Genomic DNA, 115,343 nt, shown 5'->3' with positions numbered 1-115,343 from the left:
AGGTCGACTACCCGATGAACCCGCCGGTCGGCGGCGACCACAACCCGGTGTGGATGAACTGCGACGCCGATGTCTACAAGGAGGAGATACCGAAGGAGAACGCCGTCCATTCGCTGGAGCACGGCGCGGTCTGGGTCACGTACACCAGCAAGGCGAGCGCGGCCGACGTCAAGGCGCTCGAGAAGAAGGTCGAGGCCACGCCGTACTCGCTGATGAGCCCGGTGGAGGACCAGGGGTCGCCTCTGATGCTCAGCGCCTGGGGCAAGCAGCTGGCCGTGAAGAGCGCCTCCGACGCCCGCGTCGCGCAGTTCTTCACGAAGTACGTCCAGGGCCCGCAGACCCCGGAACCGGGTGCCGCCTGCTCCGGCGGGATCGCCAAGTGACGTCCCCGGCCCGTGCGTCACGGCCGATGGCGCTGGCCGGCGGGGCAGTGCTGCTGCTCGCTCTCGGTCTGGTCGCGCTGATGCTCGTACGTCCCTCCTCCTCGGCCCCGTCCACCGCGACGTCCGCCGCGGCACCCGCCGAGGCCTCGGCCGATGTCGGATTCGCGCGGGACATGTCCGTCCACCACCAGCAGGCCGTCGAGATGTCGTTCATCGTCCGGGACCGCACCTCCGACGTGGCGGTGCGCCGGCTCGCGTACGACATCATCAACACCCAGGCCAACCAGCGCGGCATGATGCTGGGCTGGCTGGAGACGTGGGGCCGCGCGAAGAGCTCTCCCGGCCCGCCCATGGCGTGGATGGGCCATACCGTCACGCCGCGGGACGGCGCGCTGATGCCCGGCATGGCGACCGACACCGAGCTCGACGCGCTCCGCGCCGCCAAGGGCCGGGACGCCGAGGTGCGCTTCCTGAAGCTGATGACCGCGCATCACCGGGCCGGGGCGGAGATGGCCCGGGCGGCCGCCGCCGCGGCTGGCACCGACGAGATCCGCAACCTGGCCTCGGGCATGGTCCTCGGGCAGCGTTCGGAGATCGCGCTCATGGCCGACATGCTCAAGGAGCGCGGGTCCACGGCCTGAGTTCCACCCCGGTCCGGCTGCCTCCGCGAGCGGCCGGACCGGGACTTCGCGACCGTACTGGCGTACGGGATCGCATAGGCTCGGCACCGATATGAAGAGCAACCTCACGCCGCTGGGGCCCAAGGCCGACAAGGACACCGTCCGGCGCAGCAACCTCAGCCTCGTGCTGCGGGCCGTCCGTGACGAGGGCGAGGGTGAGGCGACCCGGGCCGGAGTCGCCGCGCGGGTGGGACTGACCCGGGCCGCCGTGTCCTCGCTCGTCGAGCAGCTGCTCGACAGCGGGTTCCTCACGGAGTCGGGCAAGACGTTCAGCGGCCAGGCAGGCCGGCCCGGAACCGCGCTCAAGACGGCCCGCACCGGGCCTGCCGGGCTCGGGGTCGAGGTCAACATCGACTATGTGTCGGTGGTGGTCGTCGATCTGGCCGGGACCGGTCGGGTCCGGCTCACCGAGCATCTCGACAACCGGGGCGCGCCGCCCGCCGAGGTGCTGGCGCGGGCGGCCAGGATCGCCGCGCGCACCCTGGACTCGGCCCGGGAGCAGGAGCTCTTCCCGGTCGGCGTGGCACTGGCACTGCCCGGTCTGGTCTCCGGCGGCTCGGTGCGTCAGGCACCGAACCTGGGCTGGAACCAGGTACCCGCCGAGGAGCTGTTCGCCGCCGCTCTGGCGGCCGAGCGCCCCGGTCACGAAGCGCTGACGGTGAGTTCGGAGAACGAGGCCAATCTGGCGGCGCTGGCCGAACTGTGGTTCGGCGGGCTCGGCCGGATCCGGACCTTCCTCTATCTGACCGGGGAGATCGGGGTCGGCGGTGCTCTGGTGGTCGACGGCGAGCTGCTGCGCGGTGCGCACGGCTTCGCCGGGGAGATCGGGCACGTGGTGGTGGACTCGGAGGGGCCGCAGTGCCGGTGCGGGTCGCGAGGCTGCCTGGAGCAGTACGCGGGCCAGGCGGCGCTCCTGCGGTCGGCGGGGATCGAGGAGGGCGGCAGCGGGATCGGGGTCGCCGAACTGGAGCGGCGCACCCGGGCCGGGGACGAGCGGGCGGTGGCCGCGGTCGCGGACGCGGGCCGGATGCTGGGACGGGTGCTGTCGGGGGCGGTGAATCTGCTGGACCCGGACGCGGTGGTGCTCGGCGGGGTCTACCGCAACCTCATGCCGTGGCTGGCACCGCCCGCCGACGAGGAGCTGACGGGCCGGGTGGTGTCGGGGCTGTGGACCCCGGGCAGCGGCCGGCTGCGGGCCTCGTCCGTCGCGGGTGACGCGGCGCGGGGCGCGGCGGCGCTGGTGATGACGGATGTACTGGCCGACCCGGTGGCGTACGCGGGGCGGCCGACCGTCTGAGCGTGTGCGGGGAGGGGGAGGGACGCCGCGCGTCCCTCCCCCTCCCCGTATCCGTTCCGTTCCCGTTCCGCGTGCGGTCAGCGGACGCCGAGCAGGTGGTCCATCGCCAGCTGGTCCAGCGCCTCGAACGCCATGCCGCGCTCGGCCGCCGCGGTCACGTCGAAGTCCTCGAAGGCCGAGCGGTCGGCCAGCAGGCCCGCCACGCCGTCCTCGGCGGTGCGCTGTGCCAGCTCGTCCAGACGGGACGCGCGCAGCGCCTCCTGGACCGCGGGGTCCGCACGGAACGCGGCGGCGCGCTCCTTGAGGATCAGATAGTTGCGCATGCAGCCCGCGGCCGAGGCCCAGACGCCGTCGTAGTCCTCGGTCCGCGGCGGCTTGAAGTCGAAGTGGCGCGGGCCCGCGTAGTCCGAGTTCTCCAGGAGGTCGACGAGCCAGAAGGCCTGGCGCAGGTCGCCGGCGCCGAAGCGGAGGTCCTGGTCGTACTTGATGCCGGACTGGCCGTTGAGGTCGATGTGGAAGAGCTTGCCCGCCCACAGGGCCTGCGCGATGCCGTGCGCGAAGTTCAGCCCGGCCATCTGCTCGTGACCGACCTCGGGGTTCACGCCCACCATCTCGGGGCGCTCCAGGCGCTCGATGAAGGCGAGTGCGTGGCCGATGGTGGGAAGCAGGATGTCGCCGCGCGGCTCGTTCGGCTTGGGCTCGATCGCGAACTTCAGGTCGTAGCCCTGCTCGGTGACGTAGTCGCCCAGCAGGTCGAAGGCCTCCTTCATGCGGTCGAGCGCGACCCGGATGTCCTTGGCGGCGCCCGACTCGGAGCCTTCGCGGCCGCCCCAGGCGACGTAGGTGGTGGCGCCGAGCTCGACGGCGAGGTCGATGTTGCGGAGCGTCTTGCGCAGGGCGTAGCGGCGGACGTCGCGGTCGTTGGCGGTGAAGGCGCCGTCCTTGAAGACGGGGTGGGTGAAGAGGTTCGTCGTCGCCATGGGAACGACCAGACCGGCCGCGTCCAGCGACTGCCGGAACCGCTTCACGATGCCTTCGCGCTCGGAGTCCGTCGAGCCGAACGGGATCAGGTCGTCGTCGTGGAAGGTGACGCCGTACGCACCGAGCTCCGCGAGGCGCTGGACGGAGTCGACCGGGTCGATCGCCTTCCGGGTGGCGTCCCCGAACGGGTCGCGGCCCTGCCAGCCCACGGTCCACAGGCCGAAGGTGAACTTGTCCTGCGCGGTGGGCGTGAAGCGATCCGTCATGGTCCTGCCGCCTTCGGTGCCATGGGTCCGCAGCCGGTCGAACGGCCGAACCTCAATTTGTTCACTGTCATGACTAATCATGCACGGACCACCCCGGCGACGTAACCCCCCGTCCAGGAAAATCCTCGGCGGCCCCTGTTCCGGAGGGGTTCCGTCGCGTAATTTGTTCACCGTACGATCAAATCCCGGCGGAGCAAGGGCCCGCAGTGCGAGGATCCGCGGCCGGGAACCACCTGAACCAGAGATCGAGGTCAGCCATGCCGCCGCATGAGGTCGTCATCGGTGTGGACAGTTCCACCCAGTCCACCAAGGCGGCGTTCGTCGACGCCGCCACCGGCCGGCTGCTCGCCGTCGGGCGCGCTCCGCATGTCGTCACCGGCGAGGGCGGAGCCCGCGAGAGCGATCCCGAGGTGTGGTGGCAGGCGCTGCGCGACGCGGTCGCCGCCGGACTGAAGGAGTCCGGGGTCGCCGCCGGCGCCGTCACCGGGATCGCCGTGGCCGGACAGCAGCACGGGCTGGTCGTCCTCGACCGTGCGGGGCGCCCGCTGCGCCCCGCCCTCCTGTGGAACGACACCCGCTCCGCCCCGCAGGCCGCCGCGCTCACCGCGGCCCTGGGCGGCGCCGACGCCTGGACCGCGCGCACCGGTTCGGTGCCGGTGGCCTCGATGACCGCGTCGAAGTGGCAGTGGCTGCGGGAGAACGAACCGGAGACCGCCGCCGCGACCGCCGCGATCCGGCTCCCCCACGACTTCCTCACCGAGCGCCTCTCCGGCCGCGCCGTCACCGATCCGGGCGACGCGTCCGGCACCTGCTGGTACTCCACCGCGACCGGTTCCTACGACCCGGAAATCCTCGCGCTCCTCGCCATCGACCCGGCCCTGCTGCCCGAGGTGGCGTCGAGCGGGGCGGCGCGCGCCGGTTCACTGACGGCCGAGGCCGCGGACGCGCTCGGCCTGCCAGCCGGGATCGCCGTCGCCGCGGGCACCGGGGACAACATGAGCGCCGCCGTCGGCCTCGGGCTCGGCGGTGCCGGACTCCTGGACCACCCCGTCCTCAGCCTCGGCACCTCGGGCACGGTCTTCACCGCGTCCCGGACCCGTCCGGCCTCCCCCGCCCTCGCCGGATTCGCCGCGGCGGACGGCACATACCTGCCGCTGGCCTGCACCCTCAACTGCACGCTCGCCGTGGACAAGGTGGCCGCGCTGCTGGGCCTGGACCGAAATGACGCGGCGCCCGGCGGCGAAGCCGTACTCCTGCCCTACCTGGACGGCGAACGCACCCCGGACCTGCCCACCTCGGCCGGCCTCCTCACGGGCCTGCGCCACGACACCACCCCGCAGCAACTCCTGGGCGCCGCCTACGAGGGCGCGGTCGTCACCGTGCTGCGCGCACTCGACGAACTCCTGCGGGCCTGCGGGCTCGACCCGGACGACCCCGAGGTGGCCGGCCGGCCGCTCCGGCTGATCGGCGGCGGCGCGCAGGGGCGCGTGTGGGTGGAGACCGTGCGCCGGCTCTCCGGGCGGCCGGTGTCCGTGCCCTCCAGCGGGGAACTGGTCGCGCTGGGCGCCGCCGCGCTCGCCGCGGCCGCGGCCACGGGTGCGGACCCGGTCGCGATCGCGGCCGGCTGGGACACGGGCGAGGAGACGCACCTGGAGGCCGTCGAGAGGGACGTCGCCACCTGGGAGCGGGTCGGCTCCGTAATGGAACGGGCGGCAACCCCCTTGCTGGGAGCCGAACCACCCGTCCGGCCCGGCCGCTGAACCCACCGGTCGAGCTGACCCTCTGTCATGTCCCGTCGCACGCCGCACACAAGCGCGTGCGACGGCCATCGGCCGTTTTGGATAGCGAACTGATGTTCACTACTATCCGGCGATGATCATAAGAAGAAGGCTGACGGCCGGGGTGGGCGTTCTGCTCGCCACCCTGGCCGCCGGGCTCGGCTCGGCGCTGCCCGCCTCGGCCGATGAAACCCCCGCCACCGCCTCCCCCAAGGTCGAGCTGGTGCTCGACGTCAGTGGCTCCATGCGGACCCGCGACATCGACGGCCAGTCCCGGATGACCGCGGCGAAGCAGGCGTTCAACGAGGTCCTGGACGCGGTTCCCGAGCAGGTCCAGCTCGGCATCCGCACCCTCGGCGCCGACTACCCGGGCGACGACCGCAAGGTCGGCTGCAAGGACACCAAGCAGCTGTACCCGGTCGGCCCGCTGGACCGCACCGAGGCCAAGACCGCGGTCGCCACCCTCGCCCCCACCGGCTGGACCCCCATCGGCCCGGCCCTGCTGGGCGCCGCCGACGACCTGGAGGGCGGCGACTCCACCCGCCGGATCGTGCTGATCAGCGACGGCGAGGACACCTGCGGCCCGCTCGACCCCTGCGAGGTCGCGCGTGACATCGCGGCGCGCGGCATCCACCTGGTCATCGACACCCTCGGCCTGGTGCCGAACGCGAAGATCCGCCAGCAGCTCACCTGCATCGCGGAGGCCACCGGCGGCACGTACACCGCCGTCCAGCACACCGATGAACTCTCCGGCCGCGTCAAGCAGTTGGTGGACCGGGCGGCCGCACCCGTCGTCACCCCGGTCGCGACCGAGGGCGCCGGCAGCTGCACCGACGCCCCGCAGCTCAAGCCCGGCCTCTACACCGACCGCGAGAAGCTCGCCGAGCACCGCTGGTACCGCGTCGACGTGCTGCCCGGACAGGAACTGCGCGCCTCGGTCAGCGTGTTCGCCGACCGGGCCGTCAACAACGACTACGGCATGCTGCTGCGTGCGGTGACCGTGCACGGCCGGGAGATCGTCCGAGGTTCCGAGTCCGGTACCGGACGCACCGACGCCATCTCGTCCGGGCTGCGCTACCCGAAGCCCGAGCTGGACACGGACGGGGACGTGAAGCCGGCCGCGGAGACCGTCTGCCTGCAGGTCTCCAACTCCTTCTCCGCTCCCGCCTCGGTGAAGACCGCTCCCGGCATGCCGGTCGAGCTGACGATCGACCTGGTGGACGCCCCCGACGCGGCGGACGACGCCGCGGCGTTCGGTCTCGGGCGCGGCTGGTGGCTGCTGGGCGTGCTCGTCCTGACCGGACTGGTCGCGGGCCTGCTGACCGGCTGGATCTCGCGCTGGCGCTTCGCCGTCTGGAGGACCCACTGATGTTCCGTACGAGACGCGTACTCGCGGGCGCGCTGCTGACCGGCCTCGCCCTGCTGACCGGGGCGGGTGCCGCCGTCGCGGACGACCCGTCGCCGAGCCCGAGCGCCTCCGGTGACGGATCGGGCCCCACGGAGGCGGGCACCACCTTCCGTACCGCGACGGCGATCCGGCCGGACCAGCTCGCCACCGCGGGCGCCTCCACCGGCGACTACCTGTACTGGGTGTTCCCGGCGGACGCCGGACAGCGGGCCACGGTCAAGGCGAAGATCACCCTCCCCGAGACCGCCACCCGGCACGGCGCCTCGACCTGGCAGGTCGATGTGTACGACGGGCTGCGCCGCCGACAGGCCTGCATGTACGGGAAGCAGACCGGCAAGGCCGCGGCCGATGCCGCCACGGTCGAGCTCACCTGTGTGCTGCGTACCGTCAGGGCCTGGTCCGAGCCGTGGGCCAACGACCCGCTGCCCGGCAGCTACTACGTCCGCCTCACGGTCGTCGACCTGCCCTCGGCGGACCTCGGCCTGCCGGTGCGGACCGAGGTCGAGGTCACGGCCGACGGCAGGGGCGGCGCCGCGGATGTCGACGGCACGCTCTCCGAGCCGCTGGTGCCCGGCGTGTCCTCGGTCGAGCAGGCCTCCGACGGGTCGTCGGCCGCCCCGGTCGCCCTCGCGGGCGAGCCCGAGGACGGCTGGGCCTCCGGCTGGTGGACCGATCGCTGGCTGTGGACGGTCGGCGGCGGCGTGCTGGGTGCGGTCGCGGCCGTGTTCGGCTACTCCCTGACGCGCGGCAGCGGCCGCCCGTCCCGGGTTCCGCCGGGCGTCTGACGACCCGCCGTCGGGCGGACCGGGACGACCGGTCCGCCCGACGCGCGGTCAGATGCCCCCGAGTGGCGGCCTCCCGTCACCTCGAAGATCATGGCCCGGTCAGGACCGGCCCGCTCTTCGCTACGGGAGGCCCACCCCGTGTGGCAGTTCTTCGCGGACAATCCCTGGGTGGCGGTGTTCGCCGTCATCACCGTCGGCGCCCTGCTCGGAATGGTCCGGTTCGGCCCGGTGAAACTCGGCGCGGCCGGCGTGTTGTTCGTCGGCCTGCTGGTGGGGGCGCTCGACAAGGACATCGCGCCCGCCGTACCGGCCGGCGTGTCGGCCCTGGGCCTGGCCCTGTACGTGTACACCGTCGGCCTGGAGTCCGGGCCCGCGTTCTTCCGTGAACTGCGCAGCCAGCTGCCGGTGATGGCCGGCGCGGTGGTGGCGCTCGCGATCACCGCCGTCGTGGTCGGCTATGTGGGACACAGCGGCTTCGGGATCAGCGGACCCTTCCTGGCCGGCGGGTACGCGGGCATCGGCACGACCACGCCGGGCCTGGCCGCCGCGCAGGAGGCCTCGGCCGATCCGGCACAGCCCGCGGTCGGATACGCGATCGGCTATCCGCTCGCCGTGGTCATCACCATCCTGTTCATCGCCGCGATCGCGGCCCGCCGCCGCTGGGTGGCACGCCGCGACCCCGATTCCGGACTGCCGCCCGCGCTCGTCACCCGTACGGTCCAGGTGGAGCACGAGACGGCGTGGGACGAGGTCCCGGGCGTCGCGGACCACCGGGTGCTGGCCAGCGAGTACCGCCCGGAGGGCGGCGACGTACAGGTGGCACGGGGACTCGGGCGACTGCGCCCCGGCGACCTGATCGTGCTGGTCGGCGGCGAGGACGACGTACGCACCGCGACCGGGCGGCTGGGCTCCACCGCCCCCGTCCATCTGCTCGACAACCGCCGGACGGTCGACTACCGCCGGGTCCTGCTCACGAACCCCGCCCTCGCGGGCCACACGATCGCCGAACTCGGTCTCGGCGAGCGGTACGGTGCGGCGGTCAGCCGGGTCCGGCGCGGCGATGTCGACATGCTCGCCCACGACGACCTGGTGCTCCAGCTCGACGACCGCGTACGCGTGGTGATGCCGCGCGACCGGATCACCGAGGTCTCCACCTACCTCGGCGACACGGAGACGAAGGTCAGCGAGGTGAGCGCGGTGAGTCTGGGACTCGGGCTCACCCTCGGCTTCCTGATCGCCATCCCCTCCGTCACCTTCGGCTCCACCACTCTCGCGCTCGGGACGGGCGCCGGGCCGCTCGTGATGGGCATGGTCCTGGGCTGGCGGCGGCGCACCGGCCCGCTGGTCTGGACCCTGCCGACCCGGGCCAACCTCACGCTGCGCCAGATCGGCCTGCTGCTCTTCCTCGCGGTCGTCGGCCTCACCTCCGGCTACTCCTTCCGCCAGAACGCGTTCTCCCTGTTCGGTCTGAAGCTGGTGGCCGTCCTGGTGATCGGCGCGGTGGTCAGCTACACGCTGATGGTGCTCGTCGCCAAGGCTCTCGGACAGAGCCGGGAGCGGACGATGGGCCTGCTGTCGGGGTACGTCGGCAACCCGGCGATCACCGCGTACGCCAACAGCCGGGTCACCGACAGCCGCGTCAACAACGGGTACTCGACGCTGTTCGCGCTCGCCATCCTCGTCAAGATCGTCTGCATTCAGCTGATCGTCGGGCTCTGAGTCCGCAGCGGCCGGCGTGCTGTGCCGGCCCGTACGGAGGAGCGCTACGCGGCGGCGAACGGGCCGTCCCCGTCGAACGCCAGGCCGGCGAAGCGTTCGCCCATGCGCAGGTGCGTGGCGGCGTCCGGGTGGAGCTGGTCGGGCAGCGGCAGTTCGGCGAAGTCCTGCTCGCCGTAGAGGCTGCGGCCGTCGAGGTAGTGGAGGTTCGGGTCGCCGGCCGAGCGCTGCGTCACGAGGCGGCTCAGTTCGTCCCGGATGATGTCGAGCGTCAGCTTTCCGGCGGCACGTTCCGCCGGATCGCCCATCGCCGCGAACCGGAGCCTGCCCTCGGCGAGGTTGCTGAAGTCGGGGGCGCTGGGGCCGGGGGTGTCCTCGTGGATGGGGCACAGGACGGGCGAGACGACCAGGAGCGGCGTGGTGGGATGCCCCTCCCTGATCGTGTCGAGGAATCCGTGCACCGCCGGGGCGAAGGCGCGCAGCCGCATCAGGTCGGCGTTGACGAGGTTGATGCCGATCTTGACGCTGATCAGGTCCGCGGGGGTGTCGCGCATCGTACGGGCCGTGAACGGGTCGAGCAGGGCGCCGCCGCCCAGCCCCAGGTTGATGAGGTCCACCCCGCCGAGCGAGGCGGCGTGTGCGGGCCAGGTGGACGTGGGGCTCGCGGCGTCGGAACCGTGGCTGATCGAACTGCCGTGGTGGAGCCATACCTTGCGACCGCTGTCCGGGGCGGGTTCGACGGCGGCGTCGGTGCGCAGGGCGACGAGCTCGGTGGTCTCGTTGTACGGCAGCCAGATCTCGATGTCCTTGGCTCCCTCGGGCAGCCCCGCGAACCGGACGGTGCCGACCGGGCCGGGCCGGGTCTCCATGGATCCGGTCGTCATGTCCACCACGAGGACGTTCCCGCCGCCGGCGTTCGCCTGTCCGGCGAGGCGGCCGTCGACGAGCAGGTCGTACACACCGTCCGGCCGGGGCGGCGCGCCCACGTAGGACGTCCTGGTGCGCAGGGCGTCCACCTCGATGGTGGTGGCGCGGGTGCGGAACACCAGCCGTACGCCGGAGGGCTGGGCCTCCGCCATGGCCAACTGGCCGTCCGCGCACTGCGCGCGCGCCCATGCGGGCAGCCGGTGCGGGCGCAGCCCGTGTGCGGTGTGCTCGATGTCGAGCGCGCCGCGCAGGAGGGCGGCGGTGATGGGGGTGGCGTGCATGTCTCTCCGCCTGTCGCTCGGAACGTCTGGGGGTGGGAGTCGGTGGGGGGATGGGTGTCTGTGCCGGCGGGCCCGCGATCACCGAGGACGCACGGAGGCCGTGGTCAGGGCGCGGGCCCAGCGGGCCGGCGGTAGCCGCAGCCCCAGGGGGTCGTGGTCAGGGCGCGGGCCAGTTGCGCAGCAGGGCGTCCAGGGCGTCCACGATCCGCGACCAGGATTCCTGCGAGCCGGGCGCGCTGTGGCTGAACCCGCCCTGGGCCTCCAGGCTGACGTAGCCGTGGAAGACGCTGCCCAGCAGCCGGACAGCATGGGTCTCGTCCGGTTCGGTCAGGTCGTAGCCGCGCAGGATCGCCCGGGTCATCCGCGCGTGCCGGCCCCCGGCACTGGCGGCGGCCGCCTCCGGGTCGAGCCGGTACTGCGCTGCGGCGTACCGGCCGGGATGTTCGCGGGCGTAGTCGCGGTACACGTCCGCGAAGGCGCCCAGGGCGTCCTTGCCGGCCCGGCCGGCCAGGGCCGCCGCCCCCCGGCCGGCGAGCTCCTCCAGGGCGAGCAGGGCGATCCTGGTCCTGAGGTCGTGGGAGTTCCTCACGTGCGAGTAAAGGCTGGCGACCTTGACGTCGAACCGCCGGGCGAGGGCGGAGACGGTCACCTGATCGAAGCCGACCTCGTCGGCCAGCTCCGCCCCCGCACGGGTCAGTCGTTCCGGGGTCAGTCCCGCACGCACCATGAGCTGCTCCTCTGTTCCGGCTACACCCATCATGCACGCGCCTAAAACCTTTAGGCAAATACCTTCCAGACATAGGCGTGCCTGATCACAGCGACGGACCGGCCGCCCCACCCTCGCCCCGACCCGACTACTCTCGACAACTCACGTACTCCACAAGGCCGGTGGCGCGTGACCCACCCCGGCCGGACCCTCAGAGCGGAGACTCCTCATGTCCACGGAGACCGGCCCGGCCGTCGATGCGGGACCGCGCGGCCACAGAATCGTGCCGGGCCCGAAGGGCCTGCCCTTCCTCGGGAACATGCCGCAGTTCGGAAAGAACCCGCTCGCGTTCTTCGAGCGGCTGCGCAGCCACGGGGACCTGGTCCAGTGGCGCTTCGGCCCCAACCCCTGCGTCTTCATAGCCGATCCGGAGTGCATAGGCGAACTGCTCACCGAGACGGAGCGCACCTTCGACCAGCCGGCGCTCGGCATCGCCTTCCGTACGGTCATGGGCAACGGCGTCGTGGTGGCGCGCGGCACCGAATGGCGGCGCAAGCGGTCGCTCGTGCAGCCGTCGGTGCGACCGAAGCAGGTCAGGTCGTACGCGTCGACCATGGCGGGCAGCACGGTGGAGCTCGCGGACACCTGGTCGGGCGGCGAACGCATCGACATCAAGCGGGAGATGGCGGCGCTCACGCAGAAGATCGCCGTCCGCACGATCTTCGGCGTCGACACCCCTGCCGACGCCGAGGCGATGGGCCGGGCCATGGACGTGGCGCAGGCGGAGATCGGCAAGGAGTTCGCGGGCATCGGCGCCCTGCTCCCGGACTGGGTGCCGACCCCGGGCCGGGCCAGGATCAAGAAGGCGGCCGCGGTCATCGACGCCGAGGTGGGCCGGGTCGTGGCCCGGCACCGTGACGGCGGGGACGAGCGTCCGGACCTGCTCAGCCGGCTGCTCACCGCCGTCGACGAGACGGGCGCGAAGCTCGACGACCGGGAGATCCGCGACGAGACGGTCACGCTGTACATAGGCGGCCACGAGACGACGAGTTCGACGCTGGTGTGGGCCTGGTACCTCCTGTCCCGCAATCCCGGGACCCGGGCCGCCCTGGCCGAGGAGCTGGACCGGGTGCTCGGTGACCGCGAGCCGGGGTTCGACGACTACGCGCAGCTCACGTACGCCCAGGCGGTGGTCAAGGAGACGCTGCGGCTGTACCCGACGATCTGGCTGGTCACCGGGGTCGCGAAGGAGGGTGCACGGATCGGGGGCCTGCCGATTCCGGAGGGCACCAGGGTGTGGAGCAGCCAGTGGGCCACTCAGCGGGACGAGCGGTGGTTCCCCGAGCCGGAGGAGTTCCGTCCGGAGCGGTGGGACGCGGAGACGGGCGACGAGATCGCGGAGTACGCCTGGTTCCCGTTCGGCGGCGGTCCGCGGGTCTGCCTCGGCACCCGGTTCGCGATGGTCGAGGCGGTACTGATCCTCGCGGTGCTGGCGCGGCGCTTCGAACTGGACGTCGATCCGGGCACGGTCAATCCGGTGCCGACACTGACGCTGCAGCCCGACCGCGAGGTGATGGCCACGGTCCGGGCACGGTAACGGATGCGCTCCCGGGGGGAGGCAGGGCCGCGACGCACCACGACAGATGCGGAACCGATATGTCCGATCTATCGCCATGAACCGGGCATACCGTTCAGAATGTCCCTGTCGGCCGTACCGGCCACCGGGGCCCTGCGGCCTCGACCGCAGGCTGTCGATCCAAGGGGAGAAGCATCATGCGTCCAGGTTCCGCTCTCACCGCCGCGCTCACCGCGGCGGCCGCCCTGGCCCTGACGGCCACCGGGGCGCCGGCCGCGGCCGGCGCGGCCGCCCCCGGGGTGTCGCCCCGCCCGGCCCACTGCCAGGAGAAGGCCCTCAGGATCTCCGCCTCACCCGGCGACCGGCACCACGTGGCGCGGATCGCCGTCACCAACCGGGGCGGCCGTACCTGCGTCGTGGACCGTATCCCCACGGTCACGTTCCGGGGCCTCGACGGCTCGGCCCAGCCCGTCCCGCCCGCGACCAGCGGTTCCTACGTGCTCTCGCCGGGTGAGCGGGGTTACGCGGCCGTGCGCACGGCGGAGCGCGGCACCCGCCAGGGGCATGTCGTCCGCAGCCTGTCCGTGGCGGCCGACCCCGCGCACTACGGGGTCACCTTCGGCGCGGCGGCCGTGGGTATGGACCGCGGGATCCGGGTCTGGGAGCCGGTGACCACGCTGTGGCACACCTCGCGCGGATCGGCGGACCGGGCACTGGCTGCGGCGACGCGCTGAGCCGCGTGCGAATCGGAGGCGGGGGCGACCGCCCGTGCAGGCCGTCGCCCCCGCCCCGCGGACGCACTACAGCGTGACCGTCCCCGTTCCCTCCGCCGCGGCCCCGGTCGTCTCCGCGACCACGCGGTACGGACGGTCCGTGCCCTCGCAGGTGACGGTCAGCGACTCCCCGTCCCGCACCACCCGGAACTCGGCGGCGGTCGCGCCCGTCAGGTCCGGCACGGTGACGGACGTGCTCGCGCCGGCGGACTCCGTGGACGCACCGCCGAAGACCCGCAGCGTGAGCCCGTCGAGCCAGTCGCTGTCCGGACGCTGGTCATCGGCGCCCCACGGGAGCACCGCGCCGGGGCGCACCAGGACCGGCAGGCTGTCGAAGCCGTGGGTCTCGTGGCGCCAGACCGGTCCGGTGACGGTCTCGCCCGTCAGCAGCACGGTCCAGGTGCCCTCGGGGACGTAGTACTCGACCTGACCGTCCTCCGTGAAGACCGGCGCGACCAGCAGGTCCGGGCCGAGCATGTACTGGCGGTCCAGCATCCGCGTCGTCGGGTCCCCGGGGAACTCCAGCAGCATGGGGCGCATCATCGGGACGCCCGTGCGGTGGGCGGTGACGGCCGCCCCGTACAGGTACGGCATCAGCCGGTGCTTGAGCAGGGTGAACTTCCGGGCGACGTCCACCGCCTCCTCGCCGAACGCCCACGGCACCCGGTAGGACACGTTGCCGTGCAGCCGGCTGTGCGAGGACATCAGGCCGAAGGCGAGCCAGCGCTTGAAGACCGCCGGGTCGGGCGTGCCCTCGAAGCCGCCGATGTCGTGGCTCCAGAAGCCGAAGCCGGACAGCGAGAGGGACAGGCCGCCGCGCAGCGACTCGGCCATCGCCGTGAACGAGGCGAAGCAGTCGCCGCCCCAGTGCACGGGGAACTGCTGGCCGCCCGCGGTGGCGGACCGGGCGAAGAGGACCGCTTCGCCGTGGCCTCGCTCCTTCTCCAGGAGTTCGAAGACCGTGCGGTTGTAGATCTGCGCGTAGTAGTTGTGCATGCGCTCCGGGTCGGAGCCGTCGTGCCAGACGACATCGGTGGGGATGCGCTCGCCGAAGTCCGTCTTGAAGCAGTCCACTCCCTGGTCGAGCAGGAGGCGGAGTTTGCTGTTGTACCACTCGCGGGCGGCGGGGTTGGTGAAGTCGACCAGGGCCATGCCGGGCTGCCACAGGTCCCACTGCCAGATGTCGCCGCCCGGACGGCGCACCAGGTAGCCGAGTTCGGCGCCCTCCGCGAAGAGCGCCGACTTCTGCGCGATGTACGGGTTGATCCACATGCTGATCCGCAGCCCGCGCTCCTTGAGCCGGGCCAGCATGCCTTCGGGGTCCGGGAAGACGTCCGGGTCCCAGAGGAAGTCCGACCACTGGTACTCGCGCATCCAGAAGCAGTCGAAGTGGAAGACGGAGAGCGGGATGTCGCGCTCGGCCATGCCGTCGACGAACGAGGTGACGGTCTCCTCGTCGTACGAGGTGCAGAAGGACGTGGTGAGCCAGAGGCCGAAGGACCAGGCCGGCGGCAGGGCGGGGCGGCCGGTGAGTGCGGTGTAGCGGGCCAGGACCTCCCTGGGCGTCGGTCCGGCGACGATGTAGTACTCCAGCGACTGGTCCTCGACGCTGAACTGCACCTGGCCGACGGACTCCGAGCCGACCTCGAAGGAGACCTTGCCGGGATGGTTGACGAAGACGCCGTAGCCGCGGGACGAGAGGTAGAACGGGATGTTCTTGTAGGCCAGTTCGCTGCTGGTGCCGCCGTCCGCCTGCCAGATGTCGACGGTCTGGCCGTTCTTGACGTACGGGGTGAAGCGTTCGCCGAGTCCGTAGACGTTCTCGCCGACGTCCAGAGCGAGTTGGGCGAACATGTGGTGGGCGCCGTCCGGGGTGGTGGCGAAGGCGGTGCCCTTGGTGTCGACGCCGGTGAGGCGGCGGCCGTCCGCGTCGAGGAAGGTGATGCCCCAGGGGCCGTCACCGTCCATGCGCAGGGTCAGCGGCCCGCTGGTCAGTTCGGTGACCGCCCCGTCGCGGCGGGTCCGGGCGCCTGCGGCTGCCGGGTCGAGCCCGGGGAAGGCGAAGTCGGGTCCGCGCTTGACCCGTCCGGCGTGGTGGGTGGTGCGCACGCCGATGATGCCCTCGGCCGGCGAGAAGCAGTCGACCGTGATGAGCGGGGTGTTGAGGGTGTCGCCGCGTGCGGCGACGTGCTTGACCGCGGCGTAGGCGGTGAACTGGTCGGCGCCGACGCACAGATCGCGGATCTCGGTCGCGTAGGAGGCGCGTACGCCCTCACGCATGAGCCAGAAGCCGTCGGTGAACTTCATGCGGACTCCTTGCCGGGGGCAACTGGAGGGACGGGGGCAGGGGTGCGGACGGTGCGGCTCACGCGTCGTCCCCGGTGAACGCGATCCGGGCCAGGCGCACCGAGCCGCGCAGCGTGACGCGCAGATCGGCGGTGCCGGAGGCGTTCAGGGCGGCGCGCACGGGGCGGTAGTCGTACGGTCCGCCGGTGGCGGCGACCGGGACGGTGACCGTGGCGCCGCCCGCGGTGATCAGCACGGCCCCCTCCCCCGCCGCCAGCACCTCGGCCTCCCGTGTGCCGGCGGCGAAGTCGCAGCGACGGTAGAGGAGTTCGTTGCTCCCGGCGACGGCGGTGACCGCGTCGCCGTCCACCTTCGTCCGGTCGACGATCTCGGTGCCCAGCTGCTCGTCGTAGTCGGCCGCCTCCAGCCCGCGGGTCAGGACGGGACGCGGTCCGGACGGCTCCCCGTCGAGGGTGACGACGGCGATGATGCGGATGTCCGCGCTGGAGGCGCCCGCCTGGATCTCGTACGTGCCCGGGTCGACGGCCCAGCGGCCGTGTGCCACGTCCCAGTGGCCGAGCTCGGTGACGGGGACGAGGAAGTCGACGCGCTCGGCGGCGCCCGGTGCCAGGTGCAGCCTGTGGTGCCCGGCCAGCTGGCGCAGCGGCCGGACGACGGACGGCGCGACCGCCCGCACATACAGCTGGGCGACCTCGTCCGCGGCGACGGGCCCGGTGTTGGTGACGGTCAGCGAGACCCGGACCAGGTCGCCGTCGCGCTCGGCGTGCAGGGCGCTGTAGGTGAACTCGCTGTACGAGAGGCCGTGGCCGAACGGGTAGAGCGGGGCGCCCTCGTAGTAGAGGTAGGTCTGGCGGGAGCCGATGATGTCGTAGTCCAGCAGCCCGGGCAGCTCCGCGTCACTGGTGTACCAGGTCTGCGGCAGCCGGCCCGCCGGGGAGACGTCTCCGGCGAGGACGCGGGCGAGCGCCGTTCCGGCGGCCTGTCCGCCGTGCGCCGTCCACAGCAACGCGGGGAGCGTGGCCGCCGCGTCGGTGAGGGCGTACGGGTAGGCCGAGGTGACCGCGAGAACGGTGCGCGGGTTGGCGGCGTGGGCGGCGCGCCACAGGCGTTCCTGCTGGGCGGGGAGGTCGAGGGTGGTGCGGTCCTCGGTCTCGCGGCCGTTGATGTGGGCGTCGTTGCCCGCCACGACGATCACGGTGTCGGCGGCTGCCGCCACGCGGGCGACGGCGTCCTCCCCGCGCTCGGTCACCTCCATCTCGAAGACGGTTCCGGGCGCTTCGGCGGAGCCGGGGATTTCTTCGCTCCGGGCGGCAACCTTTACGCCGTCGGCGGCAACAGAGACATACCTACCCGTTCCCACGTGCAGAAGGCGGTGACCGTCCGCATGGCCCTCCACCGCTTCCCACCGGAAGGTCTCCTGGACGATCCAGCCGCCCGGCTCGTCCGCGGAGGCGCGTACGAAGCCGTCATCGGCGACCGACAGGTAGCGGCCGGCCGGCTCCCGCAGGGTGATCACGCCGTTGCCCCAGTCCACGAGCGCCAGCTCGGACGGGGTGTCGCCGCAGGTCAGTGGCGGCAGATCGGTGCGGCCCGCGAGCAGCGCCGGATCGAGGGCGCCTTCCGCGCCGCGTACCGGCTCCCGGCTCCCGTCCGCCGCCGGGATCCGCAGCCAGCCCTCCGCGCACTTCAGCCGGACCAGGTCGGCGCCTTCGGTGTGGACGATGTGCTCCGCGCCGAAGCGTTCCCGCAGTCCGTCGAGCGGGGTGGAGCGGTGGATGAGCGTGCCGCTGTACCAGTCGAGCTTGCAGGCGTCCGCGAGGAGGCCGACGACGGCGACCGTCCTGCCTGCGGCGGGGTCCAGCGGCAGCAGTCCGTCGTTCTTGAGCAGCACGACGGCCTGCTCGGCGGCTTCGAGTGCCAGCGCCCGGTGGTCTTCGGTGTCGAAGTCGGCGATGTCCGCGTACGGGTCGAGGCCGGGGTCGAACTCGCCGAGCGAGAAGCGGAGTTCGAGCAGCCGACGGACGGCGGTGTCGATGTCGTGCTCGTCGAGGAGTCCGCGCTCCAGGGCGCCGCGGATGCGGCCGGTCATGACGGAGGAGTCCTGGCCGTGGTCGGTGAAGCTGTCGACCCCGGCGCGCAGGGAGGCGGCCGTCGCCTCCTCATGGGTGTCGAAGTAGTGCTCGGAGTCGACGAGGTTGGAGGGTGCCCCGGCGTCGGAGCAGACCACGAGCGACCGGTCGGTCCAGGCGCGCAGTTGCCGGGACAGGTGCGGCGACACGTGGTTGGGGCGCCCGTTGACCAGGTTGTACGCCGGCATGACACCGGCCACCGCGCCCGCCTGCACGGCGTCGCGGAAGGCCTTGAGGTCGTACTCGTGCAGAACCCGCGGGCTGACCGAGGACGAGGTGATGTCGCGGCCGGTCTCGTTGTTGTGGGCGAGCCAGTGCTTGAGGACGGGGGCGGTACGCCAGTAGAGCGGGTGGTCGCCGCGCAGTCCTCGGGTGTACGCGACCGCGATGGCGGAGGTCAGCCCGGCGTCTTCGGAGTACCCCTCCTCGCCGCGGCCCCACAGCGGGTTGCGCAGCAGATTCACGGTCGGGGCCCAGACGTTGAGGCCGACGCGGTCGTCCTGGGCGCGCTTGGCGCGGACCTCGTTGCCGACGGCCTCGCCGACGCGGCGCACCAGTTCGTCGTTCCAGGTGGCGCCGAGGCCCACGGCCTGCGGGAACACCGTTGCCGGGCCCATCCAGGCCACGCCGTGCAGCGCCTCCTGACCGGTCCGGAAGGAGCCGAGCCCGAGCCGGTCGACCGCCGGTGCGAACTGATGCAGCATCGCGATGCGCTCGTCGAGCGTGAGCCGCTGAAGCAGATCGTCGACGCGCTTGGCGAAGGGCAGCTGCGGGTCGCGGAAGGGCTGCGGTTGTTCCGTCACGTGCGGGTCCCCTTGGAGAGGTGGGAGGTATTCCGGTTCCGGTGGCTGGCACGAGCACACAGGGAGCTGCGGAAGATCTTTCGAAGCGCTTCGATGCTCTGCGGCCAACCCCGCGCCTGTCAAGGCCCCGTCGACGACCTCCGTCCACGACAACCCCTCAATGCGTCAGGAAACGGTTCGGAAACAGGTCGGAGGAATCTGGAAACGGACTCTTGTGCGGCCGGGACCCTTCACTTAACCTCGCTGCAACATCGAAGCGCTTCGACAGAGCTTCGATGGGGCGCCCGGCGCCCTTGATCTCCCCGGGACGGCGACAGGTTCTGCCGCTTCCCTGTTGAACCGCTTCACCTGCGGCCGGTCACACCGGCCCAGTCAGCAACGCTCCACCTCAGACACAGGAACCGAACGGCGGTCGCCCGCCACGTGTCGTCCTGGTGCGCCTCGAAGGGTTGACGCAATGACGCCGAATTCCACCCCCTCCTCCACGGCTCCGAGCCGGAGAAGCTTCCTCGCCACTGGCGCGGTCGCCGCTGTCGCCGTGGCCGGCGGGGTACCGCTGCTCGCCGCGTGCGGTGGCTCCGGTTCCGGCTCCGGGAGCAAGGAGGGCACGACAACGGGCAAGGCCCTCAAGAAGGTTGTGCCGTCCTACGCCCCGCTGAACCTGGTCGAGCCCGACGTCCCGAGCGTGAACGGTTCGAGCCCCGGCTTCACCAAGCTGCCCGACCCGCTGGTCGTCTCGGTGAAGTCGGTCCCGGGCAAGGGCTCGTCCTTCCGGGTCATGACGCCGCTGTGGGGCACCGTCCCGAAGAAGAACAACCCGTACTACACGGCGGTCAACAAGGCGGTCGGCGCCACGCTCAACTTCGACCCGCAGGACGGCAACACGTACCAGGACAAGATCGGCGCGGTCCTCGCCGGTTCGGACATCCCGGACGTCATGACGATCCCCGGCTGGAACATGCAGGGTCAGATCCGCAACGCGATCACCGCCAAGTTCGCGGACCTGACCCCGTTCCTGGCGGGCGACGCCGCCAAGAAGTACCCGAACCTGGCGAACATCCCGACGGGCGCCTGGCAGTACTCCGTGTTCGGCGGCAAGCTGCGCGGCCTGCCCATGCCGACGCCGATCATCGGCAACGCGATCTTCTACCGCAAGGACCTCATCGGCTCGGGCGCCGTTCCGGCCAGCGCGGACGACCTGCTGGCCTTCGGCAAGGAGCACACCGCCCCCAAGCAGAAGGTCTGGGCGTTCGACGACCTCTGGACCTGCATTCAGATGATCTTCGGTGTGCTCCCCGACGCGCCGCACTACTGGCAGCTGGAGAACGGCAAGCTGGTCCACAAGATCGAGACGAAGGAGTACCGCGAGGCGCTGGCCTTCGCCCGCAAGCTCCACGACGGCGGCTACGTCCACCCGGACGCCGAGGCCGGCAAGGACGCCGACGCCAAGATCCGCTTCACCAGCGGTCACACCGTGATGTACAACGACGGCACCGGTGGCTGGAAGGGCATGGTCACCGAGCAGGCGACCGCGAACCCCGATTTCGACATGCAGGCGCTCGACTTCTTCGGCGCCGACGGCGGCAAGCCGACGCTCTGGCAGTCCGACCCCGCGGGTATCTTCACCTTCCTCAGCAAGAAGCTCCCCAAGGAGAAGATCGAGGAGTTCCTCGCGATCGCCGACTACGCCGCCGCGCCGTTCGGCACCGAGGAGTTCATGCTCACCAACTACGGCATCAAGGGCACCCATTACACGATCAAGGACGGCGCCCCGACCTACACCCCGCAGGGCGTCCAGGAGGCGCAGCCCTCCACCTTCCTGTTCGTCGCCTCGCCGCCCACCTCGATCGCCTACCCGGACCAGCCGCAGCTGGCCAAGGACTACGCGGGCTGGATGGCACGCCAGGCCCCGAACATCAAGAAGCCCCTGTTCTTCGGCATGCAGGTCGTCGAGCCGCAGCGGTACGCCTCGCTCTACACGCCGTTCGACGACCTCCAGAAGGACATCCGCCGCGGCCGCAAGAAGGTCAGCGACGTCGACGAGGCCGTGAACACCTGGAAGAAGAGCGGCGGCGACAAGCTGCGCGCCTGGTACCAGGACATTCTCGACAAGAACGGCTCCGGCGTCTGACGCGTACGACGCACACCGACCGTACGCAGCACAGCACAAGGGCCGCCGGGCGCATGGAGTCCGGCGGCCGGGGCGGAGAGCACGACATGGGGAGCACACGGTGAAGCCACGGGCCACGGTCACGACCGACCCGGACCGCACCGCCGACGGGGCCGGCGCCCCGGCCGGCGGCGGTGACGGGCCGGACGCAAGCGGCACACTGACGGACAGGTCCCGCGCGACCGGCACGCGCGGATCCCGTACGGCGAGGAAGGGCCCGGCGAAGAAGAAGCCGGCGAAGAGCGGGCCGGCGGGCACCGGACCGCAGCTGGGCGGCATCACCTGGCGCCAGCGGCTGTACCGCGACCGCACCCTGGTGCTCATGACGGTGCCGGCCATCGCGCTGCTGCTGATCTTCAACTACATCCCGTTGCTCGGGAACATCGTGGCCTTCCAGGACTACGACGTGTACGACCTGGGCATCACCGGCAGCCCCTTCGTCGGCTTCGACAACTTCACCCGGATCTTCGAGGACTACCGCTTCTGGGAAGTCCTCATCAACACCCTGGTCATCTTCGTCACCCAGCTGGTCCTCTTCTTCCCCATCCCGATCGCCATCGCGCTGCTCCTCAACACGATCATGAGCGCGCGGATCCGGGCCTGGGTCCAGGCAGTCGTCTATCTGCCGCACTTCTTCTCGTGGGTGCTCGTCGTCACCGTGTTCCAGCAGATGTTCGGCGGGGCGGGACTCGTCGCCCAGTGGCTGCGCGACCACGGTCACGAGGGCTTCGACCTGATGACCAACCCGGGCTTCTTCAAGTTCCTGGTCTCCGCCCAGGCCGTGTGGAAGGACGCCGGCTGGGGTGTGATCGTGTTCCTGGCCGCGCTCGCCGCCGTGAACACCGATCTGTACGAGGCCGCCGCCGTCGACGGCGCGGGCCGCTGGCGCCGGATGTGGCACGTCACGCTGCCCGCCCTGCGTCCGGTCATCGCGCTCCTGCTCGTCCTGCGGGTGGGCAGCGCGCTCAACCTCGACTTCGAGCAGATCCTGCTCCAGCGCGATCAGGTCGGCTCCGGGGCCTCGGAAATCCTGGACACCTATATCTGGTGGACAGGCATCAAGACCGGCGACTTCGGCTATGCGGCCGCCGCCGGCGTCTTCAAGGGACTGTTCAGCGTCGCCATGGTGCTGGGTGCCAACAAGGTCGCCCACATGCTGGGCGAGCAGGGGGTGTACTCCAAGAAATGACAACTCTCCTGGAACGTGAGAAGGACCCGGCAGAGCCCGCGCCGCGCGCGGAGACCCCGCTCCAGCGCGCCCTGCGGATGGAACCCCGACCGGTGTGGGAGGAGGAACCGACCAAGGCCGGTCTCGCCTTCAAGGGCGTCGGGCTCGTCGCGATCTGCGCGATCGTGATCATCCCGATCTGGGTGGTGCTCGTCACCAGCCTCTCCGACACCAAGGCGATCAACGACGCGGGCGGCCTGGTGGTCTGGCCGAAGAGCATCACCTTCGTCGCGTACAAGGAGCTCCTCAGCGGCGGCGCGGTGACCCGCGCGGCAGCCGTCAGCGTCGGCCTCACCGTCGTCGGCACGGTGGTCAGCATGGTCGTCTCGATCCTCTGCGCGTACGGGCTCAGCCGCCGCGACTCGTACGCCCACCGTCCGCTGCTCATGACCCTCATGGCGACGATGTTCTTCGGCGCCGGCCTCATCCCCACGTACCTGCTGGTCACGGGCATCGGGCTGAGCGACAGCTACTGGTCGATGATCCTGCCCAGCGCGATCAGCGTCTTCAACGTGCTGGTGCTGCGCGGCTTCTTCATGGACACCGCGCCCGAACTCATCGACGCGGCCCGCATCGACGGCGCCGGCGAGTGGCGCATCCTGCTCCAGATCATCATGCCGCTGTCGCGCGCCGTGATCGCCGTGATCTCCCTGTTCTACGCGGTCGGCTACTGGAGCCAGTGGTTCAACGCGATGCTGTACATCCAGGACAGCGACAAGTACCCGCTGCAGATGATCCTGCGTCAGCTGGTCCTCCAGCACCAGGTGCCGCCGGGTGCCATGGGCGCGGCGGTCAGCAACGGCCAGATCAACAGCCTCGCCGTACAGATGGCGGTCATGATCCTCGCGCTGATCCCGGTCGCGATCCTGTCGCCGTTCGTCCAGAAGCACTTCCAGAAGGGCATGCTCACCGGCGCCGTGAAGGGCTGATGCCCGCACCGCCTCCGCTCCTTCGTCCCTTCTCCCTCGTCCGGAAGGTGTTCTCGCCATGCGCGCTTCCTCCGCGCCCACGCCCAGTCGCAGAACCGTGCTCGCGGGAGCCGCCGTCGCCGCCGCGTCCGTGGCCCTCCCGGCCGCGGGCCCCGCCGCGGCCGCGTCGAAGCACCCCGCGCACGGCTCGGCCGAACCCCATCGCTGGCGGACCGCGGCGATCGGCGGGACGGGGTTCGTCACCGGGGTGCTGTTCCACCCGGCGGTCAAGGGCCTCGCCTACGCCCGCACCGACATCGGCGGCGCCTACCGCTGGGACGGGCACAGGGCACGCTGGACCCCGCTCACCGACCACCTCGGCTGGGACGACTGGAACCTGCTCGGCATCGAGGCCCTGGCCGTCGACCCGGCGCACCCGGACCGCCTCTACCTGGCCTGCGGCACGTACGCCCAGTCCTGGGCGAGCCCCGGCGCGGTGCTCCGCTCCGAGGACCGCGGGGCGACCTGGAAGCGGGCCGGCCTGACCGTGCGTCTGGGGGCCAACGAGGACGGGCGCGGGGCCGGCGAGCGGCTGCTCGTGGACCCGCGGGACAGCGACACGCTGTGGCTCGGCACCCGCCACGACGGACTGCTGCGCTCCACGGACCGGGGCGCCACCTGGGCGTCCGCCGACTTCCCCGCCACCCCGACGGCGGGCGGCCAGGGCGTGATGTTCCTCGCCGCCGCGGGCCGGGTGGTCTACGCGGGCTGGGGCGACGGCGGCAGCGCGCTCTACCGTACGGACGGCTCCGGCGGCTGGGAGGCCGTGCCCGGGCAGCCGTCCGGGAACGCGGCGGTGAAGGTGCCGGTCCGGGCGGCGTACGACGCGCGAGGCCGTGCCCTCTACGTCACCTACGCGGACGCCCCGGGCCCCAACGGGCAGTCCGCCGGCTCGGTGCACCGGCTCGACACGGTGACGGACACGTGGAGCGAGGTGACGCCGGTCCGGCCCGACGCCGCAGCCGGTGACGGCTTCGGCTACGGCGGCGTCGCGGTCGACGCGCGCCGCGCCGGGACGCTCGTCGTGACGACCAACAACCGCTGGTCGCAGATCGACACGGTGTTCCGCTCCACCGACGCCGGCGCCACCTGGACCTCGCTGAAGGACACCGCGGTCCTCGATGTGGCGGAGACGCCGTACCTGCGCTGGGGCGGGGAGGCCAAGTTCGGCTGGTGGATCCAGGCCGTGGCCGTCGACCCGTTCGACTCCCGGCACATCGTGTACGGGACCGGCGCGACGCTCTTCGGCACCCGCGACCTCGTCCACTGGGCCCCGGAGATCCGGGGCCTGGAGGAGTCGTCCGTACGGTTCCTGCTCGCCCCGCCCGGAAGGGGCGCCCGGCTCCTCAGCGGCCTCGGCGACATCGGGGTCATGTACCACGACTCGCTCACCGCCTCCCCGTCGCGCGGCATGGCGTCGAACCCGGTCTTCGGCACGGCCACCGGCCTCGCCCTGGCCGCGCGCAGGCCCTCGTACGTCGTACGGACGGGCTGGCCGTCGGGCTCCACCTCCGCCGGGGCGTCGTCGGACGACGGCGGCAGGACCTGGCAGCCGTTCTCCGCCCAGCCCGAGATGGCCGCATCCGCTCCCGGACCGGTCGCCGTGTCCGCCGACGGGTCGGTCCTGCTCTGGTCGTTCGTCCACTGGGACGGCACCAAGTACCCGGCGCACCGCTCCACCGACGGCGGGGCAAGCTGGGCCGAGGTCGCCACGTTCCCCAAGGGCGGCGCCCCGGTCGCCGATCCGCTGGACCCACGGCGCTTCTACGTCTACGACACCGACACCGGAGCGGTCTTCCGGTCCACGGACGGCGGGGCGACGTTCACCCGCGGCGCGACCGGACTCCCGTCCGGTGACGTGCAGTTCAAGGTGGCGGCCGCGCCCGGCCGCAGCGGCGATCTCTGGCTCTCCGCGAAGGACAACGGACTGTTCCGCTCGACGGACGGCGGGCTGACGTTCGCCGCGGTGGCCGGCTGCCAGGCCTCGCACGCCCTGGGCTTCGGCAAGGCCGCGCCGGTCAGGGGCCGCAAGCACCCCGGCGCGGGCTACCCGGCGGTTTTCCAGACGGGCCGCGTCTCCGCGACGCACGACGGCGTGGCGGTGCTGCGCTCGGACGACGCGGGCGCCACCTGGGTCCGGATCAACGACGACTCCCACCAGTGGGGCTGGACCGGCGAAGTGATCACCGGCGACCCCCGTGTCCACGGCCGCGTCTATCTGGGCACCAACGGCCGCGGCATCCAGTACGCAGAACCCGCATAAGCAGAAGGAACGAGAGACGCCATGCCGTCCCTGCGCGACGCAGCCCGTGGCCGCATCCTCTTCGGAGGCGACTACAACCCCGAGCAGTGGCCCGAGGAGGTGTGGGAGGACGACGCCCGGCTGATGAAGGACGCCGGCGTCAACTCCGTCACTCTCGGCGTCTTCTCCTGGGCGAAGATCGAACCACGCCCAGGAGCACGGGAGTTCGGCTGGCTGGACCGGCTGATGGATCTGATGCACGCCCACGGCATCGGCGTCGTGCTCGCCACTCCGACCGCGTCCCCGCCGCCCTGGATGGGGGCGCGGCATCCGGAGACCCTGCCGCGCACGGAGGACGGCTCGGTCGTCTGGTACGGCTCGCGCCAGCAGTTCTGCGCCAGCTCCCCCGTCTACCGGCGCTACGCCGCGGCCCTCACCGAGGACCTCGCCGCGCGGTACGCGGACCATCCCGCGCTCACCGTGTGGCACATCAACAACGAGTACTGCACCCACTGCTGGTGCGACGAGACGGCCGCCCACTTCCGCCGGTGGCTGCGCAGCCGGTACGTCACGGTCGACGCGCTCAACGAGGCGTGGGGCACCGCCTTCTGGAGCCAGCGCTACGACTCCTGGACGGAGATCCTGCCGCCGCGCAAGGCGCAGTACATGAAGAACCCGGCGCAGGTGCTGGACTTCAAGCGGTTCACCTCCGACGCGCTGATGGAGTGCTACGTCGCCGAGCGCGACATCGTCGCCCGGCACTCCCCGCGCGTTCCGGTGACGACGAACTTCATGCCGCTGTGGTCGGGGCAGGACGCCTGGGCCTGGTCCGCGCAGGAGGACATCGTCTCCGTCGACATCTATCCGGACCCCCGGGACCCGCAGGGCGGCCAGTACAACGCGATGCTCGCCGACATGACGCGTTCGCAGGCCGCCGGCCCGTGGATGCTGATGGAACAGGCGGCGGGCCCGGTCAACTGGCGGGGCGTCAACCACCCCAAGCCCGAGGGCCTGAACCGGCTCTGGTCGTTGCAGGCCGTGGCGCGCGGCGCGGATGCCGTCTGCTACTTCCAGTGGCGGCAGTCCCGGCAGGGTTCGGAGAAGTTCCACTCCGGGATGCTCACGCACGCCGGTGAACAGGGCCGTACGTTCCGCGAGATCAAGCGGCTGGGAGCGGAACTCGCCACGATCGGTCCGGCCGTCGGCGGCAGTGACGTGCCGGCCGATGTGGCGATCCTGCACGACTGGGACTCGTGGTGGGCGGGCAGCCAGGAGGGCAGGCCGTCCTCGCTGCTGGACTACACCGAGGTCGTGCAGCGCTGGCACCGCGCGCTGTGGGAGAACGGTGTCGTCACGGACTTCGCCCGTCCCGACGCCGATCTGAGCCGGTTCAAGGCGGTCGCCGTCCCGCATCTGTATCTGCTGGACGACGCCTCGATCGACAATCTCGTGGCGTACGCGCAGGGCGGCGGGACGCTCGTCTGCGGCTTCTTCAGCGGGGTCGCCGACGTGGACGACCGCATCCGTCCGGGCGGCATGGACGAGAGGCTGCGCGCCCTGTTCGGGATCCGCACGCTGCACGAGTGGTGGCCGCTGGAAGCGGGCGAGGCCGTGGCGTGCGACGGATTCGACGGCACCCTGTGGTCGGAGGAGCTGGAGGCCGCCGAGGGAACCGAGGTCGTGGCCGCGTACCGCGAGGGCGAGCTCGCCGGGCTGCCGGCCGTGCTGCGCAGGGGCCGTTCCCGTTACCTGTCGACGCTGCCTCAGCCGGCGGCGCTGCGCGGACTGCTCGGTGACGTGGTGCGGGAGGCCGGTGTGACACCGGTCCTGGCCGGGCTGCCGGACGGTGTGGAGGCGGTCCGCCGCGGCGACCTGCTCTTCCTCCTCCAGCACGGCCGGGGCTCCGTCACCGTGCCGGTGCCGGGCTCGTACGAGGACCTGCTGACCGGCCGCACGGTCGAGGACCGGGTGGAGCTGGGCCGCCACGGGGTCGCCGTGCTGCGGAGCGCGGCCCCATGAGCGCCCGCACCCCCGTCGACGGTACGTGGGAACCGCGCCCCGCCGCCCGCTGGGAGGACGCCTTCCTCGGCGGCAACGGCCGGCACGGGGCGATGGTGTACGGGGACCCGGCCGACGACCGGGTCATCGTCAACCACCACACCCTGGTCCGGCCCAACGGCAGCGAGCACCTGCGTCCGCCGGAGCTCGCGGACCGGCTGCACCGGTTGCAGAGCGCGCTGCTCGCCGGGGACACCACGGCCGCCGAGCGGTTCGGGGCGGGCCGGCCGCTGGCGTGGGTGCAGCCCTTCCATCCGGCGTTCCAGACGAGGATCCGGCCCACCCCGGACGCGTCAACCGCCCCTGACGGCACTGAACCGCCCCCGGGCTACCGCCGCACGGTCGACTTCGCCACCGGCGAGATCACGGCCGTGTGCGAGGGCCGGAGCAGCCGGGTCTTCGTCTCCCGCGCCGACGACGTGATCGTCCAGTACGTCACCGGCCCCGGACTCGCGGTGGACCTGACCCTGGACCACGCGCTGCCCGGCGCCCCGCCGCACCTGGCCATCGGCCGCAGCACCGTGCTGACGCCCGACGGCGGCCGGCTGACGCTGCGCGCGGGCTACCCGGACAGCGAAGCCGCCTACACCGGGGTCACCGTGGTCCGGGCGGACGGCGGCAAGGTGTCCGTGTTCGGCGAGGGCATCCGGATCGAGGGTGCCCGCAGCCTGCTGCTGCTGACGCGGGTACGACGCCATACGGGCAGCCTGGACCTCATGGCCGAGTGCGCGACCCTGCCGCGTGACGACTACCCGGCGCTCCTCGACCGGCACCGCGCCCTGCACCGCCCGGCCTTCGAGCGGGCTTCCCTGAAGCTGGACGCCGATCCGTCGGAACGGGCCCTGCCCGGGAGCGAGTTGATCCTCAGACCGGGAAGCCCCGCTCTACTGGAAAGACTGTTCGCGGCGGGGCGCTACCACCTGTACGCGTCGTCCGGCGTTCTGCCGCCCCGGCTGACCGGCCTGTGGACGGGCGACTGGGACACCGCCTGGTCCGGGGCGTTCACCACGAACGCCAACCTCAACCTCCAGATCGCCTCGGCCGCGGCCGGTGCGCTGCCCGAGGTCACCGAGGCCCACGCGGCCCTGGTCTACGGCCAGCTGGCCGACTGGCGGGACAACGCGCGGGCCATCTTCGGGGCACGGGGCATCGTCGCCCCGTCCCACACCGACGGCGAGTCCGGACTCACCCGCCACTACCAGCGCGCGTATCCGTTGCATCTGTGGACGGCCGGAGCCGACTGGCTCCTGGAACCGCTGATCGAGCACGCCGAGACGAGCGGGGCGACGGATCCCCGCCTGGTCGACGCGCTCCACGAAGTCGCCCTGTTCTACGAGGACTTCCTCACCCGCACCGCGCCCGACGGCACCGTGGCCGTCGTGCCCTCCTACTCACCGGAGAACCGCCCGGCCAACGCGAGCTGGGGCACGGTGAACGCGACGATGGACCTCGCGGCGGCCCGCCACGCCCTCACCGCGTCGGCCGACCGCTCCCCCACCGCGCCGTCCTCGGCCCGGCGGCGGGCGCTCGCGGACCGGCTTCCCGCGTACCGGGTCAACGAGGACGGCGCGCTCGCCGAGTGGGCGTGGCCGGGGCTGGCGGAGACGTACGACCACCGCCATCTCAGCCACCTCTACCCGGTGTGGCCGCTGGACGCGATCAATCCGTACGACACCCCCGAGCTCGCGACCGCCGCACACCGCGCACTGGAGCTGCGCGGATCGGAGAACGACTCCGCGCACGGGCATCTGCACCATGCGCTGATCGCCGCACGGCTGCGGGACGGGGCGCGGGTCTCGGCGGCGCTGGAGGCCGTCCTGGCGGGCGACTTCTTCCACGACTCGCTGATGAGCTCCCACTATCCGTCCCGCAACGTGTACAACGCGGACGCCGCCCATGCGCTGCCCGCGGCGGTCATCGAGTCGCTCGTCCAGTCGACACCCCACCGACTGGTCCTGCTGCCCGCACCCCTGGCCGGCTGTCCGGGCGGCGAACTGCGCGGTGTGCGCACGAGGTTCGGCGCGGGACTGGATCTGCGCTGGTTCGCCGACGGCACCGCGACCGCGGTACTCCATCCCACCCGCGACGCCCGCGTCGACATCCGTACGGGCGACGGGCACACCCTCACCGATGCCTCCGCCGGAACACCCTCGGCCCCACTGGAGCTGACGGCCGGCGTGGACCGCGTCCTCGAACTGGGGGCGCGGTAGCACTCCCCCCACCCCCACCATGGAAGGACAACCATGGCAACACGCACCCGCAGGCTCAGCAGGTTCGTACTGGCCCCGGCCGCGGCAGTGGCGGCCCTCATCGGCTTCGCCGCCGCCCCCGCCCAGGCCGCGATCTGGTCCTCCTCGGACCAGTGGGGCAACTACACCACTTCCGACGGCTACACCCTCTACAACAACATCTGGGGTTCCGGCGCAGGTGCGCAGTCCATCTGGGCCAACTCCTCCGGCAACTGGGGCGTCTGGGCCGACCACCCGAACACGGGCGGCATCAAGTCGTACCCGAACGCCAAGAAGGTCGTCAACAAGTCGATCACCTCGCTGCAGTCGCTCACCAGCACGTACAACGTCACCGTCCCGTCGTCGGGCGCGTACAACACGTCGTACGACATCTGGGACAGCGACTACGACTACGAGGTCATGCTCTGGGTCAACTACAACGGTGCCGTGGGACCGCTGGGCACCTCGCAGGGAAATGTGACGCTCGGCGGCCACACCTGGACCGTCTACAAGGGCAACAACGGAGCCAACGAGGTCTTCTCGTTCCTGCGCACCTCGGACTCCTCGGCCGGCACGGTGAACATCCTGCCGATCCTGAAGTGGATCAAGGACACCAAGGGCTGGTGGGGCAACGAGACCATCGGTGACGTGCAGTTCGGCTACGAGATCACTTCGTCGTCGGGCGGTCTGGACTTCCGGACCAACGGATTCGGCGTCTCCTCCAGCTGACCCGTACACACAGGGAGCCGGCCCCCGCGCGGGGGCCGGCTCGTGCGTGCACGTCCTCGGCCGGAGGCCGGGCTCGCATGTGCGCCTTCCGCTACCGCGGGGCGGGACCGGTGCTCTCCCGTACCGTCAACTCGGGCGCGAGCAGCTCCACTTCGTCCGTGCCCCGACCGGAGAGCTTGGCGACGACCTGCTCGACCGAGCGACGCCCCATCTCCTGTGCGGGAATGGCGACCGAGGTGAGCCGCACCGAAGCCTGGGAGGCCACCTGCTCCGGACAGATCGCGACCACCGAGACGTCCTCGGGCACGGCCCGGCCCTGCTGCCGCAGGAGATTGAGCAGCGGCTCCACCGCCGACTCGTTCTGCACGATGAACCCCGTGGTGCCGGGGCGTTCGTCGAAGATCCGCGACAGGGTCTGCGCCATCGCCGGATACCCGCCCTCGCAGGGGCGGTGCAGCACACGGACGCCGGTCTCCTGCGCCTTGGCGCGTATGCCGTCGACCGTGCGCTCGGCGAATCCGGTGTGGCGCTCGTAGACCGCGGCCGCCTCACCGATCACGGCGACCTCACGGTGGCCGAGGCCGGCCAGGTGTTCCACGCAGAGCGCCCCGGTCGCCTCGAAGTCGAGGTCCACGCAGGTCATCCCGTCGGTTTCGGCCGGCAGCCCGATGAGCACGGCGGCCTGGTCGGTGTCGCGGAGCAACGGCAGCCGCTCGTCGTGGAGTTCGACGTCCATGAGGATCATCGCGTCGGCGAGCGAGCTGCCTGCGATGCGCCGTACCGCGGCGGGACCCTCCTCCCCGGTGAGGAGGAGGACGTCGTAACCGTGGGTGCGGGCCGTGGTGGCGACCGCGATGGCGATCTCCATCATCACGGGGACGTACATGTCGGTGCGCAGCGGCACCATGAGCGCGATGATGTTCGACCGGCTGCTGGCGAGCGCCCGCGCGCCGGCGTTGGGGTGGTAGCCGAGCTGCTGGATGCTCAGCTCCACCCGCTCCCGGGTGGACACCGAGATGGACCGCTTCCCGCTGAGGACATAGCTCACCGTGCTCGCGGAGACTCCGGCGTGCTGTGCGACCTCGGCAAGCGTGACCATTCAGCTCTCCATCAAGGAACATCGTCGGACACCGGCACGGAGACCGGCCTGCACCGCCAGCTTCGGGCGGATGAGGCGAAGCGCTTCGACTTCACCTGCTCCGCCTGCCACATGCCGGGATGATGCGAGCCTAGACCTGCCCGCACAGCGTGTCCATAGCCCTGTCGAAGCGCTTCGACTCACTGATTCCCCGCTGCCGCCTGCAACGAAGCGTGGCGGCAGCCGTATCGGCTACCGCCACGATATGCCCGGACCCGGACGGGAACATCAGGGGGACCGGGGGCACCGCCGGCTCAGGACGCCGACGGGGTCCAGCCCTCCAGCCAGTCCGCCACCTCCTGCCCTGCCGCGCCCGTGTCGCTGAGCTGGGGCCGGTCGCCGCTCGCCGTGCCTGCGCCCGGTCCGTCGTTGCGGTACTCCGCGAACCGGTCGTCCTTCCAGGAGAAGCCGCTCATGTCGGTCCACGGAGCAGGCCGGATGGCAGCGCTCAGGGTGCTGTCGCGGACGGTGGTCATCGGGTCGAGCGTGGCGTCGCCGCCCGCGTGCCAGGGGCGTCCGAGGTAGAAGGTGGCAGCGGAGACGTCACCGTTGACCGTGGAGTTGTTGATGAGGAAGCCCTTGCGGCCGGCGGCCGTGCTCGGGGCGGTGATGTAGCCGGCGGAGCTGCCGTTCCACCGCTTCTTCAGCGTGATGACGGAGGCGTCGATGACGGCGCTCGCCCGGCCGAAGATGAAGTCGACGTTGCCGACGACATAGGAGTTCCTCATGTAGACACGGCCCAGCCTGTCCTTGGCCGCGGTGTCGAGCAGCAGGGTGTCCTGATCACCCTCGGTGATGACCGAGTCGAGGAACACCTTGTCGGCCGCGGTGCGCAGGGCGACCGCCTGAAGACCGCTCATGTCCTGGTGGGCGGCCTCGTCGAAGTCGTTGGCGATGGTGAGGTTGCGGGCCTGGAAGCCGTCTCCTTCGGCGGCGACGGTCGCGCTGCCACCCGTCCCGTACGTCCCCGAGCCGTCCGGCTTCTGGGTGCCGGAGGCGTTGTCGTACACGATGACCGTGCTCTTGCGGCTCGGTCCGGTGCCCTGGAGGGTGACGTTCTGCTTGGTCGAGGGGATCTTCACCAGCTCGCGGTACGTGCCGGGCGCGATGGCGATGACGGTCCGGGCCGCGTTGCCCGCGGGCACCGCGTTCACGGCCGCCTGCACACTGCTGTACTGGCCGCTGCCGTCCTTGGCCACGGTGAGCGTGGCCGCGGCGGCGGTGGTGGTGGCCGTGGCGGCCGCGACGGAGGAGCGCGGACCCGCGCCGGCCTTCACCAGGGCCGGCACGTCCGCGGCGGCGTCGAGCGTGTAGGCGTAGTAGCCGCGCGGGTCGAACGAGGCCCCGCCGCCGCTCTCGTTGCGTCCGCTCGTACCGGAGAAGACGCTGCCGCGCTGGACGAGCGTGGCGGTGCTGTCCCGGGTGACGGGGTTGTTCAGCCCGTCGAAGTAGCTGTTCTCCAGGACCATGTTCGTGTGGCCGCGGGCGTAGTTGCCGTAGCTGCTGGTGATGTCGGTGCCCGGGTCGTCCTGGAGGAAGTTGTTGTAGAGGTGGGCGTGGGCCACGTTGTCGGTCGAGGGGTTGCGCTGTTCCGTCTCGTGGAACCAGTTGTGGTGGATCGTGATGTCGGCGGTGGTGTTCTCGGTCCAGCCGATGCCGAACGCCTTGTTGTCGTGCTGGAGCCGGTTCCAGGACACCGTGAGGTAGGTGGTGTCCTTGCGGCTGTCGATCAGCCCGTCGGCCATGTTCCGCAGGTCGTTGTGGTCGATCCACACGTGATGGGCGCCGTCCATCTGGATGGCGTCCCAGTCGTGCTCCTTGTCGTTCCAGATCCCGGCGTAGGAGTCCCGGATCGTCAGGTTGCGGATGATGACGTTGTGCACGCCCTGGCCGAGGAAGAAGCCGCCGCCGACGATGTGCCCGGAGGTACCGGAGCCGATGATCGTCTTGTCGGAGGCGACCTTGATCTCCTTGCCCTTGGGATCCATGGTGATGGCCGCCGCGACGACGATGACGTAGGGCTTGGCCGCCGTCGCGTACTTCTCCAGGTCGGCGAGGGTCCGCACGGTCACGGTCTCGCCGCCCCGTCCGCCGTACGTTCCGTCCTGCCCCAGTGCGTCCACCGAGGCGAAGCCGTCGGCCGCCTCGTCGGCCCGGACCGGGGAGGCGGCCGACGAGGCGGTGTGGGGGGTGTTGCGGGGCTGGGTCGCACCGTTCGCCGTGGTCGCGGTGAATCCGGCCGCGAGGGCTGTACTGACCGCTATCGCCACGCCCAGCCGTGTTCTGCGGCTGCGGTGGCTCCTGCCTGCGGGCATGTGGGGGGTGTACTGCGCCGTTCGGCGTTCCGCTGTCATGACCTGAACCATTCCGTCGAGGAAGGATGACGTTCAGGTACTGGTTGCCGCCGGCCGCCGGAAAGGTTGCTGCCCGCGCCCGCGGCTCAGACGGGCTTCAACTGCCATTGCTGGCAGTGGTTGTCCAGCCATGACCACTGCCGGATGTCCGCTCCGTCGGCCGTCGAGCAGTCGGCCACATCGGCGACCTTCCCCGACGCCTGACCGACGATGCGCACCCAGCCGCCCGTGTCCGTGACCAGGAACCTGAAGCGCTGACAGGTGTTGTCCAGCCAGGACCACAGACGCAGGTCGGCCCCGTCGGCCGCGGAGCAGTCCGCGGTGTCCAGGACCTTCCCGGTGGCCGCGTTGACGAGCCGGCTGGTGTCGTCGCCCCGGTCCTCGATACGCCACCGCTGCCTGCCGCCTCCGTCGCACGTGCCCTGGAGGACTCCGGCCCCGTCACCGTCCGAACCGTCAGCCACGTCCATGCACTTGCCGGTGGCCCGGTTGACGAGGGTGTAGGCGGTGGGCGTCGCCGCCGTCTCCCCGGCGGGCCCCGCCGCCGTGGTGCCGAGCGCGACGGGGGTGCCGAGGTTCGGTGTGCCGTCGGCGTTCCAGGAGAACTTCTGCGCCCGGGCCGTACGGCCGTTGTCGCAGCCGTCCGAGGCTGCGTCGTTGGCGTGGTAGACGATCCAGCTCTCCGTTCCGTCGGGCGAGGTGAAGAACCCGTTGTGTCCCGGCCCGTAGACCCCCGCCGAGTCCTTGCGCTGGAAGACGGGCTCCGCCTTCTTCGTCCACGAGGACGCGGACAGCGGATCGGAACCGGTGAGCGTGAGCAGCCCGAGCTTGTAGTCGGGGGTCCAGCACCCGCTGGCGGAGTAGACGAGGTACGTCCTCCCGCCCCGCTGCAGTACCTCCGGTCCCTCGTTGACGGCGGCCCCGGACTTCTCCCAGCCGTACCCGGGCGTCGAGATCGTCGAGAAGGCCCCGCTCAGCGTGTACGGATTCGACATCGGCGCGATCACCAGGTTCTGGGTGCCGCCGCCGCTCGCGCTGCCGAGGAGATACAGCTTGCCGTTCACGGCGAGCACGCTCGGATCGAGCATCCAGTCGCTGCCCAGCCGGCCCTTGTACGCGTACGGCCCCATCGGGTCCGCACCGGCGCTCTCCAGAACATGGACCCGCTGGGTCGGGTTGTAGTCGGCGATGTTCTGCCCGGCGACGTAGTACAGGTACCAGCGACCGCCCGAGTAGTGCAGTTCGGGCGCCCAGATGTTGCAGCAGCGGGAGGCCGCGTCGCCCTTCCAGACCTGCACGCTCGGGGCGGCCGCGAGCCCGGCCAGCGTGGGCGACTTGCGCAGGGTGATGACATCGGTCCAACTGGTCGTCACCAGGTAGTAGTTGCCGTCGTGGTACGAGATCCAGGGGTCGGCACCCTTCTGCGCCTTGACCGGATTGGCGTACGGACGTCCCTCGGCCACAGACGCGGGTGCCGGCTGCGCCAGGACCAGGGCGAGGAGGAGGGCGCTCAGCAGGGTCAGTAGGCGACGGGCCATCCGCTGCTCCAGTTCAGAAGGTTGACGCCGAGCTTCGGGGTCCCGTTGTCCTGGCCGTCGTAGTAGTGGTACACGAGCAGATCGCCGTCGGAGTCGGCGAGCACCGACTGCCCGCCGGGCCCGATGTAGCGCCCGTGCGACTCCAGCACCGGCGTCCCGCCGTTGCTGAGCATGCTCACGCCGTCGCGGTCCTTGTACGGCCCCGTCACGCTCGTCGCGCGGCCCACCTTGACCTTGTACGTCGAGCCCGTGCCCGCACAGCAGGTGTCGTACGAGGCGAAGAGGTAGTAGTAGCCGTTCCGCTTCACCACGGTCGGCGCCTCCACCGCCTTGGTCCCGGTGGGGCGGGAGGCCAGCGAGCGACGTGCCGTGTCACCGGAGTACTGCTTTCCGGTCGAGGGGTCGATCCGGATCATCTTGATCCCGGTCCACCAGGAGCCGAAGGACAGCCACCACTTGCCGTCGTCGTCGACGAAGAGGTTGGGGTCGATGGCGTTGTAGTCGCTCGACGCGTTCGAGGTGTACACCGTGCCGTAGTCGGTCCAGCTGCCCGGCTGCCCGGTGGCGGAACCGGCCAGCCCGATGGCCGAGGTGTTCGACCCGAACGACGAGACGGCGTAGTACATCAGGTACTTGCCACCGTGGTACGAGATGTCCGGCGCCCAGGGGTCGGACGCCGAGGAGTAGTTCTTCCACCAGCCCGGCGGGGCGCTGAAGGCCGATCCGGAGCGGCCGAAGGCGGTGCGGTCGGTGGAGGTGCGGAGCTGGAGGTTGCCGCCGGTCGAGTAGAGCAGGTACTGCCCCGAGGACGTCCGGACCATCGAGGGGTCGTGGACGACGATGTCACCGGTGACCGTACCGGGGTTGGGGTAGGCGGACGCGCTGCCCGGCACGAGGGCCAGGAGCAGCGCGGCGGGGAGGACCGCGAGGGTCCTTCTGCGGGTGGTGCGGCTCATGAGGGGACCTCCTGCGTTCGGTTACGGGAGGAGCTTGGGCTCGTACAGCAGTCGCCACCGGAGGACGAATGGTTGCCATGCTCACGTCAGGCAGGCCAACCCGTGGGGCAGGCCGGACAGTGCCACGCGTTCGGTATTTCGAATGTCGCTCGTAACTTCGAACGGGACCGTAGAGTCGAACAGCGCCCGCGTCAACGGGTCGCGCGCGCCTGAGGGAATGCCGCGCACCTCGGAGGGGAAAACAGCCCGGCGGGCCGGTCCCGCCGCCCCGCACCCGAGGAACGGTGAGGGGCGGCGGGACCGGCCCGCCGGGCCGTGCCTGCTGAAATCCGGCTGCGCCGAACCGAACGCGCTCAGGCGTTGAGCAGGACGGGAAAGGACTCCATGTCGTTCTGTGTCATCACGGGCAGCTTGCGGATGTCCGCGTCCGGCACCGCGAGCCGCAGCTCGGGGAACCGCCCGAAGAGCGCCGGCAGGGCGATGCCCGCCTCGACCCTGGAGAGCGCCGCGCCGGGGCAGATGTGCGGGCCGTGACCGAAGGTCATGTGCCGGATGGGGGTGGCGCGGGTGATGTCGAACGCGTCGGCGTCGGGGCCGTGCTGCGCGGGGTCGCGGCCGATCACCCGGTAGGAGATGACCACGCCCTCGCCCTTGGCGATGACGCCGTCACCGACCCGGATGTCCTCGGTGGCGAACCGCATCAGCAGGTGGGTGGTCGGGGTGTCCCATCGCAGGGTCTCCTCGATCACGGTCTCCCAGGGGACCTTTCCGTCGAGGACCATGCGCAGCTGGTCGGGGTGGGCCAGCAGGGCGCGTACGGCGTTGAGGATGAGCCCGATCGTGGTCTCGTGCCCGGCGGCGACCATCGCCTTGAGGTTGCCGACCACTTCTTCCTCGGTCAGCGGCTCGCCGCCCTCGTCGGCGAGGATGAGCGCGGAGGTCAGGTCGTCGGTCGGCCGCGCGGTCTTCTCGCGTACGAGCCCGGCATAGAAGACGTCGAGGTCGGCGAGGAGGGCCAGGCGCTCGTCCTGCGGGGTGAGCATCGAGAAGAAGGCCTTGTACTGACGGGTCAGCATGGCGTTCTCGGCGGGGTCGACGCCCATCAGCATGCCGACGACCCGCATGGGCAGCGGCTGCGCGAACACCGACTTGAGGTCGACGACGGCGCCGTCCCTGCCGCCCTCGGCGAGCGCGTCCAGCAGCTCCTCGGTGAACTTCTCGATGTCGGGGCGGATCGCCTCCAGGCGGCGGGGCGTGAGCGCCTGGGAGGTCTTGGTGCGCAGCCGTCGGTGCTCGTCGCCGTCGACGGTGAACATCGAGCGGCCGGCGTCGATCATCCCGATGAGCGGCCACGCGTGCGTCACCTCGCCGCTCTGCCACAGCCCCCAGGCGTCGAGGTCCTTCACCAGTCGCGGATCGAGCAGGAGCTGCCGGGCGTCCGCGTGCCGGGTGAGGGCCCAGGCCGGGACCCCGAGCAGCTCGATCCGGGCCAGCGGTCCGGCGTCGCGCAGCCGCGCCGTCTCCCCGTCCAGGTCCTGGACCATCGGGTCGATGGCGACGGTCCCGCCGTTCCGGGCGGCTGCCTGAGCGGCGGCGTGGGGGCAGTTCACGAGAGGTCTCCTGTCGTGCGAACGGGGGTGAACCGAACAGGGAGCGAAGTGGTGCCACGCAGGAACGCGGAGGGCCGTCGTACGAGCTCGTCGACGGGCACGGCGAGCCGGAGGTCGGGAAGCCGGTCGAGCAGGACCTCGATGCCGGTACGGGCGATGATCTCGGCGATCTCCTGGGCGGGGAACGGGCACCGGTACTCGCCGTGACTGAACGCGAGATGGGCGCCGTTGCCGCCCTGCGCGGGCGCTCCGGTGCCGGACATGCCCTGCCGGATCAGCGGGTCGGTGTTGGCGGCGCCGAGCCCGAGCAGCAGCATGTCCCCGGCCTTGATCCGCTGCCCGCCGAGCTGGGTGTCCCGTGCCGCCCAGCGCCCGGCCAGGATCTGGGTGGGCGTGTCCTCCCAGAGCACCTCGTTCATGGCCTCGCCGATGCTGCGCCGGCCGCGGGCCATGGAGTCGGCGAACGCGTCCTCGGTGAGCATCAGCCGCAGGGAGTTGCTGACCCAGTCGGCGGTGGTGAGGTGCCCGGCGGCCGTGATGGCCATCAGGTCGAGCATGTACTCCTCGTCGGTGAACGCCTCGGGGAAGGCGAGCATGCGGGAGGTCACGTCGTCCCCGGGAGCGGCCCGCTTGGCGGCCACCAGCCGGGCCATGTGCTCCCCGAACCGCAGATGGGCGCTCTGCGCCTCCGGTCCGCCGTCGGCCAGGTCCTTCAACACCTGCGCGATGTCGGCCCCTTCGTCGTCGGGGAACCCGACCAGGCGGGCGAGGACGAGGACGGGAAGCGGCTCGCAGAAGTCGGCGACGAGGTCGGCCGTGCCGCGGCTGCACACCTCGTCGATCAGCCGGTCGGCCAGCTGTTCGCAGTGGCTGCGGATCTGGAACGGATCGGCGCCTTCGAGGGCCGGCCCGACCATCCGGGCGTGCCGCCGGTGTTCCTCCCCTGCGCTGAAGTAGATGGACGGCAGGGGGCGTCCCACCATCGGCAGCAGCGGCCAGTCGTCGGGGATGTGGGGCCACTGGTTCCACAGGCCCACGTCGCGGGGGAACAACTCGCCGTCACTGGTGACCTGATGGAGCTCGCGGTATCCGATGACCAGCCAGGCGGGGAACCCGCCCGGCAGCTCCACGGGGACGACGGGCCCGTGGTCACGCCGCATGGCGCGGTACACGGCCTGCGGTTCGGTCTGTAAGCCGGGCCCGCCGAGCGGCACGGCTCCGGTGTGTGCCGGACAGCCCGGAGGCGGAGGAGGCGAGGTCGGCGCGGGCTCTGTGGAAGATGGGCGCGTCATGAGTCCTGACTCCTGTGGCGACAGCTGCACGCGTCAAGATCATGCGATCAACGCATGTTCACTATAAGGATTTCGTGTGCCCTCGGAGCGTTCAACGGCGATCAATCCCACACCTTGAACGGACAACGAGACGACAACTCAGCACAATTGATGAGCATTACGAGGTACCGCACGCACCCTGCGGGCCATCTCCTCACGGCCGGCCACGCCCGGGAAGCGGGTTCCCGCCCCGCCGGACGGCCGGGGACGGGCAACGCCCGACGGCGCAATCCGCCCGCCCCCGGCCCCCTCCCCGGCCGCCGCCACTCACCCGGTGACGAGGCCCGGGTCGCTGGTACCGGCACGGCCGGTCTCGACGTGCCCGGCGAAGCGCCGCAGGAACGTGATGTCCACGTCGGAGACGACGGTGACGTCGTACCAGCTCCCGCTTCCCCGCAGGTCGAGCATGTGCTTCACGGTCGCGCCCGCACGGACCTCGAAGGTCTGCACCCCTCCCCCGTACCCGGCGGCGCTGCGCACGGTCAGCCGGACGGTCGCGGTTCCGCTGTTGGTGAAGGTGAGCTCAAGACCGCCACCGGCCGCGACATGACGTGCCGTCACCTCCGGGCCCGCCGCCTTGCCCAGGGACCGGAAGGTGCGCAGGAAGCCGTTGGGGCCATGGACGGTGAGGTCGGTCACCCCCGTGGAGTAGGCCGTGTTCCAGCTGTCCGCGAGCGACCTGCCGGCTTCGGTGGTGTAGGTCCACGGCCCGTCGGTGCGGTTCGCCGAGGTCACCAGGAACTGCGCCCCGGCAGCGGCGCCGCCGCTGAAGGTGAGGCGGTATTTGCCGGTGGCCGTGTCGGCGGCGCCGTCGACGAAGGGCGCGTAACGCAGCGGCCGGGTGGGCCGAGCACCCTTCTCCTGCTTGGGCACGCTCCCGTTGGCGGGCGGTGCGGGGACGTAGTCGGGGTGCCGGAGGCGGTCCGCAGGCGCGTAGGCGTCGGTCAGCGGCAGCGAGACGCCCGAGGCGTCCGCACGACGGAAGTCGAAGGCGGAGGTGAGGTCTCCGCAGACGGCGCGCCGCCAGGGCGAGATGTTGGGCTCGCGCACACCGAAGCGCTGTTCCATGAACCGGATGACGGAGGTGTGGTCGAAGACCTCGGAGCACGCGAACCCGCCGGTGCTCCACGGGGAGACGACGAGCATGGGAACGCGCTGGCCGAGCCCGTACGGCCCGGCGGTGTACCGGATGTCGCCGGGGAAGTAGTCGGCGGTGGTGTCCACGGTGGACAGCCCCTGCGCGGGGCCCGAGGGCACGAAGGGCGGCACGACGTGGTCGAAGAAGCCGTCGTTCTCGTCATAGGTGATGAAGAGTGCGGTCCGGCCCCAGACCTCGGGATCCGCGGTCAGCGCGTCCAGCACCTGGGATATGTACCAGGCGCCGTAGTTGGCGGGCCAGTTGGGATGCTCGCTGTACGCCTCGGGCGAGACGATCCACGAGACCTTCGGGAGCGTCCCGGCCCGGACGTCGGCCTTCAGGTCGTCGAGAAGCCCGCCGCCGCCCTTGATGTCGGTGCCGGTGCGGGCCTTGTCGTAGAGCGGATCGCCGGGCTCGGCGTTGCGGTAACTGTTGAAGTACAGAAGCGAGTTGTCACCGTACGTGCCCCGGTAGGCATCCCCGATCCACCCCCAGGACCCTGCGGCGTCGAGTCCGTCACCGATGTCCTGGTAGACCTTCCACGACACCCCTGCCTGCTCCAGCCGTTCGGGGTAGGTGGTCCAGCCGTACCCCGCCTCGTCGTTGCCGAGCACGGGACCGCCGCCGGAACCGTCGTTCCCCGTGTACCCGCTCCACAGGTAGTAGCGGTTGGGGTCGGTACTCCCGATGAACGAGCAGTGGTACGCGTCGCAGACGGTGAACGCGTCGGCCAGGGCGTAGTGGAACGGGATGTCCTCCCGCGTCAGGTGGGCCATGGTCGTCGCGGTCTTGGCGGGCACCCACTGGTCGTAGGCACCCTTGTTGAACGCCCGGTGCCCGCCTGCCCAGTCATGGTTCAGGTCCCGGAGGAACTGCATCCCGAGCTCGTCGGCGGGCGGCCGGAACGGCAGCACCTCCTTGCCGAGGAGGTCCTTCTGGTGCCAGACCGGCTTTCCACTGGGAAGCGTGACGGGCCGCGGATCACCGAAGCCACGGACGCCGTTCATGGTGCCGAAGTAGTGGTCGAAGGAACGGTTCTCCTGCATCAGGACAACGATGTGCTCGACGTCCTGGAGGCTGCCCGTCCGTCCCCGCGCGGGGAGCGAGGCGGCGCGGGCGATGCTGCTCGACAACGCGGTGCCGGCGGCCGCACCTCCGGCGAGCTGCAGGAGGCGGCGACGGTTCAGATCTGCCATGGGTGGGGGCCTCTGTGGGGTGAGGGGACAGGGGGCGAAGGCGACTGGAGTGTTCCAGAACCGGCGGCGCCGGCGGAAGGCCCGTGCCATGTGCACGGGGTGGCGATCCACCGAACTCTCGGCAACGGGAAGGGCCGAGGCACCGCCCCCGCACGCCCCTCCCAGGCCGTGAACCGCTGCCCCCACGGCCACTCCAGACCCCGAACCACCGCCCCCACGGCCACCCCAGACCCCGAACCACCGCCCGCCACGGCCGCCCCAGACCCCGAACCGCCGCCCGCGCGGAACCTTCAGCGCCCGAGCCGGGCCGCCAGGCCGTCGAGCACACAGGCCAGGCCGAACGCGAAGTCGACGTCGGGGTCCGGTTCCTCCGCTTCGAGGACGCGGCGGGCGAGCATCGGGTGTTCGCCCGCCGCGAGGACCTCCCTGATGTACGGGCCCATGCTGCGCTGCCACTCCTCCTCGCCGAGCCCCGTGCGCTGCTCGGTGCGCGCAAGGGCCTGCTGGGCTGCGACCGAGCCCAGCACGTAGGCGTGCACGGCGCCGAGCGCCTGCGAGGCCAGGGTGATGTCGGGCGTGAGCGCGACGGCGGCGCGCAGGGCGGATTCGGACCGTCGCAACGAGTTGGGGCCGAGCGCGGGTCTGCCCGTCAGTTCACCCGCCAGCCAGGGATGCCGCAGCAGCGTCGCACGCGAGGCGTGCGCGACCGCCGCAAGCCCGGCTCGCCAGTCTCCGGTGGACTCGGGCAGCGGATCCTCGCCCTGCGCCGCGTCGACCATCAGGTCCACCAGTTCGTCGCGGTTGGTGATGTAGCGGTAGAGCGTGGCGGTCCCGGAACCCAGATCGCCCGCGACCCGCCGCATCGACACCGCCGCCAGCCCCTCCGAGTCCGCGACGGCGAGCGCGGCGGCCACGTACTGGTCCACCCCGGGCGCGCGCCGACGCGGTTCAGGCCGCGGCCGGGTCCACACCGACGAGGGAACGGGTTCGGTCATCGGGGCGGTTCCTTTCCTCGTTGACCTGCATCCTACCTTCTGGCTACGGTGTAGCCATGACGGATACAGCGTACCCAGACGTGCCGGTGCTCGTGGTAGGCGGCGGCAGCGTCGGCCTGCTCACGATGGCCCTCCTCACCCACCACGACGTCCCCGCCGTACTCGTCGAGCGCCGGTCCGGGCCTTCGGAGCATCCCCGCGCCACCGGCATCGGACCGCGCACCGTGGAGGTCCTCCGCGAACTCGGGCTCGACACGGCCGTCGACGCCGCCGCGGTCGACCTCCGGGGCGCGGCGGCCAAGGCGGTGGCGCGGACCGTCGTCGAGATGGGCGCGGGTGACGTCGCGACCGTGCCCATGCCCGCCCCGTCCGCCGACGGGCTGGACGCGACGCCGTTCAGGCTGCGCGGCGTCTGCGCCCAGGACCGGCTCGACGCCGTCGTGGCGGCCGATCTCGCACGCCGCGGAGCGGACCTGCGCTGGTCGACCCGCCTGGTCGGCATCGCTCAGGACGCGGATGGGGTCGATGTCGATCTGGAGGGACCCGACGGCCGCTACTCGCTGCGGTGCGCGCACGCGGTCGCAGCCGACGGCACGCACAGCACCGTGCGGACCGCACTCGGCGTGGGCGTCTCCGGGCCGGGCGACCTGGGGACGTCGAAGATCAACATCCTCTTCCGTGCCGACCTCCGGCCGCACCTGCGCGGAATGTCCTTCGCCACGTGCACGATCACCACACCGCAGGCGCCCGGCCTGCTGGCCACCGTGGACGGCGACACGACCTGGGTCTTCCACGTCGCCTGCGCCACCGAGCGCGGCGAACGCCCGGAGGACTTCACGCACGAGCGCTGCGCGGCCGTCGTCCGACTGGCGGTCGGTGATCCCGGCCTCGAGGTCGACGTGCGCAGCGTGCTCCCGTGGCGGCCCCGGAGCGCAGCGGCCGACAGTTTCACGGCCGGTCGTGTGTTCCTCGTGGGCGACGCCGCGCACACCGTGTCGCCCATGGGCGCGTTCGGCCTCAACACCGGGGTCGCCGACGCGCACAACCTGGCGTGGAAGCTGGCCGCCGTCCACCACGGCGAGGCCGGCGCCCGACTGCTCGACACGTACGCGCACGAACGTGAACCGGTCGCCGCGGCGACGCTGGACCAGGCGATGCGCCGGATGGCCGACCCGAAGCTGCACTGGGGGCGCGGGCCCGAGGCCGACGCCGCCAGGGCTTCGGCGGGGGTGTGGGCGGCGCCGGTCGTCCATCTCGGCCACCGGTACGACTCGGCCGCCGTCATCGACCCCCGGCCGGAACTTCCGTCCACTGTGGACCTCGTGCTGGACGGGTCCCCGGGTTCACGGGTGCCGCATGCCTGGATCAACGGGGTGTCCACGCTCGACCTGGTGGCGTCCCGGTGGGCCCTGCTGGTGGGCGTCGCCGGCGACCGCTGGCTGACCGCCGCGACGGACCTCGGGATCCCCGCGCACCGCGTCGAGGTCCCGTGGCTGCCCGCCGAGGGGGCGCTGCTCGTCCGTCCGGACGGGATCGTCGCGATGCGCGCCACGGCGCCGGCGACGGATCCGGCACGGTTCCTCACCGAGGTCCTGGACCAGGTACTCGCCAGGCCGGCGCCGGTGCCGAGCGCCTGAAGCGGCGGCGCGGGCGGAGAGGCTCTGCGCGCGGGCGGCATGGCGCGGTGCCGGCTTCCCCTGCGGGGGCAGGCCGGGACAGGCCCCCGGCAGGACGAGCCGCAGGACTGCCGCCGTCACACGCCGGGCCGCACCTCACGCACGCGGCGTCGGACAGGGGGCAGGCCTGCGGGCCGGCGTCATCTCTGAACGGCGTACAGGGAATGGTCCTTGCTGCCGACGTAGACCACGTCGCCCGCCACCGTCGGGGAGCACTCCAGACCGGCGCCTGTGCGGAAGGCCCAGCGCTTCTTCCCTGTACGCGCGTCCACGGCGTACAGATGGCTGTCGTCACTGCACACGTAGACCACCCCGTCCGCCACGGCCGGGGCGGAGAAGACACTGCTTCCGGTCTCGAAGGCCCAGCGCTTCCTGCCCGTCGCTGCGTCCAGCGCGAACAGGTACTCGATGCTGTCGCCGGCATAGACCACGCCGCCGGCCACGGCCGGCGGCCCGAGAGAACGGTTCCCGGCGCCTGGGATCGTGTACTTGGCTCCGTCGCGGAACCACCGCTCCTTCCCCGTCGCGGCATTCACCGCGTACAGGCGCATGCTCGAGATGTGGACCAGGCCGCCGGCCACGGCCGGGGCGGAGTTCACGCCGTCGTGCACGGGGAAGGCCCAACGCCGTTTTCCCGTCTCGGCGTCCAGCGCGTAGAGATGGTTGTCGTCACTGCCGAAGTACACGACACCGTTCGCCACGACCGGCGACTCCGTCACCATGCCGTTCCTGCCGCAGCGAAAGCTCCACTTCTTCTTTCCTGTCAACGCGTCCACCGCGTAGAGGTGCTCGTCGGTGCTGCCGGCGTAGACGACGCCGTCGGCCACGACCGGCGAGGCGAAGGTCGATCCGTCGGTGGCGAAGGCCCAGCGTTTTCTGCCGGTTGAGGCATCCACCGCGTACAGCCCGTTGCTGTGAGTGCCCACATGGAGCAGATCGCCCACGACGACGGACGACGAGTAGACCACACTGCCGGTGTCGAGGGACCAGCGTTTCCTGCCCGTCGCCGCGTCCACCGCGTACAGGTTGTGGTCGTTGCTGCCGAAGTAGACGACGCCGTTCGCGACGGTCGGCTCCGTCTTCACCTCGTCCTCGGTCGGAAAGGCCCAGAGTTGTCGGCCCGGCTTTCGGGGGGCCGGTGGAGTGGTGGTCCGGACGGGCTTCGATGCGGACGGCTGGAGGGCGGAGGGCGAGCCTGCGGAGCCGGAGCCCCTGTCGGCGGTCTTCCAGGCCGCGATGCCGAGTCCGGCGGCGGCCGCCGTACCCGCCAGGGCGACCAGGGCGCCGCGCCGGGAGAGGGGAGGAGGCGTGCCGCCGGGGTTTCGCGAGGCGTGGTCGGCCGTCCGGGTCGGCGCGTCGTGCAGGGCCGGGGCGGTGACGGGAGAGGTGTCGGGCGCCGCGGGGGTCGCGGGCGCGGCAGGCTTCAGCAGAGGCTCGGGCGTGGCTCCGTGGGGTGCGACGGGTATGTCCGCCGTGGTCGGGGTCGGTGCAGCGGGTACGTCCGGCGCGGTCGGAGTCGGCTGGGCGGAAGGCGCGGGCTTCGAGGCCGGATTGCGGGGCATCGGGGTGGCGGCCTTCTCCCGGACCAGCCGGCCGACCGCTTCGGGCATCCAGTCGGGCTCGGTGAGCAGGGGCGTCGCTTCGGCCGTGTCCTCCTCGTCCGGGGTGGTCATCCGGTGCAGCAGGTCGGCCACAGTGGGCCGCTGATCGGGCTCCTTGGCCAGACAGGCCGCCACGATCCGGCGCAGTTGCGGTGCAAGAGCGTCGAGGTCGGGCTCCTCGTACACGGCACGGAAGTGCAGGGCGTGGGGGGTGCCCGTGCCGAACGGGCCGATGCCGGCAGCGGTGTGGGCGAGTACTGCCCCGAGCGCGAAGACGTCGCTGGCGGGTCCGACGGGCCGGCCGGTGAGCTGCTCCGGGGACATGAAGCCGGGCGTGCCGATCGTCGTGCCGGTGTGGGTCAGCGCGCTGGCCTCGCTCGCTGTCGATATGCCGAAGTCGATCACTCGCGGACCGTCGGGCGCCAGCAGGACGTTGGAGGGTTTCAGATCGCGGTGCACGACGCCGGCGGCGTGGATCGCCTCCAGGGCCTCCGCCAGTCCGGCGCCGAGTGCCAGCACGTGCCCGGCCTGCCACGGCCCGTGCCGGGCAACCGCCTCGCCGAGCGACACACCGGATACGTAGACGGTCGCCAGCCAGGCCGGGGAGCCGTCGGGTTCGGCGTCGACGACCCCGGCCGTGAAAGCCCCGTTCACCCTGCGGGCCGCCGTCACCTCACGAACGAAGCGGCGCCGGAAGTCCACGTCCCGGGCCAGCTCCGGACGCACCACCTTCAGCGCGACCGGGCGGCCACCGGGCGAACGCCCCAGATACACCTGCCCCATGCCGCCCGCACCGATCCGCGCCACGATCCGGTACCGCCCCACCTGCCGCGGGTCCTCCGGCTCCAGTCCGTCGAACACGGCCCCTCCTCTGCGAACGGCGCAGCCCTCCCAGGCACTGACAGCGCGCATCATGCCAGAACGGGTCCGGTGGGAATGAGGAGCATCAACGGGCCGCCGGGGCGCACGTGTCCAGGCGGAGCCGCGCCCCGTTCGCCTGCCCGCGAGGCCCGCCACGCGCACCGGGTGCGGTTCCTCCTGGGGTCCCCGCACGACCGGCGAGCGCATCCGGCTCACCACTACACCGACGTTCTCGTCGACACCCCGTCGGCGCGAACTATCCCGGGCACACGGAACGGTAGGCCGCGCCGCCTGCGTACGCCGTCCACTCCTCGCGCGTGATGTCCCGTCCGACGCGGCGGCAGACGGCCTCCACCGAGCGTTCCGGGTCGAGGTCGAGGAACTGGGCGTAGGTACCCGCGCCGAGGAGACGCATGACGTTGTCCGGGTCGATGGCCATCCCGAAGAGTTCGTCACCGGCCACGGCCATCGGCGGGGTGAGCGCCACCTTCGCGCCCAGGTCCCACACCTGGACTGCCGCACGGCCGACGCGGACGGCCAGATACCGGCCGTCGTCGGAGATCACCGGACCACTGAGCGACTCACCCGCGTGGCTTTCTCCCACCACCGCCCCGCTGACCAGCACGTTCCGGCGTTCCCTGCCCGCACCGTCCCAGATCTCCACCCGGCCGGAGAGCGTCACGGCGGCCAGCGTGCGTCCGTCCGGGGAGAAGCTCAGGTCGCCGATGTCGCTGCCCGTGAAAGCGTCCTTCCGGCGTTTGCCGGACGGCAGTTCCACCACGTCTCCGCCCGCGCTCACCAGCAGCGAGCCGTCGGGGCTGATCGCTGTCAGTCCCCGGACGTCGTCGACATCACGAAGATGCCGTCCCGTCGAGGCGTCCCACAGCCGTGTCGTCTCCTTGCCGTCCGTATTCGTGTAGGTGAGGACCCAACGCCCGTCGGGAGAGAGCTGCGGGCCGCCGTAGGCGCCGTCGTCCTTGTTCTCCGCCTGGAAGCGGACGATCCTGCGTTGCCGTTCCACGTCCCAGACGGTCACGTGGTAGGCCTCGGCCTTGCTGTCGTAGTCGGTGAAGGCCATCGTGCTGCCGTCCCGGGAGAACGACGCGACGCTGTCGGGACCGGCCACCGCGTTCTCGCTCTCGGGAATCGGAGGACCGGTGTCCTTGCCCGTACGCATGTCGATCAGTCGCTGCCTGCTGTCCGCCTCGTAAGGACGTACGGCTGCCGTGAGGCCATCAGGAGCGAGGTAGCCCAGCTGGGCGCTTCCGTTGAGGGTGCCTGTGGAGAGGGAGCCGGGTACGTCGACGGTGAGGACGAGACCATCCGCGACGAAGACGAGCTTTCGGGCTTCGGCGTCGAAGGCCATGGCCGTGACGTCGCGTCCGTCCTCGCCGTCCCGCCCCGGCACGAAGTCCCGGAACAGCGCATGGACGGACTCGGACGCCGGCGCAATCTCGACACCGCTGTCCGAGGAAGCCGAAACGAGGAAGCGCCCGTCGTCACTGAACACCCTGGTGATGCCCGTCGTCGCCGGCCCGAGCAGCTCGCCGTCCTTCGCGTTCCAGATCATGAGCTGTCTGTCGCCCTGACCGGAGGAGATCCCCAGTTTCTTGCCGTCCGGGCTGAACAGCACCTCTCCTGCGGTGTTCCGTTCGTCGCACTCCCACGGGTCTTCGGGGGCGTCCAGTGACACCTGGGCGGGTCTGGAGCCGGTCAGATCCCACAGGGCCGCAGTGTGGTCCTGGCAGTAGGCCACCTGCGACCCGTCTGGCGCCACCGCCGCCGCATCCGCGCCGTACGGCAGGTCGAGCAGCAGACCGGCCCCCGACACCGCGTCCCACAACTGGACGCGCGGGCTGTCCGCCGTTCCGACCAGCAGCACCTTCCCGTCTCCCGAGATGCCGGCCAGGGACATGCCGGGGGGCAACGGCACCGGATCACCGAAGGCCGTGCCACGTTCCGGATCCATCAGCCGGACGGCGCTCCCTTCGTCGATGACGGCAAGGAGACGCAGGTTCGCGTCGGTCAGCCAGTTGACCGTGCTGGACGTGGTTCCTCTCAGCGGCTGACGGCTCACCCGCCGCTTCCGCCGTACATCCCACACCTCGACGTGTCCGTCGAGTGCCCTGACCAGCCGGCGCCCGTCGGGGCTCAGGGCGTGGAGCTGGTAGTCGCCGCTCTTGGCGACCGGCAGCAGGAGGGAGTCGCTCTGGTGCTGGGCCGCGGCGGCGTACAGGGCGGCCCGCGCATCGGGCGTCGGGGAGAGCCGCCAGGCACCGACGCTGAGCAGCATGGCGGTCACCGGTTCCGCCACCCGCATGCGGTCGGCGCTCTCGGCCATCGTGCGGGCCTGCTCGCGTGCCTCCTGTCGCTCGTTCTCCCGCTGTTGCTGCCAGGCCAGACCACCGGCCAGCAGCGCGGTCACGAGCAGCACGGCGAGGCTGGACAGCAGGCGACGCTGCCGCTTGGCGGCCCGGGCACCGTGCTGCCGGCTCGCCGAGAGGAACCGGCGCTCCAGCGGGCTGAGCCGCAGATGCGGCGGTGACGTGGCCGCCCATCCCAGCGTCCGGCGCAGGGACGACCCGCCGAGGAGGTCGTCGGCACGACGCCCGGACTGCTCCCACAACTCGGCTGCACGGCCCAGCTGATGACGTACGGGCAGTCCGTCGCGGTCCTCGTCGGTCCAGGAGCGCAACCGGGGCCAGGCACGCAGCAGTGCGGCACTGACCGGCCGGACCGACCCGTCCGGCGCCACGAGGGCGGCGCCGCTCTCCACCAGGGCGGCCAGCGCCTGGCGCGCCGGGGCGGCCTCCTCCTCCGCGCGCTCCGCGAACAGTTCGTCGTGGGAGGCGGTCCGCACCGTGTCCTGAGAACCGTCCGGAGCGCCCCCCGGCACCACCAGGCGCATCAGCAACTCCCGTACGGCCCCGTGCACCGCGGTGGGCAGCGCCGTGAACGCGGTCTCCGCCCGCGTCCCGAGATCGGGCGAGGGGACGTCGCCCGGACGTTCCTCTTCGGGAGTGGCCGCCCCGGACACCCCGGCACCCAGGAGGGCGAGGCGCGGATCGGCGGATGCCGGGGTGCTGCCGACCAGCCCGAGCAGGACATCGGTGGCGAGGGGGCGGAGCCCTGGATCCTGGGAAAGCGCGGCCGACACCAGCGGACGCAGGCGGCTGGGCACACCTGTGAGGTCGGGGCGCACCTGCACGGTGCGGTACACCACCTCGCCGAAGGTCGCGCCCCGGAACGGTTCCGTTCCGGTGAAGGCGAACAGCACCAACGCACCCCAGGCGAAGATGTCCGAGGCGTACGTCGCGGGCTTCCCGGCCAGCACCTCGGGCGCCATGTACCCGAGGGTTCCGACGAATCCCTCCGTGCCCGTGAGCGACATGTCCGGTGCGCGGGCGATGCCGAAATCGATGACCCGCGGCCCGTCCGGGCCGAGCACCACGTTGCCCGGCTTGAGATCCCGGTGGATGACCTCCGCGCGATGGATCGCGGCAAGTGCCGTGGCCACGCCCGTGGCGAGCCGCACGGCGGCGCCCTCGGGCAGCGCTCCGTCCTCGTACACTCGGGCGGCGAGGGTCGGGCCGGGGATGTACTCGCTGACGATGTGCGGGATGTCCGGCGACGGGGACGCCTCCACCGAGGCGTCCAGGATCCGCGCCGTGCAGAAGGAATCGACGCGCCGGGCAGCAGCCACCTCCTTGGCGAACCGGCCCCGTACCGACTCATGGGCATCGCGGTGCAGCGCCTTGAGCGCGACCCGGGTGCCCCGGGCGTCGTACGCCTCGTACACCACGCCCTGGCTGCCCTGGCCGAGCCGGGCCGCGAGCCAGTACGCACCGATCCGCTCAGGATCGTTTGCCGTGAGCGGTCCACCCATCTGCGCCCCATCCCCCGACGGGCCGACGTGTCGGCCGTGGCGCCGAAACAACCTGCCGTGCCCGAAGGCACATTGAACCCCGGCCGATCCTCGGGGGCCACGGTGAATCCGGCCATGTGCGGACGTGGTCGCGGACGGCCGCGAGGCCGTGACCGACCGAAGCGAATCAGGCAAGCGGCAGCTCACAGACGCCCCACCGAAGCGAATCAGGCAGGCGGCAGCTCGCAGACGCCCGGTCGGCGGCCTCCGTACGAGGCGACCAACGCGTCCGCCACGACCGCCGCGTCCGCCTCGGCCACCTCCGCCGGATACTCCGGCAGCAGGTCGTCCCAGACGGGCAGCCACGACCCGTACAGCTGGGCCTGCCCCTCGGGACGGGCGAAGAACCAGATGTGCAGATGGGCGCCCCCGTCCCCGATGCGGTACACGTGCGCCCGTGAGATGTGCGGCAACGCCTGCACATGGCGGGCGATATGGGTGGTCAGCACGCCCAGTTCGGCCGCGAGTCCGTCGGGCAGGTCCGTCAGGTCGCAGTGATCACGTGGATACAGCATCAGCACGAGCGGTACGCCGACTCCCGGTATCCGGGTGAGCCGCCAGCGGTCGTCGAGCCAGATCCCCTCGTCACGGTCGCGGCACGCGCCGCAGTCCGCCGGGTCCTCGCCGTGCCGTGCCGGTTCGGGCAGAACCGGCGGACGCATCGGCGCGACGCGCAGACCGTCCGGCTCGAACGGGCTGACGTCCCAACCCGTCATACGGGCCAGCGGGAGCCGTCGCTCGCCATCCGCGGCCGTACGTGCGTGGGCGTAGAACTCGTCGGGTCGCAGTGCCATGGCAGAAGAGTACTGATGTCCGACGGCACAACACGGCGTGGCTCCGGCGAAGAGCACCGGGCTCCGACCGCAGATCATCCTCGGTGAACAGGCCGATTCCTTCGGGCACTTCGCCGCCGTCGCCGCGCCGCGTTCCGGCGCTTTCGCGCACCGCGCACCGCGCACAGGGGGCCCGCCTCCGCCGTCCCCTGGGGGACAACCCCCAGGAAGGTCGGGGGGAAACCGGTTCGTGCGGAGGACGCCGGGTCCGTAGGTTCTGGAGTGGAATAGGCACACCGCTTCACACAGCCTTCGGAGGCCCACTCGTGACCGCCCCTTCGCTCCAGCCGACGCGCACGCTTCACCCGGCCCTGGCGGCCTTCGTGCGCTTTGTGATCTGCGGTGGCGGGGTCGGCGTTGCCTCCAGTGGCGTCCTGGTCCTCCTCCACGACCGGATGCCGCTGGTTCTCGCCAATGCTCTGGTCACCGTCGTGTCCACCGTGATCGCGACCGAGCTGCACGGCCGGGTCTCGTTCCGCAGCGAGCGCCGGGGGTGGGGTGTGCACCTTCAGTCGGGCCTGACCGTGGCGGTGAGTTACGCCTTCACGACCGGGGCCCTGTTCTGCCTGTACGCGGTCCGGTCCGAGCCTTCGGCGCTCGTTCAGCAGAGCGTCTACCTGTCCGCGTCGGCGATCGCGGGCGCCGCGCGCTTCACCTTGCTGCGGGTCGTCGTCTTCGGCGAGCGCGCGGCAGGCGGAAAGCAGGAGGCGGCGTTCGGCAAGACGTCCGTGGCCATGGCCGCCTGAGTACGGGAGGCGCGGCCGGTGGGGCGTGCGGCTCAGCGCCGTGGCCGCGTCGGTGGCCGGCCGGCTCCTGCGCGCGAGCCGCGGCGAGCGCCTCCGTCTCCGCCGCGTCCCAGCAGGTCGGTTCGGTCGATGTACGGACGAGCTGGGCGTCGGCATCGGCCGTGCCCGGGGACTGGGCGTCCGCATCGCCGCTGTCACCGTGCGACCGCAATCCATCGAGAATCGGCCCGGCCCGGGCGGCACCCCCGCTGTCCGGAGCGCTGCGCACCCAGGCGTCGGTGCCAGGCGCGTGGCACGTGAAGGTTGGTTATCCTGACCAGCGTTCCAGGTCATCAGGGTGGGCCCCGTCGGCCGCCGGAGCGGGCCGCGCGCCCGTCGAGGGGAGAAGCACGTGCAGGGTCCAGCCGCGAGCCGGGGTTCGGTCAGGAAGGCCGAGCAGGCGTGGAGCCAGGCGATGGCCCTGATGCAGCGCGGGGACACCGCGGGCGCCGGAGCGCAGTTCGCACTCGCCACGACCCACGATCCTTCTGCCGCGGATGCCTGGCTGGGACTCCACGCGACAGGACAGCGGCAGGAGGAGGCGCTGGAGGCCATGCTCCGCAGTTCGGGTGCCTTCGGTGCGCTGCGGACGAAGTTCGGGCTGCCGCTGCGGTCCACGTTCCAGATCGGTCACTACGTCACCTTCCGTCTGGAGAACGCGCGCGACCTGTGGCTTGCGGCCATGTCGTCGCTGCTGGACAAGAAGCGGGTCGACGAGGCGTGGGCGGGACTTTCGACCGCCCAACTCGACTGCGACGAGACCCGGTTCGTCTGCACGCGCTACGCGTTCGTCAAGGAGGACTGGGCCCTCGTGCTGAGGTTCGCGACCGGGATCGGCGACGCGTTCCTGTACGACGAGGCGCAGTTGTACGTCGGTGCGGCACTGTTCGCCCAGGGCGTCCACCACGAGGCGCTGAACGTACTGGCGCCGCTGCCGCGGAAGCTGGAGACGGGCAGCGGGTTCGACGCCGAGACCAAGTACTTCATGGGGCGTTCGCTGGAGGAACTTGGACGGCAGGAGGAGGCGCTCAAGCGGTATCAGTACGCCTTCCGGTGTGCGCCGGGGCTTTTCGATGTGGACGTGCGCGCCCGGGCCAGGCCGGCTCCGGCCGCCGCTCCGGCCCCCAGGGCCGCCGACCTGGTTCCGCCGAGACCGGCACAACCCGCCGCACCCGCGCCCACACCCACACCCACCGTCCCGGCCCCGGCCCCGGCCGGGGGTCCGCTTCCCCACGAAGGCGCGGACAGTGCCGAGCCCGACGCCGAGGCGCGGGCCCGGCTGCTCGCCGAGGCGCAGAAGTCGCTCGACGGCATGATCGGCCTGGAGCCCGTGAAGCGCCAGGTGCTCACGCTCATCGCCCAGTTGCGCATGGCCGCGCTGCGTGAGGAGCAGGGGCTTCCCGGCGGGGCGCGGCCCCGGCACTTCGTCTTCGCGGGTCCGCCCGGCACGGGCAAGACGACCGTCGCCCGCATCATCGGCAAGGTCTTCGCCGGGCTCGGACTGCTGAGTTCGGGGCATGTCATCGAAGCCCAGCGCGTCGACCTGGTCGGACAGCACCTGGGATCCACGGCCATCAAGACCAGCAAGGTCATCGACTCGGCGCTGAACGGGGTGCTGTTCATCGACGAGGCGTACGCCCTGTCCAACAGCGGGTACAGCGGCGGCGACGCGTTCGGTGACGAGGCGTTGCAGGTGCTCCTGAAGCGGGCCGAGGACGACCGGGACCGGCTCGTCGTCGTGCTGGCCGGATACCGCGACGAGATGGCCGGTCTGCTCGCCGCCAACCCCGGGCTCGTGTCCCGGTTCACCACGCGTGTGGACTTCCCGTCGTACTCCGCGCAGGAGCTGGTCCTCATCGCCCGCTCCGTCCTGGCCTCCCAGGGAGACGAACCCGATGACGGGGCGGTCGAGGTCCTGGGGACCTTCTGCTCGGCGATCGTGGACGGCGGGATGGCCGACACGGTGGGCAATGCCCGGTTCGCGCGGGAGCTGTGCCAGAAGGCCTCCGCGCAACGGGATCTACGGCTGTACGCCACGCATGCCGACAGCACGCCGACCCGTGCGGAGATGGTCACCGTGCTCAGCGAGGACGTGGTGGCCGCGCATCAGGAGCTCATGGAGTCGCACGAGAACAGCGGTTCGTAGGCCGCCCATCGGCAGATCCGCAGATCCGCGCGCGCCCACGCGCAGTCCCGCAATCCAACGGATCCACGCCACCACCTCGCGCGCGTGAACGCGGTGCGCGCGCCCTCGCTCAGGGCGCCGTGAAGTACGCCGGGAACCGGGGCCCGAGCCACGGCTTGCGGCCCCATGCGAAGACGCGTCCCCGGGCCATGGCACCCGCCGGCGAGCTGCGGCCGAGCGCCATCAGCAGGAACGTGACCGGCTCGATGGAGATCGTGCAGTCCGGGCGGTCCGGCAGCTCGTGGCCCACGGTCGCCGTGCCGTCGGTGAACGTCACGCCGAAACGGCCGCCGCCCCACAGCCGTACCGCGTAGCGGACGTTGAGCCCTGCCGTGGTGGTGGCTTCGGTCACCCGGGGCATGGCCCGGATCATGAACGGGAGCGCCAGACGGACCCGTGCGGCGTCGACCATGTGCGGGCGCTTCAGCGCGCGGGCCAGGTCGTGGCCGTGGCCCAGCATGTGGGTGAGGAGGTACGAGCCGAGGACCGTGCGGTTCATCGGGCCCATCGGGGTCATCAGCGTCTCGTCCGCGGGGTGTCCGGTCAGCGCGTCGAGGCAGGCGTCCGCCTGCGAGACGATCATCGCCGCCAGAGGTCGTGCCGCGCGCTCGCCGAATGCCGCGAGGCCCTCCTCGTTGGCCGCGGCGATGCCCTGCGGGCTGCCGTCGCCGTGGGGCCGCGAGTGTCCGGCCGCCACGTCGGCCATCAGCGCGTTGGCCTGCGCGAGGTGTGCGGCCACCTCCCCCACCGTCCACGTCAGCCCCGGTACGGGCGCGCCGGTGTCGGGGGCGGTGCGCAACAGCTCCGCGATCTCCACGGCCGTCGCGCGGATCGCATCGGCCAGTCCCTCGGGCAGCGCTCCCCGCACTTCGTTTCCCGCCTTCGGCTCCACCGCGCCACCGTCCTTCCGCACGCCGCCCGCGCGTGCGCTGCCCGTCCCTGTTACCTGCGGGTACACAAGAGCAGTTCACAGGGGCTCCCGGCAAGAGGTCGCCGACCACTGTTCGAACCCCTCTACGATCGGACGGGTGTGCGCACATGTGATCATCGCCGAGGACGACGCGAAACAGGCGGAGCTCCTCCGCCGCTACCTCGAACGGGAGGGGCATGCCGTCACCGTCGTCGGCGACGGCCTCGCGGCCCTCGACGCGGTCCGGCACCAGGAGCCCGACCTGCTGGTCCTCGACGTGATGATGCCTCGTGCCGACGGCCTGGACGTGGTCCGCGTCCTGCGCGCGGAGCACCGGGAACTGCCCGTGCTGATGCTGACGGCCCGCTCCACGGAGGACGATCTGCTGCTCGGCCTCGACCTCGGTGCGGACGACTACGTGACCAAGCCGTACAGTCCCCGGGAGCTGATGGCCCGGGTCCGCACGCTCCTGCGGCGCAGCCGGCGCGCACCGGACACCGGGGAGAGCGCACCGGTGGACACGGCCGTGCTGAGGGTGGGGACGCTCGTGGTCGATCCCACCCGGCACGTGGTGTCGGTCGGCGGCGAGGCGGTGGAATGCACTCCGGGTGAGTTCAGGATCCTCGCCGCACTGGCGGCCGAGCCCGAGCGGGTCTTCACACGGCAGCAACTGCTCGCGGAGCTGCACGGCTTCGACCGGTACATCAGCGACCGCACGGTCGACGTCCACGTCATGAACCTGCGGAAGAAGATCGAGCCCGCGCCGCGCCGGCCCACCCGGCTGCTCACCGTCTTCGGCGTCGGCTACAAGCTGACCGACCCGGCGAAGGCCACGGCACGTGCGTCGTCGTAGCGCGAACCGAACCGACCCGGGGACACGGACCCGGCCGAGTCGGCTGCCGTTGCGCAAGAGCCTGTTCGCGCGGCTGCTCGCCGTATCGGCGCTGGTGGCGGCGTGTTCGGTCGCAGCCACCGCCTGGATCGCCGTCCAGACGACCTCCGGCGCGATCCTGCAGGAACAGGGGCAGAACCTCACCGCCGATGCCCGGATCTACCACAGCCTGCTCGGCTACGCGGCGGCTCATCCCACCTGGGACGGTGTCGACGCGACCGTGCGCGACCTGGCCGAGCAGTCCGGCCGGCGGATCGCGCTGACCACCGAACAGCGCACGCCGCTCGCCGACTCGGCCGCCCCGGAGACGGCCGCGGCGTTGCCGGCCCAGGCGTCGGCGATCGTGGATCCGCTGTCGGTGGACACCGCGCTCGCCGCCGAGAACGCGGGCTCGTCCGGCACCCCGGCGGGCCGGGTCGATCCGCGAGCGGTCGGGCCGTTCCGGCTGCCGGCCGCGGAGCGTACGGCGTTGCGGCAGATCGCGGACCGGGGCGTGGCCTGCCTCGGCGAGGCCGGGATCGCCTCGGACGTCGTCCGGACGGAGAGCGGGCGCCCGGTGATCCAGGTGGTGGGCAACGACCCGGACCGGATCCAGGAAACCCCCTGCACCACCGACGCCCTCGACGCCCCGACGGCCACGGAGAAGCGGGCCCTGAAGGCGCTCAACCAGCTGACCGACGCCTGTCTGAAGCGCCAGGACCGCGACGGCGTACGCCTGAAGCTCGACCTGTCCTGGGGACAGAGCGCACCACCCGTGCCCACGGCGGTCCCCACCCTGCCACCGGGCCAGGAGCCCGGGACCGCATCCCGCATCGAACCGGAACCCGCGCCGGCCGAGACGCCCAGTGTGATGCCGAGCGCCGCGCCCTCGCCCGCCGTCGGCACCGGCGAGGACGACCGGGCCATCGCCTCCTGCGTGGGCACCGCACGCCGGGAACAGCTCAGCTCGTACGTCGCCTCGCCGGCTCTCCTCTTCATCAGCGACACCGGCGGCACCACCGTCCCCGGTTTCGACCTCTCCCCGGCGAACACCGCCAGGATCGCCGGCGCGGCAGCCCTCGTCCTGGCGCTCACCGTCGGCGCCTCGGTGCTCGTCGGCGCCCGCCTCGTACGCCCCCTGCGCGCCCTGACCGGTGCCGCGCAGCGGATGCGTGACGGGGAGGACACCGCACCGGTGCTGGTCACCGCGGACAACGAGATCGGGCGGCTCGCCGCCACGTTCAACGACATGTCCGCCCACCGCGCGCGGCTGGAGTCCCAGCGCAAGGCCATGGTCAGCGACGTCGCCCATGAACTGCGCACCCCGCTGAGCAACATCCGCGGCTGGCTGGAGGCGGCGCAGGACGGGGTGGCCGATCCGGACCCGGGGTTCATAGCCTCGCTGCACGAGGAGGCCGTCCAGTTGCAGCACATCATCGACGACCTCCAGGACCTGGCCCAGGCCGACGCCGGAGCCCTGCGCCTGGACGCCGGGCCGGTACGGATCGAGGAACTGCTCGGCCAGGTCGCCGCCGCGCACCAGGCCCGCGCCGAGACGGCCGGGGTGGCCCTGACGGTTCCTCCGGCACCACCGGACCGTCCCGTGCCGGGGCTGACGGCCGACCCGGTCCGGCTCCGCCAGGCCATCGGCAACCTGGTGTCCAACGCGGTCCGCCACACCCCGTCCGGCGGGCAGGTCACCTTGCGCGCATACGGCTCCGAGTCGGGCGACGCGGTCCTGGTGGACGTCTCGGACACGGGCACCGGTATCCCGGCCGAGGACCTCGTCCACGTCTTCGACCGCTTCTGGCGCGGTGAGAAGTCCCGCAGCCGCCGCACCGGGGGCAGCGGGCTCGGGCTGGCGATCGTACGGAAACTGACGGAGGCGCACGGCGGGACGGCGACGGCGGCCAGTGTGCCGGGCGAGGGCTCGGTGTTCACTCTCCGGCTTCCGGCCGACCGGCCCGAGGACGCCCCCGCGGCCGGTACCGCGGACGGGTCCGAACAGCCCTGATGCGATGACCACAGTGTCCTGACAGCTTCTTCATAACTTCGCGTCAGCCTGTCGGCACGCCTCGCGCCGCGGTGCGCCCCGCACCGCGGCGCCGTCGAGGCCGACCTGGAACGGAGCCATGTCCATGCCCCTGCGTACGTCTCTGCGTACCGCCCTCCTCACCGCTGTCGCGGTCGGCGCGGTCTGTGTGCCCGCCACCTCGGCGTTCGCCGACTCCTCGCCCACGCCCGCGGCCACGCCGTCGGTGGTGCCGTCGTCGCCGAGCGCCGAGCCTTCTCCCGCCGTCACGCGGGCGCCCGCCTCCGCCACTCCGTCGCAGCTGCCGCGGGGTGGCGTCGCCGCGGGCGACAGCCCCTCGCCGGCCCCGGCCGAACCGTCGGTCGTGCCGTCGCAGGCCCCGTCGGCCGCACCCCGGGGCGGAGTCGCCGCGGGTGAGGAACCGTCCGGTACCTCGGGCGGCAACACCGCCACCGTCATGGGTTCCGCCGTGGCCGCCCTGCTGATCGGCGGCGCCGGAACGGTCGTTCTGCGCCGCCGTCACGCCGGCCGCAGCAACGGCTGATCACACCCCGCAGCCGAACAGACCGCAGTGGCGCCGTCCTTCACCGGGGCGGCGCCACTGCCGTCGTCGTCCGACCGACTCAGGAGCCCACTCCCCCATGCCCCGTCCCGCCCCGTCCCTCCGGCGCCGTCGCACCGCCGCCCTGCCGGTCCGCGTCTGCCTGGCCCTGACCGCGCTCACCGCGCTGACCGGCTGCTCCGAGGACTCACCGTCGAAGTCCCCGGCCGCCGTCGCGCCGACGAGCACCACCGCCGTCACCCCCGACGCCGCAGCCCCGGCCACGACCGGGAGTCCGGCAAAGACCGCCGCCCAGGCGCCGGTTCACGTCTCCATCCCCTCCCTCGGGGTGGACAGCGCCGTCATGCGCCTCGGCCTGAACACCGACGGAACGGTCGAAGTGCCGCCCGCCGAGAAGGGCATGACGGTCGGCTGGTACACCGGCGGCCCGGTACCCGGCGAACAGGGACCCGCCGTGCTCATCGGCCACAACGACACCCGCTTCGGCCGGGCCGTCTTCCACGACCTCAAGAACATCACCAAGGGCGCGGACATCACCGTCCGGGACGCGAAGGGCGCCGAGATCCACTTCGCGGTGACCGGCCGCGAGACGGCGAGCAAGACCGCGTTCCCGACCAACCGGGTCTACGGACCGACCGACGACCGGGCCCTGCGCCTGATCACCTGTGACGGCGCGTTCGACGCCCAGGGACACCCCGTCGACAACTTGATCGTGTACGCGACGAGGCGGTGAAGCACGGGGCAACGAGGCCCATCGGGCGCGGCGGCGTTGCCGGAGGCAGGGGCTCAGGGCTGTCCCATGCCCCGTACGACTGCGTTCCGCCCCGTCGGCATCGCAGAACACTGCCCGGAGTTGGTGCCGCTCGCCCGCACCACCGTCCGCCTGCACCCCCGGCCCGGAGCGCCGACGGCGGCGGACAGCTCCGTCGGAGGCCCGCGGCTGTGGCCCGCGGACGAGCCGTGGCCCGTCTGCTCCGGGCACGCCGGTCCCTGGCTCGTCGGCTACCGGCCGGAGGAACCGGCCATCCGCATCGGCAGGTGCTGCGGTAGTCCCCGCCCCGCTCCCCCGGCTCGCCGCCCCCGCCCCACCGGGCCACCATGGAGGAGGGACCGGCCGGGGGCGAGGCGCGGGAGGTATCCGTGGCGCACGACCACACCACTGACGTACTGATCGTCGGCGCCGGTCCGGTCGGGCTGAGCGCCGCCGCCGAGCTCCGCCGTCGCGGGGTGTCGTGCCGCGTCGTCGAGCGGCTGGCGGCCCGGCTTCCGTACGCCAAGGCCGTCGGCATCCAGCCGCGCACGCTGGAGATCTGGGACCGGATGGGCCTGGTACGGACCGTGCTGGAGGCCGCCGTCCCGATGCGCGGCCAGCTGATCCACGTCAACGGGAGCGAGGTGGCCCGGATCGATCTCGCGCTGCCGCCCGAGGTGCCCTACGGCTTCGCCGCGCTGCCGCAGTACGAGACCGAGCGCATCCTCGAGGAGTACGTGGCGGGCCTGGACACCCGCGTCGAGCGCGGGACCAAGCTCGTGTCGTTCACCCAGGACGCGGTCGGGGTCACGGCCCGGCTCGGTTCCGGGTCCGGCGGCGAGGAGGAGGTCCGCTGCCGGTTCCTCGTCGGCTGCGACGGCGCGCACAGCACCGTGCGCAAGGGGCTGGGGCTCTCGTTCGAGGGCGGGGCGTTCGCCGAGGAGTACATGCTGGCCGACGTCGTGGCCGACTGGGACCTGCCCGGCGGGTACGGGGTGCGCGCGAGCCACACCGACGACGACGGCTCGACCGATGATCTGCTGGTCTGCATCCCGCTTCCCGGGGCGGGGCGGTACCGGATGTCGATGCTCGTGCCGCCCGGCCTCTCCTCCCGGCCGGCGGACGCCGGCGAGGTGGCGCACGGGCTGGAAGGCGGACGCGTTCCGGAGCTCGCCGACATCCAGGCCGTCGTGGACCGCCTGGCCCCCAGGCCGGCGACGCTGTCCCGGATGCGCTGGGCCTCCGTCTTCCGCATCAGCCACCGGATCGTCGACCGGTACGGCGAGGGCCGGGTCTTCGTCGCGGGCGACGCCGCCCACATCCATCCGCCGACCGGCGCGCAGGGCATGAACACCGGCATCCAGGACGCCTGCAACCTGGCCTGGAAGCTCGCCCTCGTCGTGCGCGGGGAGGCAGGGTCCGCCCTGCTCACAAGTTACGACGCCGAACGCCGTCCGGTCGGCGAGGAGGTCGTCGGCAGGACCGTCCGGCATGCGACCCGGGGTATCGAGAACGATGCCGACGACATGACGACACTGATGCTCCGCGAGGCCCAGTTGCTCGTCGGATACCGGAACAGCCCGGTCATCGGCGCTCCGTACGGTCCCGCCGACGCACCCCAGCCCGGCGACCGGGCTCCCGACTGCGGGGGCCTGACCAGCTCCGTGGCCACCTATCCGCTGCGCCTGCTGGACGTCCTGCGCGGTCGCACAGGGCACGTCCTGATCCTGTACGCGGACAGCTGCGCCGCCCTCGCCGAGGCCGCCGAACCGGTGGCGGAGGCCGGTCCGGAGATCGTCGGTGTGCTGGCCTCCGGCTCCGCGGTGTCCGGGGCCGTTCCCAGTTACCGGGACGCCGGCGGGGAGTTCGCCAGGCTCTACCGGCCCGACGGCCCGACCGGTTTCCTGGTGCGCCCGGACGGCCAGCTCGGCGCCCGTTTCCCGCTCTCCGCCACCGCGGAGGCCGTGCCGGACCACCTGGCGGCCCTGTCCGCTCCCGCACGATGACCCCTCGGCCCGCGTACGCGAAGGGTCTTCCCGCCGTACCCCTCCCGTTGGCCCTGCCTGGCTACGCTCCACGCGCCCGGTCCGGCACAGGAGAGGTACGTCATGAGCACCCCGGTCCACCGCACCCCGGCCCGGCAGGCCGTGGCCGCCCCGACACCTGCCCGCAAGGACCTCAGCCGGGCCGGAGCGCCGTCGCCCGCCCCGCCGCGGCGCCCCCTCCTCGAGATCCAGGCCCGCTTCGGTAACCGGGCCGCCACCGCGGCGGTGCAGCGGGCCAAGGGCGCGGCGCAGACGGAGGCGGAGGCGGAGGCACCGGCGAGGGGTGACGCGTCCACCGGGGCGAAGAGCTTTCGCGACCGGATCGCCGCGGCCCTCGACCGGGCCAAGAAGCATCTCGAATTCATCGACACCTTCGTCAAGGGCGTCCACGTCCCCGCGAACGCGGGCTTCTCCCAGCAGGCCTCCGCGACGGCGAACGACGGCCTCAAGCACTCAGCGGGTTCCTCGGGGGCCGCCGCCGCATCGGAGAACCTCGTCACGGAGACCGCCGGGGCCGTGCTCAGCGGCATGGAGGCGGCCAAGGCCAGGAAGGATGCGGGGCAGCACAAGAGCGGGGCGGCCTTTCACGGAGCGGCCAAGAAGGCCAGCACCAAGACGGCCGACGCGGTCATCGGCGCCGCCGGGGCGGGAAACTACGCCCTCGGGATCGCCAAGGAGCTGACCAAGGCCCGGAAGGCCGCGGACGCGATGGCGGTCTCCGAGGCCGGAGGGATCGGCTCCGGCATCGTCGGAGCGGTGAAGGGTGCCCGCGCGGCGGCCCGTGTCGGGTTCACGGCCCGCAAATACCGTGCCCTGAAGGGGCTGGACAAGCCCGACCGCACGGACGACGGGGCACTGGCCCGGTTGAACCAGGCGCGACAGGATGCCGACAGGGCCACGGACGAGGCCTACGTCGCACTGGACGCGCACTGGGACCATGAGGGCGAGGACCGGATACAGCGTGTCTCCGACGCCATCGACGCGGCCTGGGCGGCCACGGGCAGGGCCCGTGACGCCGCCGGGGACGTACGACGCGCCGAGGACGGGAACACACTGAACACCGTGCACGCGTACGCGCTCGGCAAGCAGCGCAACAAGATGGGCAAGCAGGCGTTCACCGCCGTGGGCGAGTCCACCAAGGCCGCGGGCGGCATCGTGACGGCGGTCGCCGCCACCGCCGGAGGAGCGGGACTGGCGAGCAACCCGGTCGGCTGGGGCCTCGCCGCGGGCGCGGCCGGTCTCATCCTCGGCGTCACCGCCTACAAGGCCGGGCGCGCCGGGATGAAGCGTTACGAGGGGGCCCGCCACCCCGAACGCTGGTCGGGGGACACGACCCCGGCGGAACCCGCCTCCCGGGAGGATGCGCTGAAGGAGGCCCTGAAGTTCTGGAAGAAGGTGGAGAACGGTGAACGCCAGGCCATGGCGCGGAAGATCTACGGACTGGCGGCGGGCGCGGACATCGCCGGCAGCGGCGAGACGGCGTCCGGCATGCGCGACTCGGCCAGAGCCCTTCTCATCGCTCTCAAGGCAGGGCCGGCCCAGCAGCGGCTGACCGCGCAGGAGTGGGCGGACTCCCTCAACGATCCGGCGAAGAGCGCCGCCTGGGTCAAGGAGATAGCGGAGCAGCTGTCCTCGGCCTGACCGGGAGGGCTACGGGCGAGGCTGCCGCACCCGGACGGGGAGCGGCCACCACGCGCCCACCGCCGGCCCGGGTGGAGTGCGTCGGGCCGGCGCGGGACCACGGGTTCAGCGGCAGCGGGCGGTGAACCCGTTCGCGGCGAGGCCCTCGCAGAAGGAGGCCTTGGCCGCGCCGTAGCGGGAGAGCCTGCCGTCGACGAACCAGGTGGTGTCGGGAGCGAAGTCGAAGCTTCCGTCGTCGATGCCGTCCCAGCCGTAGCGGAAGTCGAGGTTGATGTAGGACACCGAGCGGATGACGCCCCGCAGGTCGTACTCGCCCGGGAGGTTCGGGATGGGTCCGCGGTAGTTCATCAGCGAGAAGAGGCGCTTGACCCAGAGGTCGCCGCGCTGCTGCTCCAGTCCGTCGGTCGCTCCGCCGTCGGCGGTGAAGTTCATCATGCCCGCCTCGGACAGGACGACCGGTTTCCCGTGGTCCTTGGCGAACTTCACGAGTTTCAGCACGTTCGCGTCGTGGTCGAAGTTGCGCCAGACGGCCGCCGGATTGCCGTACGCGTCCTTGCCGATGTACGCGTTGCGGCACTGGCTCGCGCCCACGTCGTAGTTCTGCGGCGGGGTGCCGTTGTAGAGGTAGCCCCGCTCGTAGACGGGGAGGCAGAGTTCATGGGCGAAGACGGAGACTCCCATCCAGTCGACGGCGGCGTCACCCGGGTACATGGTCTCGAACTCACCGCGCACCGGATGGAAGACGTACTCCAGGTTGTGCGCGGTCGACCGGCTGTCGAGATACGAGGCGAGCCGGTTGAAGGCGTTCTTGTACGAGGAGCAGCTCGCGTCCGTGCAGTGGTAGTAGCTGCTGACCTCGTAGTCGAGCCGCAGCTTGAAGCGGGCCTGTGGATGGCTGTTGCTGAACGCCAGCAGCCGGTCCAGGGAAGCGGTGTGGCCACCGGCCGCTATCTCCGCCGTCACGGCACGGGACCGGGCCGCCTTGGCGTTCTCGTCACCGCCGTTGAAGCCGGGCGGGTTGTCCTTCCAGCTGATGCCCACCTGGACGGTCTTGCCCTGGTCCGCGAGGAGGGTGGCGAAGTCGCGGTGCGCCGTGTTCACCCAGTCACCGCTGCGCAGTTCGTAGTACACGGACCCGCCGTCGGCGTTCTGGCCGAAGCTGTTGAAGTCGTCCCAGGCCGCTCGGGTGGACTGGCCGAGCAGTAGCTCGGGGGCGCCTGCCGCGGCCGCCGTCCCGGTGTCGGCGGCGTGTGCGGCGGCGCTGCCCTGCATGAAGAGCAGTCCGGCCAGCGCGGCGGCGGCGAAGGACCGCAGCGCGGTGCTCGGAGGACGTGTGAAGTGCATGGGGTGTGGGCTCCTTGGTCGTGGGGGGGGGCTGCCTGTCCGGGTGCCGGCATGCGCGCCGTCACGGATGACGGCACCCGGGTGAGGGGTAGGCTCAGGCCTTCCAGGTGAACGTCGGTGTGGTCAGCTGGCTGCTCCGGCTGCTGGGCTGGTAGTTGAAGGAGTAGGTGAGGGCGGAGCCCGAGGGCACTTGCACGGGCAGCTCCCACCTCCCGTCGGCGCTGTCGTAGGTCAGGAAGTAGTTCTGCGGCGATCCGTCGCCCATGCGGTACTGCACGGTGACGAAGGTGGCCCGGAAGTCCTTCGGCGTGAACCAGATCGTGCCGTTGGTGACGCCCTGGGTGTACGAGCCGTCAGCGGGATCGGTGGGAGTCGGCGTGGGTGTGGGAGTCGGTGTGGGCGTCGGGGTGGGTGTGGGTGCCGGGCCCGAGGTGCCGTTCGTCCACAGGGGCTTCTTGATCTCGGTCAGGAAGTTGGCCAGGACGGTCGGATCGGCCTGGACCCGGGAGTCGCCCCAGTTGCCGTTCGCACACCCCGGTCCGCCGGCCTGCGCTCCGGCCGCGCACTGCCACTGCGTCTGCGCGTCCCAGTCGGTGTTGATGTAGGCGGCCGCCCGGACGACGTCCTTGTTGCGGTTCACCCAGTCGAAGTAGCCGGCGTGCCAGCCGTCCCAGATGGCCTGGCCGCTGCTGGCCGCGGGGGCGTTGCGGAAGATGCAGCTGCTGGTCCTCGCGCCCGTCCGGGCGCCCTGGGGTGCCGCTTCGGAGACCATCGCGGGCTTGTTGTGGCCACGGGCGAAGTCGAGCACCCTGTCCTGCAGCCCGACGGGGTCGGTGTCGTGGGATCCGCAGCCCCATTGAGTCTGCACGGAGCGGGAGTTGTAGAACGAGGACAGTCCGACCCAGTCGACGTACGCGTCACCCGGGTACCAGGCGTTCAGGTGGCCGGGGTCGGTGACGATGTAGTTCCATTCGGGGTGGTCGGTGCTGGTGTTCACCGGCCACGCCGCGCTCTGCCAGACGGTGGCGACCCGGGTTGCGCCGAGTGCGTCGATGCGGCCCTTGATGTACCGGAACGCCTCCTTGTAGTACTCGGAGCTGTAGCAGTTCCAAGGACCGTCGAACTCGTACCCGATGCGCAGCAGGATGTCGCGGTCGTAGCCCTTGAGGCGGCTGACCATGTCATCGACCTTGGCCCGGTACTGCGTGATCAGATTCGGGCTGCCGGCGGTCACATCGGCGTCGTCGCGACCGATGATGGCGCGGAGCGGCTGGTTGTTGCAGCCGGAGGTGGCGTCCGAGAGGTACAGCCCGACGGCGACGGCTGCGCCGGGGTACTCCTGCATGGTCCGGGTGAAGTCGACCGTGCCCGCGCCCCAGTTGGCCGGACTGCTCATGCCGGCGAGAGGCTCGGGTGAACCGCCCAGCACGAGGTTGGTGTAGAGCGTGACGCCACCGGGCGCCGGGGCCCCGAGTGAGGCCTTGTCCAGCACGTCGGTGCGGTAGTCCGAAAGCGTGTCGCTGTCCTGGCCCATGACCAGCATGACCTTGCCGTCGGCGGGTACGCCGCGACCGCTGACCGCCGCGGCGCCCGTTCCGGCCGTCGTTCCCGCCTCCGCCGTCGCGGACAGTCCTGTCAGAGCGATGAGTGCGGCGCAGGCGGCGGCTCCCGCGGCGGCGGCCCTTCTCAGGTGTCCGCGTGGTCCGTCATGTCTCATGGGGCGTCTCCGGTTCGTGCGAGTGGGGTGTCGTCCGCCGACGGGCGTCAGTCGGCGATCGCATCGTGGGGGGCGTGGACCCCACGGTCAACCACTCGCGAAAGTTTCGTAGATTTCAGCAGGTCACGGCGTCGAGGTCTCGAAACCCCGGACACCCATGCAGACCATCAACTGGATAAGTGCAGGTGAACGGCCCATCAGCGAGAAGTGCTCGCCAATCGCCGGACGACCCCACCTGCATCCCGATACAGATCGAGCAAGTTTCGCGAAACTCTTGACATTGTTTTCGGAGGCGGCGAACTTGGTGCCACTCATCCCGCACCCCTCTCCCGGAGGACCACCATGGGCCGTACGCGTGCCCGCAGAACCGTCGTCGCGCTCGCCTCCGCCGCAGCGCTCCTCGCCCTGTCCGCGTGTGGCGCGGACTCCGGCGAAGCCGACGGCAAGATCACCCTGACCGTCGCCACGTTCAGTGACTTCGGTTACAAGCCGCTCATCCAGGAGTACAAGCGCACCCACCCCGACATCACCATCAAGGAGCGCATCTCCCAGTTCGACCAGCACCACAACCAGCTCTCCACGCAGATCGCCTCCGGGAGCGGAGCCGCCGACGTGGTCGCGATCGAGGAGGGCTACCTTCCCAAGTTCCGTTCGGTGAAGGACAAGTTCACCAATCTGGCCGACTACGGGGCGATGGACCGCAAGAGCGAGTACCTGGGATGGAAGTGGGAGCAGGGAACCCTTGGCACATCCGACTTCGTGATGGGATACGGCACCGACGTCGGCAGCCTGGCCATCTGCTACCGCAAGGACCTGTTCGCACAGGCCGGTCTGCCCACCGACCGCGTCGAGGTCGGGAAGTTGTGGCCCACCTGGGACGACTACTTCGCCACGGGAGAGAAGTTCCAGGCGAAGGTGAAGGACAAGGCCTGGTTCGACAGTTCGGGCAACATCTTCACGGCGATGATGAATCAGACCGAGTTCGGGTTCTTCGACGCGGACGACAAGTACATCGCGAACACCAACCCGAAGGTCCACGAGTTCTTCACCGCCACGGCGAAGGCGACGGCCGACAAGCAGAGCGCCAACCTGCAACCCTTCAGCCAGCAGTGGAACGCCGGAATCAAGCTCGGGCGCATGGCGACCATGACCTGCCCGGCCTGGATGACGGGCCAGATCAAGACCGCGGCCGGCGATGCCAACGCCGGCAAGTGGGACATCGCGGCCGTCCCCGGCGGTGGGGGCAACTGGGGCGGTTCCTTCCTCACGGTGCCCAAGCAGAGCAAGCACGTGAAGGAGGCCGCGGAGCTCGCGGACTTCCTGACCTCGGCCAAGTCCCAGAAGGAGATCTTCACCGGTCCTGTCGGTGCGCTGCCCTCCCTGGTCCCGGTCCTCGACGACCCGGAGGTCAAGGGCGCCGAGCAGGAGTACTTCAACAACGCGCCGACCGGTGAGCTGTTCGCCTCCTCGGCCAAGGGCCTCAAGCCCAACTACCGGGGCACGAAGGACCAGCAGGTCCGCATTCCGTTCGGCAACGCGATGCAGCTGGTCGAACAGGGCAAGGCGAGCCCGGACGAGGCCTGGGACAAGGCCCTCTCCGAGGCGTCCAAGAACATCCGCTGACCGTGCCGGGCGGCGGCGCCCGAACGCCGCCGCCCCCGCCCGTGTCCCCCGCCCCGACCCACCCCCGGACCTTCTCATCCGTACGGAGAACCAGAATGGCGCTCCAGGCCGCTCGAACCACCCCGGGCTCACCCCCCGGCGGACGCAGTCCCCACCGATTCCTGCCTGAACGGCACCTCCTGCCCTACCTGTTCATCGCACCCTTCTTCGTCGTCTTCGGCATCTTCGGCCTCTACCCGCTGCTGCAGACGTTCTGGGTCTCCCTGCACGACTGGGACCGCCTCTCCGGAGCCGGGCAGTGGGTCGGGCTGGACAACTTCAGCAGACTGCTGGCCGACTCCGACTTCTACACCGCCCTGTTCAACACGCTCAGCATCTTCGTGCTGTCGACCGTGCCGCAGCTCCTCGCGGCTCTCGCACTCGCCTGGCTCCTCGACCGTCATCTGCGGGCGAGCAGTGTGTGGCGGGCGCTCGTCCTGGTGCCGCAGTACGTGTCGGTGGTCGCCGTGGCACTGGTCTTCTCACAGCTGTTCGGACGCGACTTCGGCATCGTGAACTGGGCCCTGCAACACGCCGGTCTCATCAGCGACCCGGTCGACTGGACTGCTGACACGTGGAGTTCGCACGTCGCCATCAGCTTCATGGTCATGTGGCGCTGGACCGGGTACAACGCGCTGATCTTCCTGGCAGCGATGCAGGCCGTTCCCCGCGAACTGTACGAGTCCGCGCAGATCGACGGCGCCTCCCGTCTTCTGACCTTCCGCAAGGTCACCCTGCCGGCGATCAGACCGACCATCGTCTTCACCATCGTCATCTCGACCATCGGAGGCCTCCAGCTCTTCGCCGAGCCCTTCCTGTTCGACCAGCAGGGCAACGCCGAAGGCGGCGCCGAGCACCAGTTCCAGACCCTGACGCTGATGCTCTACAAGTACGGCTTCATCAACAACGACGCCGGGTACGCCTCCGCCGTGTCATGGGTCCTCTTCCTCCTCATCGCGGTCATCGCCGCGGTGAACTTCCTGCTCGCCCGCCGCTCCGACCGCGCCTGACCCGGTATCCAGGAGAACCACATGGCCGTCACCACCCCGACCCGGGGCACAGCCACGTCCCGTCCCACGGCCCGCCGCACACCGCGTACCGTTCCCCGGCGCGGTCCCGGGCGCCTCGACAAGGCAGGCCCACTCGCCTACGCGATCCTGGCCGCGATCACCGCGGCCTCGGTGTTCCCGCTGTACTGGAGCTTCGTCGTGGCCTCGCACGACGACAACTCCGTACTCGCCGGCACGACACCACCGCTCGTGCCCGGCGGGCACCTCGTCGAGAACATCCAGCGCGTCTTCGAGCTGTCCTCCTTCTGGCAGGCGCTCGGCAACTCCCTCGTCGTGGCGGGCACGACCGCGGTCAGCAACGTGCTGCTCTCGTCCTTGGCCGGCTTCGCCTTCGCCAAGCTCCGCTTCCCCGGACGCAACGCACTCCTCGTCTGCGTCGTGGTCACCGTCATGGTGCCCACTCAGCTCGGCATCATCCCGCTCTACATGCTCGTCACCGACATGGGTCTGTACGGCAAACTCTCCGCGCTGATCGTTCCCGCGCTCGTCTCCGCCATCGGGGTGTTCTGGATGCGGCAGGCCGTGGAGGAAAACATCCCCGACGAGCTGATCGAGGCCGCTCGGATGGACGGCGCGGGACTGCTGCGCACCTACTGGCACGTGGTCGTCCCCGGTGTACGCACCACGGCGACCGTGCTCGGAATGTTCACCTTCATGTTCGCCTGGAACGACTACTTCTGGCCGCTGATCGCCCTGCCGCCCGAGAACGGCACCGTGCAGATCGCGCTCAACCAGCTCGCCGCCGGCTACTACACGGACTACACCCTCATGCTCGCCGGTGTCGTCGTCTCCGTGCTGCCCGTCCTCGTCGTCTTCACCGTCCTCGCCCGCCGGATCGTCTCCGGCGTGATGGCCGGCGCCGTCAAGGGATGAGCCTCACCGGCTTCCGTCCCACTGTTCCCAGGAGACCCATGACCCCCGCGCAGGCCATCCACGACCAGGACCGGTCGCCGAACCGCCCCGGGACCACCGGAACGATCGTCAACCCCGTGCTCCCCGGCTTCCACCCCGACCCCTCGATCCTGCGGGTCGGCGAGGACTACTACATCGCCACGTCCACGTTCGAGTGGCTTCCCGGAGTCGGTGTCCACCACTCCCGGGACCTGGTGAACTGGCGCCCCCTGGGCGGACTGCTCCGCGAGGAGCGGCTCGTCGACCTGACCGGCAGACCCGACTCCGGCGGCGTATGGGCGCCCTGCCTGTCGTACACGCAGGGGTTGTTCCACCTCGTGTACAGCGACGTCACGAACCTGTCGGGGGCGTTCAAGGACCTGCGCAACCACGTCATCACCGCCGACTCGCTCGACGGTCCGTGGTCGGACCCCGCGCCGTTTCCGTCGCACGGTTTCGACCCGTCCCTCTTCCACGACGACGGGCCGAACGGCGACGGGCGCAGCTGGGCCCTGTGGATGGAGTGGGACCACCGGCCCGGACGGCATCCGTTCGCGGGCATCCTGCTGCAGGAGTGGGACCGGGAGAGACGACAGGTGACGGGGCCGCTGCACCGGATCTTCACCGGCACCCCGCTCGCCCATACCGAGGGTCCGCACCTCTACCGCCGGGACGGCTGGTACTACCTGATGACGGCCGAGGGCGGCACCTCCTGGTCGCACGCGGTCACCGTGGCCCGGTCCTCCGCCCTGACCGGCCCGTACGAGGCAGACCCCGCCGGTCCGCTCCTCACCTCGGCCGGGCACGAGCAGCTGCCGCTGCAGAAGGCCGGGCACGGCAGCCTGGTCGCCACACCCGGCGGGGAGTGGTATCTGGCCCACCTCGTGGCACGGCCCCTGAGCCCCCTCGGACGCTGCGTTCTGGGCCGCGAGACGGCACTCCAGCGCATCGAATGGACCGAGGACGGCTGGCCGCGGCTCGGGGGTCCCCCGGCCCCCGGCGGCGACGCGTCACCGAGATCCACCGTGCCCGGCCCCGCCCTGGCACCGGCGCCGGTGCCGGAGCGGCCCGACCGCGACCACTTCGATCAGCCGTACCTCGGCACCGCCTGGTCGACCCTCCGCCGGCACCCCCGCGCGTCCTGGCTGAGCCTCGACGAGAGACCGGGACATCTGCGGTTGCGCGGCGGGCAGTCGCTCGGCTCGACTCATGGGCCGAGCCTCGTCGCACGGCGGCAGCAGGCCGTGGACTTCGACTTCGCGACCCGGTTCGAGGCCGACCCCCGCTCACCTCAGCAGATGGCGGGGCTCGTCCACTACTACAACTCGACTCTGTGGCACTACGCGCACCTGACCTGGGACGAGGAGCTGGGACGGGTGCTGAGGGTCGGTGTCTGCGAGCACGGCCGGTACGTCGAGCCGGGCACGCCCGTGCCGGTCCCGGACGGTCACACGGTGGAACTCCGTCTGACCTGCCGCGCGGAGCAGGGCGACTTCGCCTGGCGGACCCCCGGCGAAAGCGGCTGGCACCGGCTCGGTCCCACCCTCGACGTCACCCGGCTGTCGGACGAGAGCGCGACGCGGGGCGACGCCACCACGGGACATTTCACGTCGTGGGGTTTCACGGGAGCGTTCGCAGGTCTGTGCGTCACGGATCTCACCGGCTCCGGCATGAGCGCCGACTTCGACTGGGCGGAGTACCGCGAGACCGGCCAGGGCCCGCGCAGGGGCGTGTGAGCACGGTGGAAGGAGCGTGGCAGACTCGGTCGTCACCCTTCACATGGTGGCGGACCACGGAGCACCAGCGAAACGGACGGACCGGATGACAGCGGAGAGCCCGGAGACCCCGGAAAGGGTCACCCTCGCCACGATCGCGTCCGAGGCCGGTGTCTCCGTCTCGACCGTGTCGAAGGTCCTCAACGGGCGCTCGGACGTCTCCACGGACACGAAGGAACGAGTCGAGGCGGTCATGGACCACCTCGGCTACCAGCGGCGCCCCGCCCGTCGGCGGGGAGCCGTCATCGACCTCGTCCTCAACGAACTCGACAGCCTGTGGTCCGTGGAGATCATCCGGGGCGTCGACGAGGTGCTCCACAGCGCCGGCGCCAGCATGGTCCTCTCCGCTGTGCACGGCCGCAGCTCCGCCACGCGCGAATGGATCGACCAGATCGCGGCCCGGCGCAGCCACGGAGCCATTCTCGTCGTCTCCGAGCTGACCCCGCAGCAGCGCCGGCGCCTCACCGCACTGGAGGTCCCCTTCGTCCTTCTCGACCCGGTCGGCAGCATCGATGCCCTGGTGCCCACCGTGGGGGCCACCAACTGGGCCGGCGCGGTGAGCGCCACCGAACACCTCATCGAGCTCGGCCACACCCGCATCGCGCACCTCGCGGGGCCCCGGCACGTGCTCTGCAGCAGGGCCCGAGCGGACGGCTTCCGCGCGGCGATGGAGCAGGCGGAGCTCCACATTCCCGAACGCTGGGTGCCGCACGGGGAGTTCAACGACTCCTCGGGCAGAACCGAGATGGCACGGCTGCTCGACGACGCCGAGGCCGCGGGCGAAGCGCCGCCCAGCGCCGTCTTCGCCGCCAGCGACCTCCAGGCCCTCGGCGCCTTCGAGGAGTTGCGGGCCAGGGGACTCGGCATCCCCGCGGAGACCAGCGTGGTCGGCTTCGACGACCTGCCGGTCGCCCGGTGGACGCATCCGGCGCTCACGACCGTACGCCAGCCCCTCCTGGACATGGCATCGATGGCGGCCAGGACGTTGCTCAGAATCATCGACGGCGAGCAGGCGGACACCCTGCGTCTGGAACTGGCCACGCGGCTCGTCGTCCGGGGAAGCACGGCACCCCCGGCGCCCGCCGGCCGCTGAATCCGCAGCGCTCCGTCCCGGCACGCGGGTGACGTGTGCGGGACGGGGCGTCCGGGACTTCCAGAGCTGTACAAAAGCAGAAGGACCCCTGATGAACAGGGGTCCCAGCTGGTGTCCGAGGGGGGACTTGAACCCCCACGCCCGATAAAGGGCACTAGCACCTCAAGCTAGCGCGTCTGCCATTCCGCCACCCGGACCAGGTGGTCGGCCCCGGTTTCCCGCGGCGACAAAGAAAACAATACCAGGGGTTTGGGGTGGCTCTCACCTGCATATCCGGTGGTCTTCGCCCTGGTCAGTGCGGTGCACGGACCTCGGGCGGACACAGCCGGGGGCCCCGGCCGCCCCGCGCGAACCCTGTGTGGACGGTCGCGCACACACCGTACGACCGGAGGTTCGGCGGCGGCGTCCGCCGCTGCGCGGGCGGGCCGGGTTACGTTCGCGGGATGAGTGATCGCGGCTACCGGCCACCCCGCGCGCTGTCGCCCTTGCGCGAGCATCTGCGTGAGACGTTCTGGTTCGCTCCGACCCTGACGCTGATCTGCGCCGTCGTGCTCTGGCTCGTCGCCTCGGCCCTCGACGAGCAGATCGTGGCCTATCTGAAGGACGAGCAGGCGTACGACGAGATCAAGGACCTCGTCGCGATCGCGGAGGACACGAAGACGATCGTCGTCACGGTCAGCTCGGCGATGATGACCTTCATCGGTGTGGTCTTCAGCATCTCGCTGGTGGCCGTGCAGATGGCGAGCGGGCAGCTCACGCCCCGGGTGGTGCGCATCTTCGTGCGCAGCCGGATCAGCAAGCTCACGCTGTCCGTCTTCCTGGCGACGTTCGTGTTCTCCCTGCTGGTCCTGAGCTCGTACGAGAGCACCGCCGATCCGCGCCGCGTCGCGTCCGTCCCGTTTCTGCAGAGCATCCTGACAGCCGTGCTCGTCGGGCTCAGTCTGCTGCTCTTCATCGCGTACGTGAGCGCCACGCTGCGTCTGATGCAGGTCGGCCCCGTCGTCGACCGGATCGCGCGCGACTCGTTCCATGTACTGCGGCGGATGCCCGTCGGCGGGGCGCGGGACGGGGTGCTGCCGGCCGGGACCGGGCAGATCCTGCACGAGGGGCGCGCCGGCGTCCTGCGCGACGTGAACGTGGCGCGGCTGGTCCGGATCGCGCGGAAGCAGGGTGTGGTGCTCCGGCTCATCCCGCGGATGGGGGACTTCGTCGTGCCGGGCACGCCGGTGCTGGCGGTGCACGGCGGCGCCGCGCCGGCCCGGAACGCTCTGCGGTACACGGTGTCCGTCGGGGTCGAGCGCACGCTTCACCAGGATCTGGCGTTCGGGCTGCGGCAGCTGTCGGACATCGCTCTGCGGGCCCTGTCGTCTGCGGTGAACGATCCGACCACCGCCGTGCAGTGCCTCGACCGGATCGTCCAGTTCCTCGCGGCCGTGGCCACGCTCCCCCTCGGCGCCGTCCACCACCGGGACCGCAAGGGTGAGGTGCGGCTCGTTCAGGACGTGCCGGGGTGGGCGGACCTCGTGGATCTCGGGTTCGAGGAGATCCGGCGGTGCGCGACGGACAGCCCGCAGGTCACCCGGCGGCTGCTGGCGGGGATCGACGACCTGGTGGTGCTGGCCGGGCCGGAGAGGCGGGAGCCGCTGCTCCGGCACCGTGCGCTGCTGGTGCAGGCGGTGGAGCGCACGGTTCCGGATGCCGCCGAGCGGGAGTTCGCCCTGCTGCCCGACCGGCAGGGGATCGGCTGAGAGGGGGGGAGGGACGGGGCGCGCGGCCCGTCCCTCCCCCCTCTCTCAGCCGGGCTCGGACCGCCCTCCCCCTCAGCCGGGGGCGGGCCGCCCGTTGTCTCTACTTGCGCAGTGCCGCCATGCCCTCGTAGCTGATCCGTGCCTGCTTCAGGGACTGTGCGAGGTCCGTGGAGCTCGGTGCGGTGTCCTGCTCGACCATCGGGTTGCGGTAGTTCGCCTCCCCGACGCGGCGGAAGAAGGTCCGGTAGTCGATGACCCCGGTGCCGAAGGGGACCATGTCGTAGCCGTCGCCGCTCGCGGTGTTGATGACGCCGTCCTTGGCGTGGAACAGCGGGTAGCGCTTGTTGTGGCGGCGGACCACGGCCGCGGGGTCGAAGATGTTCTCCCGCACCGATCCGTCGAGCGCGGTGTAGGTGTGGAACTTGTACTGGGCGACGTGCGCCCAGTAGACGTCCATCTCCAGCCATACGGTCTTCGGGTCGGTGACCTTGAGGAAGTACTCCAGCTTGCGGATGCCCGAGCTGCGGGTGGGCCGTCCCTGGGCGTCCAGCGGGCCGCCGTCGAGCAGGAAGCCGTAGGCCGCGTCGTGGTTGTGGGTGTACAGCTTGATCCCCGCGCGATGCGCGATCTGCCCCAGCGCGTTCCACTTGTCGGCGGCCACGTCCCAGTCGGCGCGGTAGGCGCTTCCGGTGGGGTCGCCACCGGTGCCCATGTGGTCCATGCCGAGGATGTTGGCGATTTCCAGGTGCCGCTTGAACTGGTCGAGGTCGCTCTGGCTCAGGGGCCAGGACCCCGGGATGAAGCCGTGGTTGCCCTGGGCGCGCAGTCCGTAGTCGTCCAGCCAGGAACGCAGCAGCTTCGCGCCCTCCACCGATTCCAGGTTGTTTCCGCCCGGCGCGTTGGCGTGCTGGCCGTACCCGGCGAACTCGACCTGCTTGTAGCCGTAGCGGGCCAGCTCCTTGAAGACGGCGCGGAAGCCCGAGGGAAGGGTGGTGCTGAGCGGGTCCCGGCCCGTGGCGTCGCGCACGGTGTACAGGATGATTCCGCGCTTGTGCGCCGGGACCAGGGCCTGACCGTGACCGTGACCGTGGTGGTGCCCCGGACCGGGTGCGGGCTGGGCGAAGGCCGGGGATGAGCCGAAGACGGGTGCGGCGATCGCCGCCGCCCCGACGGCGGTGCAGGTGCTGAGGAAGCGGCGGCGGTCGATGCCGAGGCTGCGGCGCAGCGCGCCGTCCGTTCCGGATGCGTCGTCGTTGTACACGGTCACGGTCTCTCTCCTTCTCGAAGATGCTCGCCATGCTGTGAACGGACGGGGCTCATGCGAGGCCGGCCAGCGTGAGGAGCAGGGACTTCACTTCGGTGGCCCGGACGGGTCCGGTGAACGCGTGGGGGGTGGAGCAGAGGATGAGCGGGCCTTCTTCGTCGCTCGGGGGAAGGCGGCCGTGGCTGCCTCGGATGGGTGACGGGTCGAGCGGTACGACCGCCATGCGGTAGCGCATGCCGAGCTTCTTGCGGGCGACGGCCGTGACCGCCTTGACCCGCACATAGGGGTCCTGCGGGTCCATGAAGAGCTCGACGGGGTCGTAGCCGGGTTTGCGGTGGATCTCGACGAGCTGCGCGAAGTCGGGTGCGCGGGCGTCGTCGAGCCAGTAGTAGTACGTGAACCAGGAGTCCGGTTCGGCCACGGCGACCAGTTCGCCGGAGCGCGGGTGGTCCAGGCCCTGAGCCTTCTTGCCCTCGTCGTCGAGGAGCTGGTCGATGCCCGGGAGGCCGGCCAGGGCTTCGCGGGTCGCTTCGAGGTCCTCGGGACGGCGTACGTAGACGTGGGCGATCTGGTGGTCGGCGACGGCGAAGGCCCGCGACGTCATCGGGTCCAGGTACTCCATGCCGTCCTGGGTGTGGACCTCCAGGAGTCCGGCGCGGCGCAGCGCCCGGTTGATGTCGACGGGCCGGTCGACGCGGGTGATGCCGTACTCGGACAGGGCGACGACGGTGCGTCCCTCGCGGCGGGCGTCGTCCAGGAGCGGGGCCACGGCCCGGTCGAGGTCCGCGGCGGCCTTGAAGGCGCGGGGGTCGTCGGGGCCGTAGCGCTGGAGGTCGTAGTCGAGGTGCGGGAGGTAGCAGAGGGCGAGGTCGGGGTGGCGGGTGTCGAGGATGTGGCGGGTGGCGTCGATGATCCACTGGGAGGAGACCAGGTCGGCGCCGGGTCCCCAGAAGTGGAAGAGGGGGAAGGTGCCGAGCTTCTCGGTGAGTTCGTCGTGGAGGGCGGGCGGGCGGGTGTAGCAGTCGGGTTCCTTGCGGCCGTCGGCGTAGTAGACGGGGCGCGGGGTGACGGTGTAGTCGGTGTCGGCGCCCATCGCGTACCACCAGCAGATGTTGGCGACGGTGTAGCCGGGGTGGGTCCGGCGGGCGGCGTCCCAGAGTCTGTCGCCCTCGACGAGTCCGTTGTGCTGTCGCCACAGGAGGACGTCGCCGAGTTCGCGGAAGTACCAGCCGTTGGCGACGATGCCGTGCTCGGCGGGGGTGGTGCCGGTGAGGAAGGTGGACTGGGCGGCGCAGGTGACGGCGGGGAGCACGGTGCCGAGCGGGACGTGGGTGCCGGACTCTCCCAGGGCCTTGAGGTGGGGCATGTGGTCGAGGAGGCGTGGGGTGAGCCCGACGACGTCGAGGACGAGGAGAGGGGTGGGCGGGCTCGCCGGCCGGGCGGTGGTCATGGAAGCTCCTTGAGGCCGAGGTCGGTCAGGAGGTCGCGGGCCAGCATCAGTTCGGCGGCGATGCCGTCGGCGAGCTGGGCCCGGGTGCGCGGGCGCAGCTCGTCCGGGAGCGCCTGCCAGGTGTACGTCTCGACCTCCAGGTGCCGGGTGAGCGGGCGCGCACCGCCGACGAGCCGGGTCAGCGTGGCACGGAGCACGGGAAGGGTGGAGGTGAGCGGGGGTGCGGGCGGTGCGTGCAGGGGTACGTGGAAGTGGGCGCGCCACGGGGCGCTGTCGGGCAGGGCCTCGCCGGTGACGGCTTCGTCGAGGTCGTCGGTGCCGCGCAGCCCTGCCGCGGTGGCGATGCGGGTCTGGTGCAGGAAGCGGGGTTCGGCGAAGGCGGCGAGGGCGGTGCGCACTTCGGGAAGGTGGGGGTGTTCGGCGTGCAGGGCTGCGGAGAGCTGTGCCTTGACGGCGGGGATGCCGGCTGCGGCGAGGGCGTCGAGGGCCGTTTCCGGATCCTCGAAGGAGGTGGCGAGGTGGCAGGTGTCGATGCAGACACCGATGCGGGCGTGACCGACGGTGGTGAGGGGCCCGATGGCGTCTGCGGTGGTCTCGACCGTGCATCCGGGTTCGGGTTCGAGGCCGATCCGGATGGACTTGCCGGTGAGTTCGGCGAGCGCGTCGAGGCGTTCGCCGAGGGTGGTGAGCGCGGCGAGGGCGGTGCGGGCCGCTTCGGGGTCGCCCGTGTACGGGGTGCGCCAGGCGAGGGGCAGGGTGGAGATGGTGCCCTCGGTGACGTCGTCGGGCAGGAGCGTGGCGAGCAGCCGGGCGAGATCGGTGGTGTGGGCGAGGCGTTCGGGGTCCGTCCAGTCGGGCTTGTAGACGCGGTACTTGACCTCTTCGGCGCCGAATCCCTCGTACGGGAAGCCGTTGAGGGTGACGACTTCGAGGCCGCGGCTGTCGAGTTCGGCGCGCAGCGACCGCAGTTGGGCAGGGTCGTTGATCAGGGTGCGGGCGGCGTCCCTGGCGAGCCAGAGGCCGATGCCGAGGCGGTCGCGGCCGAGCCGTCTGCGTACGGGTTCGCAGTGGTCGCGCAGCTGGGCGCGGACGCCGTCGAGGGTCTCGGCGGGGTGCACGTTGGTGCAGTACGCGAGGTGGACGACGGAGCCGTCGGGGTGGCGGAAGCGCATGGCCTCACTCCCCGCCGCGGAGGATGGAGTTGCCCTCGTGGAGCGGTTCGGGGGCGGCGGTGTCCAGGTGGAGGCGGCCGCTCTGGCCGTAGAAGGCGACGGGGTTGCGCCACAGGACCTGGTCGACGTCGTCCTCGGTGAAGCCGGCGGCGAGCATCGCGTCGCCGACCCGGCGGGTCTTCAGCGGATCGCTTCTTCCCCAGTCGGCGGCGGAGTTGACGAGGACCTTCTCGGTGCCGTGGAGCTGGAGAACGGCCACCATGCGGGCCTCGTCCATCTTGGTGTCGGGGTAGATGGAGAATCCGGCCCAGCAGCCACTGTCGCGCGCGTCCTTCACGGTCGTCTCGTTGAGGTGGTCGAGCAGGACCTGTTCGGGGGCCAGGGCGGATTCGCGTACGACGTCGATGGTGCGGCGCAGGCCGGCGAGTTTGTCGCGGTGCGGGGTGTGGACGAGCGCGGGCAGCCCGTGGTCGGCGGCGAGCTGGAGCTGGGCGGCCAGGGCGTGGTCCTCGGCCGGGGTCATGGAGTCGTAGCCGATCTCGCCGACGGCGACGACGGAGTCCTTGACGAGATAGCGGGGCAGCGCGTCGAGGACGGGGGCGCACCGCGGGTCGTTCGCCTCTTTGGGGTTGAGGGCGAGCGTGCAGTGGTGGGCGATGCCGTACTGGGCGGCGCGGAAGGGTTCCCAGCCGAGCAGTGCGTCGAAGTAGTCGAAGAAGCTCTCCGGTGAGGTACGAGGCTGGCCGAGCCAGAAGGAGGGTTCGACGAGCGCGCGGACTCCGGCGTCGTACATCGCCTGGTAGTCGTCCGTGGTGCGGGAGGTCATGTGGATGTGGGGGTCGAAGATGCGCATCAGGACTCCTGCGTCGAGGCCGTGGGGACCGTGGGTGCGGCGGGGCCGGGGGCCGTGAGGGCGAGCACGTGGTGCAGACCGGCGGGGACGGGACGGCCGGCCGCGATGCGTTCGGATGCGAAGTCGCCCAGCATCCGGGCGAGTTCGGCATCGCCTCGCGATCTGCGGCCCAGCTCCGCGACGGCCTCGACGGGGACACCGGTGAACAGGCACTTGAGGACGGCGTGGCGCCATCCGTGCGGGTCGAGGTGGGCACCGGCGTAGGGGCCGACGGCCGCGGTGATCAGGGTGGTGTCGTTGGTGCGCAGGGCGTCCTCGACGAGCGGCAGGGCTGTGGCTCCGAGGTCGAGTGCGGGCAGGGTGAGCAGGACGGCGCGGCGTTCGGCTGCGGTGCCCTGTGCGTAGAGGCGGTTGAGGGCGGTCAGCCCGGCGTGGGCCTCGGTGAGCATCAGGGCGCGTACGGAGTCGGCGTGTTCGAGTCCGCAGTACCGGCCGGCGGCGGCGTACCGCAGCTCCCACGGCGGGACGGCGTAACGGCCGGCGGGAGCCGGGTCCGCGTGGGTCGCCGCGTGGGCGGCTTCGGCGAGTGCTTCGTCGAGCCAGGCGCGCGCGGCTCCGCCGAGCAGCGCGTCGAGTTCCTTGCGGGACAGGAGCGGGGAGGGCGGGGTGTGTGTCATGGCGTGCTCCCTTCGGCGGGCTCGGTGGCTGACGGGCGGTGTGCGTTCCGGGCGGCGGGCCCAGTGGAGCGACGGGCGGTGTCCGTTCCGGTCGGCGGGCGGTGCTTGTTCAGGAAGTCGAGTGAGGTGCGGGCGAGTTCGGGCCCCGCGTGGGAGTGGCGGGGCAGTTCGACGACGGTGAGCCCGGCGTATCCGCTGTCACCGAGGGCGTCGAGTGCTGCGAGGACGGGCGGGAAGTCGATCTCGCCGTCCCCGAAGGGGAGGTGCTCGTGGACGCCGCGGCGCATGTCCTCGATCTGGACGTGGCGCAGCCAGGGGGCGGCGTCGCGTACGCAGTCGACGGGCAGGGCGGGCTCCAGGCACTGGCAGTGGCCGATGTCGAGGGTCAGGCCGAGCGGTTCCGGGTCGCCGCTCAGTACCCGCAGGTGGTGGAAGTCGGCGAGGTTGGCGAGGAGGTGTCCGGGCTCCGGCTCGATCGCGAGGGGCACCCCGGCTCGTTGCGCCGCGGCGAGGACCGGGGCGAGGGCGCCGGTCAGCCGGTGCCATGCGGTGTCGGGTGCGGTGTCCGGCGGCGTGACTCCGCTGAAGCAGTGCACGGCGTGCGCGCCGAGGTCCGCGGCCACGTCGACGGCCCGGACGAGCAGCGCGGTGCGGGCCGCCCGGGCGTCGGGGTCCGGGTCGAGGAGCGAGGGGCCGTGCTTGCGGCGCGGGTCGAGGACGTAGCGTGCCCCGGTCTCCACGGTGACGCCGAGCCCGAGTGCCTGGAGCCGGGCGGCGGCCCGGCGGGTGCGGCCGGCGAGGTCCGGGGCCATCGGGTCGAGGTGCATGTGGTCGAGGGTCAGGCCGACCCCGTCGTAGCCGAGGTCCGCGAGGAGCCCGAGCGCGTCGTCGAGGCGGAGGTCGGTGAGCCCGTTGGTTCCGTAGCCGAGGCGGAGGGTCATGTGGGGCTCACCTTCCGGGAGAGTGCGCGGGCGAGCGGGACGAGGCCCATGACGGCGACGGCGGAAGCGCCTGCTCCGGCGCGGGCGGCGAGGGCGGCCTGGAGCGGGATCATCGCCCGGATGCCGCTGCCGACGGCGCGCTGGGTGAGGGGCGGCGACGGGTTGAGCGCGGCGTGGCCGAGAGGGCGTGCGGCGGTGCGGAGGTAGGCGCCGGTGAGCGCGGTGAGGAGGAGCCGGGCGGAGGCGTTCCGGGGGGCCTGCCGCTCGTGCACGACGGCGCCGCCGATTCCGGCGACGGCCGCGAGCGCGGCGAGCGGTGCGGTGGTGGATCCGCCCTGGGTCTCGTGGCGGGAGACGGCGGTGACCGCGTAGGTGTGGGCGCTCAGCAGGGCGGCTGCGGCCAGTGCGGGGCGGGCCGGCCGGGGCGGCGTGGCTGTCCCCGTGGCCGTCGCGCCCAGCAGCAGGTCCAGGCCGCGCGCCGCCGCCATCGCCGCCGGGCCCGCCTGGGTGTGCTTGAGGCGCAGGTCGTACGCCCAGACGGTGGCGGCGAGACCGGTGGCCACGGTGAGGGCCGGGCGGCCCGCCCGGGCGGCGAGTGCCAGGCCCGCTGCGGTCAGGGCGCCGGCCGCCGTGAGGGCGGCGCGGGCTGAGATCCGGCCCGAGGGGATCGGCCGGTGCGGGCGGTCGACGCCGTCCTCCTCCCGGTCGGCCCAGTCGTTGAGGGCCATGCCCGCCTCGTACAGGCAGAGCGAGGCGCCGACGGCCAGGGCGGTGGAGCGGTCGGGGCGCCGGCCGGCGGCCGCGGCGCCCGCGAGGGCGTCGCCGGGAACGGTGAACAGGGCCGAGATCCTGAGCAGTTCCGCCCAGGCGCCTGCCGTCACCGCTCGCCCCGCAGCTGTTCGGCGAAGGCGAGGAGCGCCAGGTACTGCTCGGAGAGCGCGGCGGGTCCGCCGTCCGGGTCCTTGAAGTAGAAGCCGAGTTCGGGCCGCGGGCCGCTCAGGCCCACCTCGTGGGACCGGGCCAGCAGCCGGGCCAGGTCGAGCACCAGGGGCGCGGCGAGGGCGGAGTCGCAGCCCTGCCAGGTGGTCTGGAGCACCATGCGGGCTCCGAGGAACCCGTCGAACGCGATGTGGTCCCAGGCGGTCTTCCAGTCGCCGAGCGCCGGGACGTCGTCGATGTGGACCTCGCCCTCGGGGGCGGCGCCGAGCGTGTCGGCGAGGACGCGTTCCTTGCCGGCGTTCTTCGCGGCGGCGGCCGCCGGATCGGCGAGCGCGGCCCCGTCCCCGCCGCCCAGCAGATTGGTGCCCGACCAGGCGCGTACGGGCAGGGCGCGCTGGACGAACATCGGGGCGAGCACGGAGCGCAGCAGCGTCTGGCCCGTCTTGCCGTCGCGGCCCGCGTGGGGAAGTCCCGAGGCCGCGACGGCGTCCTGGAGGGCGGGCGCGCGCAGCCCGGTGGAGGGGGTGAAGTTGACGTAGGGGCAGCCGGCCCGGAGCGCGGCGGCGGCGTAGAGCGAGCTGGCGGGCAGCCGCGTGGCGTCGGGGGCGGGTGCCGGTTCGGTGGACGAGACGTTGATGACGACGGTCCTGGCCAGGTGGTTGCGGCTGCCGAAGTCCGTGAGGTCGGCGGCGAACGCGGCGATGAGCTCCTCGTCGCTGCGGGTGTCGCCGGGAAGGGGTCCGCCGATGCGGATCTCCGCGTCGGCTGCGGCGAGTTCGGACCGTACGGCCGAGGGCAGTCCGTGCGGCAGCACTCCCCCTGCGGCCAGCGCCTCGGCCCGTTTGGGGAGGGGGCAGTCCAGGGTGTCGTGGCCGCCGAAGACGAGGGCGGCGACGGGTGGCAGCCCGCTGTCGGCGAACGGGGCGGTCTCGGTGACCATGCCGGCGGCCGGGTGGAGTCCCGCCGCGACCGCTGCGCATCCCGCCGTGGCGGTGGTGGCGACGGAGCCGCGTGCTCCGATGAACCAGACTCCGGTACGAACGGCGTGTGCTGACACGGGCTGCCTCCCTGGCTGGGGGTCCTGGCTGGGCAGAGCTGGTGGCGCTGTACGTGAGGGGGCCGGGCGGCGGGCGGGGCGTGCTGTCCCGCCCGCCGCCCTGGTGCTCTACACCGAGGGCAGTTCCCTCAGCTGGATGTTGCGGAAGGACACCTGGTCGTCCGCCCCGTGGTTCTGGAGGCCGATGTAGCCGTCCTTGAGGCTGCGGACCGGGTCGGTGTTGGTGAAGTCGTTGATCTTCACTCCGTTGAGGAAGATCTGGAGCCGTTCACCCTGCACCTTGATCTCGTAGCTGTTCCACTGTCCCGGCGGCCTCAGCACCTGGTCGCGTGCCTTGGTGTTGGCCGCCTTGAAGGTGTAGACGGATCCGGTGGTGCGGTCGACGGCGTCGGAGGCGTCGATCTGGACCTCGTAGCCGTTGTTCACCGCGGACCAGGGGTCGTCGGACTCCGGGAAGCCGACGAAGACGCCGGAGTTGTCGTCGCCCGCCATCTTCCAGTCGAGCTTCAGGGAGTAGGACTTCAGCTCCTTGGCCTGGTAGGTCAGCAGGCCCATGCCGCCTTCGGAGCGCAGCTCGCCGTCGACCACGTCGAACTTCCCGGGGCCCGCCTGCTTCCAGCCTTCGAGCGTCTTGCCGTTGAAGATCGACCGGTAGCCGGTGTCCGGCTTGCAGTCGCCCTTGACCTGGCCGGCCGCGTACCGGACACCGCCGAGCAGGAGCGCCCGGAAGTCCGCGTCGGCGTACGACTCCTTGGTGTGGCCGAGCCCGGTGTAGAAGGAACGGCCGCCCTCGTAGGACTGGCACCAGGTGATCGGGTGGTCGCCCTTCATGGTGCCGCCGGTGTAGGTCGTCTCGTCGAGCGTGGCGAGGACCTTCACCTTGTCACGAGGGTTGGTGCGGTAGTTGTACAGCTCGTCGGTCCGCTCCCAGGCGTCGCCCAGGTGGGCGGTGGCCGGGTGCTTGTGGTCCTCGACGCGGACGGTGACGGGCTGGATGGCGGGGTGGCCGGAGAAGTACGCGCCGACGAGTCCGCCGTAGAAGGACCAGTCGTACTCGGTGTCGGCGGCGGCGTGGACACCCATGTAGCCGCCACCGGTGGCGATGTAGTTCTCGAAGGCCTTCTGCTGGTCGGCGTTGAGGACGTCACCGGTCGTCGACATGAAGACGACGGCGTCGTAGCGGGCGAGGTTCGAGGTGGTGAACTGGCCCGCCTCCTCGGTGGCGTCGACCGTGATGTTGCTGCCCTTGCCGAGCTCCTTCAGTGCGGCGATTCCCTCGGGGATCGCGTCGTGGCGGAAGCCGGCGGTCTTGGAGAAGACCAGGACGCGCTTGGCGGTCTTGTCGGGCGGGGTGTTGGAGAGCTCGAAGTCGTCGATGTCGTACAGCGCCCCTTCACCGCCCTTGAAGACGAGGAACAGCTCGGTGGCCTTCTTCGGGGCGCCGCGCAGAGGGACGTCGATGTCCTGGAAGGTCTCCCAGCCGCCGGTCACGGGAACCGGTGCGGAGCCGAGGATCTTCCCGGTCGCCGAGCCGGACCGCACTTCGAGGAAGCCGCCCGCGCCGCCGGAGGAGATCCGGGCGGTGAGCTTGGTGGAGTCGCCGAGGATGTACGGCTTGAAGGAGATCCAGTCGTCGTTGTCGATGTCGCCGACGGTCTTGCCGCCCTCGGCGTTCGCCTTGTCGTAGGTCTTGATGCCGGACGAGGCGTTGAAGTGCTCGGCCTGGCGGTGGCGCGGCTGGAGCTGCGACTGGTCGTGGCCGGTCAGCGCGGCCTGGCCGCCGCCTCCGCCGTCGGTGTACGAGGCGTCGATGACGCCGAAGATGTTGGCGTTGGGGTCGTGCCCGCCGTCCATCTCGGTCTTGATGGTGCCGGTGCAGCCGTGTTCCGAGGTGATGGGGTGGCCGTGGCTGTCGTGGCCGAGGACGAAGCGGACCTCGACCTTGGAGCAGTCGATCGTGCCGTCCTCGGGATCGGTGACCGTCACCTTGAACGGAATGTCGTCACCGAAGGTGAAGAGCTGCCCGTCGCCCGGGAGTTCCAGGTTCACCGTCGGTGCGGTGTTGCCGACGGTCACATGCACGCTGGCCGATCCGGTCCGACCGGTCGGGTCCTCCGCGGTGACGGTGGCGGTGTAGGTGCCGTTCTTCTTGTACGTGTACGCGGGGTTGGCGGCCGTGGAGGTGCCTCCGTCGCCGAAGTCCCACGCGTAGGTGAGGGCGTCGCCGTCGCCGTCGGTGGTGCCGGCGGAGGAGAACTGCACCTTGAGGGGTGCGGTGCCCGACGTCTTGTTGGAGGCGGCCTCGGCGATCGGGGAGCGTCCGCCGGTGGCGTTCTCGATGCGGTAGAGGGCGGAGTGCTCGTCGCCGCCGAACCAGGAGAGGCCGTAGTCCAGGACGTACAGCGCCCCGTCGGGTCCGAAGGCCATGTCCATGATCTGGGTGCCGGACCACGGGATGTCGTTGATGGACTGGACCTTGCCGTCGGCGTCCTGCTCGATCCGCTTGATCCACTGGCGGCCGAACTCACCGGCGAAGAAGTCTCCGTCGTACGCCTCGGGGAACTTCACGGGCGAGTCGAGGTCCGCGTCGTAGTGGTAGACGGGTCCGCCCATCGGCGACTCCGAGCCGGTGCCGAACTCCGGGACGGAAGCGCCGTCGTACGGGATCCAGGCGGCCTGGGCCGGGGGCAGGTCGACCAGGCCGGTGTTGTGCGGCGAGGTGTTCTTCGGGGCCGCGCAGTCGAAGGCGGCGCCGGAGGTCTTCGTGGCGAAGTCGTAGTCCATGTACGGGTCGTTGTCGCCGGTGCAGTACGGCCAGCCGAAGTTCCCGGCCTTGGTCACCCGGGCGAACTCGACCTGTCCGGCCGGTCCGCGCTTGGGGTCGGCCGCGCCGGCGTCCGGCCCGTAGTCACCGACGTAGACGATCCCGGTCGCCTTGTCGACGGAGAAGCGGAACGGGTTGCGGAAGCCCATCGCGTAGATCTCGGGGCGGGTCCTGTCCGTCCCCGGCGCGAAGAGGTTGCCGTCCGGGACGGTGTACGAGCCGTCGTCGGCGACCTTGATACGGAGGATCTTGCCGCGCAGGTCATTGGTGCTGCCCGCGGAGCGGCGGGCGTCGAACGCCGGGTTGCGGTCCGGACGCTCGTCGATGGGGCTGAAGCCGTCGGAGGCGAAGGGGTTGGTGTCGTCACCGGTCGACAGGTACAGGTTGCCGTCGGCGTCGAAGTCGATGTCGCCGCCGACGTGGCAGCACATGCCACGGGACGTCTGGACGTCGAGGACCTTCTTCTCACTGCCGAGGTCGAGCGTGCCGTCCTCGTCGAGAACGAAGCGGGAGAGCCGGTTGACCCCGTCGAACGGGGCGAAGTCCGCGGCGGTTCCCGTCTCGGGGGCGTCACCGGCGGGGGTGTCCAGCGGGGGCGCGTAGTAGAGGTAGATCGCCCGGTTCTCGCTGAAGTCCGGGTCGACCCCGATGCCCTGGAGGCCTTCCTCGTCGTGCGAGTACACGGGAAGGACGCCGGCGATCCGGGTGTTGCCGGCGCTGTCGGTGATGCGCAGCTCGCCGCTGCGTGAGGTGTGGAGCACGCTGCGGTCGGGAAGCACGGCCAGCGACATGGGCTCGCCGGTCTCGGCGGCGCCCTTGGCGAGGGTGACCTGCTGGAAGTCCTCGGCGGCCGGGGCGGGGGCGGGATGGTCGTCGTGGGCGACGGCCGTGCCCGCTGTGGCGCCCAGGCTGAGGGTGGCGGCGGCGAGGAGGCCACCGGTGAACAGGGCGAGGGTTTTACGGAGGCGGAGTCTTGTTCCGGTCCTGCTGCGGGTTCTGTGCACGAGTGTCCTCCGGAGAGTGCCGGTGGTACGGGCGGGTGCTGCCGTGCCGTTGAGCGCGGGGACTGCCGCGCAGGTCAGCGGGGCCTGGGCGGCTTCGGTGACGGGGGTATGACAGGGGCCTATGTCATGTACACGTCTTGGACGGTAGACCTGTTCGTCCGGGACGGAAAGCCCTTGTGCAGCGGTGTTGGCGAACTTTTTCCTTGCCCAGGACAAAGAGGGGTGTGGGCAGGGCGGAGCGGCCCGGCGGCGAGTACGGTGCCGCCGGGCACGATCAAGCCCCTCCGGCTTTCGAGGAGCGGGGGTCCGGGGGCGGAGCCCACGAAGGGCCCCGCCCCCGGCGCCTCAGTCCTTGCCGCCGAACGCCGCGTCGAACGACGCGCTCGGCGGGTCGAAGTCGAACCGCTTCAGCGACGTCAGCGCCTCCGGCGCGCCCGCGAGGCGGTCCATGCCGGCGTCCTCCCACTCCACCGAGACCGGGCCCTCGTAGCCGATGGACCGCAGCATCCGGAACACGTCCTCCCACGGCACGTCCCCGTGCCCCGCCGAGACGAAGTCCCAGCCGCGGCGCGGATCGCCCCAGGGCAGGTGGGAGCCGAGCCGGCCGTTGCGGCCGTCCAGGCGCTTGCGCGCCTCCTTGCAGTCCACGTGGTAGATCCGGTCCCGGAAGTCGTACAGGAAGCCCACCGGGTCCAGGTCCTGCCACACGAAGTGGCTCGGGTCGAAGTTCAGCCCGAAGGCCGGACGGTGGTCCACCGCCTCCAGGGCGCGGTGCGTCGTCCAGTAGTCGTACGCGATCTCACTCGGGTGCACCTCGTGGGCGAACCGCACACCCTCCGCGTCGAAGACGTCGAGGATCGGGTTCCAGCGCTCCGCGAAGTCCTCGTACCCGCGCTCGATCATGTGCGGCGGGACCGGCGGGAACATCGCGACCAGGTGCCAGATCGACGAGCCCGTGAAGCCGATGACCGTGTCCACACCGAAGGCGGCCGCCGCCCGTGCGGTGTTCTTGATCTCCTCGGCGGCCCGGCGGCGCACCCCCTCGGGCTCCCCGTCGCCCCAGATCCTGGCGGGCAGGATGCCCTGGTGGCGCTCGTCGATCGGGCTGTCGCAGACGGCCTGGCCGACCAGGTGGTTGGAGACCGCCCAGCACTTCAGCCCGTACTTGTCGAGGAGCTGGTGCCGGCTCTCCAGGTAGCCGGGGTCGGCCAGCGCCTTGTCGACCTCGAAGTGGTCTCCCCAGCAGGCCAGTTCGAGACCGTCGTAACCGAAGTCGCGGGCGTGCCGGCAGACCTCCTCCAGGGGCAGATCGGCCCACTGACCGGTGAACAGGGTGAAGGGACGGGGCATGCGCAGGACCTCCTAGACCTGTACGGGGGTGAGTACGGAGTTCTTCGCGGCGCTCTCCTCCACCGCCGCCAGCACCCGCTGCACCTGGAGTCCGTCGGCGAACGACGGTACGGGGGACGCGCCTTCGGCGATCGTCCGCACGGCGTCACGGGCCTGGTGGATGAACGTGTGCTCGTAGCCGAGTGCGTGCCCCGGCGGCCACCAGGCCTCCAGGTACGGGTGCTCGGGCTCGGTGACCAGGATGCGCCGGAAGCCCGCCGTGGTGGCGGGTTCGGTGTGGTCGTGGAAGGACAGTTCGTTGAGGCGTTCCAGGTCGAAGGCGAGTGAACCGAGCTCGCCGTTGATCTCCAGGCGCAGCGCGTTCTTGCGCCCCGCCGCCATCCGGGTCGCCTCGAAGGAGGCCAGGGCGCCCGAGGTGAGGCGGCCGGTGAACAGCGCCGCGTCGTCCACCGTCACCGTGCCGTACTCCCCCGCGGCCGCGACGCCGCCCAGGCCCCCCGAGGGGCCCGCGAGCAGCGGGCGTTCGCGGACGAAGGTCTCGCTCACCGCGGAGACACCCACCAGCAGCTCCCCCGCCAGGTACTGGGCGAGGTCCACGATGTGCGCGCCGAGGTCGCCGAGCGCGCCGGAGCCCGCGTGCTCCTTCTTCAGCCGCCAGGTGAGCGGGGAGGCGGGGTCGACGAGCCAGTCCTGGAGGTAGGTGGCCCGGATGTGCCGCAGGGTGCCGAGCCGGCCCTCCGCGATGAGCTTGCGGGCGTAGGTCAGGGCCGGCACCTTGCGGTAGTTGAAGCCGACCATCGCGACCTGGCCGCGGGCGGCGGCGCGCGCCGCCGCCTCGGTCATGGCCTCCGCCTCCGCGACCGTGTTGGCGAGCGGTTTCTCGCACAGCACGTGCTTGCCGGCCTCCAGGGCCGCGATGGCGATCTCCGCATGGCTGTCGCCGGGGGTGCAGATGTCGACGAGCTGGACGTCGTCCCGGGCGATCATCGCCCGCCAGTCGGTCTCCGCCGCCGCCCAGCCGTGCCGGTCGGCGGCGGCCTGGACCGCGGTCCGGTCGCGTCCGCAGATCGCGGCGAGCACCGGCTTCATCGGCAGCTCGAAGACATGGCCCGCGGTGCGCCATCCCTGCGAGTGGGCGGCGCCCATGAACGCGTATCCGACCATGCCGACCCCGAGCGTCGGTGCGCTCGCCATCGGCCGGTACGTCGGCGGCGCGGCCGCCTCCTGTTCCGTCTCTTCCCTACGGGCCATCCGGGCTTCCTCCTCGTCGGTGGTTCGGTGGGTGCGGCGGGAGGGTCAGCACCCTCCCGCGAGACGGCTCAGCTGAAGCCCGTCGGAAGGTACTGGTCGATGTTCTCCTTGGTGACCACGGCCGAGTACAGCGTGAGGTTGGTCGGGATCTCCAGTTCGGCGAGCCCGGCCACCCCCTTCGCCTGGCCGAGCGCCCGGGCGAGGTCGATCGCGGACGCCGCCATGGTCGGCGGGTAGAGGACCGTGGCCTTCAGCACGCTGTTGTCGGCCTTGATGGCGTCCATCGCGGACTTGGCCCCGGCGCCGCCGACCATCAGGAACTCGTCCCGGCCGGCCTGCTGGATCGCGCGGAGCGCACCGACGCCCTGGTCGTCGTCGTGGTTCCACAGGGCGTCGAACTGCTTCTGCGCCTGGAGGAGCTGGGACATCTTCGCCTGACCCGACTCGACGGTGAAGTCGGCCGCCTGACGGGCCACCAGCTCGATGTTGGAGTAGTTCTTCAGCGCGTCGGCGAAGCCCTGGCTGCGCTGCTTGGTGAGTTCCAGGTTGTCGATGCCGGCGAGCTCGACGACCTTGGCGTTCGGCTTGTCCTTGAGCTGTTCGCCGATGTACGTACCGGCGTTGAGCCCCATGCCGTAGTTGTCCCCGCCGACCCAGCAGCGGTAGGCCTGGGGCGAGGCGAAGATGCGGTCCAGGTTGATGACGGGGATGCCGGCCCGCATGGCCTCCAGACCGACCTGGGTGAGCGCCTTGCCGTCGGCCGGGAGGACGACGAGGACGTCGACCTTCTTGTTGATGAGGGTCTTGACCTGGCCGATCTGGGCGGCGGTGTCGTTGGAACCCTCGGTGGTCTCCAGGGTCACGTCGGAGTACTTCTTCGCCCGCGACCGGGCGTTCTCGTTGATGGCGTTGAGCCAGCCGTGGTCGGCCTGCGGCCCCGCGAAGCCGATGGTGACCGGCTTGCCGGGCTTGTCGCCCGCGGCGGGCGCGTTGCTCTGGGCGGCGGTGCTCTTGTCCTTGGGGTCATTGCTGGTGCAGGCGGTCAGCAGGGCGCCTGCGGAGACTGCGGCGGTACCGAAGAGCAGTCCTCTGCGGCTGGTTTCTGGCATGGCTGTCAAACCCTTCATCCGATGCGGCGTGGGATGCGGAACAGGCGGGGGTCGAACGGGTGGGGACGGGGGACGACGGAAGGTCAGGTCTCCCCGTGGGCCGACGTCCGGCGCTGGACGAGGACGGCGGCGACGATGATCGCGCCCTTGGCGATCTGCTGGACATCGCTCTGCAGGTTGTTGAGCGCGAAGATGTTGGTGATCGTGGTGAAGACGAGGACGCCCAGGACGGATCCGACGATGGTGCCGCGGCCTCCGCTGAGCAGGGTGCCGCCGATGATCGCGGCGGCGATGGCGTCGAGCTCGTACAGGTTGCCGTTGGTGTTCTGGCCGGAGCCGGACAGGATGATCAGCATGAAGGCGGCGATGCCGCAGCAGAGCCCGGACAGCAGGTAGAGGTAGAGCCGCTGCCGCCGTACGTCGATCCCGGCCAGCCGGGCCGCTTCCGCGTTCCCGCCGACGGCGACCGTGCGCCGGCCGAAGGTCGTACGGTTCAGCACCAGCCAGCCGACGACGGTGACCACGGCGAACATCATGACCAGCGGCGGGACGCCGAGGACGTACGCGTCCGGCAGTCCCAGGTCCAGGACCGACTTGACGGTGACGATCTGCGTCTTCCCGTCGGTGATGTTCAGGGCCAGTCCGCGGGCCGACGCGAGCATCGCCAGAGTCGCGATGAACGGCACCAGCCTGCCGTACGCGATCAGCACACCGTTGACGAGTCCGGCGCCGAGGCCGACCAGGACGGCGGTGAAGAGGATGCCCGCGAAGCCGAAGTCCTGGGTGGCGAGCGTCGTCGCCCAGACGGAGGCGAGGGCGACCATGGCGCCGACGGACAGGTCGATGCCGCCGCCGATGATGACGAAGGTCATGCCGACGGTGACGACACCGATGACGGACGCCTGGGTCAGGATCAGCTGGAGGTTCCCGGTGTCCAGGAAGGCGTCGGGTTCGGTGATGCCGCCGACGATCACGAGCGCGGCGAGGACGCCGAGCAGCGAGAGGTTACGGACGTCCGCGCGCAGCCCGAAGGCGCGCGGGGACCGGTCCTTCTTCGGGGACGCGGGGACGGACACGGGCGCGTGGGCCTTGTCCGGCCCGCTCTGCTGCGCCGATGAGACGGGCTGCGTCATGACGTCGGGCTCCCTTCCATCACGAGGTCGAGTACGCGGTGCTCGTCGAGTTCCCCGGCGTCCGCCGTATGGACGACGCGCCCTTCACGGAGGACCAGCACCCGGTCGGCGAGGCCCAGGACCTCGGGCACTTCGCTGGAGACGAGCAGAACGGCGAGGCCTTCGTCGGCCAGCCGGCGGATCACGGCGTAGAGCTCGGCGCGCGCGCCGACATCCACTCCGCGGGTCGGTTCGTCGAGCAGCAGCACCCGGCAGCCGCGCAGCAGCCAGCGGGCGAGGACCGCCTTCTGCTGATTGCCGCCGGAGAGGGTGCGGACGGGGGTGTCCGGGTTGTCGGGGCGCAGGGAGAGTTCGCGGGTTGCGGCGCGGGCCGCCTTGCGTTCGGCTCCCCGGTCGACCCAGCCGGCCCTGGAAAAACGGGACATGGAGGATACGGAGACATTGCGGGTGACGGATTCGAGCATCAGCAGGGCCTGTGCCTTGCGTTCCTCGGGGGCGAGGCCGATGCCCGCGGCGACGGCGGCGCGTACGCTGCCGGGCCGCAGCGGCCTGCCCGCGACCGTGACCCGTCCGGCGGTGGCCTTGCGGGCGCCGTAGATGGTCTCCAGGATCTCGGAGCGCCCCGAGCCGACGAGGCCGGCGAGGCCGACGATCTCGCCGGGCCTCAGCTCCAGGTCGACCGGGTCGAACTCGCCCTTCCTGGTCAGTCCTTGGACCGTGAGGACCGGGTCCGGGGCGGGGCGGGCGTCCTCGGGGACGGCTTCGGGCCGGGGCGGGAAGACGTACTCGACGTTGCGCCCGGTCATCATGGCAACGATGTCGCGCGTCGGCGTGGAGTCGGCGGGGAGTCCGCCCGCGACGGCGCGGCCGTCCTTGAGCACGGTCACCCGGTCGCCGATCCGGCGGATTTCCTCCAGGCGGTGCGAGATGTAGACGACGGCGACCCCGTCGGCGGTCAGCGAGGCCACGATCCTGAAGAGGTTGTCGACCTCGTCGGGGTCGAGGGCGGCCGACGGTTCGTCCATCACGATGAGGCGTACGTCGTGGGAGAGCGCCCGCGCCATGGAAACGATCTGCTGCTGGGCGGCGGAGAGTTGGCCTACCGGGCGGGCGGGGTCGATCTCCGGGTGGCCGAGCCTTCTCAGCAGGGCGGCCGCCGACGTGCGGCCCTCGCGGGTGCGGACGACGAAGCCGGCGCTGGTGGGTTCATGGCCGAGGAAGACGTTCTCGGCGACCGACAGGCCTTCGACCAGGTCGAGTTCCTGGTAGATGGTGGCGATCCCCAGACGCATCGCGGTGATGGGCGACTTGAGTACGGCGGGCGCGCCGCACCAGGTGATCTCGCCGTCGTCGGGCTGGTGGGCCCCGGCAAGGACCTTGATGAGCGTGGACTTGCCGGCGCCGTTCTGGCCGAGGAGGCAGTGGACTTCGCCGGCCTGGACCTCCAGGTCCACGCCGTCGAGGGCGCGCACACCGGGGAAGGACTTGGTGATGCCGGACATGGTGAGCAGGGGTGGTTCTGGAGCCATGACGAATCCCCTCGGCGGATGGGGTGCCCCTGCGCGGGCGAGTCCGGAAGCAGGGGGAAGGGCCGGTGAGCGGGCAGGGCGCAGTGCGGTCCCGGGGGTGTCCCCGGACCCCGGCCTGGGCGCGGGGCGGTGCCTTTGGTGCCGTCGGGCCTCGATGCGGGCCGGTACGGGTGCGGGATCGTGCGGGTGAAGGGGCCTGCGGGTCGGGGTGGGTGAGGGATCAGGCGGGTGAGAAGAGGTGGTCGCTGATGAGCCTGGCCGCGCCGATGACACCGGCGGCGGGTCCGAGCTCGCCCAGCACGATCGGGAGGTTTCCGGTGGCCAGCGGCAGGGACTGCCGGTAGACCTGGGTCCGGACGCTGGCCAGCAGCGTGTGGCCCAGTCCGGTCACCCCGCCGCCGATCACCACCAGACCGGGGTTGAAGAAGCTGACGAGTCCGGCGATGACCTGTCCGACCCGGTTGCCGCCTTCGCGGATCAGGTCGAGCGAGGTGGGGTCGCCGGCGGCCGCGGCGGCGGCGACGTCGGCGGCGGTGAGTTTCCCGGACGCCTCCAGCCGGGCCGCGAGCTCCAGGGACTGTCCGGCGCGGGCCGCGTCCTCGGCGTCGCGGGCCAGGGCGGCGCCGCTGAAGTGTGCTTCCAGGCAGCCCCGGTTGCCGCAGGCGCAGGGGCGGCCGTCGGGTTCGACCTGGATGTGGCCGATGTCGCCGGCGCTGCCCGTCGTACCGCGGTGGACCTCTCCGCCGACGACGATGCCGCAGCCGATACCGGTGCCGATCTTGACGCAGAGGAAGTCGCCCACGGAGCGGGCGACGCCCGCGTGCTGCTCCCCCATCGCCATCAGGTTCACGTCGTTGTCGACCATGACGGGGCAGCCCAGGTCCTGGCTGAGCGCCTCACGGACCGGGAAGCCGTCCCACCCGGGCATGATCGGCGGTGCGACCGGAATGCCTTCGGGGAAGCGGACCGGTCCCGGTACGCCGATGCCCGCGCCGTCGAACCCTTCGGCGAGCCCGGAGGCCCGGAGCTTGGCCGCCATGGACAGCACCTGCTCGAAGATGGCGACGGGGCCTTCGCGTACGTCCATGGGGTGGTTGAGGTGCCCCAGGACCTCCAGTTCCGCGTTGGTGACCGCCACGTCGACCGAGGTGGCGCCGATGTCGACGCCGAGGAAGCGCAGTGCCGGGGCGAGCCGGATGTTGTGCGAGCGACGCCCGCCGCGGGATGCGGCGAGTCCGTCGGCCACGACAAGGCCGGTCTCCAGCAGTCTGTCCACCTCGACGGCGAGCTTGGAGCGGGAGAGATCGACCTGATCCCCCAGCTGTGCCCGTGAGTTGGGCCCGCCGTCGCGCAACAGCCGGAGCAGTCGCGCCTGATGCGCATTCGCGGGTCGTGCCGTCATCCGTCTCACGCGCCCCTCCCCGCCACATCGGCCTGTCCGTCGGGCTTTGGAGGGGAACGTAGCAGCGCTTGCCGGGAGTGGGAAGAAGTTGCGCAGGAATCGACTACAACTTTCTCCACCCTGAGGACAAAGGGGGGTGGCGGGGCCCGCCCGGCCCGCCGGGCCGGGCACGGAAAACGTCCCCGATCGCGGCGTGGCCGGCGATCGAGGACGTGAGCGGCGAGGCGCTACGCCTCTTCGCGCCGGTGGTACGTCTGACGGGTGTGCTCGGTGTGGGTCCGCATGATCGCCGTCGCCCGCTGCTCGTCGTGCGAGGAGATCGCGGCGATCAGGGAGCGGTGCTCGATCCAGGACTGCGTACCGCGCTGCCGGGCGACGGGGGTGTAGTACCAGCGGACCCTGCGGTCCACCTGCCCGGCCAGTTCGGCGAGGACCACGTTGCCGGCCAGTTCCATGACCTTGGCGTGGAACGCGGCGTTGGTCGCCACCGCCAGGTCCACGTTGTCGTCGGCGACGGCCTGTTCACCCTTGGCGCAGAGCTCCTCCAGCGCGGCGATGCCCGCCGGGGCGGAGTTGGCGGCCGCGAGCCGTGCGGCCTCCGCCTCCAGGAGCGTACGGACCGAGAGCAACTGGTCCGCCTCCTCCTGCGTGGGTTCGTGGACGAACGCACCCTGGGCGGGTCGCAGATCGACCCATCCTTCGGTGTTGAGCCGTTGCAACGCCTCACGCACCGGCTGCCGGGACACGCCCAGGTGCCCGGCCAGCTCGCTCTCGACCAGATGCTGGCCGGGACGGAGCGCCCGGGTGGTGATGAGTTCGAGCAGCGCCTCGTAGACGCGCTCGCGCAGCGGACCGGGCCGCTCCAGCTTCGGCACGGCCCCCTGCGGCAGTCCTGTGGACAACATCGCGGTCCCCCTCCGGGCGACGAGCAATTGCTTATCGTCTACAGTCTACCGATCTCACTCCCCCTCAGGGACAGCGGATGACCTGTCCCGCGTAGCTCAGGTTGCCGCCGAAGCCGAAAAGCAACGCCGGGGCACCGGTGGCGACCTCGCCCCGCTCCACCAGTTTGGACAGGGCCATCGGGATCGAGGCCGCGGATGTATTACCGGAATCCACCACATCCCGGGCGATGACCGCGTTGACGGCACCGATCTTCCGGGCGACGGGCTCGATGATCCTCAGATTGGCCTGATGCAGCACCACGGCGGCGAGGTCCTCGGGCGTGATCCCCGCCTTCTCGCACACCTTGCGCGCGATGGGGGGCAGCTGCGTGGTGGCCCAGCGGTAGACGGACTGCCCTTCCTGAGCGAAGCGCGGCGGCGTGCCCTCGATCCGTACCGCGTCCCCCATCCCCGGCACGGAACCCCACAGGACCGGTCCGATGCCGGGCCCGTCGGCCGTCCCCGGGTCGGCGACCACGACCGCGGCACCGGCGCCGTCGCCCATCAGCACACAGCTGGAGCGGTCGGTCCAGTCGACGATGTCGCCCATCTTGTCGGCGCCGATCACGAGCGCCCGCGTGGCGGCGCCCGCCCGGACGGCGTGGTCCGCGGTGGCGAGGGCGTGGGTGAAACCGGAACAGACCACGTTGATGTCCATCACCGCGGGCGAGGACATGCCGAGACGCGCGGCGACCCGGGCCGACATGCTGGGCGAGCGGTCGATGGCCGTGGAGGTGGCGACCAGGACCAGATCGATGTCGGCCGGCTGGAGGCCCGCGGCGGCGAGCGCCTTGGCCGCGGCGTGCGCGGCCAGCTCGTCCACCGGCTCGTCGGGGCCGCCGAGGTGCCGGGTCTTGATGCCGACGCGGCTGGTGATCCACTCGTCACTGGTGTCGACCATGGCCGCCAGATCGTGGTTGGTGAGCACCTTGGCGGGCTGATAGTGGCCGAGCGCCACGACACGTGAGCCGGTCATGTTCAGGTTCCCCTCGCTACATATGGCAGGAACCATCCAGTCTTGGTCGCTACCGTCCGGTACAAGGGCACGTGATCCCACAGGAATACCGCCCGGAGGTTGGAGGCTTGACGACAGCCCGGACCCCCGGCATCGCACATCGTAGGCAGTATCCTGTCGACTTTGCGGTGCCTCCAGCGCCTCGCCGCCCGTGCAGGACAATGAGATCGTCGAGGTCACCTCGCCGCACGCGACCCTGTGACCAACGCATCCTCCGCAGCAAGGGCCGTAGCGGCTTCCATCACGCACAGAAATCGGGTCTGACTGTCATGGGACGGGTCACCGAGCGCCGCCGCACCATCCGCATCCGGGACGGAGCCGTCTCCACCCGCCCGGACACCCTCGTCGCCGAGGAACCGCTGGAGATCCGGCTGAACGGCAAGCCGCTCGCCATCACCATGCGCACCCCGGGCGACGACTTCGCACTCGCGGCCGGCTTCCTGGTGAGCGAGGGCGTGATCGGCGAGGGCTCCGAGGTGCAGTCGATCGTGTACTGCGCCGGGGCGACCGCCGACGGGGTCAACACGTACAACGTGGTGGACGTGAAGCTCGCGCCCGGTGTCGTGGTCCCCGACATCACGCTGGAGCGCAACGTCTACACGACGTCGTCCTGCGGCCTGTGCGGCAAGGCCAGCCTGGACGCGGTCCGCACCACGACCCGGCATCCGGTCGCCGACACTCCCCCGGTCCGCGTGACACCCGAACTGCTGGCCGGCCTCCCCGACCGGCTGCGCGCCGCGCAGCGGGTCTTCGACCGGACCGGTGGCCTGCACGCGGCGGCTCTGTTCTCCGAGACGGGCGAGCTCATGGACATACGGGAGGACGTCGGCCGGCACAACGCGGTCGACAAGCTGGTCGGCCGCGCCCTGACCGACGGCCGGCTGCCGTTGTCCCGGGCGATCCTGCTGGTCTCGGGCCGCGCCTCGTTCGAGCTCGCGCAGAAAGCGGTGATGGCCGGCATCCCGATGCTGGCGGCCGTGTCGGCGCCGTCGTCCCTGGCGGTCGACCTGGCGGCCGAGACCGGACTGACCCTGGTCGGATTCCTGCGGGGCCCATCCATGAACGTGTACGCGGGAGAGCACCGCATCGCCCTGAAGGAGCCGGCCGGGCGCGGCTGAGCTACTCCTGGTGGAGCGCGGCCGCTCGGCCCGCCGCGGCGGTCTCCCGCGAAGCCGCACCTGCGGAGGCGTCCTCCAGGGGATCCCGGGCCCGGCGCTTCGCGATCACGGCGCAGACCATGAGCTGCATCTGGTGGAAGAGCATCAACGGCAGCACGGCGAGACTCGCCTGCGCGCCGAACAGGACGCTGGCCATCGGGAGTCCCGACGCGAGGCTCTTCTTGGAGCCGGCGAACTGGATCGCGATGCGGTCCTCGCGGCCGAAGCCGAGCCGCTTCGCGCCGTACCAGCTCACCGCGAGCATGGTGGCGAGCAGGACCGCCTCGACGGCGAGCAGGGCGCCGAGCCGGGCCGGGGTGACCTGGTGCCAGATGCCCGCGACCATGCCCTCGCTGAACGCGGTGTAGACGACCAGCAGGATCGAACCCCGGTCGACGTAGCCGAGGACCTTCTTGTGACGGGTCAGGAAGCCGCCGATCCAGCGGCGCAGCAGTTGTCCCGCCACGAACGGCAGCAGGAGCTGGACGCCGATCTTCAGCAGGGCGTCCGCGGAGAAGCCGCCGCCGTCGCCGCCGAGGAGCGCCGCCGCGAGCAGCGGGGTGACGAAGATGCCGGCGATCGAGGAGAAGGAGCCCGCGCAGATCGCGGCGGGCACGTTGCCGCGGGCGATCGAGGTGAAGGCGATCGACGACTGGATGGTCGAGGGAACGAGACAGAGGAAGAGGAGACCGCTCTGCAGCTGAGGAGTCAGTACGTACGGCACCAGCCCCCCGCTCGCCAGGCCCAGCAGCGGAAAGGCGACGAACGTGCAGACCAGAACGGTGAGGTGGAGCCGCCAGTGCTTGAGTCCTTCGACGGCCTCGGCGGTGGAGAGCCGGGCGCCGTAGAGGAAGAACAGGAACGCGACCGCCCCCGTGGAGGCCCCGCCCGCCACATCGGCCGCGGTGCCCGAGGCCGGCAGCAGAGCCGCGAGGACGACGGTGCCGAGCAACGCCATGATGTACGGATCGACCGGCAGCCAGGACGGCAGTCGCGGGGTTCGGCGGCTCATGTGCTCCACGTGTTCTCTCGTTAAGAAGCGTGCGCCCACCATCCTGCGCCCGATCGCCCGCATCGGGAATCCCGTATACCGCTCTGACTGTCATCACGATTCCCGATAACCTGGCCCCATGTACGACCCGGCGCAGCTGCGCACCTTCCTCGCCGTCGCCCAGACGCTCAGTTTCACCGCGGCCGCCCGCCGGCTCGGGGTGCGGCAGTCCACGGTCAGCCAGCACGTGCGGCGGCTGGAGGACGCGACCGGGCGCCAGCTGTTCACCCGGGACACGCACCGGGTCGATCTCACGGTGGACGGCGAGGCGATGCTCGGCTTCGCGCGGACGATCCTGGAGGCCCACGAACGGGCGTCGGCGTTCTTCACCGGCACCCGGCTGCGGGGGCGGCTGCGCTTCGGGGCCTCGGAGGACTTCGTGCTGACCCGGCTGCCGGAGATCCTCCAGTCGTTCCGCCGCGACCATCCGGAGGTCGAGCTGGAGCTGACCGTCGAGCTGTCGGGAACGCTGCACCAGCAGCTGGCAGCGGGCCGCCTCGACCTGGTGCTCGCCAAACGGCGGACCGGGGACACCCACGGGGAGCTGGTCTGGCAGGACGCGCTGGTCTGGATCGGTGCGCCCCGGCTGCGGATCGACCCGGACGGGCCGGTGCCGCTGATCCTCTTCCCGCCGCCGGGGATCACCCGGGCGCGCGCGCTGGAGGTACTGGAGGAGCAGGGCCGCTCATGGCGGGTCGCGTGCACGAGCGGCAGCCTCAGCGGGCTGATCGCGGCCGCCCACGCGGGGCTCGGAGTCATGGCGCACAGTCGCGGCCTGGTCCCGCCGGGGCTCGTTCCGGTGGCGGCCAGGGCAGGGCTGCCGGACCTCGGTGACGTGGACTTCGTCCTGCTGCACGGGCGGCGCCGGGGCGGTGCGCAGCAGGCGGCGGACGCGCTGGCCGCGGCGATCCTGGCGGGCGGCGACCGGCTGATCCGTCCGCGCGGCGGCGTGGGCGCGATCAGTCCGCAGGACCGCGCATGACGGGGTGCGGGGAGGGGGAGGATCAACGGGACACGGCGGCACCGGCGGAAGCGGCCCGACCCGGCCGGCCCGGCAGCGGCGGACGGATCGCCCATATCCGTACACAACCGCGTGATCACGGCGTACAGATTCGGTGGAGATTCCCGCGCGAGCCACTTACTCCATGGTCAGAAGCGTGCCCGGGCCTTGCCCATCTGGCCGGATTTCACCACCTGCCCCGTGCATAGGGCACCTGGTCCGGGCTGTTCCCGGCACTCCCGGAGCGGCGTCCGGTGGGGTAGCGTCACGGCGCTGTGCGGAGCGCCACAAGGAGCAGGTCATTGCGTGAGTTCACTGTCCCACCCATGGCGGCCGCGCCCCACGTAGGCGGGCTCGCCGATGTCGTCTTCGACTACGCCGACGAGGATCCGCACCGGGTCGCGCTCGGCCGGAAAGATGCGGACGGACGCTGGCGGGATGTCACCTCGGCGACGTTCCGTGACGAGGTGCTGGCGTTGGCCAAGGGGCTGATCGCGCACGGCGTGCGGTTCGGCGACCGGGTCGCGCTGATGTCGCGCACACGGTACGAGTGGACCCTCTTCGACTTCGCCCTGTGGACGGTGGGCGCCCAGTCCGTGCCGGTGTACCCGACCTCCTCGGCCGAACAGGTCCTGTGGATGCTGCACGACGCCGAGGTGTCGGCGGTCATGGTCGAGCACGAGGACCACGCGATGACCATCGCCTCGGTGATCGACCAGCTGCCGCAGCTGAAGCGCCTGTGGCAGCTCGACGCCGAAGCGGTGAGCGAGCTCGCCGAGGCCGGCGCCCATGTCGAGGACGAGGTCGTGCACCGGCACCGGCGTTCCGTGACCCCCGACTCGGTCGCCACCGTCATCTACACCTCGGGCACCACCGGACGCCCCAAGGGCTGTGTGATCACGCACGCCAACTTCATGTTCGAGACGGAGACGATGGCGTCCCGCTGGGAGTCGGTCTTCCACTCCAAGCCGGGCGACGAGGCGGCGACGCTGCTCTTCCTCCCGCTGGCACACGTCTTCGGACGGATGGTGGAGGTCACGGCGATCCGCGGCCGGGTGAAGCTCGGCCACCAGCCGGAGCTGTCGGCGAAGGCGCTGATGCCGGACCTGGTGTCGTTCCGTCCCACGTTCATCCTGGCGGTGCCCTACATCTTCGAGAAGGTCTTCAACGGTGCCCGGCGCAAGGCCGAGGCGGAGGGACGGATCGCTCCTTTCGACAAGGCCGTCGACATCGCGGTGAAGTACGCGGAGGCGATGGAGGCGCGGGCGTTCGGCACCGGCCCCGGTCCGTCCGCCGGGCTGCGGATGCAGCACCAGTTCTTCGACAAGGTCGTGTACAAGAAGGTGCGCGAGGCGATGGGGGGCCGGATCCGGCACGCCATGTCGGGCGGCTCGGGGATGGACCGGCAGCTGGGGCTGTTCTTCGCGGGCGCGGGCGTCACCGTGTACGAGGGGTACGGCCTGACCGAGACGACGGCCGCGGCCACCGCCAACCCTCCGGAGCGCACCCGGTACGGCACCGTGGGGCAGCCGATCCCCGGCACGACCGTGCACATCGCCGACGACAGCGAGGTCTGGGTGTACGGCGCCAACGTGTTCGGCGGCTACCTGGGCGACCCGAAGGCCACGGCCGGGGTCCTCAACGACGGCTGGCTGGCCACCGGCGACCTGGGCGCGCTGGACGAGGACGGCTATCTGACGATCACCGGGCGCAAGAAGGAGATCCTGGTGACGTCCGGTGGCAAGAGCGTCTCGCCCGCCGGCCTGGAGGAGCGGGTGCGGGCGCATCCGCTGGTGGCGCAGTGCATCGTCGTCGGCAACGACCGGCCCTACATCGCGGCCCTGGTCACCGTCGACCAGGAGTCCGTGGAGCACTGGCTTGCGATGCAGGGGCGGCAGGCGCTGACCCCGGGAGAGCTGGTGCGGGACCCGGATCTGGAGATGGAGGTGCGGCGCGCGGTGGTCGCGGCCAACACGGCGGTCTCCCAGGCCGAGTCGATCCGGACGTTCCGGATCCTGGCCCACCAGTTCACCGAGGAGCACGGCCTGCTGACCCCGTCGCTGAAGCTGAAGCGCAAGGCGATCGAGACGGCGTACGCGGCCGAGGTGGACGCGCTGTACCGCTGACCGGCCCCGGCCGGTGGCGCGCGCCGGGGAGGAGCCGCGCGCACGGCACCTGCGGCTCCGTGCGTGTACCGCTCCGGCGGCACGCCGCGGGAGTACCGTTTCCGGTGAGAACGGTGCCCGTGCGGGAATGTGCGGGCCGCCTTGATCGTTCACTCTGGGAGTCCCACCCCACAACGTTAGGATCGACCGCTCGTGAGCCAGGTCCCCTCCCTCACCCTCAACAACGGCGTCGAGATGCCGCAGCTCGGTTTCGGAGTCTGGCAGGTGCCGGACGACGAGGCCACGGCAGCGGTCGCCACCGCCATCGAATCCGGGTACCGCAGCATCGACACCGCCGCGATCTACCAGAACGAGGTGGGCACCGGAAAGGCGATCACGGCCTCCGGTGTCGCCCGCGAGGAACTCTTCGTCACCACGAAGCTGTGGAACTCGGATCAGGGTTACGACGCGACGCTGCGCGCGTTCGACGCCTCCCTCGACAAGCTGGGCCTCGACTACGTCGACCTGTACCTGATCCACTGGCCGGTGCCGGCCAAGGACGCCTACGTCGACACGTACCGGGCGTTCGAGAAGATCTACGCCGACGGCCGCGCGAAGGCCATCGGTGTGTCGAACTTCCTCCCCGAGCACCTGGAGCGCCTGCTGGGCGAGACCTCCGTGGTGCCGGTGCTCAACCAGATCGAACTGCACCCGCAGCTCCAGCAGGCCGAGTCGCGTGCGCTGCACGCCAAGCACGGCATCGCGACCGAGGCGTGGTCCCCGCTCGGTTCCGGCAAGGGTCTCCTGGAGGTCCCGACGGTCGTCGCGGTCGCCCAGAAGCACGGCCGCACCCCCGCCCAGGCGGTGCTGCGCTGGCACCTCCAGACGGGCAACGTGGTGATCCCCAAGTCCGTGACGCCGTCGCGGATCGCGGAGAACATCGATGTGTTCGGCTTCGAGCTGGACGCCGACGACCTGGCCGCGTTCGCGGCGCTGGACGAGGGCAAGCGGCTCGGCCCGAACCCGGGCGAGTTCAACGTCGGCGCGTAACCGCCGCCGATCCACCTGTGACCGCCGCCCGGCCCGGAGCCGGGCGGCGGTCTCGCCGTTCGAGTCGTACGGAGGACCGGAGATGGCCGGGGACACCGCGCCCGTTGTCGGGGCGGGCCCTTACCGGCTGCGCAACGTGGGCAGCGGGCTCGTGCTGGAGGTACGGGACGCCGCGAAGGGCGGCGGCGCGCCCGTGCAGCAGAACGACGTCGACGGATCAGCCGCCCAGCACTGGGAGTTCACCCCCGTCCACGGGCGCGGCGCTGCACCACGTGGTCAACGCCCACAGCGGAAAGCGGCTGGACGTCCGTGGAGCCTCCACGGAGAACGGGGCCGTGATCCAGCAGTGGCGGGCGAACAACTTCGGCGCCCAGGAGTGGCTGGTCGAACGGCACCTGGAGGCACCGGGCACGGTGACGCTGGTGAGCTTCGTCAGCGGACTGGTCCTGGAGGTCGCCGACGGCAGTACGGCGAAGGGCGCGTCCGTCCAGCAGTGGGAGGACACCGACTCCCCCGGCCAGTGGTGGCGGCTGGAGCCGGTGTCCGCACCTTCCTGAACGTCAACGGACTCCGCCCTCAGGCGCGGCGGCCCAGGTGGACCGTACGGGCCATCAGCAGGTAGGTGTCGGGGCGCCGGCGCAGTCCGGCCGGGTCCTCGGGGTCGAGCAGCCGGTCCAGCGCGGCGAGGTCCTCGGCGTCGAGCCGGTCGCCCAGCCCGTCGCGGCGGCGGGTGAACTCGGCGACGACGTGGTCGCGCGCCACGTCACCGAGCGGTGCGGGGAGGTCGAGCAGGAAGCTGCGGGTGCCCTGCGGGGTGAGGCCCACCGCGGCGAACAGGGCGGCCCAGTCCTCGTTCTCGCGCGTGGCGTCGGGCAGAACGGCCCGCATCTCCTCGAACGCCTCGGCGTGCGCCGCCTCCATCCGGGCCTCCAGACCGGGACGGCCGAAGCCGAGGTCGCGCGGGAGCTGGCGCGGCTGCAGTCCGCCCTCGACGAGCGCGACGGTACCGCCCGGGTTCAGCAGCGCGGCGAAGCCGGCCAGGACGGATCGCTGGTCGCCCATGTGGTGCAGCGTGTTGCCCGCCCAGATCAGGTCCGCCTGTCCCAGACCGGCCAGACCGGCCGGCACGTCGGCGTGCAGGGTGGTGACCCGGTCTCCGATCCCGAGCCGCCCGGCCCGGTCCCGGGTGCGCTCCAGGAGGGCGGGGGTGCCGTCCACGGCAACGACCTCCGCGTCGGGGAACGCCTCGGCGAGCAGACAGGAGATCACGCCGGGGCCGCTGCCGATGTCGAGGATCCGCCTCACCTTCGGCGCGTCGGGCAGACCGGCGACCCAGCCGGCCGCCTCCCGGTACTGCTCGCTGCTGAGTTCGGCGTTCTGCTCCAGCAGCGGGCCCATGACGCCCCAGTCGAGGTCGGAGGGGTCCTGGTGATTCCCGTGCGCACCGCCGTGCTCGTGGCCGTGCCCGTGATTGCCGTCGTGGTGGTGACCGTGACCGGTGTGGTTGCTCATGCGCACAGCCTCACCACAGCGGCGGCGCGGGGCAAACTTTGTTGCCGTTACGGCAAGCGATGGCCGTCTCGCGGACCGGGTTCGCCCGCGCTCCCGGATTCAGTCCGCGGGCCGACCGGGGCTGACCATGCGGTACTCATAGGCCATGACCACGACCTGAGACCTGTCCCGAGCACCGAGTTTGGCCATGATGCGGCTGACGTGGGTCTTCGCGGTCAGAGGAGAGACCACCAGCTGTGCGGCGATTTCGTCGTTGGTGCGTCCGGCGGCGATCAGCCGCATGACTTCGCGTTCGCGGGTGGTCAGCACGTCGAGGCGCCGGTCGGGTTCCCTGGGCCCGTCCGGACGGCCGGCGAATTCGGCGATGAGCCGACGGGTGACGGAAGGGCTGATGAGTGCGTCGCCCCGCACGGCGACGCGTACCGCCTGGAGGAGCTCCGCCGGCTCGGTGTCCTTGACGAGGAAGCCCGTGGCGCCGGCCCGCAGCGCCCCGTACACGTACTCGTCCAGGTCGAAGGTCGTCAGCATGACCACCTTCACCGCCGCCAGTTCCTCGTCGGCGGTGATGCGGCGAGCGGCTTCGAGGCCGTCCATCACCGGCATGCGGATGTCCATCAGCACCACGTCGGGCTTCAGTTCGCGGCAGGCCGAAAGGGCGGCCTGCCCGTCGGCGGCCTCGGCGACCACGTGCAGGTCGTCCTCGTCGTCGAGGATGCCGCGGATACCGGCGCGCACGAGGCGCTGGTCATCCACCAGCAGGATCCTGATCATCAGCTGCTCCGCCGATCGGCTCGTGGTGGTCCGGGAACGGTATCCGGCAACGGACGACGAACCCGTCCGCACTGCCGGACCCGGTGCTCAGCGTTCCGCCCAGCGCCTGCGCCCGTTCTGTCATGCCCGCGATCCCGCTGCCGCCCTCACGCCCGGAACGGGTCGCGCCTCGCCCGTCGTCCCGGACGCTGAGCGTCAGTTCCCGCTCGCCGCGATGGATGCTGACGACGACGTGCCCGGCACCGCTGTGCCTGACGGCGTTGGTCAGTGACTCCTGGACGATGCGATAGGCGGCGAGATCCACCGCCGCCGGCAGCGGTGAGCGGCCACCGCTCTGCTCGACGCGTACGTCCAGACCCGCACGAGCGGCCGAGGAGACCAGCTCGTCGATCCTGGACAGACCCGGCGAGGGAGCGGTGGGCGCCTCCTCGTCGACCTGACGCAGTACGCCCAGGGTGGCACGCAGTTCCCGCAGGCCCTCCTTGCTGCCCTGCTTGATCGCGGTCAGCGCCTCCTGCGCCTGGGCAGGGTCCTTCCGCAGCCGGTGCAGGGCGGAGGACGCCTGCACGTGGATCATCGACATGTTGTGGCCGATCACGTCGTGCAGCTCCCGGGCGATGCGCAGCCGCTCCTGTGTGGCGCGCAGCCTCGCCTCCTCCTCGGCGTAGGCGACCCGGCCGTGGCGCATCGCCCCCAGCGCCACCACCGCGACCAGCCAGCCGGTCAGCATGAACACCGCCGTGCCGTTGACATCGCCGGTTCCCACCAGCACTCCCGCCCCCACGCCGATGACCATCACCGCCGCCATGGCCACCGATGCCCGCGTCCGCCCCTGGGCCGCCAGTGCGTACAGCGCGGCGACCGGGACCAGGACGAGCGGGCCGTCGACCGTGCTCAGCAGGTAGTAGACGCCCGTGCCGACCACCGTGAACCAGCCGACCGCCACCGGGTACCGGCGGCGCAGGGGCAGCGCGGCACACACCGCCACCGCCAGGAACCAGGAGCCGGCCACCGACGCGGTCGCGCCCCGGTCCGAGCCCAGTCGCTGTCCCTCGGCCACGCCGGCCAGCACCAGCACGATCCCGGCGAGCGCCAGGTCGGCGCGCGGCCCGGTGGGCAGGCGCAGGCGCGTTGCATCAAGGTGCGGCATTGCTTCATTCTGCCTGCGCCACCAGGAGAGACGGGCCACATGTCCCTATTTGTTCCAAGAAGGCGTGCCGGGGATGTACACGAGGGCCGTGCCGTACATCCGCTGGTGTACGGCAAGGCCCTCACCTCCTGCCACTGGTGCAGGCCGACTGTCAGCCGTGGGCGGACGCCCGCGCCCGGGGTCTGCGAGCACGATCGAGGCGTGTCGTCCTCCCTCGTACCGAGCCGGATCAGTGCCGCCCTCGTCGGCGCACTCGTGGGTGCCGCCGCCGGGATCCTGCTGGTCGCCGTCGCCGGAACATACGCGGTCACGGTCAGCGGTGTGTGCGCCGGGCTGGCGCTCGGTGTGCCCGCGCTCGCCGGCGGAGTCGTGGGCGCGGCGATGACCCCAGGCAACTCACGCTCGAATACGAGGTAGGCGTCATGTCCTCCCCCCGCGGCTCCGCCGCGCCCCTGGCCCCGCCCGCGCCGCAGGGCGTTCCGTCCCCGCCCGTCGGACGGTTCGGTTCCCTGGCGGGATGGGCACAGCGTCATCGCTGGGCCGCGCTCCTGCTCTGGGTGGCCGTGGTGGCCGCCATCACGCTGGGCTCCACCGCCGCCGGCTCCGCGTACCGGAACGACTTCTCGCTGCCGGGCACCGACTCCCAGACGGCCACCGACCTGTTCAAGGAGCACGGCAGTGACCAGGCGGGCGACAGCGTCGAGATCGTCTTCAGGGACACCCGCGGCATCACCGGCGCCCGGGCCGGAATCGAACCGATGCTGGCCGAGGTGAGGCACCTGGCGGGGGTCGCCGACGTGCGCAGCCCCTTCGCCGATGGATCGGCGGTGTCCGAGGACGGCACGATCGCCTATGCGTCCGTCACGCTGGACGGCAAGACGGAGGACGTCCCCAAGGAGGACGTCGCCGCGGTCATCGACACCGCGCAGAGCATCGCCACCGACCACCTCCAGGTCGAGGTGGGCGGCGAGGCGGCGCGCAACGCGGAGGACAAGGCGGGCCCGACCGCCGAACTCGCCGGGATCGGGGCCGCCCTGGTCATCCTGGTGCTGCTGTTCGGCTCCTTGCTGGCGGCATCGCTGCCACTGATCACCGCACTGTTCGCCGTCGGCGGCGCCATCGGACTGATCGCCCTGGCCTCGCACCTCTTCACCGTCGCCGACTTCACCCCGCCCATCCTGATGCTCGTCGGCCTCGGCGTCGGTGTCGACTACGCCCTGCTGATCTTCTACCGCTACCGCCACGAACTCCTGGCCGGCAGCCGCCCCGCGGACGCCGGCCGCAAGGCCCTCGACTCCGCCGGCCGCACGGTCTTCTTCGCCGGCTGCACCGTCATCGTCGCCCTGCTGGGCCTGGTCGCCCTCGGGCTCGGCTCCCTGCAGGGCATCGCCCTGGCGGTGGCCGTCACGGTCCTGATCACCATGGCCGCCTCCCTGGTACTGCTGCCCGCCCTGCTGGCCCTGTTCGGCACGCGTATCCAACGCCATGTCCTCAAGCAGCAGGCCAGGGCCACCGAGAAGGGCAGGACCGAAGGCAACGGCTGGCGGGCCATGGCACGTGCCGTGCAGCGACGCCCGGTTCCGACCCTGCTGATCGGCGTGATCGCGCTCCTGGCCCTGTCCGCACCGGCACTGGGCATGAGGCTGGGCTTCGCCGACTCCGGCAACGATCCCCGGGAGACCACCTCCCGCCACGCGTACGACCTGCTCGCCGAGGGCTTCGGACCCGGCTTCAACGGGCCGCTCATCGTCCTGGTCAAGGGAGACCAGGAAGCCGGCAGGACCGTCCGGGCAACGCTCGCCACCACCGCCGGCGTGGCCGGGGCCGGCCCGGCGATGCCCTCCGGGGACGGCGCCCTGTCCACCGTCTTCGTCTACCCGGCGACCTCGCCGCAGGACGAGGGAACCGTGGACCTCGTGCACCGTCTGCGTGACGACGTGGCCCCGTCCCTGGAGCGCGCCACGGGCGCCGAAGTGCTGGTCGGAGGTGCCACAGCCGCTTCCCAGGACGTCTCCGAGACACTCGCCGACCGGCTGCCCCTGTTCGTCGCCGTCGTCGTGGGTCTCTCCTCGCTGCTGCTCCTGCTGGTCTTCCGGTCGGTCTGGATTCCCGTCAAGGCGGCCATCTTGAACCTGCTGTCGATCTCCGCGGCGCTGGGCGTGATCACCCTGGTGTTCCAGCACGGCTGGTTCGGCGCGCAGCCCGGTCCCGTGGAAGCCTTCATCCCCGCGCTGATCTTCGCGATCGTCTTCGGGCTGTCCATGGACTACGAGGTCTTCCTCGTTTCCCGCATCCACGAGGAATGGACGCGCACCAGGGATCCTTCCCGGTCCGTACGCGAAGGGCTGGCTTCCACCGGCAAGGTCATCACCGCTGCCGCGGCCATCATGATGTTCGTCTTCGGCGCGTTCGTCCTCAGCTCCGACCGCATGCTCCAGCAGTTCGGACTCGGCCTGGCCGTCGCCATCCTGCTCGACGCCGTGGTCATCCGATGCCTGATCGTCCCCGCCGTCATGCAGATGCTCGGCGCATGGGCCTGGTGGCTGCCTGCCCCGCTGGCCCGCAGACTGCCCAAGGTGTCCATCGAGCGCCCCGAGCAGAGCTGACCTCGCCCGCACCGGCGGCTTGTCGCCGTGGCGGGCCAGGACCCGGGCCGGTTGGCCGCCGTCGCGTCGGGCAGGGCGACGCGGCGGCGACTCCCGTATTGCCGGTGGGCTACCGGGGCCATAACTTGCCGTTATGGAGCTGGAGTTGCGTCACCTGCGAACCGTACGTGCGATCGCCGACACCGGAAGCCTCACCAAGGCGGCCGCCGCGCTCGGGCTCGCCCAGCCCGCGCTGAGCGCGCAGCTGCGGCGGATCGAGAAGGCGCTGGGCGGCCCGCTGTTCGACCGGGACCACACGGGTGCGAGGCCGACGCTCCTGGGCGAACTGGTGCTGGAGCGGGCGCGGGTGGTGCTGCCCGCGGTCAGCGAGCTCCAGGAGGAGGCCGTGCGGTTCGCCAACGCGTGGGGGGCCATGGAGCGCTTCCGGCTGGGCGGCACGCACGGACCGCTGCTCGGCGGGCTCGTCGACCGGCTGGCCGCGGCGCACCCGACGGCTCCGGTGTCCACGTACACCGCCTGGTCGGTGACCGAACTGTCCTCGCAACTGGTGGACGGGAGGCTGGACTTCGTCCTCATCGGCACGTGCGGCGAGAGTCCGCCGCCGGCCGCCGACCGGCTGGAGTGGCAGGTCATCGGGATCGACCCGGTCTTCGTGATGCTGCCGCAGGACCATCCGCTGGCCGGGGAGAGCGAACTGGAGCTTTCCGCGCTGGCCGACGAGTGCTGGGTGGACGTGCCCGGCGACGGCTGTTTCGCGGACTGCTTCGTGGCCGCCTGTGCGCGGGCCGGCTTCAGCCCGGTGTCGGTGTACGAGACGGACACCGCGTCCGTCGTCCATCTGGTGCAGGTGGGACGGGCGGTCGGACTGTGCCGGGCGACGTTCCCGCCGACGCCCGGCGTGGTGACCCGGCCGCTGACCGGCTCACCGCTCAGCTGGCGCCATCTGCTGGGCTGGCACCCCCGGTCCGCCGCCGCGTCGGCGGCGGCCGGAGCGGTGAGCGGGCACACCCGGGCGGCGTACGCCCAGGCGGTGGAGCGCAGCGACAGCTACACGCGCTGGCTCGCCGCGCACCCCCGCTTCGGTGCCGCGTCCTGAGCGCCGGACGGGCCCTACTCCGCCCCGTGTCCGGGGGCGACGTCCTCGACCGCGGCGGCCAGGGCCAGGTCCTTCTCGGTGACCTTGCCGCCCGCGTCGTGGGAGTTCACGGACAGGGCGACGGTGTTGTAGCCGAGCGTCAGGTCGGAGTGGTGGTTCAGCTCGTCCTGGATCCGGGCGACGTGCACGGTGAGTGCGGCGGCGGCGAAATGCGAGGGGAGCCGGTAGGTGCGGCTGATCCGGTCCCCTTCCAGCGTCCAGCCGGGCAGATCGCGCAGCCGGTTCTCGATCTCGTCCTTCGGCAACGGTGCGGCGGGCATGCGGTGGCTCCCTCACTTGCGGATGCCGGTCTCACTCCGGGTGCCGGCCTCACCCGGGAGGATCGGTCTCACGCGGGGTGTCGGCCTCACCCGGGAGGGCCGGTCGGCGATGCCGGTGACGTTACGGTCTCGGTATGACAACTGTCGCGTGTGACACGGGGGTAGGGCCGCTGCTGCGCAGCTGGCGGGAGCGACGCCGGATAAGCCAGCTGGAGCTGGCGCTGCGGGCCGACTCCTCGGCACGGCACATCTCCTTCATCGAGACGGGCCGCTCCCGCCCCAGCGAGGAGATGGTCCTGCGGCTGGCCGGCCATCTGGACGTGCCGGTACGGGAACGCAACGCGCTGCTGGTGGTCGCCGGTTACGCGCCGCGCTTCACGGAGACCGCGCTCGACGACCCGGCGATGGGCGCGCTGCGCGAGGGCATGGAGCGGCTGCTCCAGGGCTACGAACCGTATCCGGCGTTCGTCGTCGACGGCCTCTACACCGTGGTGGCGGCCAATCAGGGGATGACCCGGCTGCTGGACGGGGTGGCGGACCATCTGCTCGCCCCGCCGCTGAACGCGATGCGGCTCACCCTGCATCCGGAGGGCCTGGCCCCGCGCATCCGCAATCTGCGGGAGTGGCGGGCCGATCTGCTGGCCCAGATGGAGCGTCAGATCGCCCTGGTCCGTTCGGCGGAGCTGCGTGCACTGTACGAGGAGGTCGCGGGCTATCCCGTACCGGACCGGACGGCGGGTGGAGGAGACGGGTCCGCGCCCTCGTCCTCGGTTCCGTTCGCCCTGCCCCTCGTGATCGAGCACGGCGGGCAGTTGCTCTCCTTCGTCGCGTCGATCGCCACGTTCAACACCCCGATGGACGTGACGGTCGCGGAGCTGGCCATCGAGACGCTGCTGCCGGCCGACGCGGCCACCGCCGGCTTCCTTCGGTCGCTCATCCGCTGACGACGGGCCGGGTCCACGGGGCGTCGGCCCGGGCCAGGACGGAGGCGGCCAGGCCGGCCACGGCGAGGATCACGACGGCCAGCACGAGCGGCAGGACCGGGTGCCCGTGCAGGACGCCCATGGCGCCGACGAGGGCTCCGGCCAGCATGGCAGCGGCGGAGAGGACCCGGCGGCCCGCCTTGCTGCCGGGTCCTCCGGCGAGCCGCCCGTCGGAGGCGATACCGGTGATGGTCAGGGTGAGCACGGTGGTCTTGAGGTCGGGGACGGCGAGCGCCCGCGCGACGGCGTTCTGCAGCCCGAGGCCCAGGGCGAGCAGCGCGATGAGGGTGAAGCGCACACCGCCGGTGTACGGACTGCCCGAGACGAGCGTGACGACGAGAGCGGCCAGCACACACGCCGTCTCGGCGCACAGCGCGTGCAGCAGCATGCGGCCGCGGTGGGCGTGGGACCGGTGGACGAACCGTCCCCCGGTCACCGCGCCTGCCACGAACCCGCCGAGCGCGACGAACGAGGCGACCAGGGAGAATCCGGGGGCTCCGGCGAAGGCGAACCCGGCGAAGACCACGTTTCCGGTCATGTTCGCGACGAAGACCCGGCCCAGTTCCAGATAGCTGACGGCGTCGACCAGCCCGGTGACGACGGTCAGGGCGATCATCAGCGGCGGCAGCGGTCCGTGCCGGTCGTTCATGTCCGGTACGAGGGTGGTCCATGCCTCACGCAGGACCACGGGCACAGGCATGGGCACAGGCGCGCTCCGATCGCGGGACGGTTGATCAGGATGGTCCCCTCGTGCGGTCGGCCGTGGACAGGAACCGGGCGCGTCGTCCCCGCGACGCCCGAACGGCGCAGGGACGACGGCCCGGCAGGGCGCGTGTCTACACACGTGCCCCGTTGTCGAGCGGATCCCGGCGCCCGGCCCCGGACTTCTTGCGGGGAGCGGGGGCGGGCGGCGGGGCCTTGCTGCCGCGCTCCAGGAGGAGGGCGGCGGGGACGGCTGTCATGACCGACGAGTACGTGCCCACGACGATGCCGATCAGCAGGGCGAGGGCGAAGTCCGCGAGGGAGTCGCCGCCCAGCACCGCCAGGGCGACAAGGATGAACAGGGCGCCCATACCGGTGTTGACGGTTCTGGGGACGGTCTGCAGGACGGCCCGGTTCGCCACGTCGGACAGCGGCTTTCTGCGGGCCTTCGCCCACAGCTCCCTGACCCGGTCGAAGACCACGACGGAGTCGTTGACCGAGTACCCGATGACGGTGAGGAGAGCCGCCAGGAAGATGCCGTCGACGGTGCGCCCCAGCCAGGCGAAGGCCCCGACCAGAATGACGACGTCGTGGACGAGCGCCCCGACGGAGGCGACCGCGAACGTCCAGCGGAACCTGATCGCCAGATAGCCCAGTTGGACGAGTACGGCGATGGCCAGGGCGATCAGGGCGTTGCGCCGCAGCTCGTCGCCCAGGCTGGGGCCGATGAGTTCGTCGCGGACCTTGGTGGTCTCGCCGCCTTCCTCGGCGAGGGCGGCGCGCAGCGCGTACTCGTCGTGGTTGTCGAGGTCTCCGGTCCGCACGGAGATGTCGCCGGCGCCCGCCGTGGTGACTTCGGCGTCGCCGAAACCCGCACCGGCCAGTGCGGTGCGCGCGCGCTCCACGTCCACGGGGCGGCTGGTGGAGTACTCGACGAGCCGGCCGCCGGTGAACTCGACGCCCAGGTTGACGCCGCGCACCACGATGCCCGCCACCGCGACCGCGATCAGGACCGCGGAGATCAGCAGCCAGCGCCGGGGTGAGCGCATCAGCTGCGGATCACGGCGGTTGATCCAGGTGCGGACCCGGCCCGGACTCGCGATGCCGTTGACGCCCCGGTAGTCACTGACGAACCGGGAACCGGACGCCGCCTCGGTGAGGGCGCGGGCGATGACGAGCGCGGAGAACATCGACGCGAGGACGCCGATGCCCAGGGTGACACCGAAGCCCTTGACCGGTCCCGAACCGAGGAAGAAGAGCAGGCCCGCCGCGATGAGCGTCGTCACGTTGGAGTCGGCGACGGCGCTCCAGGCGTGCCGGAACCCGGCGGTGAGCGAGGTGCGCAGCGACTTGCCCGGGCGCAGCGCGTGTTCCTCTCTGGCCCGTTCAAAGACCAGCACGTTCGCGTCGACCGCCATCCCGATGGCCAGGACGAACCCGGCGAGTCCGGGCAGGGTGAGGGTGACGCCGAGCGCGATGAGTGCGGCGTACGAGATCACCCCGTAGGCGCCGAGTGCCACGGCGGCGAGTGCGCCGAAGAGCCGGTAGACGACGGTGATGAACAGTGCCGTGGCCGCTGCACCGATGACGGCGGCTCGGGCGCTGGCGTCGATGGCGTCGGCGCCGAGCGTCGGACCGACCGTCCGCTGCTCGACGATCTCGACGGGCACGGGCAGCGCTCCGCCCTGGATCAACAGGGCGAGTTCGCGGGCCTCGCCGGCGCTGAAGGAGCCGGTGATCTGCGTGGATCCCGAGGGCAGTCCGGTGCCGCAGGCGACGGTCGGGGAGACCTGCGGCGAGGAGATCACCTTCTTGTCGAGGACGATCGCGACGCGGCGCCGTTCGTCCTGGACGGGATGGCAGGCCGCGTCGCCGGTCAGCCGGGTCCAGTCCCGGCCCGCGTCCTTGTGGAAGCCGAGGGAGACGGACCATCCCGCGCCCTGCTGGGCGTCGAACGCGGCGGATGCCTCCTTGACTCCCGCGCCCGAGATCGCCGCGGGGCCGAGCGCGAGCGTGCGGCCCTCCTCGTCGGGGAGCTGCACACCGCCGCCCGCCGGGTCGCCGGGACCCTGGACGGCGTGGAAGGTGAGCTGGGCGGTCCTGCCGATGACGTCGGCGGCCTTGCGCGGGTCCTGCACGTCCGGGAGTTCGACGATGATCCGGTCCTCGCCGGAACGGGTCAGGGTCGGTTCCGTGACGCCGAGCGAGTCGATGCGCCCCCGCAGCACCTCCAGCGTGCGGTCGGTGCTCTCCCGGTCGGCCTTCGCGGTGTCGGAGTCCTTGGCCTGCAGCACCATGCGGGTGCCGCCCTGGAGATCGAGGCCGAGTCTGGGGGACATGGTCAGCGTGATGAGCACGGACACGAGCAGCACGGCCGCAGCCAGAACTGCCCGCACCGTGGTGGCGCGGGTCATGCGTGATTCCTCCGAGGGACGGCCGCAACCGCCCCTCCCCCCATCGCCGCGAAGGGCGTCAGGACGGCGGGAGCGGCACGGCGGTGTTGGGGGTCGGGACCGGTGACCGGTCCCCGGGCCGGTGAACGGCCGCCCTCGGAGGCCCGCGCACACCGGGGAGCGCCGCACGGAAGCGCTCGGCGGCCGCGGAGAGCGGGCCGGGCGCGGAAAGGGGGACGGGGTGCGGAAGCGGGATCGCGGGCGGGAGCGGTGGCAGGGTGCCGGGACCGGGCGGCGGAAGGTGCTGCGGGGTGCGGGGCTGCTCGGCGGCGGCCCACGGCTGGGGTCCCGTCGACGGCTGCGGTCCCGCTGCCGGTCCGGGACGGTGGGCGCCCGTCGCGGCGGCCGCACCGGCGCGGCGCAGGACGTCGCGCGTGTCGCGGGCTCCCGGCGTCCGGCCGGCCGGGTGGGTGCGCACGGTGCGGTCCGTACGCGAGGAACGGTCGGTGTGGGCGGCGGACGGCGGGCTTCCGGCCGGGCCTTCGGCCGTGGCGGCCGCTCCGGCCGAGGAGCGGGCGGGCAGTCCGGTTCCGGCGGCCGTGGGTGCGCCGCCCGTGGCGGCGAGGACGGCGAGGAGCAGCGCGACGAGGAACCGCCGGGCCGCCGCCGGGCGTCCACGGGGCGCCCGGGCATCCGGCCGGCCCGCGGGAACGGGCGCGACCGAGTCGTGCCGGGAATGCGGTGCGGCGGAGAACACGTCTGCCGGGGCTCGCCCGTCATCGCCGAGGACCGCGTTCCCCGGGGGCGGCCCCGGGAGCGGGGTCACCCGGATCGGCCGGGGAGGGCCGGCGCGGCCGGGGCGTGGCGGAGCACGGAGCTG

At 71.5% G+C, this 115,343-nt stretch carries 84 protein-coding genes, 1 tRNA gene and 1 pseudogene (2 of these 86 only partly in view); 40 read left to right on the top strand and 46 right to left on the bottom strand.

Features of this window, described 5'->3' with window-relative positions:
* The 3 genes from ACIQMX_RS15415 to ACIQMX_RS15405 form a co-directional block, all read left to right on the top strand.
* Nucleotides 1-383 carry the 3' portion of a DUF3105 domain-containing protein gene (locus ACIQMX_RS15415; protein ID WP_363075292.1) on the top strand. It extends 268 nt beyond the left edge of the window, so 383 of the gene's 651 nt are visible here — the last part of the coding sequence; the start codon falls outside the window, past its left edge; the stop codon is at nt 381-383.
* Between the two features lie 26 nt (nt 384-409).
* Complete coding sequence (locus ACIQMX_RS15410; RefSeq protein WP_402478486.1) at nt 410-1,024, top strand: DUF305 domain-containing protein; 615 nt, start codon at nt 410-412, stop codon at nt 1,022-1,024.
* Nucleotides 1,025-1,115: 91 nt separating this feature from the next.
* Nucleotides 1,116-2,360: an ROK family protein gene (locus tag ACIQMX_RS15405; RefSeq protein WP_363075296.1), complete on the top strand. Its 1,245-nt coding sequence runs from the start codon at nt 1,116-1,118 to the stop codon at nt 2,358-2,360.
* Nucleotides 2,361-2,437: 77 nt separating this feature from the next.
* On the opposite strand, the gene xylA is transcribed toward ACIQMX_RS15405, so the two are convergent.
* Nucleotides 2,438-3,607, bottom strand: coding sequence for a xylose isomerase (gene xylA, locus ACIQMX_RS15400; RefSeq protein WP_402478152.1), 1,170 nt, complete (start codon nt 3,605-3,607; stop codon nt 2,438-2,440).
* A 257-nt stretch (nt 3,608-3,864) separates the two neighbouring features.
* On the opposite strand from xylA, the gene xylB reads away from it, so the two are divergent.
* The 4 genes from xylB (at nt 3,865) to ACIQMX_RS15380 (ending at nt 9,297) form a co-directional block, all read left to right on the top strand.
* Nucleotides 3,865-5,367 (top strand): xylulokinase, encoded by a 1,503-nt coding sequence (gene xylB / locus ACIQMX_RS15395; RefSeq protein ID WP_402478149.1) that lies wholly within the window; start codon nt 3,865-3,867, stop codon nt 5,365-5,367.
* Nucleotides 5,368-5,479: 112 nt separating this feature from the next.
* Nucleotides 5,480-6,754: a VWA domain-containing protein gene (locus ACIQMX_RS15390; RefSeq protein WP_402478146.1), complete on the top strand. Its 1,275-nt coding sequence runs from the start codon at nt 5,480-5,482 to the stop codon at nt 6,752-6,754.
* Nucleotides 6,754-7,578: a hypothetical protein gene (locus ACIQMX_RS15385; protein WP_363075304.1), complete on the top strand. Its 825-nt coding sequence runs from the start codon at nt 6,754-6,756 to the stop codon at nt 7,576-7,578. The genes ACIQMX_RS15390 and ACIQMX_RS15385 overlap by 1 nt, the downstream gene beginning before the upstream one ends.
* A gap of 138 nt (nt 7,579-7,716) precedes the next feature.
* Nucleotides 7,717-9,297, top strand: coding sequence for an aspartate:alanine exchanger family transporter (locus ACIQMX_RS15380; RefSeq protein ID WP_402478142.1), 1,581 nt, complete (start codon nt 7,717-7,719; stop codon nt 9,295-9,297).
* A 44-nt stretch (nt 9,298-9,341) separates the two neighbouring features.
* Here ACIQMX_RS15380 and ACIQMX_RS15375 read toward each other — a convergent pair whose 3' ends face one another.
* Both ACIQMX_RS15375 and ACIQMX_RS15370 read right to left on the bottom strand, forming a co-directional pair.
* On the bottom strand, nt 9,342-10,502 hold the full coding sequence (locus ACIQMX_RS15375) for an SGNH/GDSL hydrolase family protein (RefSeq protein WP_402478139.1): 1,161 nt from the start codon (nt 10,500-10,502) through the stop codon (nt 9,342-9,344).
* A gap of 157 nt (nt 10,503-10,659) precedes the next feature.
* Entirely contained in the window at nt 10,660-11,229 is a 570-nt protein-coding gene (locus ACIQMX_RS15370; protein WP_402478136.1) for a TetR/AcrR family transcriptional regulator, read from the bottom strand.
* 208 nt (nt 11,230-11,437) lie between these two features.
* Here ACIQMX_RS15370 and ACIQMX_RS15365 point away from each other — a divergent pair, with 208 nt between their 5' ends.
* Nucleotides 11,438-12,805, top strand: a complete 1,368-nt coding sequence (locus tag ACIQMX_RS15365; RefSeq protein WP_363075312.1) for a cytochrome P450 — start codon at nt 11,438-11,440, stop codon at nt 12,803-12,805.
* A 176-nt stretch (nt 12,806-12,981) separates the two neighbouring features.
* Entirely contained in the window at nt 12,982-13,518 is a 537-nt protein-coding gene (locus ACIQMX_RS15360) for a DUF4232 domain-containing protein (protein ID WP_363075314.1), read from the top strand.
* A gap of 66 nt (nt 13,519-13,584) precedes the next feature.
* Here the strand turns inward: ACIQMX_RS15360 and yicI are convergent, their stop codons facing one another.
* Complete coding sequence (gene yicI, locus ACIQMX_RS15355) at nt 13,585-15,864, bottom strand: alpha-xylosidase (RefSeq protein ID WP_402478132.1); 2,280 nt, start codon at nt 15,862-15,864, stop codon at nt 13,585-13,587.
* Between the two features lie 58 nt (nt 15,865-15,922).
* Nucleotides 15,923-18,796: a glycoside hydrolase family 3 C-terminal domain-containing protein gene (locus tag ACIQMX_RS15350; RefSeq protein WP_402478129.1), complete on the bottom strand. Its 2,874-nt coding sequence runs from the start codon at nt 18,794-18,796 to the stop codon at nt 15,923-15,925.
* A 457-nt stretch (nt 18,797-19,253) separates the two neighbouring features.
* On the opposite strand from ACIQMX_RS15350, the gene ACIQMX_RS15345 reads away from it, so the two are divergent.
* The 7 genes from ACIQMX_RS15345 to ACIQMX_RS15315 all read left to right on the top strand — a co-directional run bounded on the left by ACIQMX_RS15345 (nt 19,254) and on the right by ACIQMX_RS15315 (nt 30,419).
* A complete protein-coding gene (locus ACIQMX_RS15345) occupies nt 19,254-20,927 on the top strand; it encodes an extracellular solute-binding protein (protein WP_402478126.1) in 1,674 nt (557 codons plus the stop codon).
* Nucleotides 20,928-21,027: 100 nt separating this feature from the next.
* On the top strand, nt 21,028-22,155 hold the full coding sequence (locus tag ACIQMX_RS15340; RefSeq protein WP_402478124.1) for an ABC transporter permease: 1,128 nt from the start codon (nt 21,028-21,030) through the stop codon (nt 22,153-22,155).
* Entirely contained in the window at nt 22,152-23,123 is a 972-nt protein-coding gene (locus ACIQMX_RS15335) for a carbohydrate ABC transporter permease (RefSeq protein ID WP_402478121.1), read from the top strand. Before ACIQMX_RS15340 ends, ACIQMX_RS15335 begins: the two co-directional genes overlap by 4 nt.
* 58 nt (nt 23,124-23,181) lie before the next feature.
* The gene (locus tag ACIQMX_RS15330; protein WP_402478118.1) at nt 23,182-25,425 is read left to right on the top strand and encodes a 1,4-beta-glucanase; all 2,244 of its coding nucleotides are present in this window, start codon (nt 23,182-23,184) and stop codon (nt 25,423-25,425) included.
* 21 nt (nt 25,426-25,446) lie between these two features.
* Nucleotides 25,447-27,423 (top strand): beta-galactosidase, encoded by a 1,977-nt coding sequence (locus tag ACIQMX_RS15325; protein ID WP_402478116.1) that lies wholly within the window; start codon nt 25,447-25,449, stop codon nt 27,421-27,423.
* A complete protein-coding gene (locus ACIQMX_RS15320) occupies nt 27,420-29,672 on the top strand; it encodes a glycosyl hydrolase family 95 catalytic domain-containing protein (RefSeq protein WP_402478113.1) in 2,253 nt (750 codons plus the stop codon). The genes ACIQMX_RS15325 and ACIQMX_RS15320 overlap by 4 nt, the downstream gene beginning before the upstream one ends.
* Nucleotides 29,673-29,705: 33 nt before the next feature.
* A complete protein-coding gene (locus ACIQMX_RS15315; protein WP_402478110.1) occupies nt 29,706-30,419 on the top strand; it encodes a hypothetical protein in 714 nt (237 codons plus the stop codon).
* A gap of 91 nt (nt 30,420-30,510) precedes the next feature.
* Here ACIQMX_RS15315 and ACIQMX_RS15310 read toward each other — a convergent pair whose 3' ends face one another.
* The 8 genes from ACIQMX_RS15310 to ACIQMX_RS15275 form a co-directional block, all read right to left on the bottom strand.
* On the bottom strand, nt 30,511-31,518 hold the full coding sequence (locus ACIQMX_RS15310) for a LacI family DNA-binding transcriptional regulator (protein ID WP_363075334.1): 1,008 nt from the start codon (nt 31,516-31,518) through the stop codon (nt 30,511-30,513).
* Between the two features lie 293 nt (nt 31,519-31,811).
* Nucleotides 31,812-33,872 (bottom strand): pectinesterase family protein, encoded by a 2,061-nt coding sequence (locus ACIQMX_RS15305; protein WP_402478107.1) that lies wholly within the window; start codon nt 33,870-33,872, stop codon nt 31,812-31,814.
* A 125-nt stretch (nt 33,873-33,997) separates the two neighbouring features.
* On the bottom strand, nt 33,998-35,449 hold the full coding sequence (locus tag ACIQMX_RS15300; RefSeq protein ID WP_402478104.1) for a family 43 glycosylhydrolase: 1,452 nt from the start codon (nt 35,447-35,449) through the stop codon (nt 33,998-34,000).
* Nucleotides 35,431-36,405 carry an arabinan endo-1,5-alpha-L-arabinosidase gene (locus ACIQMX_RS15295; protein ID WP_402478101.1) on the bottom strand — a complete coding sequence of 325 codons (975 nt, stop codon included), beginning with the start codon at nt 36,403-36,405 and terminating at the stop codon, nt 35,431-35,433. The genes ACIQMX_RS15300 and ACIQMX_RS15295 overlap by 19 nt, the downstream gene beginning before the upstream one ends.
* 353 nt (nt 36,406-36,758) lie before the next feature.
* On the bottom strand, nt 36,759-38,015 hold the full coding sequence (locus ACIQMX_RS15290; protein WP_402478098.1) for a cytochrome P450: 1,257 nt from the start codon (nt 38,013-38,015) through the stop codon (nt 36,759-36,761).
* Nucleotides 38,012-39,307, bottom strand: a complete 1,296-nt coding sequence (locus ACIQMX_RS15285) for a cytochrome P450 (protein ID WP_363075344.1) — start codon at nt 39,305-39,307, stop codon at nt 38,012-38,014. Before ACIQMX_RS15285 ends, ACIQMX_RS15290 begins: the two co-directional genes overlap by 4 nt.
* Nucleotides 39,308-39,613: 306 nt before the next feature.
* Entirely contained in the window at nt 39,614-41,680 is a 2,067-nt protein-coding gene (locus ACIQMX_RS15280) for a phosphocholine-specific phospholipase C (protein WP_402478095.1), read from the bottom strand.
* A gap of 290 nt (nt 41,681-41,970) precedes the next feature.
* Nucleotides 41,971-42,675 (bottom strand): TetR/AcrR family transcriptional regulator C-terminal domain-containing protein, encoded by a 705-nt coding sequence (locus ACIQMX_RS15275; RefSeq protein WP_402478093.1) that lies wholly within the window; start codon nt 42,673-42,675, stop codon nt 41,971-41,973.
* A gap of 56 nt (nt 42,676-42,731) precedes the next feature.
* Here ACIQMX_RS15275 and ACIQMX_RS15270 point away from each other — a divergent pair, with 56 nt between their 5' ends.
* Nucleotides 42,732-44,312: an FAD-dependent monooxygenase gene (locus ACIQMX_RS15270; protein ID WP_402478090.1), complete on the top strand. Its 1,581-nt coding sequence runs from the start codon at nt 42,732-42,734 to the stop codon at nt 44,310-44,312.
* 179 nt (nt 44,313-44,491) lie between these two features.
* Here ACIQMX_RS15270 and ACIQMX_RS15265 read toward each other — a convergent pair whose 3' ends face one another.
* The 3 genes from ACIQMX_RS15265 to ACIQMX_RS15255 all read right to left on the bottom strand — a co-directional run bounded on the left by ACIQMX_RS15265 (nt 44,492) and on the right by ACIQMX_RS15255 (nt 51,532).
* Nucleotides 44,492-46,813: a PQQ-binding-like beta-propeller repeat protein gene (locus tag ACIQMX_RS15265; protein ID WP_402478088.1), complete on the bottom strand. Its 2,322-nt coding sequence runs from the start codon at nt 46,811-46,813 to the stop codon at nt 44,492-44,494.
* Nucleotides 46,814-47,069: 256 nt separating this feature from the next.
* Nucleotides 47,070-50,699, bottom strand: a complete 3,630-nt coding sequence (locus tag ACIQMX_RS15260) for a protein kinase (protein ID WP_402478085.1) — start codon at nt 50,697-50,699, stop codon at nt 47,070-47,072.
* Nucleotides 50,700-50,905: 206 nt separating this feature from the next.
* Nucleotides 50,906-51,532 carry a hypothetical protein gene (locus ACIQMX_RS15255; RefSeq protein ID WP_402478082.1) on the bottom strand — a complete coding sequence of 209 codons (627 nt, stop codon included), beginning with the start codon at nt 51,530-51,532 and terminating at the stop codon, nt 50,906-50,908.
* 305 nt (nt 51,533-51,837) lie between these two features.
* Between ACIQMX_RS15255 and ACIQMX_RS15250 the strand changes: the two genes are divergently transcribed.
* On the top strand, nt 51,838-52,317 hold the full coding sequence (locus ACIQMX_RS15250; protein WP_363075358.1) for a hypothetical protein: 480 nt from the start codon (nt 51,838-51,840) through the stop codon (nt 52,315-52,317).
* Nucleotides 52,318-52,708: 391 nt separating this feature from the next.
* A complete protein-coding gene (locus tag ACIQMX_RS15245; protein ID WP_402478079.1) occupies nt 52,709-54,502 on the top strand; it encodes an AAA family ATPase in 1,794 nt (597 codons plus the stop codon).
* Between the two features lie 109 nt (nt 54,503-54,611).
* Here the strand turns inward: ACIQMX_RS15245 and ACIQMX_RS15240 are convergent, their stop codons facing one another.
* Nucleotides 54,612-55,433, bottom strand: a complete 822-nt coding sequence (locus tag ACIQMX_RS15240) for a maleylpyruvate isomerase family mycothiol-dependent enzyme (protein WP_363075362.1) — start codon at nt 55,431-55,433, stop codon at nt 54,612-54,614.
* Between the two features lie 136 nt (nt 55,434-55,569).
* Between ACIQMX_RS15240 and ACIQMX_RS15235 the strand changes: the two genes are divergently transcribed.
* From ACIQMX_RS15235 to ACIQMX_RS15210, 6 genes are all read left to right on the top strand, one after another.
* Entirely contained in the window at nt 55,570-56,304 is a 735-nt protein-coding gene (locus tag ACIQMX_RS15235) for a response regulator transcription factor (RefSeq protein ID WP_363075364.1), read from the top strand.
* A 43-nt stretch (nt 56,305-56,347) separates the two neighbouring features.
* Nucleotides 56,348-58,336, top strand: a complete 1,989-nt coding sequence (locus tag ACIQMX_RS15230; RefSeq protein ID WP_402478484.1) for a sensor histidine kinase — start codon at nt 56,348-56,350, stop codon at nt 58,334-58,336.
* Nucleotides 58,337-58,460: 124 nt separating this feature from the next.
* On the top strand, nt 58,461-58,898 hold the full coding sequence (locus tag ACIQMX_RS15225) for a sortase-dependent protein (protein WP_402478482.1): 438 nt from the start codon (nt 58,461-58,463) through the stop codon (nt 58,896-58,898).
* Between the two features lie 97 nt (nt 58,899-58,995).
* Nucleotides 58,996-59,649, top strand: a complete 654-nt coding sequence (locus tag ACIQMX_RS15220; RefSeq protein ID WP_402478076.1) for a class F sortase — start codon at nt 58,996-58,998, stop codon at nt 59,647-59,649.
* A 365-nt stretch (nt 59,650-60,014) separates the two neighbouring features.
* Complete coding sequence (locus tag ACIQMX_RS15215; protein WP_402478073.1) at nt 60,015-61,673, top strand: FAD-dependent monooxygenase; 1,659 nt, start codon at nt 60,015-60,017, stop codon at nt 61,671-61,673.
* A gap of 102 nt (nt 61,674-61,775) precedes the next feature.
* Nucleotides 61,776-63,353, top strand: a complete 1,578-nt coding sequence (locus ACIQMX_RS15210) for a hypothetical protein (RefSeq protein WP_402478070.1) — start codon at nt 61,776-61,778, stop codon at nt 63,351-63,353.
* 105 nt (nt 63,354-63,458) lie between these two features.
* Here the strand turns inward: ACIQMX_RS15210 and ACIQMX_RS15205 are convergent, their stop codons facing one another.
* Nucleotides 63,459-64,697 carry a hypothetical protein gene (locus ACIQMX_RS15205; protein WP_363075374.1) on the bottom strand — a complete coding sequence of 413 codons (1,239 nt, stop codon included), beginning with the start codon at nt 64,695-64,697 and terminating at the stop codon, nt 63,459-63,461.
* Between the two features lie 94 nt (nt 64,698-64,791).
* Nucleotides 64,792-66,414 carry an endo-1,3-beta-xylanase gene (locus ACIQMX_RS15200; protein WP_402478068.1) on the bottom strand — a complete coding sequence of 541 codons (1,623 nt, stop codon included), beginning with the start codon at nt 66,412-66,414 and terminating at the stop codon, nt 64,792-64,794.
* Between the two features lie 342 nt (nt 66,415-66,756).
* On the opposite strand from ACIQMX_RS15200, the gene ACIQMX_RS15195 reads away from it, so the two are divergent.
* From ACIQMX_RS15195 to ACIQMX_RS15175, 5 genes are all read left to right on the top strand, one after another.
* Nucleotides 66,757-68,037: an extracellular solute-binding protein gene (locus ACIQMX_RS15195; RefSeq protein WP_402478065.1), complete on the top strand. Its 1,281-nt coding sequence runs from the start codon at nt 66,757-66,759 to the stop codon at nt 68,035-68,037.
* Nucleotides 68,038-68,132: 95 nt separating this feature from the next.
* Entirely contained in the window at nt 68,133-69,086 is a 954-nt protein-coding gene (locus ACIQMX_RS15190; protein WP_402478062.1) for a carbohydrate ABC transporter permease, read from the top strand.
* 21 nt (nt 69,087-69,107) lie between these two features.
* Nucleotides 69,108-70,019 (top strand): carbohydrate ABC transporter permease, encoded by a 912-nt coding sequence (locus ACIQMX_RS15185; RefSeq protein WP_363075382.1) that lies wholly within the window; start codon nt 69,108-69,110, stop codon nt 70,017-70,019.
* Between the two features lie 38 nt (nt 70,020-70,057).
* The gene (locus ACIQMX_RS15180; RefSeq protein WP_402478058.1) at nt 70,058-71,773 is read left to right on the top strand and encodes a glycoside hydrolase family 43 protein; all 1,716 of its coding nucleotides are present in this window, start codon (nt 70,058-70,060) and stop codon (nt 71,771-71,773) included.
* 85 nt (nt 71,774-71,858) lie between these two features.
* Entirely contained in the window at nt 71,859-72,905 is a 1,047-nt protein-coding gene (locus ACIQMX_RS15175; RefSeq protein WP_363075386.1) for a substrate-binding domain-containing protein, read from the top strand.
* A 109-nt stretch (nt 72,906-73,014) separates the two neighbouring features.
* Here the strand turns inward: ACIQMX_RS15175 and ACIQMX_RS15170 are convergent.
* Nucleotides 73,015-73,102, bottom strand: a tRNA-Leu gene (locus ACIQMX_RS15170).
* Between the two features lie 246 nt (nt 73,103-73,348).
* Here ACIQMX_RS15170 and ACIQMX_RS15165 point away from each other — a divergent pair.
* Nucleotides 73,349-74,653 carry a DUF2254 domain-containing protein gene (locus ACIQMX_RS15165; protein ID WP_363075388.1) on the top strand — a complete coding sequence of 435 codons (1,305 nt, stop codon included), beginning with the start codon at nt 73,349-73,351 and terminating at the stop codon, nt 74,651-74,653.
* Nucleotides 74,654-74,753: 100 nt separating this feature from the next.
* On the opposite strand, the gene ACIQMX_RS15160 is transcribed toward ACIQMX_RS15165, so the two are convergent.
* The 17 genes from ACIQMX_RS15160 to ACIQMX_RS15080 form a co-directional block, all read right to left on the bottom strand.
* Nucleotides 74,754-75,920, bottom strand: a complete 1,167-nt coding sequence (locus ACIQMX_RS15160; RefSeq protein WP_402478054.1) for a sugar phosphate isomerase/epimerase family protein — start codon at nt 75,918-75,920, stop codon at nt 74,754-74,756.
* Between the two features lie 49 nt (nt 75,921-75,969).
* Entirely contained in the window at nt 75,970-77,367 is a 1,398-nt protein-coding gene (locus ACIQMX_RS15155; protein ID WP_402478051.1) for a nucleotide pyrophosphatase/phosphodiesterase family protein, read from the bottom strand.
* Nucleotides 77,364-78,539, bottom strand: coding sequence for a metabolite traffic protein EboE (eboE, locus tag ACIQMX_RS15150; protein ID WP_363075394.1), 1,176 nt, complete (start codon nt 78,537-78,539; stop codon nt 77,364-77,366). The genes ACIQMX_RS15155 and eboE overlap by 4 nt, the downstream gene beginning before the upstream one ends.
* A 4-nt stretch (nt 78,540-78,543) precedes the next feature.
* Nucleotides 78,544-79,392, bottom strand: coding sequence for a TatD family hydrolase (locus tag ACIQMX_RS15145; protein WP_402478048.1), 849 nt, complete (start codon nt 79,390-79,392; stop codon nt 78,544-78,546).
* A complete protein-coding gene (locus ACIQMX_RS15140) occupies nt 79,392-80,069 on the bottom strand; it encodes an EboA domain-containing protein (protein WP_363075398.1) in 678 nt (225 codons plus the stop codon). Before ACIQMX_RS15140 ends, ACIQMX_RS15145 begins: the two co-directional genes overlap by 1 nt.
* Complete coding sequence (locus ACIQMX_RS15135) at nt 80,066-81,010, bottom strand: sugar phosphate isomerase/epimerase family protein (RefSeq protein WP_402478044.1); 945 nt, start codon at nt 81,008-81,010, stop codon at nt 80,066-80,068. The genes ACIQMX_RS15140 and ACIQMX_RS15135 overlap by 4 nt, the downstream gene beginning before the upstream one ends.
* Nucleotides 81,007-81,891 carry an SCO3242 family prenyltransferase gene (locus ACIQMX_RS15130; protein ID WP_363075402.1) on the bottom strand — a complete coding sequence of 295 codons (885 nt, stop codon included), beginning with the start codon at nt 81,889-81,891 and terminating at the stop codon, nt 81,007-81,009. The genes ACIQMX_RS15135 and ACIQMX_RS15130 overlap by 4 nt, the downstream gene beginning before the upstream one ends.
* A complete protein-coding gene (locus ACIQMX_RS15125; protein WP_363075404.1) occupies nt 81,888-83,006 on the bottom strand; it encodes an inositol-3-phosphate synthase in 1,119 nt (372 codons plus the stop codon). Before ACIQMX_RS15125 ends, ACIQMX_RS15130 begins: the two co-directional genes overlap by 4 nt.
* A 108-nt stretch (nt 83,007-83,114) precedes the next feature.
* Entirely contained in the window at nt 83,115-86,834 is a 3,720-nt protein-coding gene (locus ACIQMX_RS15120; protein ID WP_402478041.1) for a ThuA domain-containing protein, read from the bottom strand.
* A 345-nt stretch (nt 86,835-87,179) separates the two neighbouring features.
* Entirely contained in the window at nt 87,180-88,184 is a 1,005-nt protein-coding gene (locus ACIQMX_RS15115; RefSeq protein ID WP_326656425.1) for a sugar phosphate isomerase/epimerase family protein, read from the bottom strand.
* Between the two features lie 12 nt (nt 88,185-88,196).
* Nucleotides 88,197-89,435 carry a Gfo/Idh/MocA family protein gene (locus ACIQMX_RS15110; RefSeq protein ID WP_402478038.1) on the bottom strand — a complete coding sequence of 413 codons (1,239 nt, stop codon included), beginning with the start codon at nt 89,433-89,435 and terminating at the stop codon, nt 88,197-88,199.
* Nucleotides 89,436-89,503: 68 nt separating this feature from the next.
* Nucleotides 89,504-90,544, bottom strand: coding sequence for a substrate-binding domain-containing protein (locus ACIQMX_RS15105; RefSeq protein ID WP_363065595.1), 1,041 nt, complete (start codon nt 90,542-90,544; stop codon nt 89,504-89,506).
* An 83-nt stretch (nt 90,545-90,627) separates the two neighbouring features.
* A complete protein-coding gene (locus ACIQMX_RS15100) occupies nt 90,628-91,677 on the bottom strand; it encodes an ABC transporter permease (RefSeq protein WP_363065593.1) in 1,050 nt (349 codons plus the stop codon).
* On the bottom strand, nt 91,674-93,206 hold the full coding sequence (locus ACIQMX_RS15095) for a sugar ABC transporter ATP-binding protein (protein ID WP_363065591.1): 1,533 nt from the start codon (nt 93,204-93,206) through the stop codon (nt 91,674-91,676). Before ACIQMX_RS15095 ends, ACIQMX_RS15100 begins: the two co-directional genes overlap by 4 nt.
* 220 nt (nt 93,207-93,426) lie before the next feature.
* The gene (locus ACIQMX_RS15090) at nt 93,427-94,608 is read right to left on the bottom strand and encodes an ROK family transcriptional regulator (protein ID WP_363065589.1); all 1,182 of its coding nucleotides are present in this window, start codon (nt 94,606-94,608) and stop codon (nt 93,427-93,429) included.
* Nucleotides 94,609-94,835: 227 nt separating this feature from the next.
* The gene (locus ACIQMX_RS15085) at nt 94,836-95,513 is read right to left on the bottom strand and encodes a GntR family transcriptional regulator (RefSeq protein ID WP_363065587.1); all 678 of its coding nucleotides are present in this window, start codon (nt 95,511-95,513) and stop codon (nt 94,836-94,838) included.
* A gap of 64 nt (nt 95,514-95,577) precedes the next feature.
* On the bottom strand, nt 95,578-96,528 hold the full coding sequence (locus ACIQMX_RS15080; protein ID WP_363065585.1) for a beta-ketoacyl-ACP synthase III: 951 nt from the start codon (nt 96,526-96,528) through the stop codon (nt 95,578-95,580).
* Between the two features lie 308 nt (nt 96,529-96,836).
* Here ACIQMX_RS15080 and fdhD point away from each other — a divergent pair, with 308 nt between their 5' ends.
* Entirely contained in the window at nt 96,837-97,685 is an 849-nt protein-coding gene (gene fdhD, locus ACIQMX_RS15075; RefSeq protein ID WP_363065583.1) for a formate dehydrogenase accessory sulfurtransferase FdhD, read from the top strand.
* Nucleotide 97,686: 1 nt separating this feature from the next.
* On the opposite strand, the gene ACIQMX_RS15070 is transcribed toward fdhD, so the two are convergent.
* On the bottom strand, nt 97,687-98,736 hold the full coding sequence (locus ACIQMX_RS15070; protein ID WP_363065581.1) for a bile acid:sodium symporter family protein: 1,050 nt from the start codon (nt 98,734-98,736) through the stop codon (nt 97,687-97,689).
* Between the two features lie 118 nt (nt 98,737-98,854).
* Here ACIQMX_RS15070 and ACIQMX_RS15065 point away from each other — a divergent pair, with 118 nt between their 5' ends.
* From ACIQMX_RS15065 to ACIQMX_RS15050, 4 genes and pseudogenes are all read left to right on the top strand, one after another.
* A complete protein-coding gene (locus ACIQMX_RS15065) occupies nt 98,855-99,757 on the top strand; it encodes a LysR substrate-binding domain-containing protein (RefSeq protein WP_363065579.1) in 903 nt (300 codons plus the stop codon).
* 344 nt (nt 99,758-100,101) lie between these two features.
* Nucleotides 100,102-101,901, top strand: coding sequence for an AMP-dependent synthetase/ligase (locus tag ACIQMX_RS15060; protein WP_402478480.1), 1,800 nt, complete (start codon nt 100,102-100,104; stop codon nt 101,899-101,901).
* A 192-nt stretch (nt 101,902-102,093) separates the two neighbouring features.
* Nucleotides 102,094-102,930 (top strand): aldo/keto reductase, encoded by an 837-nt coding sequence (locus ACIQMX_RS15055; protein WP_363065575.1) that lies wholly within the window; start codon nt 102,094-102,096, stop codon nt 102,928-102,930.
* 82 nt (nt 102,931-103,012) lie between these two features.
* Nucleotides 103,013-103,487 (top strand): annotated as a pseudogene (locus tag ACIQMX_RS15050) (RICIN domain-containing protein).
* Between the two features lie 19 nt (nt 103,488-103,506).
* Here ACIQMX_RS15050 and ACIQMX_RS15045 read toward each other — a convergent pair.
* The 3 genes from ACIQMX_RS15045 to ACIQMX_RS15035 all read right to left on the bottom strand — a co-directional run bounded on the left by ACIQMX_RS15045 (nt 103,507) and on the right by ACIQMX_RS15035 (nt 106,363).
* Nucleotides 103,507-104,442, bottom strand: a complete 936-nt coding sequence (locus ACIQMX_RS15045; RefSeq protein WP_402478033.1) for a class I SAM-dependent methyltransferase — start codon at nt 104,440-104,442, stop codon at nt 103,507-103,509.
* 99 nt (nt 104,443-104,541) lie between these two features.
* The gene (locus tag ACIQMX_RS15040; RefSeq protein ID WP_402478030.1) at nt 104,542-105,213 is read right to left on the bottom strand and encodes a response regulator; all 672 of its coding nucleotides are present in this window, start codon (nt 105,211-105,213) and stop codon (nt 104,542-104,544) included.
* Nucleotides 105,188-106,363, bottom strand: coding sequence for a sensor histidine kinase (locus ACIQMX_RS15035; RefSeq protein ID WP_402478029.1), 1,176 nt, complete (start codon nt 106,361-106,363; stop codon nt 105,188-105,190). The genes ACIQMX_RS15040 and ACIQMX_RS15035 overlap by 26 nt, the downstream gene beginning before the upstream one ends.
* Nucleotides 106,364-106,564: 201 nt before the next feature.
* Here ACIQMX_RS15035 and ACIQMX_RS15030 point away from each other — a divergent pair, with 201 nt between their 5' ends.
* From ACIQMX_RS15030 to ACIQMX_RS15020, 3 genes are all read left to right on the top strand, one after another.
* Nucleotides 106,565-106,780, top strand: coding sequence for a hypothetical protein (locus ACIQMX_RS15030; protein ID WP_363065565.1), 216 nt, complete (start codon nt 106,565-106,567; stop codon nt 106,778-106,780).
* 5 nt (nt 106,781-106,785) lie between these two features.
* Nucleotides 106,786-108,969, top strand: a complete 2,184-nt coding sequence (locus tag ACIQMX_RS15025) for an MMPL family transporter (protein ID WP_402478026.1) — start codon at nt 106,786-106,788, stop codon at nt 108,967-108,969.
* A gap of 133 nt (nt 108,970-109,102) precedes the next feature.
* On the top strand, nt 109,103-110,065 hold the full coding sequence (locus ACIQMX_RS15020; RefSeq protein WP_402478024.1) for a LysR family transcriptional regulator: 963 nt from the start codon (nt 109,103-109,105) through the stop codon (nt 110,063-110,065).
* A 14-nt stretch (nt 110,066-110,079) separates the two neighbouring features.
* On the opposite strand, the gene ACIQMX_RS15015 is transcribed toward ACIQMX_RS15020, so the two are convergent.
* Entirely contained in the window at nt 110,080-110,385 is a 306-nt protein-coding gene (locus ACIQMX_RS15015) for a 4a-hydroxytetrahydrobiopterin dehydratase (RefSeq protein ID WP_402478021.1), read from the bottom strand.
* A gap of 134 nt (nt 110,386-110,519) precedes the next feature.
* Between ACIQMX_RS15015 and ACIQMX_RS15010 the strand changes: the two genes are divergently transcribed.
* Nucleotides 110,520-111,329 (top strand): helix-turn-helix domain-containing protein, encoded by an 810-nt coding sequence (locus tag ACIQMX_RS15010; RefSeq protein ID WP_402478019.1) that lies wholly within the window; start codon nt 110,520-110,522, stop codon nt 111,327-111,329.
* Here ACIQMX_RS15010 and ACIQMX_RS15005 read toward each other — a convergent pair.
* From ACIQMX_RS15005 to ACIQMX_RS14990, 4 genes are all read right to left on the bottom strand, one after another.
* Nucleotides 111,319-112,062, bottom strand: a complete 744-nt coding sequence (locus ACIQMX_RS15005; protein WP_363066123.1) for a YoaK family protein — start codon at nt 112,060-112,062, stop codon at nt 111,319-111,321. The two genes, ACIQMX_RS15010 and ACIQMX_RS15005, sit on opposite strands and share 11 nt — an antisense overlap.
* Nucleotides 112,063-112,204: 142 nt before the next feature.
* Entirely contained in the window at nt 112,205-114,484 is a 2,280-nt protein-coding gene (gene secD / locus ACIQMX_RS15000) for a protein translocase subunit SecD (protein WP_402478016.1), read from the bottom strand.
* A gap of 58 nt (nt 114,485-114,542) precedes the next feature.
* Nucleotides 114,543-115,220, bottom strand: coding sequence for a hypothetical protein (locus ACIQMX_RS14995; protein ID WP_402478013.1), 678 nt, complete (start codon nt 115,218-115,220; stop codon nt 114,543-114,545).
* Between the two features lie 65 nt (nt 115,221-115,285).
* Nucleotides 115,286-115,343 carry the final stretch of a rod shape-determining protein gene (locus tag ACIQMX_RS14990; RefSeq protein WP_402478011.1) on the bottom strand. The gene runs 782 nt beyond the window's last position, so only the last 58 of its 840 coding nucleotides appear in the window; its start codon lies beyond the right edge, outside the window — the gene reads right to left on this strand; the stop codon is at nt 115,286-115,288.

Origin of the sequence: Streptomyces sp. NPDC091416, from assembly GCF_044756845.1 — a bacterium.
Classification (GTDB): Bacteria; Actinomycetota; Actinomycetes; order Streptomycetales; family Streptomycetaceae; genus Streptomyces.
Note: the sequence above shows the minus strand (reverse complement) of the source record. Positions and strands in the feature narration are given on the sequence as shown.

What these genes read in the sequence shown, in the direction of transcription:
- ACIQMX_RS15275 (WP_402478093.1), bottom strand. Translation starts at nt 42,675, where the DNA reads ATGACCGAACCCGTTCCCTCGTCGGTGTGGACCCGGCCGCGGCCTGAA.
- secD (WP_402478016.1), bottom strand. Translation starts at nt 114,484, where the DNA reads ATGACCCGCGCCACCACGGTGCGGGCAGTTCTGGCTGCGGCCGTGCTG.
- ACIQMX_RS15195 (WP_402478065.1), top strand. Translation starts at nt 66,757, where the DNA reads ATGGGCCGTACGCGTGCCCGCAGAACCGTCGTCGCGCTCGCCTCCGCC.
- ACIQMX_RS15080 (WP_363065585.1), bottom strand. Translation starts at nt 96,528, where the DNA reads ATGACCGGCTCACGTGTCGTGGCGCTCGGCCACTATCAGCCCGCCAAG.
- ACIQMX_RS15220 (WP_402478076.1), top strand. Translation starts at nt 58,996, where the DNA reads ATGCCCCGTCCCGCCCCGTCCCTCCGGCGCCGTCGCACCGCCGCCCTG.
- ACIQMX_RS15365 (WP_363075312.1), top strand. Translation starts at nt 11,438, where the DNA reads ATGTCCACGGAGACCGGCCCGGCCGTCGATGCGGGACCGCGCGGCCAC.
- ACIQMX_RS15205 (WP_363075374.1), bottom strand. Translation starts at nt 64,697, where the DNA reads ATGCACTTCACACGTCCTCCGAGCACCGCGCTGCGGTCCTTCGCCGCC.
- ACIQMX_RS15335 (WP_402478121.1), top strand. Translation starts at nt 22,152, where the DNA reads ATGACAACTCTCCTGGAACGTGAGAAGGACCCGGCAGAGCCCGCGCCG.
- ACIQMX_RS15045 (WP_402478033.1), bottom strand. Translation starts at nt 104,442, where the DNA reads ATGAGCAACCACACCGGTCACGGTCACCACCACGACGGCAATCACGGG.
- xylB (WP_402478149.1), top strand. Translation starts at nt 3,865, where the DNA reads ATGCCGCCGCATGAGGTCGTCATCGGTGTGGACAGTTCCACCCAGTCC.
- ACIQMX_RS15100 (WP_363065593.1), bottom strand. Translation starts at nt 91,677, where the DNA reads ATGACGCAGCCCGTCTCATCGGCGCAGCAGAGCGGGCCGGACAAGGCC.
- ACIQMX_RS15390 (WP_402478146.1), top strand. Translation starts at nt 5,480, where the DNA reads ATGATCATAAGAAGAAGGCTGACGGCCGGGGTGGGCGTTCTGCTCGCC.
- ACIQMX_RS15285 (WP_363075344.1), bottom strand. Translation starts at nt 39,307, where the DNA reads ATGACGCGCCCATCTTCCACAGAGCCCGCGCCGACCTCGCCTCCTCCG.
- ACIQMX_RS15175 (WP_363075386.1), top strand. Translation starts at nt 71,859, where the DNA reads ATGACAGCGGAGAGCCCGGAGACCCCGGAAAGGGTCACCCTCGCCACG.
- ACIQMX_RS15035 (WP_402478029.1), bottom strand. Translation starts at nt 106,363, where the DNA reads ATGCCGCACCTTGATGCAACGCGCCTGCGCCTGCCCACCGGGCCGCGC.
- ACIQMX_RS15310 (WP_363075334.1), bottom strand. Translation starts at nt 31,518, where the DNA reads ATGGTCACGCTTGCCGAGGTCGCACAGCACGCCGGAGTCTCCGCGAGC.
- ACIQMX_RS15385 (WP_363075304.1), top strand. Translation starts at nt 6,754, where the DNA reads ATGTTCCGTACGAGACGCGTACTCGCGGGCGCGCTGCTGACCGGCCTC.
- ACIQMX_RS15155 (WP_402478051.1), bottom strand. Translation starts at nt 77,367, where the DNA reads ATGACCACCGCCCGGCCGGCGAGCCCGCCCACCCCTCTCCTCGTCCTC.
- ACIQMX_RS15185 (WP_363075382.1), top strand. Translation starts at nt 69,108, where the DNA reads ATGGCCGTCACCACCCCGACCCGGGGCACAGCCACGTCCCGTCCCACG.
- ACIQMX_RS15215 (WP_402478073.1), top strand. Translation starts at nt 60,015, where the DNA reads ATGGAGGAGGGACCGGCCGGGGGCGAGGCGCGGGAGGTATCCGTGGCG.
- ACIQMX_RS15255 (WP_402478082.1), bottom strand. Translation starts at nt 51,532, where the DNA reads ATGGCACTGCGACCCGACGAGTTCTACGCCCACGCACGTACGGCCGCG.
- ACIQMX_RS15020 (WP_402478024.1), top strand. Translation starts at nt 109,103, where the DNA reads ATGGAGCTGGAGTTGCGTCACCTGCGAACCGTACGTGCGATCGCCGAC.
- ACIQMX_RS15085 (WP_363065587.1), bottom strand. Translation starts at nt 95,513, where the DNA reads ATGTTGTCCACAGGACTGCCGCAGGGGGCCGTGCCGAAGCTGGAGCGG.
- yicI (WP_402478132.1), bottom strand. Translation starts at nt 15,864, where the DNA reads ATGAAGTTCACCGACGGCTTCTGGCTCATGCGTGAGGGCGTACGCGCC.
- ACIQMX_RS15095 (WP_363065591.1), bottom strand. Translation starts at nt 93,206, where the DNA reads ATGGCTCCAGAACCACCCCTGCTCACCATGTCCGGCATCACCAAGTCC.
- ACIQMX_RS15040 (WP_402478030.1), bottom strand. Translation starts at nt 105,213, where the DNA reads ATGATCAGGATCCTGCTGGTGGATGACCAGCGCCTCGTGCGCGCCGGT.
- ACIQMX_RS15015 (WP_402478021.1), bottom strand. Translation starts at nt 110,385, where the DNA reads ATGCCCGCCGCACCGTTGCCGAAGGACGAGATCGAGAACCGGCTGCGC.
- ACIQMX_RS15320 (WP_402478113.1), top strand. Translation starts at nt 27,420, where the DNA reads ATGAGCGCCCGCACCCCCGTCGACGGTACGTGGGAACCGCGCCCCGCC.
- ACIQMX_RS15165 (WP_363075388.1), top strand. Translation starts at nt 73,349, where the DNA reads ATGAGTGATCGCGGCTACCGGCCACCCCGCGCGCTGTCGCCCTTGCGC.
- ACIQMX_RS15360 (WP_363075314.1), top strand. Translation starts at nt 12,982, where the DNA reads ATGCGTCCAGGTTCCGCTCTCACCGCCGCGCTCACCGCGGCGGCCGCC.
- ACIQMX_RS15105 (WP_363065595.1), bottom strand. Translation starts at nt 90,544, where the DNA reads ATGCCAGAAACCAGCCGCAGAGGACTGCTCTTCGGTACCGCCGCAGTC.
- ACIQMX_RS15280 (WP_402478095.1), bottom strand. Translation starts at nt 41,680, where the DNA reads ATGGCAGATCTGAACCGTCGCCGCCTCCTGCAGCTCGCCGGAGGTGCG.
- ACIQMX_RS15025 (WP_402478026.1), top strand. Translation starts at nt 106,786, where the DNA reads ATGTCCTCCCCCCGCGGCTCCGCCGCGCCCCTGGCCCCGCCCGCGCCG.
- ACIQMX_RS15305 (WP_402478107.1), bottom strand. Translation starts at nt 33,872, where the DNA reads ATGCCCGCAGGCAGGAGCCACCGCAGCCGCAGAACACGGCTGGGCGTG.
- ACIQMX_RS15375 (WP_402478139.1), bottom strand. Translation starts at nt 10,502, where the DNA reads ATGCACGCCACCCCCATCACCGCCGCCCTCCTGCGCGGCGCGCTCGAC.
- ACIQMX_RS15330 (WP_402478118.1), top strand. Translation starts at nt 23,182, where the DNA reads ATGCGCGCTTCCTCCGCGCCCACGCCCAGTCGCAGAACCGTGCTCGCG.
- fdhD (WP_363065583.1), top strand. Translation starts at nt 96,837, where the DNA reads ATGGGACGGGTCACCGAGCGCCGCCGCACCATCCGCATCCGGGACGGA.
- ACIQMX_RS15300 (WP_402478104.1), bottom strand. Translation starts at nt 35,449, where the DNA reads ATGGCCCGTCGCCTACTGACCCTGCTGAGCGCCCTCCTCCTCGCCCTG.
- ACIQMX_RS15200 (WP_402478068.1), bottom strand. Translation starts at nt 66,414, where the DNA reads ATGAGACATGACGGACCACGCGGACACCTGAGAAGGGCCGCCGCCGCG.
- ACIQMX_RS15190 (WP_402478062.1), top strand. Translation starts at nt 68,133, where the DNA reads ATGGCGCTCCAGGCCGCTCGAACCACCCCGGGCTCACCCCCCGGCGGA.
- ACIQMX_RS15180 (WP_402478058.1), top strand. Translation starts at nt 70,058, where the DNA reads ATGACCCCCGCGCAGGCCATCCACGACCAGGACCGGTCGCCGAACCGC.
- eboE (WP_363075394.1), bottom strand. Translation starts at nt 78,539, where the DNA reads ATGCGCTTCCGCCACCCCGACGGCTCCGTCGTCCACCTCGCGTACTGC.
- ACIQMX_RS15210 (WP_402478070.1), top strand. Translation starts at nt 61,776, where the DNA reads ATGAGCACCCCGGTCCACCGCACCCCGGCCCGGCAGGCCGTGGCCGCC.
- ACIQMX_RS15090 (WP_363065589.1), bottom strand. Translation starts at nt 94,608, where the DNA reads ATGACGGCACGACCCGCGAATGCGCATCAGGCGCGACTGCTCCGGCTG.
- ACIQMX_RS15325 (WP_402478116.1), top strand. Translation starts at nt 25,447, where the DNA reads ATGCCGTCCCTGCGCGACGCAGCCCGTGGCCGCATCCTCTTCGGAGGC.
- ACIQMX_RS15405 (WP_363075296.1), top strand. Translation starts at nt 1,116, where the DNA reads ATGAAGAGCAACCTCACGCCGCTGGGGCCCAAGGCCGACAAGGACACC.
- ACIQMX_RS15065 (WP_363065579.1), top strand. Translation starts at nt 98,855, where the DNA reads ATGTACGACCCGGCGCAGCTGCGCACCTTCCTCGCCGTCGCCCAGACG.
- ACIQMX_RS15295 (WP_402478101.1), bottom strand. Translation starts at nt 36,405, where the DNA reads ATGAGCCGCACCACCCGCAGAAGGACCCTCGCGGTCCTCCCCGCCGCG.
- ACIQMX_RS15010 (WP_402478019.1), top strand. Translation starts at nt 110,520, where the DNA reads ATGACAACTGTCGCGTGTGACACGGGGGTAGGGCCGCTGCTGCGCAGC.
- ACIQMX_RS15315 (WP_402478110.1), top strand. Translation starts at nt 29,706, where the DNA reads ATGGCAACACGCACCCGCAGGCTCAGCAGGTTCGTACTGGCCCCGGCC.
- ACIQMX_RS15270 (WP_402478090.1), top strand. Translation starts at nt 42,732, where the DNA reads ATGACGGATACAGCGTACCCAGACGTGCCGGTGCTCGTGGTAGGCGGC.
- xylA (WP_402478152.1), bottom strand. Translation starts at nt 3,607, where the DNA reads ATGACGGATCGCTTCACGCCCACCGCGCAGGACAAGTTCACCTTCGGC.
- ACIQMX_RS15345 (WP_402478126.1), top strand. Translation starts at nt 19,254, where the DNA reads ATGACGCCGAATTCCACCCCCTCCTCCACGGCTCCGAGCCGGAGAAGC.
- ACIQMX_RS15070 (WP_363065581.1), bottom strand. Translation starts at nt 98,736, where the DNA reads ATGAGCCGCCGAACCCCGCGACTGCCGTCCTGGCTGCCGGTCGATCCG.
- ACIQMX_RS15115 (WP_326656425.1), bottom strand. Translation starts at nt 88,184, where the DNA reads ATGCCCCGTCCCTTCACCCTGTTCACCGGTCAGTGGGCCGATCTGCCC.
- ACIQMX_RS15140 (WP_363075398.1), bottom strand. Translation starts at nt 80,069, where the DNA reads ATGACACACACCCCGCCCTCCCCGCTCCTGTCCCGCAAGGAACTCGAC.
- ACIQMX_RS15410 (WP_402478486.1), top strand. Translation starts at nt 410, where the DNA reads ATGGCGCTGGCCGGCGGGGCAGTGCTGCTGCTCGCTCTCGGTCTGGTC.
- ACIQMX_RS15110 (WP_402478038.1), bottom strand. Translation starts at nt 89,435, where the DNA reads ATGGCCCGTAGGGAAGAGACGGAACAGGAGGCGGCCGCGCCGCCGACG.
- ACIQMX_RS15260 (WP_402478085.1), bottom strand. Translation starts at nt 50,699, where the DNA reads ATGGGTGGACCGCTCACGGCAAACGATCCTGAGCGGATCGGTGCGTAC.
- ACIQMX_RS15060 (WP_402478480.1), top strand. Translation starts at nt 100,102, where the DNA reads ATGGCGGCCGCGCCCCACGTAGGCGGGCTCGCCGATGTCGTCTTCGAC.
- ACIQMX_RS15145 (WP_402478048.1), bottom strand. Translation starts at nt 79,392, where the DNA reads ATGCGCATCTTCGACCCCCACATCCACATGACCTCCCGCACCACGGAC.
- ACIQMX_RS15135 (WP_402478044.1), bottom strand. Translation starts at nt 81,010, where the DNA reads ATGACCCTCCGCCTCGGCTACGGAACCAACGGGCTCACCGACCTCCGC.
- ACIQMX_RS15370 (WP_402478136.1), bottom strand. Translation starts at nt 11,229, where the DNA reads ATGGTGCGTGCGGGACTGACCCCGGAACGACTGACCCGTGCGGGGGCG.
- ACIQMX_RS15225 (WP_402478482.1), top strand. Translation starts at nt 58,461, where the DNA reads ATGCCCCTGCGTACGTCTCTGCGTACCGCCCTCCTCACCGCTGTCGCG.